The following is a 115,343-nucleotide window of genomic DNA, read 5'->3' on the forward strand; positions in this document are numbered from 1 at the left end:
TGTCCCGTCCGGCATGTAACCGGTCCAGACGGTGGAGGCGATGGATTGGCAGAGGTTGGACTTGGTGGAACGGCAGTATTCGCAGTCGCCGCACTCCGGGATGTAGAGCGGGATGACATGATCCCCCGGTTTCAGGTCCTTCACGCCGGGTCCGCATTCCACCACCTCGCAGCCGCCCTCGTGACCGAGCACGCAGGGGAAGGCACCCTCCGGATCCTGTCCGGAGAGGGTAAAGGCATCCGTATGACAGACGCCCGAGGCGATGACCTTGAGCAGGACCTCACCCTCCTTCGGACCCTCGACATCGATCTCTTCGATGGACAGGGGCTTCGCGGGCTCCCAGGCGACGGCGGCTCTTGCTTTCATGGTTCTCTCCGGTGGTGATCGGCGGAAGGTGACGCCGCGGGCGCGACGCACAATCGATTGTTCCCAAAGAAGACCGATCGCGATGACGCGACCGAATTTCGCATCAAGCCGCGCCGATCCGACCGGCACGCGATGCTTGCGCCGCGGCCGACGCGGTCCGAATCTCCCGCCAGGCGGGGTGCACCTCGATCAGGGACAGCGCCTGTTCGAGCAGCGTCTTACCCGGCTCCATCTTGAACCAGGTCGAGGCGCCCGAGGGATGCGGGAGCGGGATGAGGTCGGCCTCCAAACCGCTCGGGGAGCGATAGGGCCACTGGGCTCCGACGACATCGTTCAGACGCTTGGACTCCATGAACTGGACGATGGCGAGCTTGCCGACCGGGATGATCAATCGGGGCCGTGCCAGCTCGACCTCCGTTTGCCACCAGCCGCTGCATCGCTCGACCTCGACGGCGTCGGGAACGCGGTCGCCGCCTTTCGGGTTCTTGCCGGGAAAGCAGCGGCAGACGGCGCTCATGAGGGCGCGCCTGCGAAAGGTCTGCTCGTCGATCCCGATGGACTCGAACCAACGAAAGAGCGTCTTGCCGGCGGTCCAGCAAAACGGAATGCCCTGCAGGATCTCGCGCGTGCCCGGGGCCTGACCGACCATCATGACCGGCGAGATGACCGCCTGACCGTGCACGGGCGGCCCCTGCATCCCGGAGCAGCGCCGACAGCCGACGAGATCGCGATACAGGTGCCCGAGCGCGTCGACGCCGTGAGTGCCCTGTCCCGCCATCATGTCACCGTCGTCATGGCCACCCGTCATGATTGGAGGCGCCGCAGGATCTTTTCGATCTGAGCGCGATGCGTCCGATTATGGATTGCGGCCACGGCGTGCCACTGACGTGCATTGAGCGGGCCGAACCAAGGATGCGGGTGCCGCTCGCGCGAGCGCAGCGCGCCCAGTCGCTGGACCACATCCGTGTAGCGCTCGACCGCGGCTCCCAACGCAACGATCCGATCCGGCCCGGCATCATCGTGCGGCCGGACGTCCTCCAGACCGATCTCGGCCCCGTGATTGTGATCCGTACAGATCGCGTGGATCAGGACCATCACGGCGGTGTTGACCATGACGAGATGATCGAGCGTCATGTAGACGGACCAGTCGCGACTGCTGTCCTCGATCCCCGGAAAGCGCGCGATCCGCACCCGAGCCCTCCCCTGCTCTTCCGAGAGACCTTGCGCCAGCGTTCTAGCCTGCAGGGCATCGCGCCGGAATGCCCGCAGGATCGCCGCCGGGGACACGAACGAGGCGTAGAGACGCAACCCGAGATCCGCGGCGCGACGCTCGTGCCAGGGGATCCCGGCAGGAGCGGCATCGAGATCGTCCTGCACGTCGCTCATGGGTGGCTCTTGCCCCAGGTATCGCGGAGTCCGACGGTGAGATTGAAGACGGGGCGCTGCGGCGTCGAATCGGCATCGACGACGAAGTAGCCCTCGCGCTCGAACTGAAAACGTGCGCCCGCTTCGGCACCCTGCAAGGTCGGCTCGAGAACAGCGTCGGTGAGGATGAGCAGTGAATCGGGGTTGATGTCGGGCCGGAAATCGGCCCCGCCTGCGCCCGGCACCGGGACGCGGAACAGCCGATCGTAGAGCCTGATCTCCGCCCGTACGCCATGCTCGGCCGACACCCAATGGACGACGCCCTTGACCTTGCGGCCTTGCGGGTCGCGGCCGAGCGTGTCCAGATCGGCGCTGGCCCGAAGCTCGACGATCTCGCCGTCGACATCCTTCACAACCTCCTCACACCGGATCACATAGGCATTGCGCAAACGCACCTCGCCGCCCGGGATCAGACGCTTGAAACCCTTGGGTGGGATCTCCTCGAAGTCCGCACGATCGATATAGATCTCGCGTGCGAACGGGACGGCTCGTTCGCCCATCGACGCATCTTTGGGGTGATTGTGGGCTTCGATCGACTCGGTCTTGCCTTCCGGATAGTTGACGATCACGACCTTCAGGGGACGCAGCACGGCCATCCGACGCGGCGCCGTCGCGTCCAGGTCTTCGCGGATGGTGCTTTCGAGCAGGGCCATCTCGACCAGGTTGTCGGACTTGGTGATCCCGACCCGCTCGCAGAAGTCGCGGATCGCACCCGGCGTGTAGCCGCGACGTCGCAGGCCGGCAACGGTCGGCATGCGCGGGTCGTCCCAGCCGTGGACATGACGCTCGCCGACCAGCTCGGTCAGGCGCCGCTTGCTCATGACCGTGTATTCGAGATTCAGCCGGCTGAACTCGATCTGACGCGGCTTGCAGGGCACCGAGACATTGTTCACGCACCAGTCGTAGAGCGGACGATGGTCCTCGAACTCGAGGGTGCACAGCGAGTGGGTGATGCCTTCCAGTGCGTCGGAGATGGGATGGGTGTAGTCGTAGGTCGGATAGAGACACCAGGCCGACCCGGTCTGATGATGGACGACACCGTGCTTGATGCGATAGAGCACCGGGTCTCGCAGGTTGATGTTCGGGGATGCCATGTCGATGCGCGCACGCAGGGTGCGGGCGCCGTCCGGGAACTCGCCGGCGCGCATCCGTTTGAAGAGGTCCAGATTCTCTTCGACCGTGCGATCGCGATAGGGACTGTCCCGGCCGGGCTCGACGAGGGTCCCGCGGTAGCTGCGGGTCTCCTCGGCATTCAGGTCGCAGACGTAGGCCAGGCCTTTCTCGATCAGCTCGATGGCGAACGCGTAGAGCTGCTCGAAATAGTCGGATGCGAAATAGACCCGCTCGCCCCAGTCGAACCCGAGCCAACGCACATCCGCCTGGATCGAGTCGACGAACTCGACGTTCTCCTTGTGCGGGTTGGTATCGTCGAAGCGCAGATTGCAGGTGCCCCCGAACGCCTGCGCAAGGCCGAAGTTCAGCACGATGGACTTGGCGTGCCCGATATGCAGATAACCGTTCGGCTCCGGCGGGAAGCGCGTGACGATGCGCGCGTGCTTGCCGGCGGCCAGATCGGCCTCGATGATCTGGCGGATAAAGTTGGTGCGTGGCGTCTCGACGGTGTCGCTCATGATGCTCTTAAACCGCGCCCAGCGCGGTATGCGATGTTTTTGGATGGGATCGGCCCCGACAGACTTGACGACTGTCGGAGCCGGCGCGGTTTAAGATATGAAAAATATATTATTTTAAACCGCGCCCCCCGCTAAGGACAGTGGATGGACCGAACCCTGAGCTCACCCGAAAGTCAGCATCTCGCTCTGGACGCAGTTTAACTGAGATCGGCGGGTGGGCCGTGCGATCCCCGAAGCGGCCCCGAGCACCGCATTCTAGCGCCTGCCGCTCGGATTGAAAGGGTCGCGGGCGGCTCGGGATCGCGTCCGACGTCATCGCGTGAACGACGCACTCGCCGCAGCGAGTTGCGCTATCCTGACCAACCCTCCGTCCAATACAGACTCAACCCGATCGAGGTTCTCATGCTGGTGACATTTCGAACCAAGGCGTATGCCGATATCACCATGTTCGGTGACGTGGCCGTCACGCTCCTCAAACTGATGGGACACAGCGGTGCGGTCCCCGGGGCGCTTATGCCGGAGGACATCCCGGCGGCCTTGGCGCGACTGAAGGCCGCGGTTGAAGAGCATGCGCAAGAGCCGCTCGACCCGACCCCGAGCGGTAGTCAAGGTGCTCCGCAAGACGTCAAAGAGGGCCAATACGTGAGTCTCGCGCACCGGGCACTGCCTTTGATCGAGCTGCTGACCGCAGCGGCTGCAGACAACGCCTATGTGATGTGGGATTGAAGCGCGCCCGACCGGGTTGTGGATCAGGGTTTCGCCCCGGTCTCCGCGACCTCGACCATGACCTCGTTTCGCCGCATAAACCAGAGCGAAAATGGAGAGTTGTAGCGCGCATAGACGGGCGCGGCGAGGGGCTTTAGGCCGGCCGCTTCGACGGCACGCAGGAGCCCGGTCTCGTTGTCGCGATAACTCGTCTCGGTCCAGCGTCCGGAATAGCGCCGCACCGCCATCAACTTGCCGGGCTCTTCACGCAACCGCACGCGCGGGTCGACGGGCTCGGGCAGGGTGTCCAGCGTAAACCGATCCGGCATGACGAAGCTGACCACGAAGGTCTCGCCCTCGGTCCCGCTCGCCGGGCGCTGTACCACGGGTGCGGTCATCTCGATGCGCTCGCCCCCGCCCGCCGCCGGCCGCTGGCTGACCGGCGCCGTCATCTCGATCTTGGTGTCCGCACGGTTGTCTCCGAAGATGTAGCCGGCGAGGATGCGAAACGCCTGATTCCCGGCCTCGTCGAAGGGACCGGCGACCTCGGTCTCGGCAACCGCATGCGGTGGATAACGACGAAGCTCGAAATCGGGAAAGGTGCGAGCAACCGTGTAATCGGGTTCCTCGACGGCCATCGCTTCGGTCCCTCCGAACAACATGAGAAGCGCGCAGACCAGGGTCGTCGTGCGCGGACTGGTGGATCTTGATCCAATCATCTGAGGTGCTCCTTGTTCAGGGTATCGACATCGCGCCTCGGACCGTGAAGATGGAGACGGGGGCGGGGAGGAGAAAGGTTTAGGGTGAAAGGTGAAGGGCCTAAGGTTAAATGGGGAAAGATGAGCGCACCTCGTTTCTCCACGCCAACAAGCTGCTCGGTCTGTTTCCAGAGCATCCGGCGCCGCTGGAGGCTGGTGCCTGGGGGCTGGGACCGACAGCTGAAACCGATGCCGGACCGCCAACGACAACACCGGCAACACTCCGCCGCATGGCCGCGCCAACGCCGCCTGCGCGCTCAGGCGTCAGGGCGATCGGAAAGGTCGGGCGGATTGAGCTCGAGAGCCCGCTTGATCAATTCCGGATCATCGACCCGAATGACGAGCTGAAAGCGACCTCCCGGTCCGACGCGGTAGGGGTGTCCGAAGAGGTCGATCAGCGAGCCGGGTGCAGCACAGCCGTTGATGCGCAGCTCGGCCTCGATCAACAGCTCCGTGCCGCCGGGCGTCGGCTGGCCGTAGCGCATCGGCGCAGTCGGCGATGCGCTCGCGCGCCGCTCGGGGGGATGAGCGGGCTCGGGGATGATGTCTTCGCCCCATGATGCAGAGACGGCGTCGCGCGGCGCGGGGGCTTCCGAATCGGGATCCGGGGACCTGATCGGCGATTGACCGATGTGATCGGGCTGCACCGGGATCTCGGCGCCCGGCGTGGCCCGGCGGTCGGGAACATGGCCAAGCTCGCGACCAGAGCCGAGATCAAGGCCCGCACGCCGTCGGGCCAAGACGTCGACGGCGCGGATTCCGGGCTGCTCGGTAACGACAGGCGGCGTGCCAAGCGGTTCTCGTGCCGCCGATGATGTCGGTGCTGCCGAGCCCTGCCTTGGAGGTTCGGTCCGGGGCGTCGCGGGCGGCGCCGGAGCCTCGATCGACGCATCGGAGGATGCCTCGAGTCGCTCGACGGGCTCCAAGCGGACATCGACACGCGCACCATGATCGAGAGCATTGGATCGAGCGAGCATCACCCAACCGCCCGACGCATCGCTCAGACCCAACTCCGCGTCGTAACGCGCCGGCCGCGCATCGACCGAAAAGACTTGCTCCCCGTGGCCGCCCGGGCCGCGCAGCTGCAGGGCGATTTCCTTCACCTGCGTTGCGCCGCCGGCGTGAAGACGCCGCAGGCGCAACACGGGCTCCGGCCTGGTGCCGTCGCGTCCGAATCCGGCCGCGGCCGGGACGACGTCTTCGCCCGAGAGGTGCCAGAAGGCGCAGAGTCCGCCGTCCCCTGCGCTCGCGAGCACGAGACGAGTCCCGCGCTCTCGTAAAGGGAACCGTGGAACGAGCGACCGCTTCACTTCGCGAGGCCGCCCAAACCATGCCCGGCCGCATCTTGACGGGACGGCTTCACGAGCGCGATCTCCGCCTCGTCCAATGCGAGCGACGCGTCATGGGTTCGTGCGTGCAGGTGCGGGATCCAGGAATCGCCCCAGAAGAGAAAACAGCTGGTCTCGGCCTCGAGGATCAAACGACGGGCGCGCGCGAGGTGCTCGCAGCACCGAGCGGTCGCGCCCGCAGATCCACGCTTGAGCTGCCAGTAGCGGGCACTCAACTGCGCCACCTCCGCGACGGCTTCGCGTTGGCGCTCGCTGCCCGCCCACTGGGAGAGATCCTCCCCGGAGGTGGATCCGACGTTCCAGGCGCCGGTTTGGACCTGTGCGTAGGCGGTCGGTGTCACCCGACCGAGATAGTCCGCGAGACGTACCGGGATAATCGAGCAGGTCCCGTCGCGGACCTGCTCCATATAGGGCGCGAAGAAGTGGCCGAAGAATCCGGATGGCTCGTGGGTCTGGCGAAACCAGCCGCCGTTCTCGCCGTCCGACCAAGTCGTGACCAGTCGTCTCTCGTCCGGCCGCGGCGAGCCTGCGGTCCGCCACAGAACCTCGTCGCGAAACCAACGTGGATTGAGCCCGCTCTCCTGGGCGTTGGAGACCTCGCGATCGCGCGGGACGACGCTGATGCACACACCCTCGTGGCAAGCGATGTAAGGGCGAAAGATGTCGCTGATGCCGTCCTCCGGGCGGACATGCACGCCGTCGACGACCACGTAGTCGTAGCCGGCCTGCACCAGCGCGGGGATCATCGCCATGGAGAAGGCCATCTCCGGGGGCCAAAAGCCGCGCGGGGCGCGACCGAAGACCTGCTCCATTTGTGCCCGCCCCGAGGCAAGCTGCTCCGACCAATCGGCATGCGGGATCAAAGGGAAGATGGGATGGGAATAGCCCATGCCGATCAGCTCGATGTTGTCGGCCTCGCGGTAGCGCGCGAGCATCTCCGGAATATCGACGATGTGACGATACCGATCAACGATCTCGGGATCGAGAAGCTGCTCGAGCAAGACACCTGAGAAACCGACATGAAGCCGTGCAACGTCGCGATACTGCAGGGCATAGCGCGGCACGCGCTCGTAGCAGCGAATGATCTCCTCGGCCTCCCGAGGATTGGCATCGATCAGGAGGCGCAGGTTGCCGGGCGGCTGGTGCATGTGCAACCCGAGGGCGTGATGGATGTCGGTCCGAGTCATGAATCACCACAGTCAGGGGGATGCCTGTATGGGTCGTCGGCGGTCGGCCTTCAGCGGGGGATGGGTTTCGCTACGCTCTACCCATCCTACGCCCTCGGAGCGTCGGCGTTCTTCTCTTCTTTCCGGTTAGCGTCCCTCGAAGATCTGAATACTGCGCGAGCGCACCAAGACGGCGTCTGTTTCGAGCGCGACCTGATCCTCGGGCAGGATCAGATCGGTCGGGCTGGCCCGTCCGGTGTCGAGTGCGGTGTGCCAACGACACTGCTCGATCGCCGGGATCTCGAAGCGCTTCGCCTCGGCATCCATGTTGATGAGCACGCAAAGCAAGTCGTCGTCTTGACGCGCGCGCGCCAAGGTGAAGGCGAGCACCCGTGCGTCCGGGTCGTCCCAGGGCGGAACGCCCGGCGTGGTTCCGTGCCAGACCACATCCGGAAGATCGCTGCCGTTGCGCGGCTGTCCGGACAGAAAGTGGCGGCGACGCAGACTCGCATGACGCTTGCGCAAGGCGATCAATCCGCGCACGAAGCGCAGCATATCGCCGTTGCGCTCGACCAACGACCAGTCGAACCAGCCCAGCGGGTTGTCCTGGCACCAGGTGTTGTTGTTGCCCTGCTGGGTGCGCAGGACCTCGTCTCCGGCCAAGAGCATCGGGATGCCTTGACTCATGAACATCAGGGTCAGGAGGTTCTTGGCCTGACGCCGGCGCAGCGCGAGGATCTCGGGGTTCTCGGTCTCGCCCTCGACCCCGCAGTTCCAGCTGAGGTGATTGTCGGTCCCGTCGCGATTGTCTTCGCGGTTGGCGCGATTGTACTTGCGCTCGTAGGAGACGAGGTCCCAGAGGGTGAAGCCGTCGTGGCAGGTGACGAAATTCACGCTGTTGATGGGCTGACGCAGGTTGGCCTGATAGAGGTCGCTGCTGCCTGCAAGCCGGGTCGCGATCTCCGGAACCAGCCCCGGGTCGCCGCGAACGAAACGCCGCACGCTGTCGCGAAAGCAGCCGTTCCATTCCATCCAGCGATAGCCGGGAAAACTGCCGACCTGATACAGACCGGCGGCGTCCCATGCCTCGGCGATGATCTTGGAGGCGTTGAGCGTATCGGAGAGCTCGATCGCCCAGAGCACGGGCGGGTTGGCCATCGGCCGGCCGTCCGAGTCCCGCGCCATCGCGCTGGCGAGATCGAAACGAAACCCGTCGACGTGCATCTCGCGGACCCAGTATTCGAGGGCGTCGATGATGAAACGGGACACGACGGGGTGATTGGCGTTGACCGTGTTGCCGCAACCCGTGAAGTCAAGATAGATGCGCTTGTCCAGGCTGTCCAGGCAATAGAAGGTCTCGTTGCCGAGCCCCTTGAAGCTCATGGTCGGACCGCCGTTGCCGCCCTCGCTGGTGTGGTTGAACACCACATCCAGGATGACCCCGATGCCGGCCTTGTGCAGGGCCTTGACCATGTCGCGAAACTCGCGCCGATGCGTGCCCTGCTCGGGCGTGACACAGTAGCCGGGATGGGGGGAGAAGAAGCCGAAGCTGCTGTAGCCCCAGAAGTTGCGCAGCCCCGCCTCCCAAACACCCGGCGGGACATCCTGCTCGTCGAACGCCATGACCGGCATCAGCTCGACATGGGTAATGCCGAGATCCTGCAAATAGGGGATCTTTTCGATCAGACCGAGGAAGGTCCCGGGATGATGCACGCCCGAGCTGGCATGGCGGGTAAAGCCGCCGACATGAAGCTCGTAGATGATCGTCTGCTCGGTCGGGCGGCGAATCGGGGTGTCGCCCTCCCAGTCGTACTCCTCGGCGAGAACTAAGGCGCGGGGCGAGTCATGCGGCTTGACCCCGTTGTTCAGGCGATTCCAACGATCCCAATGCGACAGGTTGACGGCGCGCGCCCATGGGTCGAGCAGCTCGGTGCCGGCATCGAAACGCCACCCGTGGGCACGGGGCTCGAACGGACCTTCCATACGCCAGGTGTAGTGCGTTCCCGGCGGCAGATCCACGACAAGAACATGCCAGTAGAAGAATGTGTGATTGACCTCCGGGTCCAGCCGGATGATCTGGAAGGGCTCCGCGCTGTCCGCGCTGCGATAGAGCAGCAGCTCCGCCCCGCAGGCATGGCGGCTGAACACGGAGAAGTTGACCCCGTCGTCTTCGACGCTCGCCCCGTTGGGATAGCGACGACCCGGAAGGATCTGAAAAGGACCTTGATCGACTGGCATGGCTGTGATGGCTGAGGTCAAACCGAGCGAGCTCGGTGCGGTTGGCGGCGTCGGCGGACCCGCGAAAGGCAATAGAATAACACGCGACCCTTTAACCCGGATCCGTGATGAGTCCCCGGATGCACGCTGATTGGACCTCGGGATGGATAAGACCCGGCCAGCGTCGTGACCGGTGCAGCACGGCAGATCTGTCGAAACCGTTCGTTGTCGTTGTCGTAATCGACGATCGATACGACTACGACCACGATTGCGACAACGACAACGAAAATGATCTCGGACGGTCTCGGAATCCCTGCACGGCTCCACTAACGGCGGGCAACCTTCGTCGCGGGACGATCCACCCAGCGCCAAGCCGCGAGCAGTCCAAGCGCGGCGGCACCGGATGCGATCCCGAAGGTGACCCCGGCGCCCTCGGCGCTCCAGAGCAACCCTCCGATCAGACTGCCGAGCGCCCCGCCCGCGCCGAAGCTCAGGCTGTTGTAGAGCGCCTGTCCGCGCCCCTGGGTGCGTCCGCGAAAATACTGATGGACGAGATGGATCGCCGCGGCGTGGAAGGTCCCGAAGGTGGCGGCGTGCATGAGCTGGGCAAAGATCGCCACCGCCGGGGTCGCGACGAAGGCGCCGATCAGGAGCCACCGCACCACCGCGATCGCCAGACTCCAGATCAGGACACGGCGCGCACCGAAACGCTCGAGCAGGTTGCGCATCACCAGAAACACCAGGACCTCGGCGATGACGCCGAGCGCCCAAAGCGCGCCGATCGCCGAGGTCGAGTACCCCACCGCTGCGAGATGGATCGAGTAAAAGGCGTAATAGATCCCGTGACTCGCCTGCATGAGAAAGCAGGCGGCGAGGAATGCCATGACGTCCGGACGCGCCAGGATCGAGCGCAACGACGGGGTGGCATGCTCCCCGGTGACGGGCGCGCTGTCCGGGACGGTCAGGGTCGAGAGCCAGATTCCGACGAAGAGGATCAGCACCCAGATCGGCACCACGCTCATCGGCGCGGACTCCAACTGAACGCCCAGGATCGCAACCACCAGGATGAATCCGACCGAGCCCCACAGCCGGATCAGGGCATAGCCGGCGGGCCGATGCCCCAGATGATTGAAGGTCACCGCCTCCATCTGCGGAAGCGAGGCATTCCAGAAGAAGCTGAACAGGACCATGGCGGCTGCGATGGTCCAGAAATCGTCGGCCGGAAAGACGCCGAGGAAGGTCACCGCCGAGACCATCGACGCGAAACGCACGATCGGCATGCGCCGACCGGTGATGTCGACGATGTGACCCCAAAGCATCGGCGCGACGATCTTGGTGCCCACCAGGATCGCCATGAGCTGGCCGATCGCCAGGGCGTCGAACCCCTTCGATTGCAGGTAGGGCCCCCAAAAAGGGACCAATGCGCCGAGCGCGGCGAAATAGAAGAAGTAGTAGCCGGAGAGTCGCCAGTAAGGCATCGCATCTGGCCGAGCGCTGAACCGTGTCCGCTGTGACATGCTTTCTTTGCGCCCTGGATCGACCTTACCTTGGCCCATCGGGGGCATCGTCGACGCGGTTCAGTTCATGGAAATCGTGACCGACCCGCATCGCGCCAACGTCGTGGGCGGGAATGACGCGAGACAGGCACCGAATCGGCGCCTGTCGCCGCGAAACCGGCTCAGGCGGCGATAGGCGGGGTGGGCGGCACCACGCCGGCGTTCTGGCCGCGGTGCCGCAGCAGGTGATCCATCAGGACCAATGCGAGCATGGCCTCGGCGATGGGTGTGGCCCGAATCCCGACGCAGGGATCGTGTCTTCCCTTGGTGACCACCTCCGTGGCCTGACCGGCGGTGTCGATGGTCCGACCGGGCAGCCGGATGCTCGAGGTCGGCTTCAACGCGATGCGCACCAGCACGTCCTGGCCCGAGGAGATCCCGCCGAGGATCCCGCCTGCGTGGTTGGAGAGAAACCCTTCGGGGGTCATCTCGTCGCGGTGCTCGGTGCCCTTCTGTTCGATGCAGGCGAAACCGGCGCCGATCTCCACACCCTTCACGGCGTTGATGCTCATCATGGCGTGGGCGATGTCGGCATCGAGCCGATCGAAGACCGGCTCGCCGAGACCCGTCGGCATGCCGCTCGCCACCACCGTAATGGCCGCGCCGATCGAGTTGCCTTCTTTGCGCAGGTCGTCCATGTAGGCCTCGAGACGAGGCACCGTCTCGGCACAGGGGCAGAAGAAGGGGTTGCGCTCGACCTGATCCCAATCGAGGCTCGCGGGCCGAATCGGGCCGAGTTGCGACAGATAGCCGCGCACCGAGATACCGGCGTGCTCGGCCAGATACTTCTTGGCGATTGCACCTGCCGCGACCCGCACGGCCGTCTCGCGCGCGGAGGATCGCCCGCCGCCGCGATAGTCGCGTCGGCCGTATTTCTGATCGTAGGTGTAGTCGGCGTGTCCCGGGCGATAGCACGCGGCGATCTCGGAATAATCCTTCGAGCGCTGGTCCTCGTTGCGGATCAGCAAGCCGATCGGTGCCCCGGTGGTGATGCCCTCGAACACACCCGAGAGGATCTCCACCGTATCGGACTCGCGTCGCTGGGTAGTGTGACGCGACTGGCCGGGCTTGCGCCGATCCAGGTCGCGCTGCAGGTCCGCCGCCGCGAGCGCGAGCCCCGGCGGACAGCCGTCGACGATCCCGCCGATGGCGGGCCCGTGACTCTCGCCGAAGCTGGTGAAGACGAAGAGCCGCCCAAAGCTGTTGCCGGACATGGTCAGTTAGCCGGCGGGGGAATCGTATCGGCGGGATTGAGCCAGGCATTGCCCCGCGCGAGGATCTCCCGCGTCAGGGTGCTGGTGGCTTGGTGTAGACGCACGCCGTTGAGGATGTAATCGTAGCGCGAGCTCAGGTAATCGAACTCGGCTTGGAACAGGGCGCGTTGCGCATTCAAAACGTCGACCTGGGTGCGGGTTCCGACCTCCTGGCCGGCCTCGGTCGATTCGAGCGAGGACCGAGCCGACACCACGGCCGCTTGTCGCGCCTTCACGTCCTCGATGCTCGAGATGACCCCGCGAAAGGCGTCCTTGACCTGTTGATCGACCTGCCTGCGTGTCGCATCGAGCTGATCCTGCGAGGCGCGGAAATTAAACCCGGCCTGGCGCGTTCTCGAGGCGACCGCGCCGCCCTGGTAAATGGGCACGTTGACCGTGAGGCCGACAAACCCGGTGTCCGAATCCGTGTTGAATTCGGCCCCCGAGCGAGCGACATCGTAGCCGGCCTGCAGGTTCACCGACGGGTAATATCCCGAGCGCTCGATCTGGATCCCCTTCTTGGCGGCACTCACCGCCTCGCTGGCGGCGATGATGCCGTAGTTCGAGCGACCGGCGGTTTCGGCCCAGATCTCGATGTTGTTGGGCTCGGGCGGGGTCAGCGGCAGCGTGTCGCCGAGTCGCGCGAGCGGAAGTTGGATCGGACCGACGATGGTGAGGAGCGCCTGCCAGGCATTGTCGAGCGTGTTCTTCGCCGTAATCAGGTTGGCACGCGAACGGTCGTATGCCGCCTGGCTGTCGTTCACATCCGTGATGGCGACCAGGCCGACCTCGAAGCGCTGCCGGGATTGCTCGAGCTGACGCTCGTCGGCGCGCACCAGTGCTTCCTGCACCGTCACCGCGTCGGCGGCGCGCAAGACCCCGAAGTAGCGATCCGCCGTATCGACCATCAAGGTGATCTGGGCGTCGCGGTATTGGGCCTCGGCCTGCGCGATGATGTTGTCGGTCTGTTTCAGGGTCATCCAGTTGGCCCGGTTGTAGACCGTTTGGCTGACGACGGCTTGGGCACCGTAGGTGCTGAATGAATCCGACCGACTGAAGCTCATTCCCTGCCCGGATGCCCCGCCGCTGGTGTTGCCGCTCGCGTCCACGCTTTGATAGTCGACATCGCCGACCACGCTCAGATTGGGCAGCAGAAGGGAGCGGGCCTGAGGCTTGACCTCGCGCGTTGCGAACAGGTCCTGCTCGGCTTGACGGATCTGGGGGTCGCTCTGAACCGCCAAGTCGTAGATCTGCAGGAGATCCTCGGCTTGGCTCGCCGATGCCAGACCGCAGAGCAATGCGGCGATCAGGGTCGAAAGGCGTGTTCGCATGTTGGATTCCTTGGTCGGGCTCGCGGGATCAGGTGATACCCTGAAGGCCATCAGTATAGGGGACAACAGGGCCGGCTCTCAATCCGCCGCCCCTCGCACAACCCGACTCGGCTGTCGCTCTTTCGGTTTCGGGCGGATGTCGAATCGGCTGGATCACCGGAGATTTCGTAGGCTATGGGCTTGATTACACGCAGCACCTTCAGGCCGGCTTGGTGGCTTCCCGGAGCACACCTGCAGACGCTTTGGCCGAGTCTGTCGCGACCTCGTCCGCGACCCGATCTCGCGCGCCGACGCATCGAGCTGACCGACGGGGACTTCATCGATCTGGCGATCGGCCATGGCGCAGGGCCGCGGGTCCTGGTGATTCATGGCCTCGAGGGCGGGCTCGAATCGCACTATGCGGCGACCCTGGTCGCCCGCCTGGAGCACGAGGGCTATCAACCGATCTTCATGTTCCTGCGCGGCTGCTCCGAGGAGGCGAACCGGCTCGACCGTGCCTATCACTCGGGCGCCACCGAAGACCTCGCGGAGGTGCTGACCGTCCTTGCAGGCGATCCCCAAGGTCCCCCCGCCGCCGCGATCGGCTTCTCGCTCGGTGCAAACCTGCTGCTGAAATACCTCGGCGAGACCGAGCAGCCCACCGTCGGATCGGCCATCGCGGTGTCGGTTCCCTTCGTGCTGCGCGATGCTATGCTCAGGCTGGATATCGGATTCTCGAAGATCTATCGGCGCTATCTGCTTGGAAAGCTCAAGGTCAGCCTGCGGCGGAAGTTCGCGGGGCGACGCTTCCCGCTCGACGTCGATCTCGATGCGATCCGGGACTTCAACGCCTTCGACGACCGGGTCACGGCGCCGTTGAACGGGTTCGAGGGCGTCTTCGATTACTACAGCCGCGCGAGCTGCCGGCAGTATCTGCCGTCCATCCGAACGCCGACACTCATCATCCAGGCCGTCGATGATCCCTTCATGTTTCCGACCACGGTTCCTTGGGCGCATGAGCTCGGCCCCGGGATCACCTTGGAGCTCGCCGATCACGGGGGTCATGTCGGCTTCATCGACGGCCCCTGGCCGTGGCGTGCTCATTATTGGCTCGAAGACCGGATCATCCAGGGTCTGAGCGAGACAGGTCCGCCGCGCCGGGTCATGGGTTAAGCCGGGGTACGCCCGGTCAGTCTCCGCAGAACGTCCAGCCCGGCGTCCTTGTCCGAGCAGCGCAGGATCGCCGACCGATCGGCGGTGCGGGTGTCGAGATCGACCCGGACGCCCTGCTCCGCCGCAGCCTTGCACTGCGCCTCCTCGATCGCGACCTCGCCGAAGACCGAGATCACGAAACCGCCCGGGATCGGAGGCGGTGGTGCGAAATCGACCCCGTCGACCAGCGCGACCCAGGCCGGGATGAAATCGGGACCGTAAAAGTCGAAGAAACCGTTCGAGCCCCGTAGATGCACCTCGATCGGTCGTCCGCCGATCATCTCCAGGTTGCACAGGCCGCTGTAGCCTTTCAGGTTGCGTGCAATCCAATCCGCGATCACCGGCTCCAGGTCCGGGAGAGCGGCACCGACCTCCCAATAGATCGGGCGTTCCCGATCCTTCTCGTCCGAGCCGCGCGTATGGGCAAACCAGACCGCACGCCCATCCTGCACCAGACAGTCGCTGCTGGTGTGCGGACCTTCGAGACGCTCGCACCAGAAGCTGCCCGGCTCGCTCGGCACGGCGTCGGCCGGCACCGCGCGAGCGCGCACCGCCATGCCGGCAAGGTTGACGATGGGCTTGACGAAGACCTGCGCATCGGACGCGATTCCGCAGTCACGGGGGTCGACACCGCAGGGCGCCGCGCGCAGACCCGCATCGAGCGCAAGAGAGAGCTTGTCGTAGACCCGGCGATGCGCCGGGTTGAGCCGCCAAGCGGCGGCGTCGTTCACCCCGACATCGCGCCGGGGCGACGGTCGGAACAGGAACTCGCGTTCGGGTAGGACGCCGATGAAGGGCACGGTTCGAGGACCTCGGGTTCGGGGTTCGGGTTAGCCTTCTGCCTCCTGCGACCAGCTATCAGCTATCAGCTATCAGCTATCAGCTATCAGCTATCAGCTATCAGCTATCAGCTATCAGCTATCAGCTATCAGCTATTCGAGATTAAAAAACCCTTCAACGCATAAAGGCTAACACCCCCACATGTCATACTCCCGGCTGGAGGCTGGCAGCCCTACCCCACCCGCTCCACCTGACACAATAGCGATTTGAATGGCGGAAACCCGCTGATGGGATCTAGGTGCCGGTCGTCTGTCAGCTCGTTGATGTTGGCGTCGTTTCGACCGTGGGTGCAGTGCACGACACCCGGTTTGATCCGATCGGTCACCTTGGCGACGAAACGCACCGCCCCGCGCGGCGAGCTGATCGTGACATGGTCGCCGTTCTCGATGCCGCGCGGAGCGGCGTCGTCCGGGTGGATCTCGGCCAGCGGGTGCGGAATTGCGCGGCGCATCCGCTCGATGTAGTTATGCTGGGAATGGGTGTCGAACTTGGTGCGTGCCCCGCTGGTCAGGACCAGCGGGTAATCGACCGCCAGTGCCGGTGTGGAGATCGGGCTCTCGGCCGGCTCGCGATAGATCGGCAATCCGTCGTGACCGGCCTCGCGCAGCTCGATCGAGTCGAATTCGACCTTGCCGGACCGCGTGCGGAAACCGCGCAGCCGATAGAGTCGATCGGCATCCATGAAGCCGTTCTCGACCAGATCCTCGATCGCCTCGGCATAGACGACCACGCCGTCCGGGTTGTCGTAGACCTCCCGGCGGATCTCCTCCGGGATGCCCTCCGCCGCCTCGGCCCAGGAGGCCGCGAGATCGCCGTTCCAGAACTGCTCGGCCATGCCCAAACGCACGCCGAGCTGCAGGAAGATCTCGCCGTCGGGCCGGGCCTCGCCCTTGGGCGCGACGATCGGCCGGCGATACCGCAGCTCGCCCTGATAGGCGCAGCCGGGATAGGCGATCAGCGCGGGACGCTCCAGACTGGTCGCCGCCGGGAGCACGAAGTCGGCCATGCGCGTGGCCGGGTTGTGGAAGAAGTCAGTGGCGACGAAAAAGTCGAGCTCACCGAGCGCGCGCTCCATCCGCTTGGAGTTGGGCCACATGGCGGTGTTGATGCCCATGGCCAGCAGGGCGCGGATGCGTTGCGGGCGCCCGTCCAGGATGCAGTCGGGCAACAGCATGCTCTGGGCGGCCGGCCAATAGCGGGTCCAGACCGGATAGACCTCGTCGCCGACGCGCGGCGGGAGATGGGTGCGGCAGTAGTCGAACAGCTCGATCGGTTTGGGCGCGGCCTTGTCGTTGAAGAAGCGGTTGCCGCCCTCGCGATCGAGGTTGCCTGTCACCGCCGAGAGCAGGATCACGGCCCGGTGGTTTTGGAAGCCGTTGCTGTGTTGCACGGTCGCGGTGGGCGAGAGCGTGATCTGGGCCGGCGGGGTGGTCGCGAACAGCTCCGCAGCCGTACGCAGATCCTGCTCCGCGATGCCGCAGATCTCGGCGACACGCGCGGGTGTGAAGTCGCGGACATAGTCTCGGAAGCCCTCGACGCCGTTGGCCCATTCGTCCAGGAACGCCTGGTCCTGCCAGCCGTTCTCGAAGATCAGGTGATGGAAGCCCAAGGCGAGTGCGCCGTCGGTGCCGGGGCGGATCGCCAGATGGATATCGGCCTCCTCGGCGAGGGGCGTGCGTCGCGGGTCGACGACGATGAGGGTCTTGCCCGGCCGGCGCAGCACCAGCGGATGCGTATCGAAGGGCGGGATCGAGCCGCGCGGGTTGGTTGACCAGATAAGATGACAACGCGTCTTCGGCGAGACCACCGTGGACGTGGTCTTGATCTTGTAGCCGAAGGTCACCTTCTCGGCCACCATGGTCGCCGAGAAGCAGCAGCCGCTCTCGGTCAGGTAGTTCGGCGAGCCGAAGGCGTGTGCCAGACGCTGCAGCTGGGGCCGCGCCTCTTTGGTGTAGCCGGCGAAGAAGCCCACGGACGGTGCGCCGTGCTCGGCCTTCGCGGCGCTCAGGCGCTCGGCGATGGTGTCGAGCGCCTCGTCCCAGGAGACGCGCTCGAACTCGCCGCTCCCGCGCGGCCCGACGCGCTTGAGTGGATAGAGGATGCGATCGGGATGATTGCGACGTTCCAACTGCACATAGCAGCGTGGACAATCAGGGCCTTGGACGCGGATCGGCTCGTCGTCGTCGTCGAGCTCGACCTGAATCCCGCAGTTGGCATCACACTCGTAACAGGTACTGGTTTTCCACGACATACGGCGAGAATCCTGAAGCATCCTTTTAACGATGCACTGGAATTCGAGCCGAGAGGCACGAATTCAAGCTGCTCATGCTCAGCCGACGGGAATCAACCGATGCTGCGATTCGAAGGGATCTTCAAGGACTACGGCGGGACACCGGCGCTGGCGGATGTCGACCTCCATGTGCCGGAGGCGCAGACCACGGTCCTGATCGGCCCGAGCGGCTGCGGCAAATCCACGCTGCTGCGCCTCGCCGCCGGCCTCATCCGGCCCGATCGCGGCCAAGTTTGGTTCGAGGGCGCCCCGCTGGATACCGGGAACCTGCGCCCCGCCCGGCTGCGCATGGGTTACATGATCCAGGACGGCGGTCTCTTCCCGCATCTGAGCGTGCGCGACAACGTGACCCTGATGGCGCGCCAGCTGGACTGGCCGCGCGAACGGCGTGAGCAGCGTCTCGCCGAGCTTGCGGACCTGGTGCAACTCCCGCCTGCGATGCTGGGGCGTTACCCGATCGAGCTTTCGGGCGGCCAGCGACAGCGCGTCGCCCTCATGCGCGCGCTCATGCTCGACCCCGATCTGCTGCTGCTCGACGAGCCGCTCGGGGCGCTCGACCCCATGATCCGCTTCGAGCTGCAACGCGAGCTCAAGGCGATCTTCGCTCGGCTCGGCAAGACGGTGCTGATGGTGACGCATGACCTGGCCGAGGCGGTCTTCTTCGGGCATCGGATCGTCCTGCTGCGTGCCGGTCGGATCGTCCAACAGGCCGAGCCGCGGGTGATCCTGGACAACCCTGCCGAGCCTTTCGTCGCGCAGTTCGTCGCGGCGCAGCGCGAGCCGCAGCGGGTTTTGCTGGGAGCGGGCAGATGAGGCGCGGCATGTTGCGAAGGGCCTCCAGCCGCCGGCTTCCAGCCACCGGCCTTGGGCTTGCGACGCTCGTCGCCTTGCTGCTCGCGGTCGGACCCGTCGCTTGGTCGGCCGAGTCGTCTGCCGAAGAATCCACACCCCGCCCGGTCGTCATCGGCTCGAAGAAGTTCACCGAGTCGGTCATCCTGGGCGAGACCCTGCGCCTGCTCGCACGCGACGCCGGCCACCCGGCGCGTCATCGCGCCGAGCTGGGCGGGACGCGCATCCTTTGGGGCGCGCTGCTGAGCGGCGAGATCGACATCTATCCGGAATACAGCGGCACGCTGGTCCGCGAGATCCTGTCCGGCGAGGACGTGTCCTCGCCCGAATTGCTGGAGGCGGCGCTCGCGGCCCGCGGAGTGCAATCCTCGGCGTCCCTGGGCTTCGAGAACACCTACGCGATCGCGGTGCCCGAGTCCCTGGCGGAGCAGCTCGGCCTGCAACGCATCTCCGACCTGCGCGAGCATCCGGACCTGCGATTCGGCTTCAGCAGCGAGTTTCTGGATCGTGCCGACGGCTGGCCGGGCTTGAGACAGCGCTACCGACTCCCCCAGACCCGCGTGCAGGGTCTGGATCACGACCTGGTCTACCGCGGGATCGACGCAGGGCATCTCGACGTGACGGTGGTCTACACCACGGATGCCGAGATTGCCCGCTACGGGCTGCGCATGCTCGATGACGATCTGGGCTATTTCGAGGACTACCAAGCAATCCTGCTCTATCGCGCGGAGCTGGCCGAGGAGGCGCCGGACGCCCTGGCCGCCTTTCGCCGTCTCGAAGGTGCGATCGACGCGCCCACCATGGCGGGTATGAACGGTGCTGTGAAGCTGGAGGGCGATTCGGAGCAGACGGTCGCGGCTCGCCTCTTATCGGAGGGCCTCGGGCTCGAGGTCACGGTCTCCGGTCAAGGCTTCTGGAGCCAACTGGGCCAGCGCACGCTGGAGCATCTGGGCTTGGTCGGGGTCTCGCTCGGTGCGGCCATCCTCTTCGCCGTGCCGCTCGGCGTGCTGGCAGCACAAAATGCGCGGCTCGGTCATCTGATCCTCGGCATCACCGGGATGATCCAGACCATCCCCTCGCTCGCGCTCTTCGTCTTCCTCATCCCCTGGCTCGGGATCGGCTGGCTGCCGACGGTGGTCGCGCTCTTTCTCTACGGCCTGCTCCCGATCGTGCGCAACACCCACGCCGGGCTGATGGACATCCCGGTGCCGATCCGCGAATCGGCCGATGTCCTCGGGTTGACTCGGGGCGCACGCCTGCGCCTGATCGAGCTGCCGCTGGCCGCCAACACCATCCTGGCCGGGATCAAGACCTCGGCCGTGCTCAACGTCGGCACCGCAACGGTCGCAGCCCTCATCGGCGCCGGCGGCTACGGACAGCCGATCCTCACCGGTATCCGCCTGGACGACACCGCGCTCATCATGCAGGGCGCCGTCCCGGCCGCACTGCTCGCGCTCGGACTCCAAGGGCTTTTCGAGTTTGCGGAGCGCTGGGTGGTGCCGCGCGGGCTGCGCTTGAAGCCGACAGACGGGGTCAGGGCAGACGCGGATCCCGATCCCAAAAGACCCCGGTCCTGAGCGTCCCGAGCTCGCTTGCCGCAGCTCTGGCAGGCGACTAAACCGCGTCCGGAGCCCGCTGCTAACCGTCGATTGAGCTCGACCTTTGGTGCATCCACATCCCCTAGCGGGGACGCGGTTTAAAATGATAAATTTTTTAATATTTTAAACCGCGCCTGCTCCAACGATTATCAAGTCTGCCGGGGCCGATCCGATCCAAAAACATCGCATACCGCGCCGGGCGCGGTTTAACCTTCGAATCGACAGCGGCTCGAGCACCCCATGCGATCTCACCGAGAGCAACCACAGCCATGATGCCCGCCAACCACCCGTCGGCCGCCTGCGACACCGACCATGTCGATCAGCGTGTCTTCCTGCGCGACGTCGGCTGGGACGACTACGAGGCGGTGCTGTCCGCCCGCGGCGACGACGGCGGGGTGCGCATCACCTATTTCAACGGCGAGCTGGAGCTGATGACACCTTCCGTCGATCACGAATCACTCAAGAAGCGGCTCGCCCGACTGCTCGAAACCTACGCCGAGATCAGGGGCATCGAGCTCGAAGGCTACGGCTCTTGGACTCTGAAGGAAAAGGCCAAGCGGCTAGGTGCGGAGGCCGACGAGTGTTATCTGGTAGGCCCGATCCGCCCGGCGCCGAAGGTCCCGGATATCGCGATCGAGGTGATCTGGACCAGCGGCGGCGTCGACAAGCTCGCGGTCTATCGCGGACTCGGCGTGCCCGAGGTCTGGTTTTGGGAGAACGGCACACTGCGCTTCTTCGCGCTGCAGGACGAGACCTATCTCGCCGCGACCCGCAGCCGCGCGCTGCCGGAGTTGGATCCCGCGCTTATCATGCGCTGCATGGGCGAGTCCACCCAGACACGCGCGATCCGGGCATTGCGCACCGCGCTGCTCGGCACCCCGGCGGCGCCGGATTCCGGCCGATGAGCCGATTCCAGACCCCGGACGAGGTCGAAGCCGCCTTCTATGCCGCTTTCCAGACGCTCGACATCGCCTTGATGGGAGCGGTCTGGGCGGAGGTTCCAAGCCCGGTCTGCGTCCACCCCGGCGGCGATCTCCTGCAGGGTCGCAGCGAGGTCCTGAACAGTTGGCGCGAGGTCCTGACCGGGGCCGAGCGCCCCGACTTGCAGTACCGCGTCATCCAACGCACGGCGACCGAGGGGCTTGCCGTGCATCTGGTCGAGGAGCTGATCCGCCCGGGCCGCTCGCGCGAGGAGCCCAACCGGATCCTGGCGACGAACGTCTACCGGCAGAGCGCAGAGGGCTGGCGGATGACGGCGCATCACGCCTCCTTGCCGCTCATGCGCAGGCGACCCGATACGGCCGACACGGACGCTCCGAAGCACCGCATGCACTGATACCGTCGGGCCGGGATCAGCCGGTCGCATCCCGTCCACGAGGGTTCGGACATGAAGGCATCCCACTGACTCACGGGTCTTCCAGCCGGCTTCGCCCGGAGACCCAAGGCCAAGCGACGACGCCCAGGTAAAGCGCAGCGGCAAGCGGCATCACCGGCCAGGTCGGAACGCTCAGGACCCAGAGGGTTGCCCCGCTGATCAGGCACCAGGCAAGCGGGATGATCGCCAGCAGCCAGCGCAGCGGATGACGGATCAGCAGAAGCAGACCCAGTGTTGCAAGAGCCGTCGGGTCCGGTGCGCTGCCGAAGACCTCCAGACCGTACCAGGGGCGGCCGGACAAGAGTCCGAGCAGCGGTTGCAGCACAAGCGCGAAGACGAGGATCCAGAGCGCAGGGCCGGGATCACGAGACGCACCCTCGGACGAGCCCGCGAGCGGACTCCACCCGAGAAAAACCGCCATGAGCACGCCCTGCAACACGAAGCCGAACCCGAAATAGATCCCCGGCCAGCTCAAAGGCGCGTACCAGTGGATCTGAAAGACCCAACCGACCCAAACCCAGCAGATCGCGGTCAGGAGAAACGGGATCCGAAGCACCCGACCGTCTGCCCGACGCGCCGTGAACAGGGCCGTCAGCCCCATCGCCAGCCCGATGATCGGCGCCGGCCAGACCCCGACGTTGTAGCGCTCGAACAGCCTGAAATAGGTCTCGCGCGAAAACGGGATCAGGTCGACGAGCGAGTAGCTCAAAAGGTCCATCAGAGCGCTGCGAAGTCGGCGGCCATGCGGCGTCGCAGCGCCGCATCCGGCATGGCACCACGCGCGGCCGCCATGTTCTGCTCCATGTGATCCACCCGACTGGTCGCCGGGATGGCACAGGTCACGGCCGGGTGCGAGACGATGTATTTGAGCAGACACTGCGACCAGTCGGCGCAGTCGATCTCGCGCGCCCAACCCGGCAAGGGGTGACGTTTGACGCGATCGATCAGCGAGCCGCCTTGGAAGGGCCGATTGGCGATCACCGCGATCCCTCGCTCCGCGGCCAGCGGAAGCAGATGTGACTCGACCTCACGATCCTCGATGTTGTAGGTCAACTGCACGAAATCAATCGGCTGCGCCTCCATCACCTGCGCAAGCTCGGCATGACGGCGACCGTGCGAGGTAGTGACTCCGATATAGCGCACCTTGCCGTCGGCCTTCATCGCCGACAGGGTCTCCAGATGGGCCTGCCAGTTGAGCAGGTTGTGTACCTGCAGCAGATCCAGACGCGGCAGACCCCAGAGGCGCTCGGATGACGCGATCTGCTCGATCCCCTCCGCGGACGAAGAGGTCCAGACTTTGGTCGCCGAGAACAAATCCTTGGGGCGATCCAGTCTCGCCAAGCAGCTGCCGACGACCTCCTCGGCCGAGCCGTACATGGGGGAGGAGTCGATCAGACCGCCGCCGGCGGCAAAGAAGGCACGCAGGACATCGGTGCACACATCCCGCGCCACCGGGTCGTCGCCGACATTGAATGTGATCCAGGTCCCCATACCTACGACGGGCAAGGGCTCGCCGGTCGCGGGGATGGCCTTGGCGAGCGATTGTCCGTCCACCGCCAGAGCCTTCCCCGACAGCGTTAGGATAGACAAAGGCGCGACCGCGAGGGCCGCAAGGAACGCACGCCGACTCGATACGGAAGATCGATCCATAGACATCCTCCAGGCACCGTCCGCCGAGCGGACTCGAGCATTCCGAAGTTTGACCATGATCGAGGGGATGGTTGCAAAGCGGTCACCGAAATCGGCCTGGTATTCACCCGTCTCTCTCTGGGGAATTTGGTCACGGCACACAGACTTTGGATGCCATCAGCTCCGAGCGTTTACCGGACCCGCATGGACGCCAAGATCGATGTGATGGACTGGATCGAGATGTTCTAAAACAGCTAGCGCCGACGCGTGTACCTCGGCGAAGTCGGTCCCCGGAGGACGAGAACAAGTGGACGCCCGCGGTGCTGCAGGGGCCACCGCCAGCGCCGCTCCTGCGCCACTCGCGCAAATGCCGCTTACCGCGGAACCCCGCGGTAGAGTCGATCCACCCAATCACGGAACCAGACGGGTCGCGCGAGCAGAATATATGCGAGCAGCAGCGCCCCGAGTGGTATCGCGAAGGCTGCGGTATCCAAGACGACGATCAGCAGAGCCAGAACCAGACGGTGGGAGAGACGCATGACGACCTCGGGGTTGGCAATGTTCACATCGCGGGCGGGATTCGGGAGCCTCACCCGCCCCGTCACACCTCGTTTGCGCGCGGCGACGCACGCGCACGCGACCTTGGCTCACGCGTTCGAGGGCGTCATCTTCGCGGACGTAGCCGTGAGCCTCACGGCCGCGGTAGAGTGCTCCGGGCCGGGCGTCCAGTTTCGCCTTGTCCTTTACAGCTAAAGCACGGGGTATCCGATCGATGTTCATCGCCATGAATCGGTTTCGCATCAACCGGGGCTTCGAGGCCGATTTCGAGCGCATCTGGCGGGAGCGCCAATCCCAGCTCGCGCAGGTTCCGGGGTTCGTGACCTTTCGTCTCCTCAATGGGCCGGACGACGGGGAGACCACGTTGTACGCCTCCCACACGACCTGGGCCTCGCGCGGTCACTTCGATGCCTGGCGCGAGTCCGAGGCGTTCCACAAGGCCCATGCGCAGGCGAAGGCGCCTCAGGGAACCTATGCGGGCCATCCTGTACTGGAGCTGTTCGACATAGTGTTGGAGGAGTCGGCCCCCGGGGCTCGGGATCCTCGATAGCGCACTGAACTCACGAGGCATTGTCGCTCCCGAGAGCCAGTGCCCGCAGCACTCACGTTTCGGTCCGCCGACGAGAGCCTCCCCGAACGCGCGCATGATCGAGCGCGGAAACCTCGGCTCGGGTGGCGATTCCGGGACGATACCGGGTTTTGGCAGGACATCAGCTGGAACCTTCCGGGTCATCGTCCGAACAAGCTCCAGCCCCTGATGCCGTCTTGGGTGGAGCGCGAGACGCCGGAGCGCTATCTCATCGACCTGAACGCACAGCGCGACTGGCTCGCTCGATCCGCGGCATCGCGAGACGAAGCGGTCAAAAAAGAGCCCCGGCAGAATGCCATTCGCTTTCAGGATAGTGGTCTCCAACGGCCGTCACCACTATCCAATCACCGAGAATTTTGGGCACACAAACAAATGCCGGCACGAGGCCGGCTTCTGAGTTTTTCTTTTATTTGGAGCGGGAAACGAGATTCGAACTCGCGACCCCAACCTTGGCAAGGTTGTGCTCTACCACTGAGCTATTCCCGCTTTGGAGCCGCGTATTTTAATGCCTTTCGCGATGCTGTCAACCCCTGGATTGCATCCGATCTCGCTGCGCTCAGGGGCGGTGTGGACAGGGCGCCGCTGACGACTTCGCGCCATCGCTCGGAGCCGGGCTCAACCACGCCCCTCGATATCGACCTGACCCGACAGGCTCGGCCAAGCGGCGCGCAGATAGAGCACCATCGACCAGAGTGTCAGGACGGCGGCGACGTAGAGAAGAACGACACCCAACCCGTAGACCCAGGGTCCGAAGACCGTATCGTGCAGGATCATGAGCACGATCGAGATCATCTGGGCCGTGGTCTTGATCTTGCCGGTCATGGAGACCGCGACCTTGGCGCGCGCGCCGATCTCGGCCATCCACTCGCGCAGTGCGGAGACCGTGATCTCGCGTCCGATGATGACCATCGCCGGGAGCGCCAAGAGGGTGCGGGGGTCGTACTGAACGAGCAGGACGAGCGCGACCGCGACCATCAGCTTGTCGGCGACCGGATCGAGGAAGGCGCCGAGCGGCGAGGTCTGCTCCCAGAGACGCGCGAGATAGCCGTCGAGCCAATCCGTCAGGGCGGCCGCACCGAAAACCGCGGCGGCGACGTAGGGCGCCCAAGGTGCGTCCAGATAGAAGACGACGACGAACACCGGAATCAAGACAATCCGGAGCATCGTCAGAAGGTTGGGGATATTCCACATACGTCAGGGCCCAGTGGCCTCCTCGTGAAAGGCATCGTAGATCTGTTGGGCCAACTGCCGGCCGATGCCGTCGACGCAGGCAATGTCCTCGACCCCTGCGCGGGCCAGGCCGCGGATGCCGCCGAACTGCTTCAAAAGACGTTGGCGGCGCCGCGGTCCGATCCCGGCGAGCCCTTCCAGCGTGGAGGTGGTGCGTGCCTTGGCACGACGCTGGCGATGACCGGTGATCGCGAACCGATGGGCCTCGTCGCGGATCTGCTCGATCAGATGCATGGCGGGGGAATCGCTCGCCAGTATAAGCGGCGACTCGACGTCCAACAACCAAAGCAGCTCGGTGCCCGGACGTCGATCAGGCCCCTTCGAAATCCCGACCACCTGCAGGCCGGCGAGACCGAGCTCTTGGAGCGCATCGCCGACCGCGCGGATCTGTCCGCGTCCGCCGTCGATGAAGAGGATATCCGGGATCGGATACTCGCCCTGCTTCACCCGGGTGTAGCGCCGGGTCAGGGCCTGATGCAGCGCCGCATAGTCGTCCCCAGGGGTGATCCCCTCGATGTTGAACCGGCGGTAGTCCGACTTGCGCGGCCCCTCGCCGTCGAAGACCACGCAGGAGGCGACGGTGCGCTCGCCTTGGGTGTGACTGATGTCGAAGCACTCCATGCGCTGGGGCCGCTCGGGTAGATCCAGGACATCGCGTAGCGCCTCGATGCGGCGGCCGTAACCGGCCTGGCTGCCGAGCCTGGATTTGAGCGCGACCTCGGCATTGCCGCGGGCCATCTCGAGCCAGCGCGCACGCTCGGCGCGCACCCGCCATTTGATGTGCACCCGGCGCTCGGCGCGTTGCGAGAGCGCCGTCTCCAAGAGTGCGCGCTCCTCCGGCTCGACGCTCGCGACCAGCTCGGGGGGGATCTGCTTGTCGGCGTAGAACTGGGCCAGGAACCCGGCCAGAAGGGTCGCGTCGTCCGTGTCCTCGGGGGTCTTCGGAAAGAATGCCTTGTTGCCGAGGTTGCGCCCGGCGCGGATGAAGAAGACCTGCACGCAGCTCGTCCCGCCCTCCTGCGCGCAGGCGATGATGTCGAGGTCGCCGCCCTCCCCGCTCACGTACTGGCGCTGCTGGATCCGGCTGAGGGTCGCGATCTGATCGCGCAGGACGGCGGCCCGCTCGAATTCGAGCGCGGCGGCGGCCTGCTCCATGCCGCGACCAAGATCCGCGATCACATCTTCGGCACGCCCGTCGAGGAACTGAATGGTGTGGGCGACGTCCTCGGCGTACGCTTCCGGGCTGACGAGACCGACACAAGGCCCGCTGCAGCGCTTGATCTGATATTGCAGACAGGGCCGCGAGCGGTTGTTGAAGAAGCTGTCCTCGCACTGGCGCACCGGGAAGAGCTTCTGCAGCAACTGCAGGGTCTCGCGCACGGCCCAAGCGCTCGGGTAGGGACCGAAGAGACGCCCTTTGGATTTGCGCGGCCCACGATAGAAGGCGAGTCGCGGAAAATCGTCTTGGGTGCTGAGATAGATGAAGGGATAGCTTTTGTCGTCGCGCAGCAGGACATTGAAGCGCGGACGCAAGGACTTGATGAGGTTGCTCTCGAGCAGCAGCGCCTCGCCCTCGGTGCGTGTCACCGTCACCTCGATGTCGGCGATCTGGCTCACCATCACCTGAAGGCGACGTGTCAGCGCCCGGCTGAAATAGCTCGACACCCGGCGCTTGAGGTTCTTGGCCTTGCCGACGTAGAGGACGGTGGCGTCGGCATCGAGCATCCGATAGACGCCGGGGCTCTGGGGAATGCGCTCGAGGAGGGCTCGCGCGGGCGTGTCGAGCGCGGGCTGAGCGCCCTCGGCATCCGGATCTACAGCAGTGGTATCGTTCATGTGCGGATTAGAGCGCAATCGAGCGATGCCGATCCAGAGCGGACATCCCGGACCGCGGCTGCGTCGTTCGAGAGCCCACCGGCGCGTTCTCGGACCGGACCATCTGCTTGACCCACGTCAAGGCCATGCCGTCGGGCCATCGCTAGGGTAAGGGACTGCGACCACGCGCCCCGAAATCCCGCGACCTCGTGCGACATCACCGCGAGACAACCCGCGTGCTTCGACTCGACCGCCTCCGACATCCACTCCCGACGTTCGGGAGCCGCCCCGCTCGGGCTCGCCCCGACCACCGATAAGGACAACCACCCAGATGCGCGTCGACCCGCTCGCCAAGACCAAGAGACCGATCAGCGTCCTCGCGCTCGGCTTCCGGCCGTTCTTCCTGGCCGCGGGGATCGCCGCCATCCTGTCCGTTTTGGTCTGGCTCGCGATGCTGACCGGGCATTTCCCGCAGCCCGGCTATCTCGCCGGGCCGGCTTGGCACGCCCATGAGATGCTGTTTGGTTATCTGGCGGCCGTCATCGCCGGGTTCTTGCTGACCGCCGTGCGCAACTGGAGCGGCATGGACACGCCTACGGGCGCGGCACTCGCGGGGTTGGTCGCGCTTTGGTTTGCCGCGCGCCTGATGCCCTGGCTCGGGCTGCCGCCCTTCCTAGTCGCCCTGACCGATGTCGCCTTCTTCCCGGTTCTGGCGTTCGCACTGCGACGGCCGCTCTGGTTCGGCCCCAACCCGGTGAACCGCGTCTTCCTGCTGCTGTTCGCCGGCATGACGCTCGCGAGTGCGTTGGTCCATCTGGATGTACTCGGCGCCCTGCCGGGCGGCGCGGCGCGGGGTCATCGTCTGATGTTGGACCTGGTCATCCTGACGATGCTCCTGGTCTCGGGTCGGGTCATGCCCTTCTTCATCGAGCGCGGGATCGCCGGCGCCAAGCCGCGAAGCTTTCAGCTCGTCGAGCGCCTGACCTTCCTCCTCGCCGCAGCACTCCTGCTCGCGGACCTCGTCCAGCCCTACGGGACTCAGGCGGGCGCCTTCGCAATCGCGTTGGGTCTGGTGCTTTTGGTGCGAATCATCGGCTGGCATGATCGGCGTCTCTGGACGACACCCATGCTGACCGTGCTCTATGTCGGGCTGCTCTGGCTTGCGCTTGGCCTGATCCTGGACGGCCTACCCGCCTTTACCGACCTGCCCGCGCGCGGCGCACTGCATACCCTGACCATCGGGGCGATCGGCGTGGTGACGCTGGGGATGATGTCGCGGGTCGCGGTCGGCCACACGGGTCGCGCGATGCAGGCCGCTCGCCTGACCATCGTCGCCTTCGTCCTGATCAACTTCGCCGCAGGCCTGCGCGGTCTCGCTCCGCTGATCTACCCCGCCGGTTACCACACCTGGCTGATGAGCGCCGGGCTCTGCTGGATCCTCGCCTTCGGGCTCTTTCTCTGGGTTCATGCACCCATGCTGGTCGCGCCTCGGCCGGACGGGCGGCCCGGCTGACGCGTCATCGGGGCGCGATCACCGGCGCTTCTTGTCCGACTGCGCCCGAGCCTTCAGCTTCGGCGCCGGACGGAGCTTATCGAGGATATGCCCGAGACTCAGGATTGGATGGGGCCAGAGCATCCGGGGGCCGGCATAGCGCATCACATCGCGCACCCGCTCGCGCATTATGGCGCTGTAGCAGTGCACCTCGCAGAGATTGCAGGCCGGCTTTTCTTCCTGGAAGGGACAGGTGTCGAGACGCCGATGCGCATAGTCAAGCAATGATACGCACTCGGCGCAGAGTCTCTTGTGGCCGGTGTGATGATGGTCTCGGCAGTAGATGGCCATCATGGCTGTGATGGTCTTCTTCTCGCGCGTAATGCGTCGGCCGAACGGCATTGGTCGTCCTCGATTGCGGATACGGATTCGGGGCAGGCCCTCGACGATCAATCGTCGAGGATCGAGATGTAGGCGAAGATGTCGTTCAGCTCCTCGGCGGTGAAGGCCGCAAGCAGCTCCTCGGCATCCGGGTCGGACGGGTCATGCACACGCCGTTTGTCGATGTATTTGGCGACCTGCCGCTGCAGATAGCCGGTGTACTGCCCGGCCAACATGGGTACGGCATCGCGCTCGCGGCCCTGGGCGTCGCGACCGTGGCAGGAGGCACACTCCTTGGCATAGATGCGCTCGCCGGCAACCGGATCGCCCGGTGCGCGCGGAATCTGGACCATGCGTTTGGTGGCCATGAGCCGCTCGTAGGCGTTGAAATCCGCCGCCGTCTCGTCGACCGGCGGGAGGCGACTCGGCAGCTCGATCGCGGCGAGAAAGGCCGAGATATCGCGGATATCCGAGTCCGGCATCTGGCGATGCTCCGTGTGCTCCACCATGGCGAGGTTTTCGCGCTCGCGCGCTCGGAACAGGTCGAGCTGCCGCGAGATGAAGGCGGCGGGGAGACCCGCCAGTCGGGGGTATTCGCCGTCCTTCCCGCCTTGGCCATGCTCGCCGTGGCAGCCGGCACAGACCTCGTTGATCTCGGCGGCGTTGTCCAGGTCCGCATCGGCGAACGGATCCTCGGCCTCTTCGGCGAGCGCGAACGGCGCAGTCATCAGGCAGCCGAGGACGAGACCGACGTATCGGAGCAGATGCAACGCGGGTCGGCTCATATCCAGTTCTCCGGATAACGTCTGGTTGCCGGGATATTGTTGACGATCAGGGCGACGCCCAACAGGATCAGCGGCCCGAGCGTCGCCGGAATCAGCACGTAGTAATATCCAATCGCATGAATCTCCTCCGAGCCGATGACCGCGATCAACGCGGTTGCCCCGCCCGGCGGGTGCAGGGTTCGGCTCAGATGCATGAGCGCAATCGCGGTGGCCACGGCCACCGCCTGTGCAAGCCAGGGATCCGCGGACAGCAGCTTCCAGCTGGTCACGCCGACCAGCGCCGAGATGACGTGACCGCCGACCAGATTACGCGGTTGGGCCAATGGACTGCGCACCGCCCCGTAAAGCAGGACCGCGGACGCACCGAGCGAGCCGATCGTGAGCGCGAGGTCGGTCTCCGAGAAGAACGCCTGATTGATCAAACCCACTAGGCCGATCCCGAGAAAGGCGCCGATCCACGACCAGAAGACCTCTTGGTTGCTGACTCGCGGCGGACTTCCGCGGGTGGTCCCGCGCATCTTTCGGACGTAGGCCTTCAGGCTCAAAGCATGCCTCCAATCGGCTTGCGTACCGGGGATTTCGATACGACTGCGGAGCGGATCGGGCGCGTTCGACCCGTTCCACAACCGCGTGGAATCCTCGATCCCGATTTGAATCTCGCGACGCGGCAAGGGCCTTGACCCACATCAAGCCTAACCCTCGAAACCACGACCGCCTGATCTCGGCCCCGGGAGCCCTTACAACCCGACCGAGATCCGATGCGAGATTCGCCAGCCGGGTCCGAGCCGGTATGAGGCCTCGCGCTCGAAGAGATACGAAGCCACCGGATTGACCTGTCTCAAGGCTATTTGCGCATGATCCACGCCTAATAGCCATGCCAGCGGCGACGAAGCCGATCATTCGGGGGTCATCAGGTGACAGAGAACCATCTTCATCTCTTTCAGGAACCGGACCACGCCAGCATCGACGAAATCCGGGAGCTCGAGCTTTCGGACGCCGACATCATCGACGCGATGCGGGAGATTCCCGGCTATATCGACATCACGACGACGGACTTCAGAACCATCTATCACCTCGCCCATGCCCATGCCGTGGAGCGCATGAACAGCCGTATGTGCGCGAGGAACCTCATGCGCTCTCCGATCCAACCGCTGAATCCGACGACACCGCTTTACCAAGCGGCCGGATTATTCGTGCGACAAGGCGTGAAGGCGCTGCCGGTGGTCATGGGCGGCGGACTGGTCAGCGGGATCCTGACCGAGACGGATATTCTCAAGCGACTGGGTGCGGACAGTTTCTTGGAGCTGCTTCCGCGATTGCTCGAACAATGCAATCGACTCGCCGAATGCTGTCACGAGACAGCGACAAGCACGATGATGACATCGCCGGCGGTAACCGTAACCGAGCGCGCAGGTTTTTCGGAGATCATGTGTGCGTTCAGGAGCCACGGCGGGCGCAGCATGCCGGTCGTGGACGACCGCGGTCGTCTGGTAGGGCTCCTGATGCGCAAGGATTTTCTCGCTGCCTGTCAACTCGACCTGGAGTCGCTCGACGAAGAAACGCTCGATTGACGGGCGGTCCGTACCGGGCTCACTCCTTCGCTCCGCTCCCCGAAACTTGCGCCTGCGCGGTTTCGATTGCCGAACACGCCATCAAAGCGGGATACCGTGCGGCGCGGCGACCATGAACATCAGCATCGGGATCGAGAGCACCGCGTTGATCCGCGCGACCGATGCAACGGTCTTTTTTGCCTTGGCAAGGTCCGCCTCGCCCTGCGAGGGCGCGAGGCCCATCAGCTTCTTCTGATTCGGCCAGAGCACGAACCAGACATTGATCAAAAGGACCGTACCGAGCCACACCCCGATCCCCATGGGAAGCGCGTAGTCGGGATCTCCGCCCGTCAGACCCAACGTAAAGACATCCAGTAGACTGTCGTTCTGCACCAAGTACCAGGCCCCTGCTCCCCAGGTCACCAGCGACGCCCACCGGAACCACAGGAGCGCGCGCGGCAGGATGTACTTTCCGATCGCGGCGGGTCCGGGGCCTCCCTGGTCTGCCGTTGCCGCGGCAACCGCCGGCATCTGGACGAAGTTGAAGTAGTACAGCAGGCCGACCCAGATGATCCCGGCGACGATATGCACCCAGCGCACGAAGGCCAATTCGTCGAATGCGAGGAGACCATTGCCGCCGGCGAGATTGACGATCATGGCAAGTACGACCGACACCAGCAGACCCGCAATCCATACACCTTTGATTGAAGCCAAGGGGTTCATACGCATTTCTCTCCGATGATGACAAACGCCTAAACCGCGACATCGCGCGAGATCGAGCAGGGATAACCGCGCATTGCGTTCGAGCCGCTGGCGGGATCGAAACGCTCGTCATCGATCAGTCGGTTGTAATTGAACCGATCCAGGTCGTACGCCGGGAGGCCGAGTCGCGAGCAGGATTCCCACCAACCGTATTGCGCGCAGACCGTGTCCGCGGCAATCCTGGTGGTCATGCTGGCCCGCGCGTGCATCGTACCGACGGCCGAATGGATGCTGATCCAATCGCCTTCATGAATACCCTGCTGCTTGGCCGTATCCGGATGAAGCTCGACCAATGGCTCGGGCAGCTTGCCGCGCAGGGTCGGCAACGCATGCTGTTGACTATGGCAATAGTGCGGCCACTTGGCCGTCGTGAGACGCAGCGGAAAGGCATCGCTCGAAGGCAGAGATTCGGACTCGAAGTCCGGAAGCGGCGATAGGCCGGCATCCATGAGGGTTTCCGAGTAGATCTCGACCCGACACGTCGGCGTCTGAAACCCATCCTTCAGATACGATCGGTAGGGCGTCTGAAGCCCGAGCGAAAGGCCTTCGGGATGCCGCTCCAAGTCTTCGAGAGACACACCGGTCCGCGCGATCACCTCGCGCAGGCCGGACCGCTGGTTGCCGTCGAAGAAGTGCTCGCCCAAACCGAGCCGCTCGGCCAAGGCAAAGACAATCGCGGTATCGGATCGGCTTTCACCGAGCGGGCTGAGAACCGCTTGGCGCAGCTGCAACCAGTCCGAGCCTCGCTCGCCGAGTTGAAAGCCAGCCGCAAGACCTGTGCGCTCCCACGGCGAGGCGACCGGCAACACCAGGTCGGCGTAATCGGCAGTCGGATTCAGGAACATGTCCGCATGGATGTAGACATCCAACGCACACAAGGCGGGCACCAGCGTCGGTGTATTCGGCTTTGTCAGAAGCGGATTGGCGCCGAAGCTCATCAGGCCACTGACCGGATAGGGTTCCGACTCAAGCACCGCCCGAGCAAAGTCGCGACTCGTGACCCAACCCTTTGCAGGCGGGCCCAGCGGGCGTTCCGTTCGGCCCAAGGTCATTGCCAGCCGATCTGGCGGCAACAGATCAAACCCCGCGATGTCGTTCAGATGCGGAGTCGCGAATCGCACATTGCCGCCGGGCGCATCGAGCGAGCCGGTCAGTGCGTAGAGGAGCCCGATCGCCCGCCCGCTCTGCGTCGCATCGGCTTGCTGGCAGATCCCGGCCCAATGGAAATAGCTGACCGGTCCGGACTCATGCAGGAGTCGCGCGGTCTCGCGAATCTGGCGCGCCGGCACCCCGCAACGGCCGGCGGCGCGTTCCGGCGGATAGCGGGCGCACCGCTCGGCGAAGCACTGAAAGGCAGTGCGACAGGGCACCGGCTCACCCTGATCGTGCAGGACCAAATCACCGAAGAGGGCCGGGCTGACCGGCGGCTCGTCGAGATACTCACCGCAGGTCGGATCGTAGGCAACGGCTCGGCGCCGCTCGGAATCCCAAACCATCGGGAAGCGTCGCATGCCGGCAGGTGTGGCGCGCTCGACTGTCATGAAGCGACCGTTGTCCACGCGCACCAGGAGCGGCCCGTTCGACCAGCGTGCGATGAAATCCTTATCGAACCAACCGTTTTGGATCATCTCGCCGGCGATCGAGAGCGCGAGAACCCCGTCCGAGCCGGGCCGCACCGGGAGCCATTGATCGGCCGCCGACGCCAGCCCGACTTGACGCGGATCGACCACAATCAATCTCGCCCCGCGGCGCTTCGCCTCCATCGCGGCGCGTGCATAGGCCGGCCAGGTGGTCGAGGGATTGAAGCCCCAGAACAATAGGCATCCCGTCCGCTCGAAATCCGGTGAGCCGATCCCCGACCCGAAGGTCAAGGCGCTGGCGTAGTCCTTGTGCCAGTTGCAGTTCTCGGTCGCGAAGAGCACGTTCGGGCTGCCGAAGGCGTGTGCAAGGCGATGGATCCAGCCGAAGGCGTCGGCAACGGCCGTCCCGCTAGGCGTCGTGACACCGAAGACAACCGATCGGGCGCCGTGGGCATCGGCGCTTGCGCGCATCCGGTCCGCCGCAAACCTCAGCGCCTCGTCCCAGGTGACGCGGCGCCAACCCGGATCAGCCTCGCCCTTCGGGCGCGTCCGCATCATGGGGTAAAGCACCCGTCGATCGCTGTGGACCAGCTCAGGCGCTGCCCGCCCTTTGACACAAAAGCTGCCGCCGGTGGGGTGATCGCGGTCGGGTCGAACCCGAACCAGGCGACCGGCCTCGACGGTGGAGATGGATCCGCATTTCGAGATACAGAGCGGACAGTAACCGCGAATCTCGCCCATTCCTTAATCTCCCGCCGAGACGGCGACCCGGACCACGGCCCCGATCGCCCTGGACAGACGCCTGAGAAGACCGAGAAAGGTCAGTCCCCAAGCCGCGAGCGCGATATAGACGGTGATCGCCGGGATCCAGGCCAAGCCGTCAAGCTGCAATGCCTTGGCCAATAGATAGGTGCTCGCCGTGTACATCCCCAATGGAAAGACCGCACCCCAGAATAAGGGCGTGTAAACAACCGGTACGCGTCTGAGCCAATGCGTCCAAATCCCCAGAGCAACCAGGAGCGGTATCCACCAAGTCCCGGCTGCCCAGAAGAATAGGGTGAACCCCTTGAGAAACGGGAGCAATTCGACGAGCAATCGGGATTCCTCGGCATGGAGGATCAGGGTTGCTCCGGCTTGCGTCGCGATCGCGGTCGCTCCCATACTGACCCAGTAAGGCGGGGTGAAGCTCGCAGGCTCCAAGTGCATGAAGGTCAATCGATAGAAGACCAGTGCGATGATGTTGATATAGAGCATGCACCCCATGAAATAAAAGAACAAACTGATGAAGAGAATAAACTGTTGGGCGTCGGGAAACCGAAAGGCGACCATGGTCCCGAGCACCGCAATGGACTGCGTGGCGACCGATGCAATTAGCCAGACCCCGCTGATACCGTCGGTCAGCGAGGGCTTGGTCGGGTGAACGATGATTGCGGTAAAGAAGGAATAGGTAATCAGCAGCCAGAGAAAGGCTCCGAAAACCCACAACCCAAACGCAAGATCTGCATCGCCGGTCAGCGTGAAGATCTGTACCCCGATGACGCAGGTTCCGGCGACGATCGTAAAATAGCCCGGACCCAAGGCATGGGCCCTGAGATCATCGACGAGGTGGATGGGATAGACCAGTACGCGAAGACCGGTCATGAACAAGAGCGTGACGAACGCAATCAGGTTTATCAAAAGAAGCGGCTTGGCGATCCAGTCGAGCCCGACCAGATCGCAGGCGATGGAGACGATCCCGGTCGCCATGACCAATGAGAAGTAGGACGGCGGCAGCTTCTCGATCCAATATCGGGCCACCGTTGCGACGGTCTCTGAACGCGTTGGTAGTCCCATCGTTGAGCGGACGCCTCGGATCGGTCATTGAAGCTCGATTCGGAGATCGGGGTCACGGGCCTTTGCGGTTCGGCTGTGCTCGTGACTCCCGCCCAGCCTGGTACGTGGCGCAGAGCGCCACGGGGCACGCGTGACACCGCAAAGCGGATGTCACGAGTCCCTGAAGGTCTCGGTAGCCTGATGAACGAGACCTACGGTTCAGCTTGGCTTTCCGGAGTCGGGCCCCGTATGCCGGGGCCGAACCGGTCAGCGTCGAGCGACCTGCGTTTGGGGGAAGACCTCCGTCTCCAAGTAGGTGATGAGCGACCAGATCTTGTCCGGACCCAGATTTGCGTACGCGGGCATGAGCCATTCGCCCTTGTTCCTCGGCAGCCCGGCCGCGATGCGGTAGTAGATCTGCTCGTCGCTCGATCCACCCTTCAGGGGCTCGGTTCTCAGATTGCGTGTCGGCACCGGACGACCCGCAGCATCCGTTCTCAGCGCCTGGAGCACACCGTCTCCCGCGCCGGTCGGTCCGTGGCAGACCGAGCACATGCCGGCGTAAAGCTCCTTGCCCTCTTTGATCATCGCCACCGTCGGCTCCGGTCTGGCCGGAACAGCGATGGGCTCGCCGGGTGTCGGGCGATCTACCCAGAACTGCTCGACGGTCTGCACCAGCGAGTCGATCTGCCGATCGGAGAGCGCGCCGAAGCCGGGCATTCCGGAACCGGTCAGCCCATGGACGACGGCGTGCCGCAGATCATCGCTCGAGGCGACACCGTTCGAGGACGAAATAAACTGGAAATGCCCTTCGGTGAGATTTCTCGGAACCGCGGTAAAGGTCGGCGACTTGGCTCCCGGACCGTCACCATGGCCTTCCAGTCCATGACAGCGTGCGCATTGGCTGACATAGAGTGGATAACCTTCGAGCACATCCTGGGCCTGGCTTGAATCCGGGCCCTTCTCCTGGTCTTCAGTCGCGCCGGTCGAGGCGTAGGCGGTTTGAACAAGCCCTTCGCCCTTCGGACTTGGCAGCACGAACGCAATGAGAACCAAGACTCCGACCACACCCGCCGTCAAATAAGTCATGTACGACTTATCGGTGACGCCTTTGAATTCCCAACACCCCAACACCCAGCCGTTCTGGAACTTCTTCGCCGTCGTGCGCAAGACCTGATAGGGCCGCACGAGATAATTGACCGGAAGCGTCCAGGCATGAATCAGCTTCGTGAAGGGGAAATAGGCCGCGAAGGCGAACGCCAGCAGGATATGGATCTTCGACAGAAGCGGCGCCGAGGCCATCAGCTCAGGCTGGGGGGAGAGCCGCCAAAGGCTTGCGAACCAGGGAGCCGCGGTAAAGGAGACACCCCAGATACGATGCCCCAAGGCTTGGTAGATCGCGACACCCAGAATCGCGATGAGAAACAGATGCACGATGTAGTCATCGGGCTGACTCATTGCGCGCATCTCGGGAATCAGGGTACGCCTGACCAACGCAATCACCGACCCGACGATGGCGAACACCCCGCCGAGCGTGGCCATCCAGAAGAAGGCGCCGACCCAACTCCCCCACCCCAACAACCCGCCGATCAATCCGGCGAGATGACCGAAGAAGGCCAGGAAGATGCCCCAATGCAGAAAGTGCGCAGCAAGCCCGAGGATACCTTGGCCGTGGAAGATCCCGCTCGCGCGGGTCGACATCCCGAACGGCCGATAGACCATCCGAATAAAGGGCACGACAAAGAAAAGCGTCAATGCCACATAGGGGAAGACACCCCAGATCACATAACTCGAAAAGAGAAAATCGTTCATTGGTGCCCCCAACCGGTGGTGGACAGTTCAGGAGAGGGAGAAAGGCCCGGCGTCGACGAGGTGCCCTTGCGCACCGGGATCGTCGCTTGAACCTCCGGCGCGAGCCAGACGGGATCATCGGCGAGACGTTCCAAATCCTCCTCCGCGACAAACTCGAGCGCTTCCATCAAGAGGTCGTAGACGCTCTCGTATTTCTGCATCGCCTTGCGCATCGCCGGGATGCCCGGCTGCAGGTACTGGTCGACGAAGCGTCGTCGCAAGCCGATGCCGTCGCGTTCGGGATGGGCGCTGCTGACCGCCAGAAACTCGAGCATGACCGGCAGGAAATCCGGCAGCTCCGCCCCGGCGAGATCGAACCCGAAGTGCTCGTAGCTCGCCTTCAGCTCGATCATGTACTGATTGCGCCCGCAGGCACCGGCGCCCCGGCACGAGTTGGGCTCCTCGTACATGTGCGACCCCAAATAGAGCGGACAGGGCGGCGTCAGCTCCAGGGTCGCGGTGTACTCGTCGACGTTGTGCGCGGCTGGGGATGCCAGGAAACGATCGATGCGCTCGCGCATCGGCGTTTCCGGGATGGCCTGGAGGAACCGCTCCACCCGTCCGGTGTCCCGGACGGCTGGATTGAGCAGAAGCTCTGCGATCACCCCGTACATGGCCCCGAGATCCCAGCCGGCCGACCCCGTCGAGACCGCTCCGGACGAACCCGGACCGGATGCGAAGGTTTCGGTCGCTTGGATTGCGCTCATGGTCAGCTCCCCACACCCATCTTGTTGCCATGGAAAGACGTGCGCCGTTTCGGACTCTGCTCGGGTGCGAGCAGGTCGTACCCGGTAAAGCCGCGTTCCAGGTAAGGCGCGTTGTCGGTGTCTTCCGTCCGCGAGGTCGCGATGACGAACCGCTCGTGGAAGTGGGCGAGCGAAAGCAGCCGGTGCATATGACGCGCTTGCTCGATCGTCAGTCCGACGGCCTTCAGCACGGTATCGTCGGTGCGACCCTCTACCCGCTCCAGGCGACGGAACTCGCGCAATGCAAGCTGGCGCAACAGGGCCGTCTCGACGAGCTTGGTATTCCCGGCGGCCAAGAGACGCGCGAGATACTCGATCGGGATCCGGAACTCCTTCAGATCCGGCAGCACCGTGCCTCCGTTCACCATATCGAGCGTGCCCCGATCATTCGGCTTGGCCGTCTGAACCGGACTCTCCGGCGGGATATAGAAGAGGCTCGGCAGCGTGCGGAACTCCGGATGCAGCGGCAGCGCGATCTCCCATTCCTTCACCATCTTGTAGACCGGCGAGCGGCGGCAGGCCTCCAGCCAGTTGTCCGAGATGCCCTGACGCTTGGCCTCGGCGATGATCTCCGGGTCGAAGGGGTTCAGGATGATCCCGCGATGCCGATCGACCAGCTCATGCTCGGGCGCATTCGCCGTCTCGGCGACGCGATCCAGGTCATACAGCAGCGGACCGAGATAGCGGATACGGCCCACGCACGCCTGGAAGCACATCGGCGGCTGGCCGGTTTCCAGTCGCGGGAAGCAAAGGATACATTTCTCCGACTTACCGGTACGCCAGTTGTAATAGGTCTTCTTGTAGGGGCAACCCGAGACGCAATAGCGCCAACCCCGGCACCGATCCTGATCGATCAGAACCACGCCGTCCTCTTCGCGCTTGTAATTCGCGCCCGAGGGACAAGAACCGACGCACGCCGGATTCAGACAGTGATTACAGATGCGCGGCAGATACATCATGAATGAGTTTTCGAACTTCAGCAGCGCCTGACGTGCCGCGGGGGTCATATCGCTGAAGTTGTAATCGAGCTTGCCCGTGCCCTCTTCATGGGTGCCGGCGCCGTTGTCCTCCCAATTCACGCCGTAGGTCAGCTCGATGTCTTCCTCGCCGGTGATCTGCGATTTGGGACGTGCGACCGGCTGCGAGTATTTGGTCGGCTGCTCCGAATGCAGATCCTCGTAGGTGAAGGTGAATGGCCCCTTGCCGTAGTAGTCGTCCATCTGCGGCAGGACCGGGTTGTAGAAGAGACTGATCATCTCCCAGAACCGCGAGGCCTGATTTAGCTTGGGCGCATCCGCACCGGGATTCTCCTTCCAACCGCCGCGGTACTTCTCCTGGTTTTCCCATTGCTTGGGATAACCCGCGCCCGGCTTGGTTTCCACATTGTTCCAGAACATGTATTCCGCGCCTTCGCGGTTGGTCCACACGTTCTTGCACGCAATGGTGCAGGTTTGACAACCCAGACACTTATCCAGGTTGAAGACGATACCCATCTGTTGCTTGATACGCATGTTCTATGCCCCGACGTTGAGCTGCGACTCTTGATAGATGACCTTCCGCCCGCGTGTTTCCATGGGTTTCTTCCGGATGAGCACCACGCAATCGCGTTCGGATGGACTGGTCCCCTGATAGTTCAGCCAATAGGTCCAGTTGGCATAGCCACCGACCATGGTTGCGGGATTCATCATGATGCGCGTGGTGGCGTTGTTGTTGCCGCCGCGCAGATCGCTGACCCCGCGTTCCCGCGCCAAGGACGAGAAGGGCACGTTCACATGGCGCTCGGTCTGGTGATAGACGATCGACATGTCGCGCGGCACCGTATGACTCACCACCGCACGCGCGACCTGGATCCCGTTCTCGTTGAAGATCTCCACCCAGTCGTTGTCCTTGACATTGATATCGCGTGCATCGTCGTCGTTGATCCAGACCGTCGGCCCGCCGCGGAACATGTTCTGCATCTGCCATGAGTCGCCGAACATGCTGTGAATGCCCCACTTCTGATGCGGGGTGATGAAGCGGAAGAGCTTCGCCCCTTTCATCTTAATGTCCTTCTGGGCCACGTCGCCGATCGAGACCATGTCCACCGGCGGCTTATAGACCGGGAAGTCCTCGCCGAGCTCGCGGAACATGCGATGGTCGTAATAGATCTCCTGTCGTCCGGTGAGCGTGTGGAAGGGCTTGAGCGCCTCGATGTTCAAGGTCCAGGGTGAATAGGTCCGCCCCTTGGTCTCGATTGCCGACCAATGCGGCGAGGTCAGCGCCCGTCTCGGTTGAGAGATCAGATCCGGGTAGTGATAGGCGGTCTCCCGTTCCGGCTCGACGATATGGGCGAGCGGCACGCCGCAGCGCTTCTCGAGGTTCTTGAAGATCTGATACGACAGCTCGCCATCGCTCTCGGGCGAGATGCGCAGGATCACCTCGCAGACCTTCGCGGCCGTTTCCATATTCGGGCGGCCCTGCTTCTCGCCGACCAGATAGCTCTCCTTCATCTGCTCGTACGCCTCGGCGAGATCGCCCTTGATCCCCTTGGCGCCGTAGCCGTTCGGCTTGGTGACGGCCGGACCGAGCGTGGTGTACATGTCGTGGACCTTGGTGTAGTCACGCGTCACGACACTGACGTTCGGGAAGGTCTTGCCGGGAATCGGCTCGCTCTCGCCTTTCCACCAGTCGCGCAGCTCGCCCATGGGTTGCGCCATCTCGTCGGGCGTATCCGTGCTGAGCGCAGTCATCACCAGATCCTCGATCGGATCGGGTAGATGCACCTTGGCCAGCTCGCTGATCTTCTCGGCGATGAGTCGGAACGCCTCCCAGTCGTGCTTGGATTCATAGGCCGGGTCGTGTGCCGGCGTAAACGGATGCAGGAATGAATGCAGATCCGTACAGGTCAGATCGAACTTCTCGTACCAATGCGCCGTGGGGAGCACGATGTCGGAGTAATTCGCGGAGGAATCCATCCGCAGGTTGACGTTGTAGATGAGATCCAGCTTCCCGAGCGGCGCGTTCTCGGTCCAATCGATCTCGTTCACCATGTCCTTGGCGCGTGTCTCGCCGCCGAGCACATTATTGTGTGTGCCGAGCATGTGTTTCAGGTTGAGCTCATGCCCGCGCATGCTGGTGCCGATGAGATTCCCGCGATAGATCCAAAGCACCTTCGGGTGGTTCTTGGGCGCATCGATATTGGGCAGCGCGAACTTGAGCTTGCGCTCCTTGAACTGCTGCGCGACCCATTTCTTGACATCGTCGAGGCTCTCGCACCCCGCCTTGCGCGCGTCCTGCATGACATCCGTGGGATTGCGCTCGTCGAACTGCGGGAAGAAGGGCAGCCAACCGTTGCGCACGGCCACCGCGTTCATATCGGCGGCGTGGTTGGCGCGCGCCGGCATCTCCTTGGCGCGCGGCGCCCACAGCGGGTCCAGGCTCATACCGTCGTAGCGCCACTGATCCGTGTGGAAATAGAAATAGGAGGTCGAGTTCATCTGCCGCCCGACGTTGCCCCAGTCGGCCGCGTTGCCGATCGTCCCGATGGCCGCCATATTGCGGATCTTCTCGGTGCCGACGTAGTGCGCGAACCCGCCGCCGTTGCGCCCCTGACACCCGGTGAGGATCCCCATGACGGCCTCCGAGCGATAGGTCAGCGATCCGCCGTGGTACCAGTGCAGGATGCCCGAGCCGGTGATGAAGAGACACTTGCCCTTGGTCTTCTCGGCGGTGTCGGCCCACTCGCGGGCGACGCGGATCGCGAGGTTGCGGTCGACTCCCGTCTCCTGCTCCTGCCAGGCCGGGGTGTAGGCCTCCGAGGCGTCGTCGTAGTCCTTCGGGTAGCCCGAGCCGGAGAGACCGCGGTTCACGCCGAAGCTGGCGAGCAGCAGGTCGTAGGCCGTAGCAACGCGGACCTTGGTGCCGTCCTTCTTGGTCAGGACGCGGCTCGGCACACCGCGAAGACTCTTCCTTGCCTTCTCGCCCCGCAGCGCCGTGGTCCCGAACTCGACGTTGAAGGTGTGCGTGAAGTCCGCGTACTCGACGATGACCTCCTCGAACTCGCCGTCCATGAGTGTGAGCAGCGGATCGAACGGCTGCGCCGTCACCGCGTCCTCGTTCTTGAGGTTCCAGCGTCCGGTGTTCTTCTCCTCCCACCGGAAGCCCAGCGTCCCGCCCGGCAGGCGCAATTCGCCCTCTTTGTCGAAACAGGGCAGCTTCCAGTCGGCCAATTCTTCGTCGGCATAGGCCGCGACATCGCTGGCGCGCAGGAACCGGCCACTCGCGAAGTGATCGCCTTCCTGATCCAGGATCACCAGGAACGGCAGATTGGTGTATTGCGCCACATAGCTGTGGAAATACTCGGAACGGCGATTGACATGGAACTCCTGCAGGATGACGTGAATACAGGAGAGGATGAACGCCGTATCCGTGCCGGGACGCACCGGCACCCAGAGATCGGCGAACTTGGTCACGTCCGAATAGTCGGGCGAGAGATTGACCAGCTTGCCGCCGTTGTATTTGTGCTCGGAGGCGAAATGGGCGTCGGCCGTGCGCGTCATCGGCAGGTTCGAGCCCATGACGATCCAATAGGCGCTCTGATACCAGTCGGCCGATTCATGCACGTCGGTCTGGTCGCCCCAGATCATCGGCATGACATGCGGCAGATCGTGATACCACTCGTAGAAGCTGAGCATGGTCCCGCCGAGCAGATTCGACAGGCGGTGACCGGAGAGGAAGCTCACCATACTCATCGCCGGGATCGGCGAGAAGGACGCCAGATGGTCGGCGCCGTGCTCCTTGATGGTATAGATCTTGGCCGCGGCGATGATCTCGGTCGCCTCGTCCCAGGTCGTACGACGCCAGCCGGCCTTGCCGCGGGCGTTGCGATAGGCTTTTGAGCGCTCGGGATTTTCGACGATCGCCCCCCAGGCGGCAATCGGATCCTTGCCCGCTGCGCGTTCCGCCCGCCAGAAGTCGAGCAGCACCGCGCGGACGTAGGGATATTTCGGGCGTACCGGGCTGTAGGGATACCAGGACGCCGAGATCCCGCGCTGGCAGCCGCGCGGCTCGTAGTTCGGCGTCTCGTCGTTGATCTGGGGCCAGTCGGTCTTCTGCAGCTCCCAGGTGATCATGCCGTTCTTGACGAAGACCTCCCAAGAGCAGGAGCCTGAGCAATTGACGCTATGGCTCGTGCGCACCGACTTGTCGTATTGCCAGCGGCGGCGATAGAAGTCTTCCCATTTGCGCGGCTCGTCGAGCTCGCGGAACCAGCGGGAGCCACCGTTGCCGTTGTCGTCTTTGGTCTTGCTCATTGCTGCTCTGCCTCTTGGGTTGCCGGTCCGCCTTGCGCACCGGTTTCGCTGTCATGTGCCAGCCCGAAAGCCTTTACGAACGGACGGAAATCGCGGACCGTGCCGTAGATCGCCACTACCGCATTGCGCCGCTCGTCATAGACGAGATTCACCGCCTCGGATCGACCGATCGGATGGGGGACCGCGTTGTTGTCGTGGTCGACCCAGTCTTCCTTCATCGCCTGCATGGAGACATAGAGAAGCCCGCTGTCGCGGTGGGCTTGCCACCAGACGCGATAATCCCAATCGCCCACCTTGATCTCGTGCTGACTGGTCTTGGCTTGTGGATCGTGCGGGTCAATATCCCATTGCAGGACCGGAATACCGATGTCGTAGTCGATGGTTTCACGCGGGCCGCTGAGCGGATTCGGACCGCCCGGCCGATAACCTGCCGCGGGCGCGACATCATGGCGTCCGAGCGCGATGGCGAGGAGATCCGGCTCGGGCAGCTCGCCTTCCTCGAGGTACTCGGCCTGGAGCGGCGTCATGAGTCGGCTCATCACGGCGCCCGGGCCTTCGGGCTTCTTGCGAAGCTCTTTGGCGAGGTCTTCGGCGCTGCGCAACGGCACCTCCGGGACGAAGGGCGCGATCCGACGGATCTGCACATCCGCGAAGTTCGCGCGCTGAAGCACATCGCGAATCTGCCGCTCCATGGTCGCCACCTTGGTCTCGTCGCGGGTGTCGGGCTTGAACTCGACCTCCACCATCGGCCCGATGGCGAGAATGTCCCCGACGAACCCCGAGGCGATGATGTCGCGCGAGAAGCCGGGATACTTGATCTCCCGGAGCAACTCCCGCACGCGCTGCGACTCCTCGTTGATCATGTTGTTTTCACTCCTCATCCTCCTCCGTTGGCAGGGCCACGCGTCTTGATGCGGCGGTCTCTGTTGTTGTGTCCGAGCGGTGTGCTCGGGTTGAGGGGCTCGTACGCAGAGCTATTCAGCAACGGGTATGCCAGAGGGAAATCAGGAGGCGCGGGGGCTGTGCTCGGGATCGGAGCGGTGTTGCCGAAGAGGCGTGTGAGTTGAGCAGATATTATTGTTTTCGCTTGCAAAAGCTGGCATTGGCAAATGTCGACGCAGACCAACGGAAGGCGTTTTTGGAGGACGGTAGAGAACCCAAGGCATCCCCATCGGTCGGCCCGGGTTCAGAGCCAAGCACCGGTCGGCGAGACAGATTGTCCCGGCGACCAATTAGGTCCGGGCCAATGTGTCTCGGCGGCGTGGAGAAGACGAGCAGGCTTTGGAGGCGATGATCGACGGTCTGGCTGACCGCAAGTGCGTGCTGAAGGCGATCGGAGTCAGGCTTGCGGAGAAGGATGCAGCACGCGCCCTGCAGCCGAGGCAGACAACTCGCCGAGACGGATATTTGCCGCCTCATTCCCCACAACCACACCGACCTCAGCCGCAGGTTCGCCGAACCACGAGGAGAGCGCGTTGATGTCCGCTTGAGGCTAGACGCCGAGTGGAAGGTAGTCTTCGAGTTTGCCGGCTGACGACGTTCAGTCGCCGTAGTGGGTTCGGGCGCGTACGACGATGACGACGAGCTCATCGTCCTCGATGCTGTAAACGATAAGGTCCTGGTAGCTCAATCGGACCGAATAGTATCCCTTGAGCGGTCCGGCCAAGGGCTTCCCGGAGTGCGGATCGACCGCGAGGCGGCAACGGGCAATGTCCATGAGCTTTGCACGCAACTTCGCACTGAGCTTGGCGATGTCTTTCGCGGCCTGCCGGGTGAAGAGAACCCGGTACCTGGCCGGAGCGCTCATGGAGGCTCCCCGAAGACCTCCTCGAACGACAGGGTCTCTTCGCGCTCCGCTTCCGCTCGGCCCTCCTCGAAGGCTTCCCTGAATCCAGGGGCCGAAAGCAGCGCGAGCGTCTCCAAGAGGCTCTCATACTCGTCCTCCGACATCTGCACCGCGTCGCCGTTGCGATGACGGATATGATAGATCTCATGGCGCTCGTTGGTGCCGCGTAGCAGCTCGAAGAGGGTGGCGCGGGCGTCCGTGGCGGTGAGTGTGGTCATCGGAGGGAGAGCTGTACAGGTTTTGGTACCGGCAAACTAGGTCGTTCCTTGGGTCGTGTCAAGGTCCGGGAAGCTCGGACACAGGGCGGAACCGTTCTCGCCAAGATTGAGTGTTTTCCCGTACAGTTGTCTTCGACTCTGAACACACCACCCGGCGGCGCGGGTATAAAGCATTGTCGTAGCCGCCACCCGAGAACCCGAGCGTGAACCTGTCGCTTACCCGTCACTGATGCGCCGGATTCAACACGCGCCGCGTGTTGAATCCGGCGCCGGTCTGGCTGACGGTATTTCGCTACGACGACGATCGTGAGGGACGAAGAACCATGATACGCAGCACCCTTGAATCGCCTCACCAGAGGAGAAATCAGCAATGACTCAAGTCCAGATCGAGTTGCCCGAAGCAGTTTATGCAGTACTGCATTACGCACCGGAGGAGCTGAATCAGGAACTGTGGTTGGCGGCCGCGGCCCAGTGGTACCAACAGGGCAGGATCTCCCAAGAATGGGCAGCGACGATCGCCGGGATGGACCGCACGGATTTCCTGCTGGCCCTGGCGCGCATGGGCAAGGACTCGTTCCAGGTCGATTTCGGTGATTTGGACAGGGAGCTGGCGCGTGGGTAATCGGGCGGTGATCAATGCTTCAGCGCTAGCCTTTCTGGCGCGGGGCGGTCATCTCGGATTACTGCGGGCAATTACCGACGGGGTCTGGGTCCCCGCATGTGCGCGTGACGCGCTGACTTTTTTGCGACGGTGTGCGCTGGATATCCCGCATCGAATCATTGCGACATTCCATGCCGCATCGCCCGCCCGGTCGCCCGAGCATATCGAGCCAGCCCCGTCCGATCGCGCTGATCAAGCAGGCATGGACTCGGTCATCTCCTGACATCACCCCGCGCGACGGCTGCGCCGAGTCGCGCCCCTCTCCGCTCCGCGGGGCGCGACTCGGCGCAGCCGCACGCTCCGCGGCCCGAACCGGCTTGAGCTCACGACACCTGAACTCGGGCAGGACGGAAACCGAGACTGAGGCTGCGGTAGTCGGGGTGGGACCTGCTGCGGCACGCCGAACGGCAGTAGCGGGCGAGGCTGCCCCAGGACCCGCCGCGAACGACACGGTCGGCGCCGACAGGCCCAACGGGATCAACCTTCCAATCGGCGTCGTAGTCGCGTGAGCCATCCGCACACCACTCGAAGACATTGCCGATCATGTCGAAAAGCCCCCGAGCGTTCGGCCGCTTCTTGCCGACCGGGTGTGTGCCGGACCTGGCATTCGGATATTGCATTTCGCGCCACGAGGACGAGTCCCAGCCGTCATCCGAGTCGAAAACCACGCCGCTGTTCCCGCCGTACGAGGCAATAAGATCGAGCGCCGGGGCATTGTTGTCACCCTTGATGTCGATCGGACCGGTGTAGATCGCCGTTTCCTTTCCGGCCCGGCAGGCATGCTCCCACTGCGCCTCCGTCGGCAACACCAGATCCAGGCCGGGGATGCGGGTATTGATGCGCGCCAGGAAGTCTTGCACGTCGTTCCAACTGACTTGCTCGACCGGCCGATCCGGGCTCTTGAAGCGGCTCGGATTCTTGCCCGTCACGGCCTCCCAGAGGGCCTGCGTGCAAGGGGTCTCGAACAGCCAGAAGCCCCGGGAGATGTAGACGGTGTGCTGTGGGCCTTCGTGATCGAAGCGCCCCGGCTCGGCGTCGGGCGAGCCCATGCGAAAAGCGCCGGCCGGGATCCACCGCAGACGCTGCGCCACGTCGCCGAGGCTGAAGGCGATGAAGATGCCGAACTGGTCCTCGCCCCATTCGGTCGCAAAGGCCGGCGGACAGCCGTTGATCAGTGGGTGCCAACTCGGATCGATCTGGAGGACATTGGCCATGGGTCGATTCAACCGCCACGGGGCGCCCTGCCGGCGAGGGTTCGCCCGGCTTCTGCATGGGCTACTGACACAACGGAGGGCTTTGGATTTCGGCCAGGAAAAAGCCCGGCCCCGGAGGACGGTCTGTTCAGGTGAGGAGCATCCACTCCATGCGTGAGCTCGGGCAGGACGGAAACCGAGGTTGTTGTTGCGGTGAAATCGGCCTCGTTCAGGATCTCCTGGTAGTCGACCTTGCCCCGCTTGCCGGGCGGCGGCCGACTCTCGCCCGCGGGCTCATAGCTGACGCACACGGCCCAGACACTTGAGCCGCCGTCATGAGCCAAGTGCCGATCGACCGCGAGGATGCGTTGTGCCGCCAGGAAGCGGCTCAGCTCCTCGGCAGCGGCCTCGCCGCCGAGAAGCGGGATGGTGAAGAAGCGCAGTTGAATGGGTCTGCTCGATGATCGGTTAGTTTGTGATCCCCGGCGCTGACCGGCACCGCCGGCCATCCCTGGCAGCCGCTCCGCGCGACGTCTGCACTCCGGGGCGCCCCGGAGTGCAGACGCACGCTCCGCGGTCCCTAACCGGCTTGCGCTCACGACACCTGAACTCGGGCAGGACGGAAACCGAGGATGCCGCGGCGAACGTCGTGGAGGATCCTAAGGCGGTACGCCGAACGGCAGTTGCGGGCGAAGGAGTACCAGGAGCCACCGCGAACGACACGGGCGGCGCCGGGTCCAGCGTTCGCATCGATCCATGGGGTCCCATCGGTTGGAGCCCCAACGTAACGTTCACGCCAATGGTCTTGCGTCCATTCCCACACGTTACCGAGCATGTCGTAGAGTCCCCAAGGGTTGGGCTGCTTCTGCTTGACGCGACGTGTTCCGCCGTGACGGTGGTCATACTGCTTTTGTTTGCCCTCCCACCATCCTTTGGTGGTGTCTTCACCCTCCTGAAGATCGAAGTCCAGGCCGCAATTACCCCCGTACCAGGCGATGGCGTCGAGCGCAGGCGCATCCAGTTCCCCGCGGATCTCGATCGACCCCGTATAAAGCGCCGTGTCGGTGCCAGCCCGGCAGGCATACTCCCATTGGGCCTCGCCGGGCAGAGCAAACGCCTGTTGACCAAACTCGTCCTCACTGTCTTTTTCGAAGTGTTTGTTGAGGCGCTCCAGAAAATCTTGGGCGTCGCTCCAAGACACCCTCTCGACCGGCCGGTCCGACGTCCTGAATCGGCTCGGGTTCTTGCCCATCACCGCCTCCCAGAGGGCTTGCGTGCAAGGGGTGTCGAACAGCCAATAGCCGCGCTCGATGACCACGGTGTGGCTCCGTCCTTCATACTCGAAGCGACCCGGCTCGTCTTCCGGTGAGCCCATCTCGAACCGCCCCGGCGGGATCCAGCGCAGACGCTGGATGACCGGTTCCCCGCTCTCGGGTTCGACACGCAGATCCGCCCATAGGCCGAAGCGGTCGCGACCAATGGCGCTGGCCCAACCGGGTTTGGGCGCTCGTCTCAAGGTGAGCACCTCGCGGTCGGTGCGGATCTCCAGCCTAGCGGCTTTCGACAGCGGCGCACTCGCCTCATGATGCCCGTCGAGCAGTAAAACTAAGGCTTGCGGCTCAGTCGCCTGCTCCGAGCCCAACCCGCCGCCTTCTGGACCGTCGCTCCCCGCAACGACACTACGCTCGCGCGGCTGGGCCGGCTTGTGCTCACACCCCTTAGTGCGGGCAGGACGGAAACCGAGGATGTTGCTGCGGTTGTCTGGGCGGTTCCTGAGACGGAACGCCGAACGGCAGCTACCGGCGCTGCTGGCCCAGCAGCCGCCGCGGACGACACGGCCGGCGTCGGAAGAAACCGACGCGTCGGTCCACGCCGAGCCGTCCGAAGGCGCACCCGCGTAGTTGTCGTGCCAATGATCTTGGGTCCACTCCCACACGTTCCCGTGCATTTGATAGAGGCCCCAGCCATTCGGAGCCAGTGCTTTGACGGGGAGCGTCTCTTCCCGAAACTTCCCCTTCATCCCGTCGTCGTGGGTATAGCTGCCGTCATGGGTATGACTGCCGTCGTGGGTATAGTTGACGTTGTAGGTATATTTGCCGTTGTAGTTGATTCGATCGGGGCTGATCGGATTCTCGACGGCGAGAAGAAATCCGTCTTCGCTTACTAGAACAACGCCATCTTCTGTCGACAACACCGCCGTTTCGGCGAAGCTGAACGGCGTGTCGGTCCCCGCACGACAGGCATACTCCCACTTTGCCTCGCTCGGCAGTCCGAGCGCCAACCCCGGAAGACGCGAGTTGATGGAATCGATGAAAAGCCGGGCATCATCCCAACTGACTCGCTCAACCGGGCGATCGGGTCCCTTGAAGACGCTTGGATCGTCACCCGTCACAACCGCCCAAAGGGCTTGGGTACAGGCGGTGTCGAAAAGCCAGAACCCGTCGCAGATGGCAACCTCGTGTCGAGGTCCCTCTGAATCCGATCTCTCCGGCTCGTCTTCGGGAGAACCCATCATGAAGCTCCCTGGCTCGATCCAGCGCATGCGCTGGGTGACGCCATCCCCACCTTCACCCTCGATCTCGAACTCGACCCAGGCGCCATACTCATCCCAGCCCCATCGCTTCGCCCATGTCGGCGGCTCTCCGGCTTCCCAGAAGGCGTTCGAGTCGCGGCTTGGTATCGCCTCGACAACCGCTGCCTGGACGCTAATGAATCCGTTGGATGTCTCGACGAACGCCAGGGGACTCCCTTCGACGTCAGCAGCACGTGAATACGCAAGGTGCAATATATCGCCGACTTGCGAAAGGTTGACGCGGCGAACCGGATAGCGGATCGGCACTCGCGCCGGATCCAATCCCGCGGGCGGCTTCTGTCGCGGATCGCGGCGCAGGATGTCGGCCCAGATGTAGTGGAAGTAGTCGCGTAGCTCGGGGTCTTCGAGATAGTCGCGACGCAGCCAGGGCGCGACGTCGCGAAACCAAGCCATCGCTCCGGGGGCTGGAGATGCTCCGCGCACGCCGGCTGCTTGGCGCCCGAGAGCCGAGATAAAGTCGGAGGAGTCCCTCCCGTCCTCCGCACTCGCGAGCTGTAGCCGTTGCTTCGGTGTCAGAGCCTGAAGCTCGGCAAACCAGATCTCCGATGGCAAACCAGCACGCCAAGAGCGCTGGAGTGCCATGACCCTCTGGCGAATCTCCGACGGCTCGTCGAGAAAGGATTTGCGACGCTGCTCGGCATCGTCCGGCGACAGGGTTGCGGCGACTGCGGAGCGGCTCACCACCGAGGGGTCTTGCCAAACCTCCGACTCGGCGCCGGCATCCGCCCCGATCAGCAGGCGCAGCTCGCGCAGCAGACCCGGCTCCAACCGCAGGCTATTCCCGGCGAGCGCCAGGAGCCGCTGCACGGCCTGCTTGCGCCCAGCGTCGTCGGGCTCGGCAGGATGGCGCTCCCAGGTCAGCAGCGTCCAAACGCTTTGCAGCTCCGCAGGGCAACGCGGCGCAGGCGTGAGCGCGAGGATACGGCAGCGATCCGCACGCAGACGCCGACCCAGCTCAAGCCAGTGTCGCCGCTCGGCGACTGCACCCCGCAGCAGGCAGCCAAGATCGCCGAGCACGACCACCAAGCTTCCGGGGATGGGCGGGCGATAGGGCTCGCGTCGATGGGTCTTCTCGGCCCAAACCGGTTGCTTGAGCCCTTCGAACCAAAGTGCATGCTCGACGGCGTAGCGCGGAAACAACTGCTGCAAGCGATGGCGCACTGCCTCCTGATCATCCCAGTAGGGCACGAGATGATCGCTGCGATCCTCGATGATCTGGAGACTCTGCCCCCAACGCCGGCGCCGCGCACGCGGGAGCTGGTGCAGACTCTCGCCGCGACCGAGTCGACGCACGATGACCGCAATATCCAAGGCACCGATATCGCTGAGCCCGGCAAGCGAGACGCGCAAGCGCGGGAGAAGCTCGCGCCATTCCGCCAGCGGGCGTGCTCGGGCCAGCTCCGCCGGGCGTTCTCTCCAGGTCGGAAGCTCGACGGGTCCGTCATCAAGGGCGCTGGGTGGGGCATCGGGATTCTGGGTGCGCCCGACAAGCCGCCAAAAGGTCGCCGCATCCAACGCTGAGGGGGCAACCGCTGGCGCCGATCGCGCGTCGCCTGTCGGCACCGTCGGGTCGATGTCGACGCCCTCGGTTGCGGTGCCGACGACGGTGCGATCGGGCACCCCACCCCTCCGCTCGTAACCGAGCTTGGCTGCAACCGCGGCGAGGAGTGCATCGTCCCCATGCGCCAAGGCGCGAACCAGATCGGCGCGCCCGCAGATCGCGTTCGGATGGATGGGCGGGGTGAAAGTGCTCGCCGGGGACTCTAAGGGTGCGCTAACGGGCATCCGATGATCAGGGCTCGGATCGAGTCGGCTCGTCACTGAACATCCGACGACGTGACCTCGGCGATTGCATCCGGATGCTTCTTCAGGGCGAAATCGGCGATCCGATTCAAGACCGATTCCTGCGCGGCCGCGTCCTCATTCGTGAGCCGCAAAACAGCACGCACCAGATCCAGGTACTCGGCCTGACCCGGCAGCGGCATGCGCCGAGCCTGCTCGGCGGCCCGCCGATCGGCAATCAGTAGATCGGCAGCCCGCTCCAGAAGGACCTCGCCCGCCACCTCGTCCGGCGCCACGAAATGCGCCTTGGCACGCTGCATCAACAGTCGCTTCAAGGCATCAGGGGCATGCTTGACGCTCGGCAGCCGCATATGATGAACCATACAGCGCCGCAGAAAGGCGTCGGGCAACGCACGTTCCTCGTTAGTGGTGATGATCACGAGCGGGGCCACGCCGGTGGCCACAACGTCGCGCTCGCTCCCCAGCGGGCGAAACTGACCTGCGCCCAAGGCCTCCAACAGACCGTTCGGCACGTCGGACTCGGCTTTGTCGATCTCGTCGATGAGCACGACGCAGCCGTTTGAAGGGTCGCAACGTCGTTCGGGGTCGCTGCGGCGCTGCGCATCGCCCGCATCCGGCGGAACCGGCTCGGCAGCGCCCACCGCTTGGGCTTGAGCGGATGCGCTCTGCCAATCGAACGCCCACCACAGGGGTCCGGGTGTGACGTAGGCACCGACGGCGAGGCGCCGACGCAGACTGCGCCCAGGCCCCTTCGGTGCAACCTTGAGAGCACCCTGGAGTTGCGCTTCGGCAAGCCGAGCAACGGCATCGTAGCTCCAAAGGAGATCGCTCGACTCGGTCCGAGCGTCCACCACCTGCTGAACATAGACACGGCGCAGCACCAGGGCTGCCGCCCTTGCGAGCTGGCTCTTGCCGATACCCGGCTCGCCCCGAAGCAGCAAGGGACGCTGGGCCGCCAATGCCGCGTCGATGGCCGCGATGCTGTCGGCGTCGAAGACATGGTACTGACGCGGACGATTGCCCACCGGCGGGATCTCTTGCGCGTAACCGTCCGGGATCTGCATAAAACTCAAGGCTCATTCCTCCAGGACTTCGAGTATGGACCGCAACGGGAGGAAATCCTTGTGCTCCCCCCTTATCAAGGCGGCGTCGTCGGCCAGCTCCAGAAAGGCGACGGCGCGGAACCGATTCTTGAGCACTTGGATGGTCTCGAGGCACGCTTGGCGATCCTTGTCCTCGGTCGGGAGCAAGAACAGATAGTAGTAGCGTCGACTGTTCCCCTCTGCCTCGTCCGTAAGCAGGTCGGCGGTCATCTCCAGCACGTCCTCTTGGGTCATGCCCTGTCTGCTCCGCAACGCGGGATCGACAAACTCTTCCATACAGCGGTAGAAGGCGCGCTCGAACGTGCTCAGATTGCCGACCGAAAGCTTACGCCGCAGATGATCCCCGAATGCGTCGGCCGTGCGTCGTCCGTGCGGATCGATGCCGCAATTCGGCGGACGCGGGAGCGACAAGACACCCTCGTGCTCACGGTTCTCTTCGGGTGGACGAAAGCGCATTTCGCGTTTCCCGGCGCCCGCCATCACCACCTCCGCGGCACAGCGGGTCGCAACGGGGAAACCGATCAATACGGCCTCGGGATCGGCCACCTTGTCGCTCAGACCGTCGACCAAGGTCGGATCGTACATCAGCGGGATGAGACTCTGGACCAGCTCTGCTGGGGCACGAGCCTGCTCCGGGCGATCCTTCTTCAGCAAACGGGTTGCCTCTCTTGCATGGGTCAGGAGATGGGCTGCGTCGTGCGCAACCAGACGCTCGGCGAGGTGCTCGATCGATCTGGCTGGATCGCGGAAAAGCCCGCCCTCGGGCCTTCCTTCGACAAAACACTCCAATGCGCCGACGGCCAACGGGCTTGCGGTCAGGCCGCGTTGGAGCTCGACGACCAGGTCGCGGAGACGGTCGCGGTTGGAGCAGTAACCGATTGCTTCGCGGAACTCCGGCCGTTGAAGCAACCTCCGGATCGGCAATACCATGATGCGCCCGCCGCCGAATCCGGGCGGGACCTCGGTCAGCAACCCGGCAACGCGCGAAGAGACGATCACCGGACAACCCGAGGCACCCTTCCAGTCTTCGGGTTTCAGGGTCGGCGCAGCCACATCCACCCAGGCTTCTATCGCTTGATTCGCGGACTGATAGGTCTTGCCGCGCAACGGCACGGCCACGCGATCGCCGTCATTGCGCCTCCCCACGTCGGGGAAGCCCTCGCTCTCCCAAGGTGTGCCCGTGGCATGGTTGCGTGTAGTCAACTCGCACCACTGGTCGACGTCGGGATGAAATGTGAACTCGAACACGGCCGCATCCATGACCTGTTTTAAGGCGTCGGGTCTATGGGGACCAACATCGAACAGGATCTTCGAGCGGTCGACCCTGGTCCAGCGACCTGCGTCCGAGTCGGTGTCGCGCCAGTGATGCCAACGGATCTCGAAATCCGCATCCGTCGCCAATCCGTCGTCGATCAAGACATGGCGCGCCGTGAGGATACGGTTCCTGGCAATGGGGACCCCGGTGCCGATTCGACCACGGCCGCTCCCGTCGGCCAACGGGACGAAGATCTCGATAAGCAGATCTTTGAAGTTGGCCGGCATGACGGACCCCGACTCTGATTACGTCGTGGCGGTCAGCGGGGCCTTTCGGTTCCTTCCGAACCGATCGTCACGCCGTCCTTCCCATCGGCACCGACAGCCTTGAGCTTGAGGATCACCTTTTGGGTGCGGACGTCCGACTCCTTGAGCTTGGCACTGGCATCCAGCACCCAGAATTTGATCCCGACGCCGCCCTCGCCTTCCTGGGTCGCCGCGGTATGCAGCTCGATCGTGATGTCCTCGATTTGAAAGCGAAGATTGCTCCCTTCTCCGTCACCCTGAGCCTGCAACAACTCGGAGCGAAGCTCCCGGAGGAGTGATGACATGGGTATTTGGCTCTTGGTGTCCACTCTGCTCTCCCGATGATTGATACGCACCGGAATATAGCCTATCCGAAAGCGCGACGCGTGGAATCGGCACACCCGTGCGGGGAGCTACACCATATTCGCAAAGAGAGCCGGACGAGCCCTGCCAGACCAGCCAGGAGGCGGGGCCGGCAGAGGTTCCCTATCCGTGCTAAAGCCCCAACCGGTTTGGGGCATTCGCATTCGCTGCTGTCCCTCACGAAACCGTCTCGTCGCACGATCTACTGTGACCTAAGCCTTGAAGGAGCAGACATTCATGCAAGCCCTGTCTACTTCACGGCGAGCCGCGCGATTGCCGGTCGTGGCTTTTGCCGTGCTTGCCAGACGTCGTAGGCCAGTTGCTGGCTCAACCAGTACTCCGCGCGATCACCTTGCTTGGTGCCGAGCCATGCTTCGAGACGCAGTGCCATATCGGGAGAGATGGCAGCACACCCGTTGAGCACTCGCGACAGGACCGCGCGGGTGACGCCGAGCGGCCGAGCGGCCTCGGTGACGGTGAGGTCGAGCGCAGGGAGCACATCATCCCGCAGCGTCTCTCCGGGGTGTGGACGGTTGTCCGTGTCGCTCATGATACTTGCCTTGTGGTCATCCCGCTGATCGACGAGGATCGCGTCTTCCCTTTCGAATGCGGTTGCGATGGCTCACCGATGAAGACCCTTCCTCCCCTAACCCTTTTCGTTGTCGCGCTCGCGCTGTCCGCCTGCGCGACCAACCGTCCGGGTCCCATTGCGAGCGCCGAAACGCCGTCGGACGGACCCACGGTCTACGGACAGCTTTCGGTCTCGTTGGATCACGCCTCGACGCGGTGAGGGTGCTTCAAAGCTCGCCCCACGCCGGATAGATCAACCAGGTAATTCGCGGTGTTGCGACGCGGAAGCGGCAGTGGCGGGTATATGCCTCGAAGACGGTGATCTTGTCGGCCAGTCCCTCCGGCATGCCGATATCGCACCAGCGACGGCGTTGCTCCCATTCGTTCGGACCGCGGATTAGCGGCGATCCCCGGACGGCTCTCGGGGGTCGAGAGATGTCGCCATGTCGAGCGATCCCCCTCAACGGCCGGTCGCGCCGGTTGCCCCGACATCGCGGGTCTTGTGCGCGTCGGTCGCGCCCGTCGCCGCGGCCTTGCGCGCCTCGTACTCCCGTTTCATCCGGCGAAGCAGCCACAGCTCCCGGAGCAGGAAGCCCATGATGGCGCCCGCGGTCAGGAGCGCCTTGCTGAGCATGAGGGTTCCGGTACTGATCATGGCGGGGTCATCCGAATTGGAGGCAGTGACGGGAACTCCGGTCAGTGCCGATTCGGGCAGCTGCCGCCATCCCGAGATGCCTGACGCTCCGGCCGACTTCAAGGGGCGCCTGCCGATGAGACGCCCCCTGCCCGACACCGCCGCCAGCCTAGGCGCTCGATGGCTCGCGCTCGCCGTAGCTATAGACCAGCACGGGAATCGTGGAATGAGTGAGCGTGCGCAGGGTCTCGCTCCCGAGGATCTTCGCCCTGATCCCTTTGCGGCCATGGGACGCCATGAAGATCAGATCGGCGCCGGATTGGGTCGCGGCATCGACGATGGCCTCGTAAGGGCTGTTGCTCGAGGTCGAGAGCAGGTCGCACGGCACGCCCGCCTCCCCGCAGAGGCCCTCGACAAAGCCGAGGTTCTTTTGAACCTCTTTCTCGATCTGCTCGTCGATCTGCTCCAACGAGCTCGATGCCGCCTTTTTGTCTTCTCCGTAGAAGTAGGCCGCGGCAATGTTCGGCTTGGCATGATAGGCCGTGATACGGGCGCCGATGTGCTTGGCGAAGGTCACCGCCTGCCGTGCGGTCTCCTCCGAGAGCTCGGAACCGTCGGTCGGAACAAGGATGTTCTTGAACATAGTGATTCCTTGGGTTTGGCTGAAGACTGGGCACCGCGGCCCGCCGGCGTGAACGCATTTTCAAAAAAAGACTCCGGGATCCTACCCGGAGCAACCGACGTTCTGAACCTAGACCCGGGAGATCGACAGCGGCGATCCGCTGCGCTCGTAGAAGTACCAGATCATGAAGAGCATGATGAAATAGGCGCAGATGAAGATCATGAATCCGCCGATGACGCCGGCCTCCGCAAAGACCCGGGGAATGATGAAGGCGCCGAGCGAGCCGATGGCACCGGCGATCCCGATACACCCGCCGGCCAAGCGACGCGCCTTCACCAGCCGCACCGGATCGACTTTACCGGTCTCGGGATCGGTTGCTGCCGCTCGGAAGACGGCCGGGATCATGCGGTAGGTGGTTCCGTTGCCGAAGCCGGCGGCAAAGAAGAGCAAGAGGAAGAGCCCGAAAAAGAGCGGGAACGAGGGCGTGCCCATATTCAGCACCATGATGACCCCGCCACAGCCGATGCACATGATGAAGAACGCCAGCATCGACATGCGAGCGCCGCCGAATCGATCCGACATCCAACCGCCGACCGGCCGTATCAAAGCGCCGACGAGCGCACCCATGAAGACGTAGTTACCCGTCACCTCCGGAAACTCCGAACGCATCAGCGTTGCGAAGCTGTTGGCGTAGCCGATGAATGAGCCGAACGTCCCGACATACAGCCAGGCAATGATCCAGGTATTCTTGTCGGCCGCGGCGAGGAGCAATGCCTTCGAATCCGATTGGGACTCGCTCAGATTGTCCATGAACAGATAAGCGCCCAATGCGGCGATGAGGCAAAGCGGTATGAACATCAAACCGGCGCGATCGAGCGAGAGCCCGGCGGCCGTGATGATGACGATCGGGATGGTGAATTGAACCCAGGCCGTACCGAGGTTTCCACCGGAGGCGTTCAGTCCCAGTGCGGCACCCTTCTGGCGCTCCGGATAGAAGAAGGAGATATTCACCATCGAGGACGTGAAGTTGCCTGCTCCCAGACCGGCCGTCGTCGCGATGATCAGCATCAGCCAGAACGGCGTATCCGGATTGGTGACCGCCCAAGCGAGTCCGGATGCGGGGATCATCAGCAACAGGGCCGACGTAATGGTCCAGTTGCGACCGCCGAACCGCGGAACCGTAAAGGTATAGGAAAAACGCATCAGCGCGCCGAAGAGGCCCGGCATGGCGATCAGCCAAAACCGCTCGTCCGCGTTGTAGGCAAATCCGGCGTCCGGCAGGCGCGGGACCACCATGCCCCAAACGGCCAACATGGCAAAGCCGAGGAACTCCGCGAACATGGACCACGCCAGGTTGCGCCGCGCGATCTTCTTGCCGGCGCCCTCCCATTGCGCCGCGTTCTCCGGATTCCAGCCGTCGATCCAACGCCCTCGCCCAAACCTGAGCTTGGGACCGTCTGCTTGAGCGATTGCAGTCATCTGCGTGTCCTCATGGGTTGAATGTTCCGAGATAGGCGTCGGGTCGATACGGCGGCATCAGCGAGACGGCGCCGATTCGGACCTCAACGCATAGGTATCGTTGAAGGCTTGCGGCAGCTCCTCGATCTCGACCTTGAGCTCGGTGAGCATGCGCTCGGCGACAGCCAACTGTTCTTGCAGCTCCTCGACCTCGGACCGGTATTCCTGCTCGCGGGCCCTGCGGTCGGCGATCTCCGCACGCAATACAACCGCCTCTTCCTTTGCTTTCGTGATGGATGCAATGAGCCGAGCACCGGTTGCCCTCAGATGCGGCGCTGCCTGCGTCGGCTCATAGAGACGAAGGACATAGTCCTTGCCGCTCGCCGTGGTTTGAGTGACGGGTTGGCGCAACAGCAGGGTGTCCACCAGAAAATAAGCAGACAGGAGGCAGGCGAGGGTCGTACCCGCCATCAAGGTGCCGAGCGAAGGGCGTGGAGGCGATGCAACAGCGGAATGAGATCCGGCATAGGAGTCGGGCATGGATCGTTCCTCGATTGATGGCAGCATGTGAAGGATTCCCGGGGATCCGAGAGAGGGATATCGGCGCCGTCATCCGATGACATCATCCGGCTCAAGCCAAGGGTCATGGATTCGGCAATGAATACATTGCAATGCACGCGCCAAGCCGGAGCGAATGTCTATTCAGCACAGTGGATGAACGCGGGGGACGCAGCCGAGCGGCTGAATCGCCGAGGCAACGAAGAGCCCATGACGCCCGCAAATCAACAGGTACTGTGAGTGATCTCGGTCTGAAATCGGGACATCCGCGATCGCGGACCGGCATGTCGGCGCCCATGTCGGCACCTGGCCCAGCCCCGGTCGGCGGGATCAGGCGGGGGCGGAACGGGGTCGACGCCGTCGGACGCACCGCCTGACTAGGACAAAAAGACCCGTTGGTCGGGTCGGTGCCGGACACAATGTCGCAGCCGAGCTTGGTTAGAGCGCGACCGGGATCGACCGACGGACCGGTCGCCGCGAATCCCCCCCGTTGTCGGCGGGTAACTCGGGGATCGGCCCTCCGGCGAACAGGTTGTGGCCGCTTTCCGACCGCCCTGCCCCGCCCGCAGTCTCCCCTTTGAAGATATCGACAAAGTGTTGATGGTAGCGACGCAGGTACTTGTCGCGCGCGTAGGCGATCTTGGTGACTTCCCAGGGAAAGAGATCGGCGAGATCGCGAATCCCGAGGTCGGCGTCTTCATCCGGCTGATAGGCCAGCGCGGCGATGATCCCGACACCGAGTCCCTCGCGGACATAGGTCTTGATGACGTCCGTGTCCGCGGCGCTCAAGACTACTTTCGGATGCAATCCGACCTTCGCAAAGGCGTCGCTGAAGCCGCCGCGCCCTGTAAATCCGAAGACATAGGTGATGATCGGGTGCTCGCAGAGCGTCGCCAGTGTCATCGGCTGCACGTCGAGCACCGGATGCGACTGCGGCGCGATCAGGCAGCGGTTCCAGCGATAACAGGGGACGGTCTGGAGCGCGATCTCGTCGCCGAGGGCCTCGGTGCAGATCGCCAGATCCACCAGGTCGCGCAGGGCCATATCGACCAGTTGACCGGGCGTGCCTTGGTGGATCTGAAGCTCCACCGCGGGATACGCCGCGGCGAAGCGTCGGATCACCGGCGGCAGCACATAGCGGGCCTGGGTATGGGTGGCGCCCAGACGCAGCACGCCGCGATCCTCCTCCAGGTGATCGCGACCCACCGCGAGGATATTGCCGGTCTGGCGCAACGCCTCGCAGGCGTGCCGAAAGACCTGCTCGCCCACCTCGGTCAACCCCACCAGACGCTTGCCGTGGCGCACGAACAGCCGCGTGCCCAGCTCCGCCTCGAGCTGCTTGAGATGCTGGGTCACGGCCGACTGCACCAGGTGCAGACGTTCGGCCGTTCGGCTCACGTTGAAGCGAACCTCCACCAGGGTCACCAGGGAACGGAGTTGGCGTAGTTCCATATCATTCCTCGTGATAACGACACATGAATGATCATTTCCAAGCGCCCGGGACGCCTGCCTAGACTGCGTGCTCATGGGGCTTGCCACACCCGGCGAGTCAGCCCGACGTGTCAAGACACGAGCCGAGCCGCGCCGAGTCGAAACCGGCCGAATCAAGCCGAACCTCGATAAAAGCACGACATATGCCAGGGGATTCCGATCGATGGCCCTTTCACAATTACATGCTTTGACCAGTCCGGTCGACGATCAGCAGCTTCGCGCCCTGCAGGTGGCGTTGAAGGGGATGTCGTCCACGCAGATCGCCTGGGTCAGCGGCTATCTTGCGGGCATCGGGAGCAGCAGTCTGCCCGCGCCCGCCGAGCCGAAGGCGGTCGAGACCATCACCATCCTTTACGGCTCGCAGACCGGAAATGCGAAAGCAGTGGCCGAGCAGCTCGGATCGCAGGCGATCGGCCAGGGGATGGACGCTCGGGTCGTCTCCATGGGCGATTTTAGTCCGCGCAAGCTGACGAAGGAGCGATGGGTCCTCCTGGTCGTGAGCACGCACGGCGAGGGCGAGCCGCCGGAGAACGCCTATGCACTGCATAGCTTCATCCAGGATCAAGGCGCGGCGCGGCTGGAGCAGCTGCGTTACGCCGTCCTGGGCCTGGGCGACTCGAGCTACGAGCACTTCTGCCGGACCGCGGTGGACTTCGATCGCCGGCTCGCGGAGCTCGGCGCACAGCGCATCTTGCCCCTGCAATGCTGCGATCTGGATTACCGAGGGGACACCGAGCGCTGGTCGACGGATGCCTTGGATCGGCTGAGCGCGCTCGCGCCGCGAAAACCCAGCAATGTCGTGGCGATGCCGGGTCTGCGTTCCCATCAAGAGCAGGGCCGGAACCAGGCCCGCCCGTACGACAAGGACAACCCCTACCCCGCAACCCTGCTGGAGAACCGCCGGATCACGACGCCGGACGCCGTCGCGGACGTCCGTCATCTGGCCCTTGCGATCGATCCCGGCGCCCTGCACTACCGGCCCGGCGATGCACTCGGCGTCTGGATCAAGAACGATCCGGCGCTGGCCGATGCCATCTTGACCCGGGTCGGGCTCGACGGCGAGACCCGAATCCACTTGGGCGACGAGGAGCTGGATCTGCGCGGTGCCTTGATCGAGCGGCTCGAGCTGACTCAGCTGCATCCGACGACGGTCCGCGCCTGGACCGAGCGGGCGGACGCTCCGGAGCTGACGGCACTGGCGAGCAACACCGCCGGGCTGCGTGCCTATGCGGGCGAGCGTCAGCTCATCGATCTGATTTCGGAGCATCCTGCCCCCATCGATGCGCCCGCCCTGGTCGCGCTGCTGCGCCCGCTCCAGCCGAGGCTCTATTCGATCGCATCCAGCCAATCCGAATACGAGGACGAGGTTCATCTCACGGTCTCGGTGGTGCGCTATCAGGCGCATGGCCGGGATCATCTGGGCGCGGCCTCCGGGTTCCTCGGCGAACGGCTCGGGCGCGACGAGTCGGTCCGCGTCTACCTGGCCGAGAACGACGCCTTTCGTCTGCCGGACGATGGGGACACACCGCTGATCATGATCGGCGCCGGGACGGGTGTCGCGCCCTATCGTGCCTTCCTGCAACAGCGCGCCGCCAACGGCGACCGGGGCCGCAACTGGCTGATCTTCGGCAACCGCCATTTCCACCGCGATTTTCTTTATCAGCTCGACTGGCAGGCACAGCGCAAGGCCGGGCGGCTGGATCGGGTCAGCCTCGCCTTTTCGCGCGACGGTGCGCAAAAGCTCTACGTGCAGCAGCGCCTGCGCGAAGAAGGCCGGGAGATCCTGCGCTGGCTCGACGCGGGGGCGCATCTCTACGTGTGCGGTGCAACCGCCATGGGACAGGCCGTCGATCGCGCCCTCGTAGACATCTTCACCACCGAGGCCGAGCTCGACCCCGACGCCGCGCAAGCCTCCGTCGACACCCTGCGCCGCGAGGCGCGCTATCACCGAGACCTCTACGCATGAGCGCACCCCTCCACGAAAACGAGCGGATCAAGGCCCGCAGCAACTATCTGCGCGGTACGCTCGCCGAGAGCCTGGCCGACGCGCTGACCGGCGCGATCAGCCCGGACGACACCCAGATCAGCAAGTTTCACGGCTTCTACCAACAGGACCATCGCGACCGCCGCCAAGAGCGACGCGAGCAGTATCTCGAGCCCTATTTCGGCTTCATGCTGCGCGCACGCCTGCCGGGCGGCGTCTGCACCCCGGCCCAATGGCTGGCGATCGACGGGATCGGCCGCGAGCTGGCCGGCGGCAGTCTGCGCCTGACCACCCGGCAGAGCTTCCAGTATCACGGCATCCTCAAGCGCGACATCACCTCGGTGATCCGCGGGATCAACCGCGTCATGATCGACTCGATCGGCGGATGCGGCGATGTGAACCGCAACGTGCTCTGCAACCCCAACCCGGTCGAGTCGGCCCTGCATCGGGAGGTCTACGAGTGGGCGAAGCGGATCAGCGAGCACCTGCTGCCGCAGACCCGCGCCTATCACGAGATCTGGCTGGACGGCGAGCAGGTCGGCGGCGGCGAGGATGTGGAGCCCATCTACGGCCCGACCTATCTGCCGCGCAAGTTCAAGACCGCCGTGGCGGTGCCGCCGCACAACGATGTCGACGTCTATGCCAACGACCTGGGCTTCGTCGCCATTGCCGACGGCGGACGCCTGATCGGCTTCAACGTCTCGGCCGGCGGCGGGATGGGCGCCACCCACGGGGACACCGCGACCTTCCCGAGACTCGCCGACGTCCTCGGCTTCGTCGAGCCGGACCAGACACTGGCGGTCACCGAGGCCGTGGTCACCACCCAACGCGACTTCGGCGATCGCCTCAACCGTAGTCAGGCCCGGCTCAAATACACCATCGAACGCATGGGGCTCGAGACCTTTCGGGCCGAGGTCGAGCGACGTGCCGGGATCCGCTTCGCACCCGCACGGGTGGTCCGCTTCACCGACCAAGGGGACCGCTACGGCTGGGTCAAGGGTCAGGACGACCTGTGGCACCTGACGCTTTATATCGAGAGCGGACGCCTGATCGACGGACCGGGACACAGCCCCATGGCGGGTCTACGCGAGATCGCCCGGATCCATCAAGGTGACTTCCGGATCACGCCGAACCAAAACCTGATCGTCGCCCGCGTGCCCGAGGCCCGCAAGGCACAGATCGACACCTTGGCGCGCGAACATGGCCTCCTTGCCGAAAGACACTCGCCGCTCCGTCTCAACGGCATCTCCTGCGTCGCGCTGCCGACCTGCCCCTTGGCGATGGCAGAGGCCGAGCGCTATTACCCTGACTTTCTGGCACAGGTGGAGCGCCTGACGGAGAAGCACGGCATCGCGGACCAAGAGATCGTCACCCGGATCACCGGCTGCCCCAACGGCTGCGCCCGCCCCTATCTCGCCGAGCTGGCACTCGTCGGCAAGGGACCGGGTCGCTACAACCTGATGCTCGGCGGCGACGGGATCGGCACGCGGCTGAACCGACTCTACCGCGAGAACCTCGACGAGACCGCCATCCTGGCCGAGATCGACACCCTGCTTGGACGCTATGCCGAGGGTCGCAACCCCGGCGAGCGCTTCGGCGACTATCTGATCCGCGACGGGATCGTCCGTCCGGTCGTGAATCCTGCGGAGGACTTCCATGCCTAAGCCCGATCTCGACGCCCTCCTCCACGGCGATCAAGCCGCGCTGCACGCGGCCAACCGCCGGCTGGAGTCCCTGTCCGCCGAGGACCGCGTGCGCTGGGCCTTGGAGCATCTGCCGCAGCAGCCAGTGCTCTCCTCCAGCTTCGGGACCCAATCGGCCGTGATGCTGCATCTGGTCAGCCGCCTGATGCCGGATATCCCGGTCATTCTGGTCGACACCGGCTATCTCTTTCCCGAGACCTATCGCCTCGTCGACGAGCTCACCGATCGGCTCGGGTTGAACCTCCAGGTCTATCGCCCGTCGCTCTCCCCCGCCTGGCAGGAGGCGCGGCTCGGGCGCCTGTGGGAGCAGGGAGCCGACGGCATCGAGCGCTACAACCGGCTCAACAAGGTCGAGCCGATGGAGCGCGCACTCCGCGAGCTGGGCGCCGGCACCTGGTTTGCCGGGCTGCGTCGTCAGCAGGCCAGCTCACGCGCCGAGCTGCCGGTGCTGCGGCTTCAGGACGGACGCCTCAAGGTCCACCCGATCGTCGACTGGCACAGCCTCGACGTGCACCGTTATCTACGCCGTCATGATCTCCCCGACCATCCGCTGCAGGATCAAGGCTACGTCTCCATCGGGGACGTCCACACGACGGCGCCTTTGCTGCCGGGGATGCTGGAGGAAGAGACGCGATTCTTCGGTCTAAAACGCGAGTGCGGGCTGCATCGGTAGGAAACTCGGCAAGTCGGAGGCCACTGATCGGACCCTGAAATGGATTTGGCAAGCAGATTGCTGGGTTTTTCGGAGTCCAAGGCCGAGGCATTGGACGAGACCAGGTCTCCGTCGAGCCCTGATAAAAAGATACGGCGACGCCGTCGCGACCGACCGAGATCCCAACCCGGTCGTTCGCCGAGACACGTCGTCGCCCCGAAAACCCCGAGGAGGAATGAAATGGCGCCGATAAAACCCGAAGAGGTGAAGGAGCTTCTGCGGCAAATCCGCTTTCCCGGTCGGTCACGCGATGTCGTGTCGCTCGGCTTCGTCAAGAGCATTGCGCTCCAGGGCACGAACATCGAGGTGGAATTTACGCCGGACTCGATCAACGCCGAGAAGGTCACGGCGATGGAAAACGAGACCCGTGCATTGCTGCAGGGACTCGGGTTCGAGACCATCGAGATCCATACCGAGCCACCTTACGACGACGACTCCATGCTGCTCGGCGGCGCCTCGATGAATCCGCTGCAGGTCGATCTGAAGGAGTATGGCCTGGACCCCATCCCCGACCCGAGCCACGGCGGAGCGCCCCACCTCAAAGACCTCCTGGCCGGCGGCGAGGACAAGGAACGCAAACCGCCACCGACGACGCCGCCCACCTCCGAGATCCCCGACGCCTTCGACCCGCCCATCGTCGACGGCCCCCAAGGCAACGCCGATCCGACCTACAACGGACCCGTGCCGGTCTTTCAATGGCAGATCAACCCGGAGGATCCCGATGCACAGGACCGCCAAGGCAAGGTCAAGCTTAGCATCGGCAGTTGGAACTATGTCGTACTCTGGTCGATTCACGCCGAGGAAGACCTGGTCTATGCCTCCGTCCACGCCCGGCATTGGATCTATTACGACGGCAAGGCCCGACCGAATCCCGCCGGGCGCACCGAGGGGGTGAACCTCGTCTACGATCGCAGACGCGGAGGTGTCGTGGCCATCTACGGAACCGTGAAGGATTTTCGCCCCTTCGTCGAGGCCTTCCGGCGGGCCTACAGCGGTGAAGCGAGCGAGCCCGAGCTCGCGCTGGACGCGGCCTAGTCCGTCTACGGAGGCGGGAAAACCCCGCCTCCGCCTCATCCCCCTGCGAATCTCAGCACCCATCTCCGCCAAGAGCCCCGCCCGAGACCCTTCCTCGACACGACTCCCCATTTCGGCAATACACGATCTATTCGCGTTTAATAAACTGCTTAAACAATGATTGCATCGGGTGAGGTATCGGCATTCCCGATATCAAAAACCGATAAATTTCGTTTGTATCCACATAAGCTCAGCAGATATCCTTTTACGCAATATTGACGGGTTCGGCTTTGTATTGCGTGATATCGACAGAGGCCATTGCCGAACCTTCTGCCGCATGACCCTGAATCCGGCGATCCGGTTGAAGATCGGCGGTTAAAGCAGACTACAAGACTATTGTCGATACAGCGACTTGATCGGGTCGGGATCCAGCCCGCCGATCGTGACACAGTACAATAAAGAGTCGGCGGATCGCCCGAGTCCATCGGACACGACCGACGAACCCGAGGACACCACCATGTCGATTTCCTTTGCGGATCGAAGCGCTGTCGGGATCGAAGACGTCCCGGCCGCCCCGAATGCGGTCGAGGCGATCCTGGTTCTGGACGACGAGCCCGGCATGCGGACCTTCATCGAGCGCACGCTTGCATCGAAGTTCGCCCGCGTCGAGACCGCCGCCGATGCCGACGAGGCACGGGCTTTGGCCAAGAATACCCGCTTCGACCTCATGATTGCGGACATTCGCCTTCCCGGCGCGGTCAGCGGGCTCGAGCTTGCCCGCGAGCTCCGGGATCGCTATCAGGTCGATCTGGATGTGATCTTCATCACCGGCTATTTGGACGTCTACGACGAGATCGATGCACTGCGCGACACCTCCGCGGACGTTCTTCGCAAGCCCTTTCACGCCGAGCAGCTGCTCGCGGTCATCAAGCGCGCGCAGGAGCGTCGACGGGTGGCCCGGGAGCAGTTTCTACTGCACCGAGAATGCGAGCAACGACCCTCCGCGAAACGCATCGTCGGCGAGAGCGCCTCGTTGAAGGACATCTGGCGCACCATTCACCGCATCGCCCCCATGCCCTCGACGGTGCTGATCAAGGGCGAGACCGGCACGGGCAAAGAGCTGGTGGCCCGGGCACTCCACGATCTGAGCGGTCGGCGCGGAAGCTACGTGCCGGTCAACTGCGGGGCCATCTCGGCGGATCTGATCGAAGGCGAGCTCTTCGGACATCTCAAAGGCGCCTTCACCGGGGCGCACCAGGCACGCAACGGTCTCTTCAGTCACGCCGACGGCGGGACGCTCTTCCTGGACGAGATCGGCGAGATGCCGCTCGCCTTGCAGGCGAAGCTCCTGCGGGTGTTGGAGGAGCGACGTTATCGCCCGGTGGGCGGCAGCCAGGAGATCCCGGTCAATGCACGCGTGATCACGGCGACCAATCGCGATCTGGCCGCGGAGGTCCTCGCCGGCCGCTTCCGCAAGGATCTCTACTACCGCATCAACGTCGTCGATCTGAAGCTGCCGCCGTTGCGCGAGCGCAAGGGCGACATCGAGCACCTCGCCCGTTATTTTCTCAATGTCTTGTCCGCGGAGTTGGGGGTTCCGACGCCCGAACTCACGGCCTGGGATCTGCAACAGCTCACCCGCTATGATTGGCCGGGCAACTGCCGGGAGTTGCGCAACGTCATCGAGCGATCCTTGCTGCTCGGAAACCCCGTGGCGCAATATGTCTGCGAATCGACGGTGCAAAACGCGGAGGAGTCCGCAACCGGCTCACCCGCCTCGTCGCTGGAGGCCGTGCAACGCTCGCACATCATGAACGCCCTTGCCGTCGCGGGCGGCAACAAAACGGTCGCGGCGCGCGCCTTGGGTGTATCGAGAAAAACGGTCGAACGCAAGTTGAAGGAGTGGTCGGATGACGGATCCGTGGACATGCCGCACTGAGTCTGCCGGCGCGTTATCGGCCATCGGGTCCGACGTGAACGAGCGATCCTGTGCCTTTGGATCGCGATCGGGAACGCCGGCGTTCGGGCCGGCTGCGGATTGGTTGCGAGACCACCGAGTCGAAGATCGACGCAAACGAGATGGATGAAACAGGCGGCGCAGTCGAGATCCGACAGATCGATCAGGATCTCGAGAACGTCCTCGCACTGCTGCGAGAGGCGCGCTATAAGCAATGGGTTCAAAACGAGAAACTTGCCGCAGTCGGCGAGTTGATCGCGGGTGTTGCACACGAGATCAACAACCCGCTTGCGGTGATGCTCGGCTACGTGAACCTGGTGACGCATGAGCTGGGGCCGACGGTCTGGTCGGTGCGCATGGAGGTCGATCTCATCGTTCAGCAGATCGAGCGCATTCGCAAAATCATCGACAGCCTGCTCTATATCGCCCGGCCGATGGACGATGTCGAGCTCCTCTCGCCGGAGGCGACGGCGACGCTGATCCAGGACTCGCTCGGTTTAGTGCTCGACCAGGCGCCGGGCAGCAGGCTCAAGGTCTGTCTCGATCTGCAGGCGACCTGCCCCGTGCGGATCGGCCGTCAAGACCTTCAGCAGGTCATCGTCAACCTCCTGGTCAATGCCGTCCATGCCGTCGAGGCCACCGGCGGTCTGATCGAAGTGGGCTCGAGGGACTGGGAAGGGCGCGGCATCCTGATCAGCGTCAGAGATACCGGGCCGGGCGTTCCGGCGCATCTGATCGAAAAGATCTTCAGGCCCTTCTTCACGACCAAGGGCGCAGGCAAAGGCACGGGGCTCGGCCTCTCGGTCAGCACCGGGCTGATCCGACGCTACGGCGGCGCCCTGAGCCTTCAGGAGACCTCCGAGGCAGGAACGGAATTTCACATCCGTGTGCTTGCAGAGCCGGTCTTCGACGATGAAGACACCTGGCTTGCGCAAACACTGGTCTCGAGCCTGGAATCGCGACCGCGGCCGGCATCCGAATACAATGCAAGGCGACGGGATTCAGAGCCACAATCGCGGCACGCCGCAGCACAGGACGACGCCATGCCGAAACATTTCAAAGACCAAGACTTTCTGCCCCTACAGATCGCCGTCCTGACCGTCTCGGATACGCGTACCGAGGAGAACGACACCTCGGGGCGATGTCTGGTGGAGCGCGCCGAGGCGGCCGGACATCGGGTGATGGCCAAACGGATCGTCCCGGACGACATCTACCGGATGCGCGCGGCCTTCTCCGAATGGATCGCCGACCCCGAGATCCAGGTCATCCTGAGCACCGGCGGCACCGGCGTCACCGGACGGGACAGCACGCCGGAGGCCGTGGCCCCGTTGCTCGACAAGCCGCTCGAGGGTTTCGGCGAGCTGTTCCGGAGCTTTTCGCTCGAAGAGATCGGCACCTCCACCCTCCAGTCACGCGCGCTCGGCGGACTGGCAAACGGGACCTTCATCTTCTGCCTGCCGGGATCCAGCGGGGCTTGCCGCACCGCCTGGGATCGCATCCTGCTGGCGCAGCTGGACAGCCGCACGCAACCGTGCAACTTCGCGCAGCTCATTCCGCGTTTGCTGGAGCGTTGAGCATGACGACCGATCCTTGCGGCTGCGACGCGCCCGGGCGCACGGCGCTGACCAAAGAGCATGCACTCGAACGTCTGCTCGCGCGTGTCGAGCCCGTCGGCGGGACCGAAACCGTCTCGATCGCCGAAGGACTTGGCCGCGTCCTGGCCGAACCGGTCAAGAGCACGATCGACGTCCCCGCCTGGGACAACAGCGCGATGGACGGCTACGCGATCCGTCATGCGGATCTGGCGGCCGCCGGCGGGCGCCTGCGCGTGGCTCAGCGCATCCCCGCCGGCTCGACCGGGAGCGCATTGGAGCCCGGTACCGCGGCACGCATCTTCACGGGTGCCCCGGTCCCGGAAGGCTGCGATACCGTGGTTGTCCAGGAGATTTGCGAGGCCTCGGGAGACTGGGTTCAAGTCCCGCTCGACTGCCGGACCGACGCGAACATCCGCCGTCTCGGCGAGGACATCCGAGCCGGCGCCGAGGTGATCGCCGCGGGCACCCGTCTCGCGCCGCAGCATCTGGGGCTGGCCGCCTCGGTCGGCGCCGCACGGATCCGCGTGCGTCGGCGCCTGCGCGTCGCGGTCTTCTCCAGCGGCGACGAGCTGGTGATGCCGTGCGAGGCGCTCGGTCCCGGACAGATCTACAACTCCAACCGCTTCATGCTCTTCGGCTTGCTCGAGCAGCTCGGCTGCGAGCTGGTGGATCTTGGCATCGTGGAGGACAGCCTGGCGGCCACCGAGGAGGCGTTGCTGCGCGGCGCGGCGCAGGCCGATCTGATCGTCGGCAGCGGCGGCGTCTCGGTCGGCGAGGAGGATCACATCAAAACCGCGCTCGAACGCGTCGGCACGCTCGAGCTCTGGACCATCGCGATCCGCCCCGGCAAGCCGCTGGCCTTCGGTCGGATCGGCACGACACCCTTCATCGGCAATCCGGGTAACCCGGTCTCGCTGTTCGTGACCTTTTGTCTCTTCGGCATCCCGGTGATCAGGCGCCAACAGGGTATCGCCGGGGATCTGCGCCCCTTGAGTCTCAGGATCCGTGCGGGTTTCGACTGGCCACGTCCCGACAAACGTCGGGAGTTTCACCGGGCGCGTATTCAAATCGGAGAAGACGGCGCGCAGGAGCTGACGGTGTTCCCCAGCCGCTCGTCCGCCGTGCTCTCCTCCGTCGCTTGGGCGGACGGTCTAGTGGAGATTCCCGAGAAGCAGGTCATCCACAAAGGCGACCTTGTGGACTTCATCCCGTTCCGCGGTCTCTTCGGCTGAACCGCGTTCGGCGGCATAGAGTAGCGGATAGAAATATGATCGATATCCTGTATTTCGCTCGGCTCAGAGAGAGTCTTGGACTGGCGCGGGAGCAATTGGAGGTCTCGCAAAACATCGACTCCATCGCGGATCTACTCGCGCATCTGCGTATTCGCGGCGAGCCCTGGTCAACGACATTGGCCGAAGGCGAATCCGTCCTGGCCGCAGTAAACCAAGAGATTGCCCGGCCGGACACGCTAATCAAAGACGGCGACGAGATCGCACTCTTCCCGCCGGTGACCGGCGGATAGAGCACGCAGACCGTTCATGAGAACCAGTATAGGTTGGGCAAAGCGCAGCGTGCCCAACGGTTTCCCGTGATGTCGGCGCGGGTTGGGCACGCTGCGCTTTGCTCAGCCTACGGCTCTTCACTCTTCCGGCTCCGCGGTCACGCATGCCCCGTGGCGCCGTGTGCCGCGATGGCTGGGGTGACGGACTTCACCCTCCCGTCATATTCATATGACGAAAGATGATCGGCTTGGCTTGTAGATCGAAGTCATGCCCACGGGGCTTGATATCCATCGCCGCGATGATGGCTTTCTTGACCCGCTCGTCCTCGGTGGGATTTCCGCGCAGCGCACGGCGCAGATCCACCGAGTGTTCCTGACCCAAACAGAGCAGCAGACGCCCCTCCGCGGTCACCCGCACACGATTGCAGTCGCCGCAGAAGTTGTGGCTATGCGGCGAGATGAAGCCGACGCGCGTCTCTTCGCCGGCGACGCGATAGTATTTGGACGGTCCGCCGGTCACCTCGATGGTCGGCAGGAGCTGGAAATGGGCTTCGAGATCCTGTCGAATGGCATCGCTCGAATAATAGGCCTCGGCCCGGTCGTGATCGCCGATCACACCCAATGGCATCTCCTCGATGAAGCTGATGTCGATGCCGCGATCGATGGCGAAGCGCACCAGATCGCCGACCTCGTCGTGATTGCGGTTTTTCAGCACCACCGTATTCAACTTGATCTTCCGGAAGCCGACGCGCAGGGCCGCATCGAGTCCGCCGAGCGTCTTCTCGATCTCGCCGACGCGGGTGATCTTGCGAAAGCGTTCCGGATCCAGGGTATCCAGGCTGATATTGATGCGGGTGACTCCGGCATCCTTCAGTGCCTGCGCATAACGCCCGAGCTGGGTCGCGTTGGTCGTGAGCGTCAGATCACGCAGGGTGCCGAGCTGACCTAATTGCTCGAACAACCAGATCACGTTCGGGCGCACCAGCGGCTCGCCGCCCGTGATCCTCAACTTGGTCACACCCAACTCGCTGAAACATCGGCCGAGTCGTGCCGTCTCTTCCAATGTCAAAAGCTGGCTTCGCGGCAGAAAGGTCATCTTCTCCGACATGCAATAGACGCAGCGCAGATCGCATCGATCCGTCACGGAGAGACGCACATAGGTGATCCGGCGGCCGAACCGATCGATCAAACCGGGCTCTTGCTCGACTATCCGGTCTTCGGATTGAAAGGCGGTTTCTAGGTTCACGCGCTGTCCTTTTTTCGATTGAGGCTTCCGATTGAGGAACGCTCGTCGACTCCGAGCGGCGTGCGGGTCGTTGCGCCGATGCGCATACGACGTCGCTTCGTCTTTGCACTTAATATGCCGCCTTCATGTGCGCCGTCCCGCGCAGTGACCCGCCACCGGACCGGGACAATGTGTCTCGACCGACACCGCGCAATGGGCCGTTTTGTCCCGAGCCTCATGGCGCCGAGCCGCACTCGACCGCATCACAAAAGAGGTAGACCGCGGACTGTTTCGGCGATTCACGCGGTCTTTCCGACGGAGACCCGAACAGCGCGTCGAGCCCGAAATCACTTGTCGTCCTCAGTGGAATCTCAGGGCCGCTCGGCCGACCGATCGAATCATCCCTACGAACTTCACGACGTCACGCCGCCGCGGCCCCCCCCCGGTCAGGCACGATAACTGCTGTCGATCTCGCAGATGAAAAGGTTACTGCAAACGCGGATTCACGCCATGAGCACGCCGGTACACCCGGCGGCCGAGACGATGATCGGCAGCGCAACAGCCGAGCGTCACGCGAGCGATCGGACGACCCACGATCGATCGAGCCTGAGGACCAAAACGAAGTGATTGCCTACGCCGCCTATCTGCTCCCGATCCTGGGATTGGTCTCGGCCTGTGTCGTCTTGGTTTCGGCCGAGCGACTGGGCGAGCGGGTCTCGGGGATCAGCGTCGGCTTCAGCCTGGCGATCTTCGTCCTGGCGCTTGGGTTGTTCATCGAGCAGGTCGCCTTGGGACACGGCCAGCTCGCGACCCTCGGCATCAGCCTCTTCTCGCTGTATGTCGACTCGCTCTCGGCCTTGATGGCGCTGGCCGTGAGCACGATCAGTCTGATCGTCCATCTCTATTCCAGACGCTATATGCGGGATGACCCCGCCTATACACGCTTTTTCGTGTTGTTGGACGCGATCAACGCCATGATCATGCTGATGGTCTTGGCCGGCGATCTGCTGACCTTGCTGCTCGCCTGGCATTCCATCGGCATCATTCTCTATTTTCTACTCAACCACGATACCCGCCGCGAAGCGGCGAACCGCTACGCCTTCTGGACACTCATCACGCATCGCATCGGCGACCTTCCATTGATGGCGGCGGCGGCTCTGCTCTATTACAGCTACGGCACCCTGAGCATTCCCGTCATCTTCGATGCAATCGCAGCCGATCCCTCACGGACCAGCGTCTTCGGGCTCCCCATCACCGAGACCGTCGGCATGCTGGTCTTGCTTGCGGCCTTTGCCAAATCGGCTCAGTTCCCTTTCCACACCTGGCTTCCCTACACGATGGAAGGCCCGACACCGGTGTCGGCCTTGATGCACGCCGGCATCGTCAACTCGGGTGGTTTCTTGATCAATCGCTTTGCCCCGGTCTTCGTACAGACCGATTCGGTGTTGCAGATCGCCCTGCTGATCGGGCTCGTGACGGCCATCATGGGCTCTGTCATGATGCTGATGCAGAGCGACATCAAGAAGGCGCTCGGCTATTCCACCATGGGCCAGATGGGCTATATGGTCATGGAATGCGGCCTGGGTGCCTTCTCGCTGGCGATCTTTCATCTGATTGCCCATGGGGTCTTCAAGGCGACCTTGTTCCTGGATTCCGGCAGTTTGATCGCGCGCGCCCGCAAGGATCCGAATCTGCCGGAGGGCGAGATCTATAAGTTCATGGTCGAGCGCAAGGCGCCCAAACCGCCCCTGTCGTGGGTCGTCTTTGCCGGGATCACCATTGCTGTTCCGCTGGCCATCGTGGTCGCAGCCCATCAGGTCGTCGACGAGGGCTTCCTCAGTCACCAAGGGGCCATCATTCTCTTGCTCTTCGGTTGGATCACGGGTGCTCAAACCCTGTTCTTCGTCTACAAGATCGGCGGAGAGCAGCCCTTCAAGCTGCTGGGTTATGTCATCCTGTCCTTTGCGTTGGTCATCCTGACCTATGTCCTGGTCGGACATACGATCGACACCCTGCTCTACCCGGACCCGGCCTTCCGCGAGGCGCTGTACCGTGCCGCATCGCTGCCGGCGCCGCTATTCACCCTCTTGATGCTCGTTCTGGTCACCCTGATCGCGGCGGGTTGGTTGCTGGTGTTCTGGTCGACCGCCCGGCAGGAGCCGCTCACGCGTCGCTACCGTGACCTCTATTTGGCGATCTACGCCTTGATGTCACGCGAATTCTATATCGCAGACCTCTACGGACGTCTGGCCGGGTCGATGCTGGCGCGCTCGCGCCGGCTCAATGCGCTGATGCGGTGGGTCTGAGATGACGCTGGCGCTGCTTCTCCTCGCCGGGCTCTTCCTGCCGCTCTATCCCCTGAGCATCCTGCCCAATGCGCTGTTGCAGGGGCAGTTGAGCGCCGAGCTCGGCAAAGGATCCGAATGGCGTCGCGCTCCCGCCTTCAAGATGACGCTGCTGTTGGTTTTCCCGATGATTGGGGTGGGCTTGGCCACGCTGGCGATGCGCGTCGGCGCCCCGGATGCGCGACTGCTGACCCTCTTCGGCGTCTGGGGCGGCATCACCTCCGTGCTCTACGCCTTTCGGCTCCTGAGCGCGAAGGACGGGGAGATTTGGATCTCGCACCTCTTCACCTCGGCGCTCGCGCTCATCTGGATCGGGATCGCCTACGGGGTGGATCCGCTGCTCCCCGCAATCGGACTCTCGGTCTCGCTGTTGCCCCTGGTCTTCCTGCTGGAGCAGTTGACCCAGCGCTTCGGAATCGCGCGCAGCGGACTCTATCCGGGGCTCTGTTGCCGCATGCCCTGGTTCTCGCACCTCTTCGTGCTCGCCGTGCTGACGGCCATCGCCGTGCCCTTTTCGCCGTCCTTTTTTGCCGTCGCCGCGCTTGCGTTCGGCGGGGTCGCCGCCGACGAGGTCGTGGTCTTGCTGCCCATCTGTCTGTCTTGGCTGCTCTGGACCTGGGCCGGTGTCAACCTGCTCACGGGGATCGTCTGGGGCATCCCGCGGGACGATCTGGTCTATCGCGACCTGGATCCGCAACGAGCCATCGGGGTCGGGGGCGGCATGGTCGTGCTGGGGCTCTTCGGAATCCTACTCGTGGAGGTCGCACTGTGAGGAGAACGAACGACGACACCGAGGCATCGATGAATCCATCGATGCCGTTGCCGACCGGGCACCCGACCGGGCACCCGACAGGGCACCCGACAGGGCACACGGGCGGGCTGGCCTTGGGCCATGCGCTCAAGATCCGCTCCATGGTCACGGTCGCCGGCGAATTCCTGCCCTTCATGTGGCCGATGCGCAACTTCATTCATCACAATCCGTTGAACGGGTTCGAGCATCTTCCGTTCGAGGAGGCGGTCGAGCAGGCCACCCGGCTCTTCCACGCACGCGGCTATCTGCGCAGAACCGACTATCAAGCGCTGATGCGGGACGGCCGGATCGATCCCGACATCATCGAGGACCTGGTCTCGGAGTTTCTGCAGGAATGGGCACCCCGTCATGGCACCTCGGAGGACGACGCAGAAGGGCTGGATCTGAAACGCATCCTGGTCACGCTCATGACCCGGATGGATCAGCCGAGCGTGGGCAACGCCTACCCGAGCGCGGATGCGATCCTGGCCCGGCTTCGCCCGTCGGCGGATCAGCCATGAAGATGCTCGACAAGGCCCTGATCGGGGTTCGGTGGACGCTTTACGATCTCGTCGACCGACTCTACGGCACCCGGATCAACGCGACCCTGAACGAGCTGCAGATCAAGGGCTGCATGGATTTTCTGGACGAAGGGCAATCGGTCTGGCGTATGCCCGGCCGGCGGCAAGGGATGTTCCGCGCCTGGAGCCATATCGCCAAACGCAACAGTCGTCTGCGTCTGCACGGGCTCGATGTCGGCGGGATCCTCGCGCAGGCGGATCAACCGGAGGCGGCGATCGATCTGGTCATGACACGCCTGCAGATCCCCGAGCGACTCTGGATGGATTATTTCGCCCTCGAGCTCTCCAAGCTCCATGGCTGGGCCGGCTTCGTGCGTTGGCGTGCACAGGCGAAGGACTACTACTGGCAGGACCGCAATCCGGCGGACCTGGTCGATTTCATCGCCATTCGACTCGTCCTCTCCCTACCCTTGATCGAAGAGGCCGCCAAGCAACACCAGCGTGACTTCAGCTACCCGGCCTGGGTCCGGTGCCTGGAGGAACGCCCGCACGAATGCCTGTTGCGCCATGAGCTGCATTCGGGCGCCATCCTCCCCGACTATGCCCACCGGGTGGAGGTCGCGCTCGACAGCAGCGACGCCGGCCGAATCAAGACACTCTCTCAGGACTACGCGCGCGAGAAGACCGCACGCGAGGCGGCCACGCGTGCGCTGCGCCTGCAGGAGCTCTGCGAGCGTGCCGGCATCCCGCGCGCCGAGCTGGCCGGGAAGCGTTCCGGTGCGCTGCGCCAGATGATCGACGCGGTCTACGCTTTCCGGTCGCACGAAGGCTTCGTCTGGACGCAGGCGCTGGAACGCACCTACATCCGCGCCCTGCTCGCCAAGCTGGCAAAGCATCGCGGAGCGACGGCGGATCCATCGGCGGCGGATCCATCGGCGCGGGCCGTCCCGACCGAGCCGCGCCGCGACGGCTCCGACATCCAAGCGCTCTTCTGCATCGATGTGCGTTCCGAGCGACTGCGGCGCCAGCTCGAGCAGCTCGGTCATTACGAGACCTTCGGTGTGGCCGGCTTCTTCGGGGTTCCCGTGAACTTCATCGAGCTCGGCAAGGGCCACGAGGCCGCGCTCTGTCCGGCCATCGTCACGCCGAACAATGTCGCGCTGGAGATGCCCCACCGGCATGCCGGACACGGGCATGAGGGGCATTCGCTGTTTCACCTTGCCACCGAGGTCGTGCACGACCTCAAGAGTACCGTCCTCGCGCCCTATATCACGGTCGAGGCGGTCGGACTGCTGTTCGGCTTCGACATGGTCGGCAAGACCCTGGCGCCTGCCGCCTACAACACCTGGCGCAGGACGCTCGACAACGGCAAACAGCCGACACGACTGATGATCGACAAGATCTCCAGGGACGACGCACTCGATCTCATCGCGACGCTTCAGGACGAGATGGTCGTCCGCGCGGTCGATCGGCATTTCGGGGTTAAACGCGAGGCCATCACGACCGGCATGATCCGCGAGCTGCGCGAGATCGCGCTCGGTCAGGCCCATGCACCGAGCGACTTCGCCCGCCGCTTCGACCTCGATGCCGCCGCCGAGACCCTATTCCTGACCAGTCTGCGTCTGGAATACGGCCTGAATCCCGATCAGGCCAAGATTCAGCTCGAGCATCTGGCGCGGATCGGGTTTCGCATCGAACGTCAGGCCCTGTTGGTCGGCAACCTGCTCAAGACGATCGGCTTGGTCGAGGGCTTCGCGAAGATCGTCCTGGTGGTCGGACACGGAAGCAGCTCGCAAAACAACCCGTACGAGTCGGCATTGGACTGCGGGGCCTGCGGCGGCGACCGGGGGCTGGTGAATGCCCGCATCTTCGCGGCGATGGCGAATCGGCGCGAGGTGCGCGATCGGCTCGCCGAACGGGGTATCCGCATCCCGGAGGAGACCTGGTTCATCCCTGCCCTGCACGACACGACCACCGACGAGACCTCACTCTACGACATCGACCAACTGCCGCCCGGCCGGCTGACTCAGCTCACCCGCATCCAGGAGGATCTGGCCGCCGCCGGCCGACTCTGCGCGCGGGAACGCTGCGTCGACATGGGGGAGACCGGGGTAGATTCTTCCGAAGCGGCCGCGCGTCGGGTCAAGCGCCACGCCATGGATTGGACCCAGGTGCGCCCGGAATGGGGTCTATCGAAGAACGCCTCCTTCATCATCGGCAGCCGCGCCCTCACGCGCGCCCTCGATCTCGAGGGTCGCGCCTTCCTGCATTCCTACGACCACCGCCAGGACCCCTCGGGCGAGTTGCTTGTCGGCATCCTCTCCGGCCCTCTGATTGTCGCCCAATGGATCAACATGGAGCACTACTTCTCGGCGGTCGACAACGAGGTCTTCGGCAGCGGCAGCAAGATCTACCACAACGTGGTCGGCCGCTTCGGCGTGATGACGGGCAACGTCGGCGATCTGCGCACCGGCCTTCCGGCACAGACCGTGCTGAAGGGCGACCGACCCTACCATCAGCCGATGCGCTTGATCACCCTGATCGAGGCGCCGCTGTCCAGCGTCCGGGACGCTTTGGCCAGGGTCTACAAGGTCCGCAATCTCGTTGAAAACGATTGGGTGCGCCTCTTGGTCCTGGATCCCGTGACCGATTGCGTCTCGCTCTTCGAGCATGGCCGCTGGAGCGCACAGTCCTGGCCACCCGGAGCAGACCGCAGGACGAAGGCGCAGAGACCCGTCGGCGCTAAACCGGCTCGGAGACCTCGAAAACGCGTCGCAACCCTGGAGACATCGCCATGAACGCACTCACGGTCGCCGCGATGAAAAAGCTCGAGATCATCGTGGAAGGCGAGCAACAAGGCTTCGTGGTCGATCTGCTCGATCGCGCCGGTGCCAGCGGCTATACGATCCTCCATAACCTGTCCGGAAAAGGCACCCACGGCGTCCACAAGGGACATCTGATGTTCAATGACGACTCGGTGCTCGTCATGATCATGACTGCCGTTCCCGAGGATCTCGTCGGTCCGATCCTGGAGGGTTTGACGCCCTTCTTCAATAAGCACATGGGTGTCGTGCTCACCTCCGATATCCAGGTCAGCCGAATGGTAAAGATGCAGACCGATTGAGACGCCGAGCATGTGTATCCGGCCTAGACGACCCCTTTTCTGCGTGTCCTCCCTGTCTCGATTCAAGCGAGACGTTTGATAGCCCGGCGCCCGCCGGGCTTTTTTTGCTGATCAGTGATCCGAAATACGGCAGCCGAGGGATCGGTTCGAAGAGCGCATTGCGTTGGGTCGGAAATCCGAGAAAAAGCATGATCGAATTCGATACCTACCATCGCGGATCGGAATAGGTGGTCGACGAAAAACAGAGTATGTTGGTGCACAATATCAACGGGGAGCCTTCCAATGACAGACATCCTGCACGAGCCGCATAAGCCTCAGTTCGAATCCGCGCCGAATCAAGCCCGCAAGGCTGCCACGGTGGAAGAAGCCTGGGCCGCAGCGGAAGAGTTGAAACCGATGGTCGGGCAGGTGCGCAAGTTCGACAAAGTGCGGCGCTCCGACATCTCGGCCCGAGGCAAGATGGCGCTGCCCCCGGACCAACGCTGACACCCGCGGCCGACCACGCCCGCGCGATCGATAGGTTCGAAACCGGATTTCCTCGAGTCCTCGTCGGAAACGAGACCTCGGTCGCGATTGCAGTCCTCGCGCTGACATAGGCTCTAGTCACAGAGACAGGAACAGCGGAGTCGAAGTGAATCGCCCCCCAAAGCGGGAAAGCTCCGAACGCTCGACCTGCCGATCGCGACCGAAAGCAAGGAACGACACAACGTCCTTGCGATCGTGTCACCCGACGGGAGCAGTGTCATGACGTATACGTATCAGTTGTTCGGTGCAATGACGGGATGGTCTTTTTTCTATGGATGCATGCTCGGAATGGCGTCGCCCGCGACCTACCTCCGGACACAAGCTCGGATTGATCCCGTCGACAGCGATGATACATTGGTGATGAGCGCCCGAAGCCGCACACCGGGCCTTTCAGCGGAAGAGCCGGTTTGATTCATTGGCGATGAGAAGCGAGCGCATGTTGTAGTCACCGCCACAGGCGAGCACTCGATACACACGGAAAAACAATTCCGATAAACAAAAGGCCACGCACCCCTTCGGATGCATGGCCTTTCATGTCTCGCAGGATTCGATAGACCGAATCCGGCGAAGGCGTTGGGTTGCAGTCGATCAGTTGCGGGACTTATCGACCAGCTTCTTCTCGCGGATCCAAGGCATCATGTCTCGCAGACGCTCGCCGACCTCTTCGATCTGGTGCTCTTCGCCGAGTCGACGCATCGCCTTCATCGAGGCCGCACCGGCTTGGTTTTCGAGGATGAATTCCTTGGCGAACTGGCCGTTTTGGATCTCGCCGAGGATGCGCTTCATCTCGGCCTTGGTCTCGTCGGTGATGATGCGCGGACCGCGCGTCAGGTCACCGTATTCGGCCGTGTTGGAGATCGAGTAGCGCATGTTGGCGATACCGCCCTCGTAAATGAGGTCGACGATCAGCTTGACCTCGTGCAGACACTCGAAGTAGGCCATCTCGGGTGCATAGCCGGCCTCGACGAGGGTCTCGAAACCGGCCTTGATCAGCGAGGTCAACCCGCCGCAGAGCACGACCTGCTCGCCGAAGAGGTCGGTCTCGCACTCCTCGCGGAAGTTGGTCTCGATGATACCGGCACGACCGCCGCCGTTGGCCGAGGCGTAAGCCAGTGCGATATCGCGGGCCTGACCGGTCGCATCCTGATGGACCGCGATCAGGCTGGGCACGCCGCCGCCTTGGGTGTAGGTCGAGCGCACCAGATGGCCCGGACCTTTGGGCGCGATCATGATGACGTCGAGATCTTCGCGCGGCGTGATCTGGCCGAAATGCACGTTGAATCCGTGGGCGAAGGCGAGCGCTGCACCCTGCTTGATGTTGGGTGCGACCTGCTCGCGATAGAGCGCGGCCTGGTGCTCGTCCGGCGCCAAGATCATGACGACGTCCGCACCCTTCACCGCCTCTTCGATCGAACGAACCTCGAGCCCGGCGTTGGCTGCCTTGGCCGCCGAGGCCGAGTCGGGGCGAAGTCCGACGACCACGGAGACGCCCGATTCCTTCAGATTGTTGGCATGGGCATGACCCTGCGAGCCGTAACCGATGATGGCGACCTGCTTGCCCTGGATGAGGGAGAGGTCGGCGTCTTTGTCGTAGTACACGTTGATGGTCATTGAGATGAATCCTTCAGCTGGAGATGTATGAGGCGGATCGGGAGGCGAGCAGCCTTCAGGCGCTCACTCGGATCCGATCCGGGACTGTGAACCGCAACCGCGCAAGCAGCTCAATCCAGGAAATTGATTGAATACTTAAACCGCGTCCGCCACAGAGGCGACGGACAGGGGCCACACCGAGCGAACAGGAAAGCGGCTCATGTCGCACGAAGACGCGGTTTAAATGGTGAGGCCCTTGTCGCCGCGCGAGATGCCGGTTGGACCCGAACGGACGACCTCGACGATCAGTCCCTCCGGCACGGCGTCGATGAAGGCATCCAATTTCTTGGATGCCCCGGTCAGTTCGATCACATAGCTGGTGTCCGTCACATCGATGATCTTGGCACGGAAGATCTCGGTCAGGCGCTTGAGCTCCTCGCGGTCATGCCGCTCGGCGCGCACCTTGATCATCATCATCTCGCGCTCGATGTGCGGACCCTCGGACAGATCGAGCAGCTTCACGGTGTCGATCAGCTTGTTCAGCTGCTTCTTGATCTGCTCGACCACGTCGTCGTTGCCCGTGGTGACCAGGGTCATCCGCGAGAGCGTGGGGTCATCCGTCGGGGCGACGGTCAGTGATTCGATGTTGTAGCCACGGGCCGAGAAGAGCCCGGCGACGCGCGAGAGTGCGCCCGCCTCGTTCTCCAGCAGCACGGCGATGATATGTCTCATGTCTTAAGATCTCTTTCGCTCGGGACGCGGTCTAGGCCAGCTCGCGATCCGACAGACTCGGTGCCAGGTGCATCTCGTGGTGACCTTTGCCGGCAGCGATCATCGGGTAGACGTTTTCGGTCGGATCCACGATGACGTCCATGAACACGAGACGATTCTTCATCGCGAACGCTTCGGTCATCGCGGCCTCCAGATCGGCCGGCTGGTCGACACGCATGCCGACATGTCCGAAGCTCTCGGCGAGCTTCACGAAGTCCGGCAGGGCATCGACATAGGAGTTCGAGTAGCGGCTTTCATAGAAGAACTCCTGCCACTGACGCACCATGCCCATGTAGCCGTTGTTGAGCAGGATCACCTTCACGGGCAGTCCGTACTGAAGGCAGGTGGCCAGCTCCTGTATGCACATAAGGATGCTCGCCTCCCCGGAGATGCAGGCGACCTGCGCATCCGGAAACGCCAGTTGCACTCCCATCGCCGCGGGCAGACCGAAGCCCATGGTCCCCAGACCGCCCGAATTGATCCAACGCCGCGGCTTGTCGAACGGATAGAACTGGGCGGCAAACATCTGATGCTGACCCACGTCCGAGGTCAGATAGAGATCGCCGCCGGTCACCTTGTAGAGTGTTTCCACCGCGAACTGCGGCTTGATGGCCGTGCTGTTGCGGTCGTAGCGCATGCAGTCCACCGCACGCCACTCGGCGATCTTGGACCACCAATCGGCAACCGGATGCTCGTCGGGGCGCGGGGCCAGCTCGCGATAGAGCTTGATCATGTCGGAGAGCACGTTGGCCACCTGTCCCACGATCGGGACATGCACCTTCACGTTTTTGGAGATCGAGGAGGGATCCACGTCGACATGGATGATCTTCGCATGCGGGCAGAAATGCTCGATCTTGCCGGTGACCCGATCGTCGAAGCGCGCGCCGATGGCGATCAAGACATCGGTCTCGTGCATCGCCATGTTCGCCTCGTAGGTCCCGTGCATCCCGAGCATGCCGATGAACTGCGGATCGGTCATCGGATAGGCGCCGAGCCCCATCAGCGTGCTGGTGACGGGAAAACCGGTCATGCGGACGAAGTCCGTCAACTGCGCCGATGCCTCGCCGAGCACCACGCCGCCGCCGGTGTAAAAGACCGGCCGCTTGGCTTGGAGGATCAGATCGACGGCCTTGCGGATCTGCCCCGGATGCCCTTTGAGCACCGGGTTGTATGAGCGCATCTTCACATCGCGCGGATAGTCGTACGGGATCTTGATGTTCGGATCCGTCACGTCCTTCGGGATATCGACCACCACGGGTCCGGGCCGACCGCTCATCGCGATATAGAATGCCTTGCGGATGGTCACTGCGAGGTCACGCACGTCTTTGACGAGGAAGTTGTGCTTCACGCAGGGCCGGGTGATGCCGACCGTGTCGACCTCCTGGAAGGCATCGCTGCCGATGACCGGGGTGGGCACCTGACCGGTCAGGATCACCATCGGGATGGAGTCCATGTAGGCCGTCGCGATACCGGTAACCGCGTTGGTCGCACCGGGGCCGGACGTCACCAGACAGACGCCGCACTTGCCGGTCGCACGCGCGTAGCCGTCCGCGGCGTGCGAGGCACCCTGCTCGTGACGCACCAGGATATGCTTGACGGACTCCTGCCGAAACAGGGCGTCGTAGATGTGCAGCACGGCGCCGCCGGGATAGCCGAAGACGAACTCGACGCCTTCGTCGGCGAGCGCCTGAATGACGATCTCGGCCCCGCTCAGCTCGACACCACTCCGCTCCGGCCGCTCCGGCTCGGCCCCATCGAGTTGCGCTTCAGACAGTGCCACCTCGGTGACCTCCGATCAGTCCCAAAAGGGTTCAAAAGCGGTCGAAGTTACCGCGATCGGCGCAGCTGGTCAAGCAAGGCGCGGATTCGCGGATTCGATCCCACAGTGCCGCTGCGACCGAGCCGCCGGGCCGACTAAGTCGATTCAACGGCAACGCGTCGGGCGTAACTGGCTCAGTCTGGTTGCAGGGAGACCGTAGGCGCAGTCATGGACGTCCTGAAGAAAACCCAGCTCGTCCCAGGCATCCTCCGGCCAGCCTCCCGGCTCGACCCGACTGCCCAGCGTCAGGTCCTGGAACGCGAGATCGAACGCCTCCGGGTCACCCCACACCATACGTAGACTTCTCAAGGCATCGGGAAAACGCGACTCCAAGACCGAAGTGTCGCTGTGATCATCGAGCACCAGATCTTCCGTCGGCCGGGCGAAATGCATCGCGCGCAGCCAATCCGGGGCACCCGCAAAACTGGACTCGGGGTCCTTCCACACCGGGGGAAGCTGCTCGATCAAGAGGTCGACGAATGTCTTGATCGCCGGTGTCGGATGCTCGAATCCGAGCTCGAGGCCGAACAGCTCCGACTGGGCAAATCCATCCACATTGACCCGCTCGACCTCGCGCACCCGTGCCCGCAAGCGAAGGCCGGGCAGACCATCCGCGCCGCGAATCGCGAGACGGATGCTCTGGCCCGCCTCGTAGGCCTCGAAGACCGTGATGCTCAGACGCCCGGCCGCGATCTGCTCGAGCATCTCGCGCATCGCTGCGGCATCCTCGACCACAACCTCGAGCTCGCGCACCAGCGCGCCTGCGTCCCGGACAGTCGAGTCATCCGCCGCATCGAGCATCTTCAAGAGCTTTTCCAACCGAGCTTGGCTGCGCGGCGAGAGGCTCGCGAACCGCACCGCAACCTGGTGATGGCCGGACCCCAGCCGCTGCGCCCGCACGACCTCGGCATCGATCGCAACCTTTTCGTGGCCTCGCCAGGGAAACATCAAGCGGAGCGTCCCGGTCAAGGAGGCGAGCGGCACTGCGACGACGAACTGTGCACCGCCCCAGGAAATGTCCTGGTTCATCGCGGTGATCGGCTCGGTGAGCTTCGGCAAGAAGACCTGGATGGGGATGCGCACGGAGATGCGGCGCTGGGTCCTCCGGTTCGCAAGCGAAGCCGTAGGGCTTGGATTGGAATCCTCTGATCGCTTTGTCATTGTCACACTCGAATCGAATCCGACCCGAGATGCCTTCGGATCGCGACGGTGTCGGGGTTGCCGACGCCAAAGGAGGCGCCACCGAAAAGCAGCGACACATCCCTGCTGCGCGCGCGACATCGGTTTGGCGGACGTTCCCGAAGTCATCGCCCAGTATATATCGGGTGTTCCGAGATGGTGCACAGAGCCACATCGAGACCCGGCATCGACGCCCTCCGGGCCGGGCCGGCGGATTCCCACCATCCCGCGGTTGTTTCGATACTGGTTGAACAATACACTTCGCGCCTTTACGCCGCCGATAGTCCTGCCGATGCGCACCTCCCAGTTTCCGATCCAGACCCTCAAAGAGACCCCGTCCGACGCGGAGATCCCCAGTCACCGCCTGATGCTGCGGGCCGGCATGATCCGCAAGCTCGCGGCAGGGCTCTACACTTGGCTGCCGATGGGGCTGCGCGTCCTGCGCAAGGTCGAGGGCATCGTCCGTGATGAAATGGACCGCGCCGGCGCCCTGGAGGTTTCCATGCCGGCGGTTCAGCCCGCCGAGCTTTGGCAGGAATCCGGTCGTTGGGACCAATACGGCCCGGAGCTGCTGCGTCTGCGCGACCGCCACCAGCGCGACTTCTGCTTCGGCCCGACTCACGAGGAGATCATCACCGATCTCGCCCGCAACGAGCTGAAGAGCTACAAGCAGCTCCCGATCAACTTCTATCAGATCCAGACCAAGTTCCGCGACGAGATCCGCCCGCGCTTCGGCGTGATGCGCGCCCGCGAGTTCCTGATGAAGGACGCCTACTCCTTTCATCTCGACGACGCCTCGCTCGAAGACACCTACCGGCAGATGCACGCGGCCTACAGCCGCATCTTCAGCCGCTGCGGGCTCGATTTCCGCCCGGTGCAGGCCGACACCGGCAGCATCGGCGGCAACGCATCGCATGAGTTCCATGTGCTCGCGGACTCCGGCGAAGACGCCATCGCCTTCTCCGACAGCAGCGACTACGCGGCCAACGTCGAGCTGGCCGAGGCCCTCGCCTTGGCCGACACCGCCCCGGCACCGCAGGAGACCGCGCGCCTGGTCGACACGCCGAACGCACGCACCATCGCGGATCTGGTCGAGCAGTTTGGTCAGCCGATCGAGCGCACGGTGAAGACCCTGGTGGTCGCCGCCTCCGCCGAGAGCGCGTCCGCGCTGATCGCCCTGCTGGTGCGCGGCGATCACGAGCTCAACGCCATCAAGGCCGAGAAGCTCCCCGGCGTCGCCGCGCCGCTGCGCATGGCAACGGAGGCCGAGATCCGCGAGGCGATCGGCGCCGGCCCCGGATCGCTCGGTCCGAAGGATCTGCCCATCCCCTGCATCGTGGATCGCACCGTTGCGGTCACCGGCGATTTCAGCGCCGGCGCAAATCAGGACGGCAAGCATTGGTTCGGTCTGAACTGGGGCCGGGATCTGCCGCTTCCCGAGGTCGCCGATCTGCGCAACGTCATCGACGGCGACCCGAGTCCGGATGGCGAGGGCCATCTGAAGATCGCGCGCGGGATCGAGGTCGGACACATCTTCCAGCTCGGGCGCAAATACAGCCAGGCCATGAAAGCCAACGTGCTCGGGGAGGACGGCCGTGCCACCACCCTGACCATGGGCTGTTACGGCATCGGGGTGTCGCGCGTGGTCGCCGCGGCGATCGAGCAGCATCACGACGAGCGCGGCATCTCTTGGCCCGCGCCGATCGCGCCCTTCCAGGTCGCACTCTTGCCGATGAAGCTCGGCAAGTCATACCGCGTCCGCGAGGCGACGGACCAGCTTTACGCTGACTTGAAGCAGGTCGGGGTCGACGTCCTGCTCGACGATCGCGACGCCCGCCCCGGCGTCATGTTCGCCGACATGGAGCTGATCGGCATCCCGCATCGCATCGTGGTCGGCGACAAGTCGCTCGACGACGGTCAGGTCGAGTACAAAGGTCGCAACGACACGGAGACCCAGCTCATCCCGATCGAGGAGATCGTCGGCTGGCTGTCGGCGCGGCTTCGGTCGGACTGATTCCAGCCGCCAGCCGCTGCTCGACTCGAACAGGGGTCACGTCAAGACTCACTGCGCCCCGAGCCGTCAATGCCACCCGACGACCTCAGACGACGCAGTAGGCAGGAGGCCGGAAGCCCCCAAACACTGGAACCGCAAGACACACAGGACCTCACCCAAAATGACGAAAGAAGCCTCCTTCGACCGCGACGCGCTCCTCGCCTGCGGACACGGCGAGATGTTCGGTCCCGGCAATGCCCAACTGCCCGTACCAAACATGCTGATGATGGATCGCGTGCTGCGCATCGCCGATTTCGGCGGCGCCAATGGCAAGGGCGAGATCCTGGCCGAGCTGGATATCAATCCCGAGCTCTGGTTCTTTCAGTGCCATTTCCCCGGCGACCCGGTCATGCCAGGCTGTCTCGGGCTCGACGCACTCTGGCAGCTCGTCGGCTTCTATCTCGCCTGGGTCGGCAACCCGGGTCACGGCCGTGCGCTCGGCGTGGGCGAGGTGAAGTTCACCGGGCAGGTGCTCCCGACCGCGAGCAAGGTCACCTACCACATCGACATGAAGCGGGTCATCTCGCGCAAGCTGGTGCTCGGCATCGGCGACGGCGTGGTGCAGGTGGACGGGCGCACCATTTACACGGCCAAGGATCTGCGGGTGGGGCTCTTTACCTCGACCGAGGGCTTCTAAACCGCGTCCCGAGTGTCGCCCGCCGGTTCGGTCGGTAACGAATCCTCGGTAGACCCCATGCGCTCGGTGGGGGACGCGGTTTAGGATTGGAAAAGCATTACTTGTGTCTTTTCGTGGTCGAGATCCGCTTATACCTCGGCGTTCTGCGGGTCGGACTCAAGAAGCCACGAGTGCGGCGAGGCGGGGATAACGCGCGAGATCGCCCTCGATCCGCTCGATCGCGAAGCGGACGAACATCGATTCGCTGAGCCACCCCTCCTGCCGGGACGCGCGACCGGCCCGATGATGCGGCGTGGTGCGATACGCGAACGTCTGCATCCGAGCCAGATCCTCCCAGACGCTGAAGGTCGCGAGCGTCAAGAGCGGATGCTCTCCGAAGCCGATGTGGAAGGGACAGCCCGGCGTGTCGCGCAGCTGTCGGCGGATCTCGGGGACGCTGCGCCAAAAGGCGCGCGCCCGCGTCGGGGCAACACGCGCACGGGTGAGAACGACGAGCGGCCGATCCGGCTGCTGTTCGCCTCGATAGTCGAAGAGTGCCTCACCGCCCCAGGTTCCGCGCCCGGAAACCGGCGTCAGCGTAAAGTGTAGCTGCTCGGCGCTCGCGTCGGCGACCGCTCGATAGAAGCGGGTCCGTCGCAAACGCGCCTCATCCTCGGGATCCGCGAATACCCGCATCAGGCAGTAAGCACCGAGATCCGGCACCACGGAGAACCCGTCGCCGCTGCCGCAGCCCATCAGGCGGATCCGGCCGGTCGGGGTACGGCGATCGATCAGAAACCGCTGAAAGCCCATCCGCAGGAAGGCATCGGGGATACGCAGCCCCGAATAGCGGAAGAAGCTGAACACGACCAAACGACTCACGATCATCCCTCGCTCGAACATTGAAACAACGCAACGATCTCCGGGATCGCCCTGTCGGACGGACGCCTCGACCGTCTCCTGCACCACATCCAAGCGTGCTATGTTCGAGGAAGGCGCAAACTTTGCGGTTCAACTGTTCCTTAATTAAACCGCGCCCGGTGCAGCATGCGTTGTCTGTTGGATTGGCTTGGCTGCGCCAGCTCCGTCAACTGTCGGAGCTGGCGCGGTTTAACCTATTAAAAAATATTAAATTCTAAACCGCGTCACTGCCAAGGTCGGAAAAATCCTTGAGCCCGACACAACATGAAACCGACGCATTTCACTCTGGACGCGGTTTAGGTTCAAAGATCCAGCCGCATCTCCTCCGCATCAGGCGTGCGTTTGGCCTTTGGCCGCTTCGGCTCCGCAGTGGGCATCTCGCGCCAAATCAGAGGCGTGGAAAGACCCACCCAGCCCCAGCGCAGCCAGTCGAGCAGCCGCATCGCGAGCCAGAGCGCCCAGGCGAGCATGAGTGCGCGGTAGACCCACATGGGGACCGAAAGCACCCACACCTCCGGCAATGCGGGGCCGCCGCGATCCTGATACCAATTGAGTGTGGTCGCGGTCGAGCCGTTCCCCATGATCTGCATCTCGGGCGTGCCGAGCAGACCCTGTTGGACGGCGCCTAGGAGGCCCGCAAGCGCGACGAGCGTCAGGATGACGAGCCCGATCTGAATCAGGTTGAAGCGCCAGGCCGGACGTGCGAGCGGGTCCAGGCGATGCCGCAGGCCGAGTGCAAAGAGCCAGCCGATCACCAGCAGCACGACCCAAACCTCGGCCAGGATGAGCCCGATGCCGAGCAGGAGCCAATCGTGCACGCGCAAGGGTGTCAGGCGGCTGCGACCCAGACCAGCGGCCAGGCCGATCAGCACCAGCAGGATCCCCCAGAAGAGCACGGCCGGCCCGATCCGCGGCCCCCAGGTCCAGAGCACCCAGCGATCCTCCGGTAGGCTCAGCGCGAGATTCAGGTTGACCGCGGGGCTGCGCAGATCCGGCACACTCGGGCGGTAGCCGAAGGTCAGCGGCTGCGCCTCGCGCCAGGTCAGCTCGACCCGGGTCGAGCCTGGCGTGAGCGGAAGCTCGACCTCCGGCGCCGTATCGGGCAGCGGAAGGCTGTGACCGTCCAGACTGAAGGCGATCGGCTCGGCGGCGTCGGGCAGCCGGACGACATGGCTGCCGCCTTGGCTGCTGCGGATCGCGAGGGTCAGGGTCGAAAGGGTTCCGCGCTGGCCGGGCTCGACGCGCGTGTCGACGCGATCGATGGTCAATGTCGGTCCCGGGACGCCCGGTGGTCGGGTGAGGGTCAGGACCAAGGTCTCGCCCGGCAGGGGGCGCCAGTTGGGCAGCCAGCGATCGCCCGGGTCCAGCCGATGGATCGGAGCGATGCCTGCGTACTCCAGATGCCAGAGCGGTCCCACATCGAGACGCCAATCCTCGCTCAGTCGCGGATCCATCGGAGCGACGAGGCTCAATGCGGAGGTCGGCTCCAGACGCGACGACCAGGCCACCTCCGAGCGCCCGGCAGGCAGATCCGCGAGAACCGCGGCACCCTCGACTTGGACCCCGGGCGTCTGCACCGACTCGCTCGGCAGCAACGGCACCGGGATCAAGACCGGGAACTCGCTCGGCGACAAACGCTGCACACGGGTATCCACGCGCCAGTCGACCCCCATCCGCAGGGTCCGCTCGACGCGCAGCAGCGGCGGCAAAGCACCCTGCGCGAGCGACACCTCCTGCGGGGCGCCGGTGTCGGAGACGCGGACCAAGCGAATCTGGGCACCGGCACGCCCGCCGGCATCCAGCCCTTCGAGGTTCCAGCCCTCGACGGTGGCCCGGATCAGTCGCGGCGGCATCGGCAGCGGGATCTCGACCTGATCGCGGCTCGCCAGCGGGCCGACGAGCCTGACTGCGTGTCGGCCGGCGGGGAGCATCAGCAGGAGCCGACCGGCCGCGTCTTGGCGCAGTCCGTCCGAAGGCTCGCCGTCCACGCGGATCTCGGTCGGCAGCCAGCCCCCTGCCCCGCCCGGAACGGGTGCCGCGACCGCGACCGCGGCATCCAGGGTCAGATCGAGCATCAGCCGATCCGGGTCCGCCGCGAGGACCATGAGGGGCAGATCGACACAGTGCGGCAGACAGTCCGGCGGGGCGAGCAGACGGGTGCGAAGCTCCTGAAGCAGCTCGGGGCTCGGCAGATCCTCGGCCGAGGCAGGCTCGGTACCGACCGCCGTCCCCAGCCCCAAGGCGACCAGCAGGGCGAGACCCGCATCCCGGGTCCCGCGACTGCCGAGGAGCCCGGCCAGCCGCAGACCGAGCAGCACCAGGAGAACGGCGCCGAGGAGCGAGAGCACCAGATTCAAGGTCGGTGTCAGCAACCAAAGTCGTGCCGATTCGTCCTCGCCGACGGGTCCGCTCCAACGCAGATCGACGCTGTTCCAGCGCCAGTCCGGGATGCCGGCTCCGGTCTGGAGACGCGCATCGGGATCCATGAGATCGATGGGCTCGGGAATCGGGGCCGCGGGCTCGGCCAGTGCGTCGGAAAGCCGCTCGCGTTTCGACGTCGCTTCCATGTCCATCGCGCTGCGCAGCTCGAACGCAGGCGCGGGAGCTGCGGTCTGCATGCCCGATCCCGAGTCGCCCAACGCCATCCAGGGGCGCTCCAGATGCGGAAAGAGCCCGTCGCGGACCTCGGTCACCAGGAACGGCAGTCCGATCACCAGGAGCCCCAGCAACGCCAGTCGGAAATAGAGTGTCGTCAGGGTCCGCAGGCGCTGCAGACCGGTGCGCACGGGCGCCTCCGGGATCAACCGCAGCAGGGCCGCGGCGGCGAGCAGGTTCAGCCAGATCAGCCGCGGCGCACCGGGCGCCTGCCAGGTCAGGCCCAGCGTGAGCAGGGCAAGCAACGCCCAACCCCAGCCCCAGATCCGGCCGATACCCAGTGCCGTGATCAGCACCAGAAAGAGATCCAACAGGCTCCAGCGCCCTATCCAGGTGCTCGGAAGGTTGTCGACGCCTTGGACGGTCAAGAGATCCCAACCCGGCGGCAGATAGAGCCGCGCGTCGACGCTCTCGAACTCGGTCGCCCAGCCCGAGGCCGGAACGCGTCCGGGTGCGGACTCAAGCCGAGCATCGGCGACCACATCCAGGCTGCCCCGTCTGACCTCGACCCCGGGCGACGCGGCGTCGTTCAGACGCGTGATGAGCACGGGTCGACCGTCGACGGTCACGGCGCCCAGCTCAAGCGCCGGACCGGCGTCCAGGCGCCACCCGCGCGACAACTGACCGCCGATGCGATCCTGCACGCTGTAGCCCTTGCCGTCGAAGTCGAGCCAAAGCTCGCGATCCAGGCGCAGACGGTCCGGCCCGGGATCCGGATCCCCGCGGACCTGCTCGGTCAGACGCAGGACGCCACCCGGCTCGACCCGATAGACCGGCAGACGCGACCATTCCTCGGGGATCCCGGTCTGGCGCGGATCCACGGCATCGAGTCCGGAAGGCTCGACCCGCCGCAGCGCGGGTTCAGCCGCGAAGGCCCAGATCTCACGCTCCGGCCAAGGAGCGCCGGCTTCGGGACGCGACAGCTCGGACAGGTCGCCTTGGTGATGCTCTACGACATCCAGCGCCCAGCGCCCGGGACGCACCTGCACCCGCAGCATCCCGTCCTCTTCGAGCCGCGCCGGCAACGGGCTGTCGATCCGCAAAGGGATCCCGCCGGGCAAGAGTACGGGGCCCAGCCGCACCTCGCGCGCGCCGCCGGACACCTCGAGTCGAAGCCGGGTCAGGACCTCGAGCGGCAGACTATCTTGGATGCGTCGATAGACCTCCAGGCTCAGGCGATCGCCAGAGCGCTCGGTCTCGGACCCGGTCGGGTCACCGAGCCAGAGACGATTGGTCCGATCCAAACGCGGTGTCGGTACCGCGACGCCATCGTTCACAAGCGACACCAGCCCGATCATGGGCGGGATCACGAGCGCGTCCGGCGGACGATCCCAGACGAACCGCCCGGTTACCCGATGCACCCCGGCGGCGAGCGTCACCGTCGGCCGGCCGTCGCGCTGGACGACCGGCAGTTCGGCCCCGTCCGCTTCGACCCCGAGCGGCCAGGCATCCGCGTCGCCCGGCAGCGGCACCGCGGACTCGGCCAGGACCTGCCAGACCTGAGCGAATGTCCCGCCCTCCCCGCTCAGCGCCAGATCCAACCGTCCGGGCCAAGCGCAGAGCCGTGCGCCGTCGGCCGGATCGATCGGACAGGCGCGTTGATCCTGCCCCTCGGGACCGCCCTCCAGAACCCAGGGGATCCAAGGCTGTAATGCCTCGGGAACGGTCGGTGCGGAAATGGCTTGGGAACGCAGAGGCGGAGCATTGCCCTGGACGCTGTCGAGCTGGGCCCTCGAGGGTGCAGACACGACCAGGAGAAGCAGCAGAAGACGTCGCAAAACGTTCGGCATATTGTCACATGAATGCAAGGGTCTTTCTGTAGATTGCGCCGTGCCGTTCGGGGCACGCCCAATTTCTTGGCCGCTTCCCGCCGGTCCGCCGGCCCCGCCTTTCCGGGGTCAACTATGACGAGAAGCGGAGAGAAGGCAAGTGAAACCGCGCAATATGATCCTCAACCTGTCCGCCACTGCGATGCTTGTGGCCGCGACATCGGCAAGCGCCGCGCTGCCGAAGTATGTGTTCTTCTTCCTCGGCGACGGTATGGCGAACGCCCAGATCCAAGCCACCGAGGCCTATTTGACGACCATCAACGGCGGGGACGCGACCGTCGCCGCAGATCTCCTGCGCCCCGAGAATCGCCTGAACATGAGCAAGATGCCCGTTGCGGGCATGCAGACGACCTACGATGCCTACGCGCTGATGACCGACTCGGCATCCTCGGGTACGGCCTTCGCGAGCGGGCTCAAGACCAAGAGCGGGGTCGTGAACATGGATCCCGAAACCCAAACCTCCTGCTACAAGAGTGTTGCGGAGCTTGCCCATGAAAGCGGCAAGAAGGTCGGAATCATCTCCAGCGTCTCCTTGGATCACGCTACACCGGCCGCCTATTACGCCAGCGTGCCGAATCGCGGCCTGATGAACAACATCGCGACCCAGCTTGCAAACACCGGCTACGAATTCTTCGGCGGCGGCGGCTTGGTCGCACCCGAGGGACCGGCACGCTCCGGGGACACCGAGAACAATGTTTGGGATCTGCTGAGCACCAACGGCTATACGGTTCTCAACGACCGCGCGTCCATCTTGTCGCTCAAGACCCAGCCGATGGATAAGGTGGTCGCGATCAACCCGACCCTCGATCGCAGCTCCGCCATGCCCTACGCGATCGACCGCCCGGAGGGCAATCTCTCGCTGAAGGACATGGTCGAGGTCGCGATCGCGAATCTCGAAGAGCGTCCGAAGCAGCGCGGATACAAGGAAAAAGGCCCCGTTCGCAAAGGCTTCTTCCTGATGGTCGAAGGCGGCAAGATCGACTGGGCGGGCCATGCGAACGACGCGGTCGCCAGCATCAACGACATGCTGGATTTCGACGCCGCGGTCGGGGTCGCCGTCGCGTTCGCGAGCCGGCATCCGAACGAAACCCTCATCGTCGTCACCGGCGACCACGAGACCGGCGGGATGACCGTCGGCCATGCCACGACCGCCTATACGGCCTATTACGATCGCCTGCTCGGCCAGACCAACAGCTTCGAGTACTTCGGAGAGAACCAGTGGGCAGAGCACAAGGCCGCCAACAGCGAGACCCTCTGCGGTGGCAACGGCTGGCAGGCATCCGACAACCTCGCACGGGATACCGCCATGCTCGGGCTCATGTCCGATGTCTTCGGCATGGATTGGGCGGACCTGAACGCCTACCAGAAGGAAAAGCTCGAAGACGCCTACGACCAGTCCATGTGCGGCGCCAACGACAACAGCCAGGACGAGAACAAGCTCCTCTACGGCGGCTACGAGCCGATCGTCGTCACCATCACGCACATCTTGAACGAGCGGGCCAGCATCGGCTGGACCTCGTATTCCCACACCGGCGTTCCTGTCCCCGTCTACGCACAGGGATGGGCCGCGACTCGCCTGGCCGGCTTCTACGACAACACGGACATCGCCAAGCGCCTCGCCACGCTTATGCGCCTGCCCGAGCTGCCTGTCAAGAAGGCATGCCCATAACCAAGACAACGGCTTAGCTTTACCTAGGCCCGCCCTGCCCTTGGCGCCGCCTTCGCGGCGCCTTTCTTGTTTGCGCAATCCTCAGCTCAAGGTATCGGTACGTGTCGAGAATAGGTCGCGAATGGCTCTTTGCGGCGGTCATCGCCGTCGTCTGCATCGGTTTGTTCTTTCTCGATCTGGCGCCCGACCCGCACGCCGAGCGCGGCCTGCATGCCCGCGGCCTGATCACCGCCGTCGACAACAGCGCAGTGCGTACGAACCTGATCATCAAGACAGAAGCCCAGGTCTTGACGGTCCGTTTGCTGGACGGGCCGTCCAAGGGGGAGGAGATCGCCGTCACCAACATGCTCACCGGCAAGCTCGAGCTCGACGAATTCTACGAAGCCGGCGCAATCGTGCTGGTCGAGTACGACATGCTCGACGGCAAGCCGAGCCACGGGATGGCCCGGGGACACTATCGGCTACAGATGCAGCTCCTGCTCATCGGGATCTTCGTTGCACTCCTGATCGCCGTCGCCGGGGTCACCGGGCTCAAGGCCGCGCTCTCCTTCATCTTCGCCGCGCTGGTGCTTTGGAAGCTCTATTTCCCGCTCCTGCTCCTCGGCTACGCGCCGATCCCGACGGGTCTCGCCATCGTCGCCGTGCTGACCGGCGTCATCACCTTCTCGGTCGGCGGTCTGACTCGCCGCGGCATCGCGACCTTCTCCGGGTCCATGCTCGGCGTCCTGCTCACCTGCGCACTCGCCGTCTGGTTCGCGCATGCCTTCAATCTGCACGGCGCCATCCGCCCCTTCGCCGAATCGCTCCTGTACGCGGGCTATTACGAGCTGCGTCTCACCGACATCTTCATCGCCAGCGTCTTCATCGCCTCGTCCGGTGCGGTCATGGATCTGGCGATGGACATCGCCGCGAGCATGGAGGAGATCAAGCAGAGCAAGCCCGAAATCGGACCGGTCGAGCATATCGCGTCCGGGCTGCGCATCGGTCGCGCCGTCATCGGCACCATGACCACGACCCTGCTGCTGGCCTATTCGAGCAGCCACATCTGCATGTTCCTGCTGTTCATGGCAAAGGGTCTGCCGGCGCAGAATATCCTGAACGCCCCCTTCGTCGCCGCCGAGATCCTCAACATCCTGGTCGGCAGCTTCGGACTCATCACGGTCGCCCCCTTTACCGCCTTGGTCGCGGGCCTGCTCTATCGGGCGAAGAGCGGAGGGCTGGATACGCTCGGGCGGGTCTGCCGCAACGACGCGACCTGACCGTCGGACAGATCGGGGGCGACCCGACGGGGCGAATCGCTATAATTCGACCGCACGGCTACCTGTTTTCCGTTTCGCCCTGTCCGGCGAGGAGTGATGCATGGCAGGGCTTCCCGCCCGAATTGTTCGCGACTCCAGACTCCTGCTGCTGGATTTCGATGGCGTCGTCACGACCGAAGCCGAGGACGTCGGACTCAAAGCCCAGACCCTGTCGGTCTTCGCGGCGATCGGCGCACAGTTCGGCGAACGTGCACTGAAGATGGTGCGACTCGCCGGCCGCGCGATCTACGATGCGGGCGGAAGCCTGCAGCTCGGGCCGCTCCTCTACCATGCGGCGAAGCTGCTCAAGCCCGTCGATGCGCCGATAGAGCCGACGCTCGCAAGGCTCATCGCCGCCTGCACGGACAGCCTCGACTATCGGGGAATCGCTCCCGCGGGCGAGAATCTCCGGGAGGCTCTCGCGCGACTGAAGGAACGGGGAATCGAGGTCGCGATCCTGACCAACGGTGTCCGCGAGAACGTCTTCCGGGTGCTCGCACTCAAGGGCCTGACGGAGATGTTCCCGCCCGAGCACATCTTCGATGCCATCTCGACGCTGGACAAACACGGCAAGCTGCATCCGAAACCCGATCCGAAAGGCTACCAGTTCGTGCTCAGGGAATTGGGCGTCGAGCCCGGATCCTGCATCGTCGTCGACAACAGCCGGAAGAATGTCCGCGCGGCAAAACGCGAGGTCGGGTGCGGCGGAGTCATCTACATCGGCAACAGCCTCAAGGCCAAAGACCGCAAGGTGATCGACCATCTGTCGCCCTCGTTCGTGCATCTCATGGACGAGATCGTCACCGTGCTCGGGCGAGCCGATATCGTCGAGCCCGGACGCATCGGCCTGCCCCTCGACGAGCACATATCGGCGCCTGTCGATTAGACTGCTGCCGCAACCGCATGCGGAGTCGCATATGCAGCCCCTGATCGCGGCCGCGATCACATCGGTCGGCGTTGCCGGGAACCCGCCTGCTGCGTCGACGCGACAAGGCCAGCTGCATCGCGGTTGACGGCAACGGCAGGGAGTATTCGCAGACCGGCCAGGCCGTTCGCGGTACCCTTAGTCAGGCTTCGGGCCGAGGGATCGCCGGTTCGCGATGGCGGCTCCGATCCAGACTCGAGTGTCGACCCCGACCTGCCCGGTATCGATCGGGACGATTCACTTTTGACCTTTTCCCGTGCTCGGCCGACAGAATCGACTGTCCCGGCACCGATAATCAGAGAGCAATCACGATGGCCAAGACAAACTACGCGTTCGAAAAGCGTCAGCGCGACCTCCAAAAGAAGCAGAAGAAAGAGGAGAAACAGAAGCGCAAGGCCGAGCACACCGGCAATCAACCTCAAGGCTCCGAGGCCGGCTCGCCGGAGACGGACACCGACACGGATCAACAACCCGACTGAATCGAGCGGCGGGCCATTCGGACCTGCCCACCGCTGCACGGATTGACGCCAAGGCTTCTCCACGGGATGACGACATCCCTTACAGCCGCCGAGGACGGCGCATCTCGCGCAGGTACGAGGCGCCGTCCGACGGGTTACACTCGCGCCGCCCAACAAGGATCATCACGGCATGTCACTCCCCTTTCGAGAGCATCCGCTCCGTCACACCGTCACCGACGAGCTGCACGCCCGCACCTTCGAACCCCTGCGCGCACCGGAACGCGTCTCCTATCTCGCCGCGGTCTCGGGCGAGCGCGGGAGCGGTCGCAACGTCGAGCACCTGAAGCGACTCCTCGCCCACTACGGGCTGCCGGTCCCGGAGACGGTCGATCAGCATTATTGGATCGACTTGGGACCCATGCGGCTGCGCTGGGAACGTCATACCGAGTTCGTCACCTACACCTTCAGCAAGCGCGGCGCCTTCGAGCACCCCTTTGCCGATCCCCTGCTCGACGAGCTGCCGCAGGATTGGCTGCGCGACCTGCCCGGCGAGGTGATCACCGCCACCTCGCTCGCCATCGAGACCTGCGATCTGCCCGAACGCACCAACGAGGAGCTGGTCGCGCTCTTCGACGGCAATCCCGTCATCGGCTCGGAGGTGGTGGGCGGTGCAGGGCGCGCCTGGTCGGACCACAAGATTCATGCGGATGGGTACTCCTGGGTCCTCCTGCGCGACTGCGGTCTGTCCGACAATCAGGCCGGACGACTGGCCAAGCGCGTTTTGGAGATCAACGCTTACCGAGGCATGGCTCTGCTCGGGTTCCCCTTGGCACGGGGAGTGTCCGGACCCCTCAGCGAAGCCGATCGTCGCTTGGCGATGGTGGCATTACGCCTGTCGAGTCAGGGCGCGTCCGGCCAGCCGGCCTTCGAGAACGAGCTGCTCGCCGAGTTGACCAGCCTTGCGGCGGAGATCGAGGCAGTCTCGGCCCGAACCACCTATCGCTTCGATGCCTCGCGTGCCTATTATCAGATGATCCAGCAGCGTCTCGATCAGCTGCGCCAAAACCGGATCGAAGGCTTGCAGACCCTGTCGGAGTTCCTCGACGCGCGCTTGGCGCCCGCCATCGCGACCTGCGAATCGACCCAACGGCGTCAACATGACTTGGCCGAGCGCGCGGCCCGTATCACGAGTCTCTTGCGCGCGCGTGTCGATGTCTCGCTGCAGGAGCAAAACCGTCGGCTCCTGGAGTCCATGGATCGCCGCGCTCAGATGCAGGTGCGCCTGCAGGAGACCGTCGAAGGGCTGTCCGTAATCGCGATCGGCTACTACGGCGTCGGCCTCATCGGATACGCGCTCAAGGGTCTGGAAAGCGGCGGCTTTCCGATCGACGCGGGCTTGTGGATGGGCATCGCCCTGCCCTTCGTGATCGGCTTTGCCTGGTTCGGACTCCGGCGCATCAAAAAACGCTTGAGCGGGTCGACCTGATCGGTGGAGGGTTTGAACGGCCGGGGCGGGGTGCTCACCAGGGCATGAGCAAGCGCAGCGGCGCAACCGCCAAACCGAGCAGCAGCGCCAGGAGTGCCGCGACCAGGATCAGACGCAAGGCGCTGTTCAGGTGTCCGGCATCGAGATCCGCCGGCCAGTCGGTGTCGCCCATGTAGGCTTCAGTCACCAAGGTGCCGCCGTAACGGATGGGGCCGACCAGACGCACCCGCAGCGCACCGGCGCAGGCAGCCTCGCCCCAGCCCGAGTTCGGGCTGGGGAGCATGGCGTGATAGTCGCGCGCGGCTCGGAAGACCAGCCGCGGGTGTAGCTTGAGCAGTGCCGCAGCGGCCGCGATCAAGGGGACCGAGAGCCGGGCCGGGAGCCAATGGACGAGATCATCGGAGCGCGCCGCGGCCCAGCCGAAACGACCGTAGCGCTCGTTCTTGTAGCCGACCATCGAATCCAGGCTCGACACCGCCTTCACCAGGATCAGACCCGGAAGCCCGAAGAGACAAAGCGCCCACAGGGGCGTCAGGACCCCGTCGGTCAGGTTCTCCGAGAGGCTCTCGATGGTCGCGCGCACGATGCCGTCGCGCTCCAGTTGCTCGGTATCGCGACCGACCAGCATCCGCAGCCGGGCACGGGCCTGCGGGAGATCGTCGAGCACTTCGAGCACTCGTCGCCCGTGATCCAGGAGATCGCGGGTGCAGATCAGGCTGTAGGCGATGAAGACATCCCAGGCGAATGCCGCCCACGGATGCAGCGCGCCGAGACCCGATCGAACGCCCCACCAGGCCGCCAGCGCGCCCCCGACCACCAGGAACCAATGCAGGACACCGCCGACCCGCCCATTCAGCCCAACGGCAAACAAAAGACGCTCCCAGCCGAGACTCCAGGCCCCGATGACCCGGATCGGGTGGAGGCGATAGACCGGATCCCCGATCAGGGCATCGAGGAGGCAGGCCGCGAGGACAAGTGCGAGATGCTCAGTCAGTCCCATTTGTGTGCGAACCCCCGCACGACGGCGAGCGCGACCAAGCGCCCTTCCGGCAACGCTTGATGCGGCTCCAGCTCGGCACGCAGCGCGACGAATCGCTCGGGCTTGACCGCGACGGCCGCCCCGAGCAACGCCGCCTGGTTCAGGATCGCCTCGCGCGCGACCTCGGCATGCAGCACCCCGATGCGCACCAGATCCAGGATCTCGGCCAGACCATAGGCCGCTGCGGCGCTGTGCGGATCATGGATGATGGCCTGGAGATTCTCGGCGAAGACGGCTGCGTCCGGCGCGTCCAGCTCGGACTCCGCGCAGGCCCGCAGCGCAGCCTCGTCGCAATCGAAACGGCTCAAGGCCGCGCAGATGGTTCGCCTGAGCTCGGGAACAATGCCGTTCTGAAGCAACAGACAGCGGGTGACGGCGTCATGCGTCGCCCGCCCGAGCAGCTCGCCCAGGGTGTTGTGACCGCCCGCCCAGTGACGCTCCCACTCGGCTTCGCGCGCCAGCGGGGCGGCGACGGCGAGCTGATCGGTCCCGGTGCCGGTCGCCAGACCTGGCGACTGTAGACTCGGCATGCGCAGATCGAGCAAAGCCGTGCTTTTCGCCTCCGTGACCATGGTTGCCGCACGAACCATGCACGCGGGCGTGCAGGGGTGATTGATCAGCACCAGGGTGACGATGGTTCCCGAGCCGGAGTCGTCGGGCGGTGGATCGCCGGCGGTCGGGCCTGCGGATCCGGTCCGCGCCGCCGATTCCCCGGAACGCCCGCGACGGGCGGGACGACTGCCGTCGGCCTCCTCGTGCCAACCGGCCGGATCGCCCGCACGGACGGCGTTGCCGGTCACGCCGGCGGTGGCGACCACCGTCACGCGAAGATCCTCCGCATCCGCGTGCGCGACGACCGCGCATTGCATATTGGCGGCGGTCCCCATGAGGGCCGTCGTCTCGGGCGGAAGCCCGGCCTCGGCGCACGTCCGTGCGTGATAGTCCCGGGCACCGAGACCCAGGACCGTCTCGTAGCGCGCCAAGTGGGCGACACCCTCGCAACTCTGATGATTCGCGAGATGGGTCAACGAATCGGACATCCCACCGTTCACCCGACAGGTGCCGAGCACACGATGGGGACGCGCGAAGGCGACGACGAGATAGCGCCCCTGCCGGTGCAGGGCGTAACGGTCGGTCTCTTCGAGCAGCATGCCGGACCTCGATCACGGGGATATAGAGGGATGACCGTCGCGGAACGGGGTCGACGGACGCGCGAGGCTATCGCAAGTGACGGCGCGACCGCAACGACGAGGAGGCGCGTCGGTCCGCAAGGTGTCGGAGCGAGGGTGTAGACTGTGAGCGCGTCCAAGCAAACACGATAAACCGATACGACGACCCGGTTCGGCACCTCGCCCCGTGATTCGGAGACGCAGCAAGACGGTCGATCACCGCACCCGCCAACACGGATATCGAGAGCAACGCGCATGGGAAAGCATGAGACGAAGACCTGTCCGCGCTGCGGATCGAGCTTCGAATGCAAAGCGAACCGCGTCGAGCGATGCGGCTGCCTGAGCGTCGCACTCACCGCGGAGGCGCTGGAGTATCTCGGCGACCGGTATCGGGACTGTCTATGCGTCGCCTGTCTGGAGCAGGTCAATCGCTTGTGCAGCAAACAGAGCGCGCCGGACGCGGATCACCAAGCGGCCGACTGACATCGAGCGACGCGAACGCCGATCGCGCGAATGCGCAGATGGAGACGGCAGGCTACATGCGCGGATCGGGCGATGCTAGACTCGAAAAACCGCGTTGTTTCACGCCTGTCGCGCGCCTTTCGCCTCGGTATGCAGGCGGTCGATCGCGCGTGCGCTCGGGGAGCCTAGGCGAAAGACCATGTCATCTGCTTCGAAAAACCCGATTGCACTCGCCCTGGCGGTGATCCTCTGCGCCGTCGGCTTTCAGGTCGATCCGCTCCTTGCGGAAACCGCAGCGACACCCAAAGCAGGCGGCGACCTCGCGTTCTGGGAGGAGCTTGCCTTCTGGGAGACCATCAAAGACAGCAAGGATCCTTCCGAATTCGAGGCCTACCTGGCGGCCTATCCGGACGGGCGCTTTGCACGTCTCGCCGAGATACGCATCAGGTCGCTGAACGGCCGACCGCCCGGGGACACCGAGAACGCGACCATCCCGCCCGAACCGACGCGCAACGCCGAGGCGAACACTGACGATCGGCCGACCGACGTGGTCACGACCACAGCGCAAGGCACCTTCCGCGACTGCGATCTGTGCCCGCTGATGGTCGCGGTGCCTGCAGGTACATTCATCATGGGTTCGGACCGACACCGCCCGGACGAAAAACCCGAACATGCAGTCACCTTTGCAGAACCCTTCGCGATCGGTGTCTACGAGGTCACCCTGGCCGAATGGGACGCCTGTCTACGCGAGGGCGGTTGCTGGTTCAGCCCGGAGGAAGGCGCCGGCAGTGAGTTGCCCGTCGGCAATGTGAGCTGGGACGATGCGCAAGCCTACACCGCTTGGCTGAGCAACAAGACCGGGCAATCCTACCGGCTGCCGAGCGAGGCGGAGTGGGAGTATGCCGCAGGCGGCGGGTCGACAACCGCCTTCTGGTGGGGCGACGACGCCGGGACAGGCAACGCCAACTGCAGCGATTGCGGCACTCGGCGGGACGCAAGCGGGCCGTCCCCGGCCGGATCCTTCGCGCCCAATCCATTCGGGCTCCACGATGTCCACGGCAACCTCTGGGAATGGACCATGGACTGCGTGAATCGCTCCTACGAGGGGGCGCCGGCCGACGGCTCGGCCTGGCTTCGCGGAGACTGCGTCGCCCGGATGCTGCGCGGCGGCAGTTGGAACCTGGAGTCTGAGTACATGCGCACGACGCGCCGCAATCATTACGATCGCGACGTGCGCTATTACCTGCACGGTTTTCGGGTCGCGCGCTCCCTGCCCTAAACCGCGCCCGGTGCGGTATGCGTCATGTGTCGGAGTAGCTTGGCCGCGCCGGCTCCGACGACTGTCGGAGCCGGCGCGGTTTAATACCGGTGCGATTGGATCATCAAACGGACAATCAGGGCACGGTCACGGTAATCCGCTCGGACATGACCGGCGGCGTATGAGGAACGTGATTCGCATCGCCGAGCAACAATTGCAGTGTGTGCTCGCCCTTGGGTAAGACCAGGTGATACTCGGTCTGACCTCGGCCGAAATGGATAAAGTTGTCGCTTGCCGGGATCGGCTGATCGAGCGGCGGCAGATCCGTATCGATCAGTAAGTGATGATGACCTGTGTGCTCCTTGTCCACCCCTGCCGGAGCCGTTCCCATCCCGTGCAGACCGAACAAGACGACGAAATCACCCCCGGGGATCACCTCACCGTTCTGCGGCCAGATGATGTAGGCGAATGCTGCCTCGGGCGCCTCGGTCGGCCCGCCCGTCAAGCTGGGGACACCGGACTCCAAGGCGCCGTCACCGTCGCCGGATTCGAGCAACTTTCCGTAGACAAAACCCATCTGGCCGCTGTTCAAACGCACCTGGTGCCAATTGCCCCCGGCCGCGCTGCCGATCACCCGCACACGACTGCCCTCCTTGAGATAACCGATCTTCTGCGAATTGGTGGTCGGCGCCGCCCGGATATTGGAGTTGGTCGTTGCCTGGTACATCTTTCCGCCTTCTTGGGCGTCGAGCGGGAGGGTCAAGAAAAACGACACGATCGCGACGAGGATCAGGCTTCGTTTCATGGATTGGCTCCTATGATCACGGGCACGGGCGGACATGTGCGTGTCGAGACGGCAGCGGGGAAGCGCACGCAACGCGCTTCGCTGCTTTGAGCCTAGTCCGGGGTATTCGGAACAACAACCCCGAGAACAGCGCGTCATTCGGTCTGAATGAAACGCGATTGAACGACACGCGACCTATTCAAGCGCCCGCTGAAGTGCCTTTAGACGTTCATCGTCCGGATTCATCCTCAGTCCCGTCTCGATCATCCTCCGAGCTTCGTCGATCGCGCCTTGTTTCAACAAGGCGTCGGCAGACAGGAAGATCCGCGTTGCCGCGTTGACACGCCCGATTTGAATCAGTCCCTGTCTCGCCCGCAGGTTCTCCGGGTCGAGCTCCAAGACACGGCTGTAGCTCTCGAAAGCGTTGTCTCCCGGAGGCTCGGTCAAACGCCCGGCGTTCCATTGATCACGGGCCTTGTCGAGCAAGGCATCGATGCGCCTTTGTCCGCTCTCCCGAGGAGAGGTCGAGGCATCCGCCGTGGATGATGGTGAGACGGCGGACATGGGACTGTCGCCGCTGTCGTCGCGCAGGCTCTCCCTGGTCGATGTCAAGGGTGCGGACGAAGGGGCCGAGCTCCGCAGTGCACCCGCATCCGCTTCATCCGGCCTGTCCGGCACTGCAGCGCTCTGCCCGGTCCCCGTCCGCCCGGTCGGAACGGCGTCCGGCGTCTCCGAGTTGTCGGTGCGCAGACTGCCGTACCCGAGAAAGGCAGCGGCACCCACTAGGCCGCCGATGGCGACGACGGCGGCTGCTAGGCCGAACCGAGATCGCGGCGCGGGCGGCTGCACGACCAGGACGTCGGTCGTGCCGGGACGCGGTCCCGGGGCACGTTTCGCGATCTTGGTCATCAGGACGGTCGCGTCGGCGTCGGACGGCGTGCTCGCGCCGATACCCTCGTCGAGAACACCCTCGACGACACGCAGCAACTCCTCGGCGCTGGCCATTCGATCCGCGGGATCCTTTGCCATCAGCCCTTCGATGACGGGCTGAAACCGGCTCAAGTGCCCCGGCAGCTTCGGGATCGGCTCGTTCGCGTGCATGAGCGCAAGGGCAAAGGGGTCCGGCGCCGAATAGGGCAGTGTGCCGGTCAGCATCTGCCACAGCAGCACACCCAAGCTGTAGAGATCGGATCGGTTGTCGACCTCCAGTCCCCTCGCCTGCTCCGGACTCATATAGCCGATGCTGCCGATCAGCATGCCGGTGGAGGTCAGCTTGGTCTCGTTGCCGATCGTCTTGGCGATGCCGAAATCGGTCAACACCGGCGCCCCGCTGCCTGAAAAGAGCACGTTGCTAGGCTTGATATCGCGGTGCACGATTCCCTGACGATGCGCGTATCCGAGGGCATCGGCAAGACACCCGAGAATGGACCAGGTGCGCTCGAGCGACAGACCGCGACCGATGGTCTCCTTCAGGGTGCCGCCCGGAAGATAGGTCATCGACAGATAGTGGTAGCGGTCCGAGGCGCCGATGTCGTAGACCGTCACGATGTTGGGGTGAGTGAGCTTGGCGATCAGGCGCCCTTCGTTGAGGAAACGCCGGCAGAAGTCCGCATCGACCATCAGGAGCGGTTTCATCACCTTCAAGGCCACACGCCTGGACAGCGACTCCTGAACCGCCAGGTAGACCGTCGCCATGCCGCCTTCGCCGAGGACAGCTTCGGTCGTATAGCCTGAAATTTGCGGCAATTGCGCCCGGTCTATCTCCACCTCGGGATTGCCTCCGCCCTTGAGCATCCCTGATCCATCAGCGATGGATATCCACGATCACCGCAGTAATATTGTCTCGCCCGCCCGCGTCGCATGCGGCCTCGACCAAATCGCGTGCGACCTCCCCCGGCTCGGCACGGCAAAGGATGCCCGCGATCACATCCGCTCGCAGCTCCTTGACCAAGCCGTCGCTGCACAGCAGGAAGCGGTCGCCGTCTCTGAGTGCCTCGACGCGCAGATCCACGGCCATCTCGGCATCGGCGCCGACCGCGCGCACCAGGACATTCGACAGGGGATGCTGCTCGGCCTGCTCGGGCGTCAACATCCCCTTGTCGACCAGATCCTGAACATGCGTATGGTCCAATGTCAGTTGCACGAGCTCGCCGTTGCGACGCCGATAGACACGGCTGTCGCCGACCCAGAGGATGGCGCAATGGTCTCCGACGGCGACCAGGGCGACGATGGTACTGCCGATCAGGTCATCGCCCCGCGCAGCCGCGTCGTCCAACAGACGGCGATTGACCTCCTGCAGGATGTTGCGCACCGATTCGACGGCAGACCCCAAGAGTCCGGGACGCCCCATCCGACCGAGCCCGTCCACCAGCATTCGGCTCGCCATGCCGCCGTCGCTGTGCCCGCCCATCCCGTCGGCGACGGCCCACAAACCCAGATCGGGGCGGTCCAAGTAGGCGTCTTGGTTGACGTCTCGGACCCGACCGGGATGGGTCACACCGGCCGATGTCCAGTGCAGTTGAGCCGGTCGTAGACTCATCTCGGCTCCTCGCTCGGGAGCGCCGGGGCGGCTTGATCAAGCTCCCGCCATCCCCTCTCGGACCAATCGCCCGCGAGGAGCGCGCTGAAACCGTCCGTCGGCGGCAGCCCCTGACAGGCGAGGAAGGACGGCGCCACCTGCTCGGAGCCGCTCGACCACCAGAGGCTGTAGGCGCAGAAGACCTGATCGAGCGCACACGCCAACAGGGTCGAGCAGACGTTGCCCAGCTCCGAGGCAGAGGCGACGCCGATCCGCCAGGCGTTGGACCCGACCTGAGCGGTTGCGGTGACCGTGCCGAGACCGGGGAGCCGGTCGATCGGAACGCCGAGATCCAGGGTCATTGCATCGAAGTCGTCGACCGAGCGGTCCTCGTCGAGCCCGGCGAGCATCACCGCCTCGGCCCGCTCGAACCAATCGGGTGCGGCAAGCAGTCGTAACGGATCGACCCCCGGCTCCAGCCCACAGGCCAGCGTCAAGGGAAAATAGCGCCCGACCCGATCCACACTGGGCATCAGCACGCCCGCCCAAGCGCTCCGGCCGGCCACGCCCGGGGTCAGGACGAAGCGCCATAAGGGGCTGGTGAGATAGGTCTCGAGCCAGGCATCGCCGAGCTGGGCACGACTCTCCACCAGGCATTCGCGCAGCCACAGATCCCACGGCTGGACGAGCTCCGCGGGCAGACGGCGGCTCACGAAGTCCCCGAGACTCGGCAACTTGCCGTAAAAGCCGGGTGCGCCCGAGTCCCGCTCGCTCATAGGCGCCCCGGACAGCGAAACCCTCTCAGCTCGTCGAGCTTGAAGGGATTGCGCACGCTGATCGCGCGCAGATCGAACTGCGCGGACATCTCGGCCACGGCGAAGGTCAGCCGAAACAGCTCCGGTTGATTGGTGGCGGTGAGTCGTGAACGGTCGAGCACACGGAACCAGGCCCAGGGCCCCTCCTCCGTCAGACTTGGCCCGCCGCCGCTGGTGTCGACAAAGACCAGACGCGCCCTCAAGGCGCCGTCCGGCGGCGGCCATTGCAGTTTCTGCGTGCGCAACGGACCGTGCCGGTAATCGAGGATCTGGCCTCCGAGATCCAAGGTGAATTGGGTCAAGCGCGCATCCATGCCGCGCGGCTGAAGCTCGAACTCGACCGACGGAGTCTTGCCGCCGCCCATGAAGAAGGCCTCGCGGATGACGGCGGCACGTTGAAACTGCGCCAGGACCTCGTCCGGGATCCCGATGGCCTTGTCGACCCAACGCCATGTCGGGCTTGCGGTGTCGACGGACGAACTGAGATGCGCCTTGAAGAAGGCATCGATCAGTCCGTCCGGGCCGAAGACCCGACCGAAGTCATGCAGGGTCGTCTCGCGCGAGGTTCCGGCGACGAAGGGATAACGGTCGTGGATCGCCTCGCGGCAGAAGGGCAGCACCTCGGCCGTCCAGATATTGTTCAGTTGAGCGCGCGCGCCTCCGGCGGCGATGTTGGCGCTGTCCTGAGCAAGGGTGCCGACCAGGCCGCCGATCGGCGCCGGAAGCTGCGCCGCGAGCGCCTTGGCATCGCGGATCTCGGCACTCTCGCCCGGTACCAGCAGACCGCGACCCGAGGTCGCCGCCGCAGCAACGGACGAGAGGTGCAGTTGCAACTGGCCCATTGCGGTCAGGACTCGCTCGATGGGAGCCTGACGTTGCTCGTCGGATCGCACCAGGTCATGCAGCCAGGCAAAACGACGCGTCACGTACGCCTCCGGGGCCTCCGCGGACGGCGCGCCCGGGTCCGTGTCGTCGAAGTAGCTCTCGACACGCTGACGGAATCCCTGCAGTGGCCCTGCGGCCTGATCCGCGGCGGACTCCTCGTCCTGCGGGGGGCGGTCCAGCTCGGTCTGACGGGCGGCCGCGACAAGCAGTCGCTTGAGCGGTGAATATTCCGGATCGGCAAGGATGCGCGCGACCTCCGAGGCGTGATGCAGATCGCGCACGGCGACCAGATCGATATCCTCGAGCAGTGCTGTCCATTCAACGACATAGTCGCGCAGATAGCGCTCGCGAACCTCCTCGAGCACGCGCCGAGCGCCGTCGGACCCGGGCGAGAGGCGGGCATCCGGACCCAGGACCCATGCCTCCTTCTCCGCCGCCTCGATCAGTCGGCTGCTCGCGCTCGTAAATCCGCGGTGGTAGCCGTCGTAGGTAAAGAGTGCGGGAACGCCCTGATTGATCGGTCGTCCGCTGCGACGCGCAAACACCAGCTTGGCGAAGTCTCCGCCGGCATCGCTGATGGAGAAATCGGGAAGGTCGTCGCCCGGTCCATCCTGCTTGAGACGGGCGTAGATGCGCTCGGCCGGGGACGTTCGGTTGAGGATGGCCCGCGCGTCGGCGATCAGCGCCCCGTCGAGCTCGATCGGCAAGGGTGCGGGCCGGCGCACCAGCAAGGCCGAAAGATGATCGCGCAACGCCTCCTGCTGCTCGGTGGTGGTCTCGCGCGGCAGACTGCGCTGCCAATCGCGCCCGACCCAATACTGCACGGCCTCGGGGTCGTAGTGCTCGTCGCTGTCGAGCATGAGATAGACACGCAAGGCATCGTAGAGATAGTCGGGGTCGCCGCCGGCTTCGCGGATCTGCTCCTCCAGACGCAGGATGACCCTCGGCAGCAGGGCCTTGGCGAGAATGCGGTCATAGGCCCGCTCGGCTTGCGATCCGAGCTTGCCGCCTTGATAGAGGCCGAGACCCATACTGACGGGGACAGACTCACCGCGGTCGGCGTATCCGCCGGGGATCGCGCGAGCCGCATCCAGAAGGGGCAAGACGCCGAGCGGGTTGCGCTCCTCGACCGGGATGGCATCGATCTTGGCCTCGATCTCGACCACGCGCTGGGCGACCTCGTCGATGTAGGCCAGGTTGCGCGAGTAGCTTGTGGTCCAGGCCGCGCCGGCCAGCAACAGGACCGAGAAGACCCCGGCATAGGCCCCTCGTCTGAGCCAACGCCGACGACGCTCCAGACGCGGATTCAGCCCTGCGAGCCCCGACTCGGTGAAGATCAGATCGCGCAGCAAACGCGTCAAAAAGAAGCTCTTTCCCGTCCCCTTGAAAGGGAGCGGACCCTGGCGAGCCAGGCCGAAACTCCCCGCAAACCCGCTCAGTACCCGATCGATCGGGGTGCCGGTCTGCGTGCCGCTGGTGAAATAGACGCCCCGCACCAGCGGCCGAATCTCGAAACGCGACGGCGTGAAGGCATCCTGCAGAAACTGCTCGAGTGCATCGCCGAGTGCATTGAACTGCCTTGGAAAGCTGAACACGAGGGAGCGTTTTCCCGGTTCGCGCTCCTGCTCCATGCGGGTCAGCAGACGTTGGTCGATCCGCTCGACCAGCGCCGCCAGCTCCGCAGGACAGGCCGAGAGCGCCGCCGGGGTCTTCTCCTCGGGGTCGTAGGGGAAGGTCACGCCCCAGACCTGCTCGCGCCCCTCCTTGTTCAGGTCCGCAAAGAACTCCATGAAACCGGCTACCAGATCCGCCTTCATGAAGAGCACATAGACCGGGATCGCGATGCCGAAGGTCTTGCACAGCTCCTGGACGCGCCGGCGGATCGCCTCTGCATGCGCCGTGCGCTCCGTTTGGCTTTGCTGCATGAGGTCGGCGAGACTCACAGCCACCAACACCCCGTTGATCGGGCGTCGCGGCCGGTGCTTCTTCAGCAGCCCGAGGAAACCCTGCCAGGCGGCGCTGTCCACCTGCTCGTAGCTGTCCTGCGTGGTGTAGCGTCCGGCGGTGTCGATCAAGACCGCCTCGTCGGTGAACCACCAATCACAGTTGCGGGTCCCGCCGACACCCTGGACCGCATCCTGGCCGAGACGCTCGGCGAGCGGGAAACGCAGGCCCGAATTCATGAGCGCGGTCGTCTTGCCGCATCCGGGCGGGCCGATGATCAGATACCAAGGCAGCTGGTAGACCCAGCGTCCGCCCAGTCGGTGCCGGACCTCGGATCCCTTGAGCGCCGCCAATGCGTCATCGAAACGCTCGCGCAGGACCTGCAGCTCCTCTTCGCTTGCCGCCTTGGCCGGGTCCGGCGCAGCGGCCGGACGCGCCGCGAGCTGCTCCATCAAGCGGCGATTGCGCAACCGCGCACGCACGACGGAGCCGATCCGCACCACACCCCAGACCCCGAACAGGGCCCCGACGGCCATGTATCGGCTGCGCGGCGACGCCAAGGGCTCCACGCCTGCAATGCCGACCAGCGGGCCGATGAACCAGATCAACAAGGCCAGCGCGATCGTCCCGAGCAGGGTCAGAAACCAGCGTGAGCCGAGGAATCGAGCCAGCGCTTTCATGGCTGCACACTGGCCACATCGGAGGTCGCACTTCCCCCGCCGCGTGGCCCCATCAAGGTGATCTCGACCCGCCGGTTGCGAGCATCCCTCGGATTCTCGGGGATCCGTGGCTCGGTATCGGCGCGTCCCTCGGCGGTGAAGCGCGACGGGTCGCCGACGACCTCCACGAGCGACGCCATGACGCGCTCTGCACGCTCCCGCGAGAGATGCCAGTTCGAAGGAAAGCGCAGCGTCTTGATCGGAACGCTGTCGGAGTGCCCCGTCACCAGGACCGTACCGGGCAGACGTGCCAATGCCTCGCCGATCCGACGCATCAACGGCATCAAGCCCGGCGTCAAGCTGCTGCTGCCGGAGGCAAAGAGTCCGTCGCCGCGGATGATGACGGTCTGGCCCGCGGGCCTGTCCTCCACCTCCAAACGCCCGGCGGCGATCTCCTCGGCGAGCAGGATACGCAGGGTCAGGGGCGCGGGCGCGTCCGGCGAGGCCGGCGGCGGCTCGGCGAAGGGAACCCTCGGGCGATCCACCACCACCTCCAACCCGCGGTCGAGTTGGCTGAGCGAGAGAAAGACGGGATCCGAATCACGGTTCAGCGAGATGCTGTAGAAGGCGAAGAGTCCGGCGAGAAGCAGGCCGGCCATCGCGGAGAAGACCCAGAGCGGCAGCTGGTGGATCAGCGGATCCCGCCGCACCTTCGCCCCCTGCCAATGCAGCGACAGCTCCGGGTCCGGGTCGCCGCGTTGGGTGCGGATGGTCTGAAAAAGTTGCTCGCGGACGCGATCGAGCTGTGCGCGGCCGTCCGGGCGCGTCCGGTAGCGACCCTCGAAGCCCAGCGCCAAACACAGATACATGAGCTCCAGGAGATTCAGGTTGCCGCTCGGATAGGAGAGCAAGCGCTCCAAGGCACTGAAGAATTTCTCCCCGCCCCAGGTCTCGTTGTGGAAGCTGATCAAGAGTCCCTGATGGCTCCAGACGCTCTCGGTCCCCCAAGGTGTATCCAGGACGGATTCATCGATCAGGGCGCAGAGGACATAGCGCGCGGGCAGCACGACCGCATCCACCAAACCCTTGGCACGGGCACAGGTCTCGAACTCGCGCACCTGGCGGACGAGCCCCTCGCGCAGACCGGCCGGATCGGGATGAGAGACGGTCCCGCGCAGCTCCGCGGCAATCGTCAGGAGACCCGCCGCGCAGCTCACGAGCGGATTGACGACCGGCGCCGTTTGCCCGACCGCGCTCCAGGTCGGTGGCACGCCCGAGAAGGGCGGCGGCTGCGCAGCCGGTCGCGCCGGTGCGGCGGCCGATCGCCGCCCTCCGGGGATCGGACGGATCACGGTCGCACCGGCGTCGCCGGGTATGCTGAAAGGATCGTCGTCGGTCACGGTTTACTCGCGGATGGCCCAGAGCTCGAGCTCCAATCCCGGGAACTCCCCGCCGATATGCATCCCGAAGCCGCCTCCCGCGCTCAGTTGCTTCCAGAATTCACCACTTCGATCCAATTCAAAATAGTCGAAGCCCGCGTGATAGGGAATCTCCAGCGGAGGCGTGGGCATGGGCTTGAGTGCGATCCCGGGCAACGCAAGCTTGACCAGGTCCTGGATCCGCTCGACCGGGCCGAGCTTGCATTGGGCGGGGAACCGGTTGCGCAAGGTCTGGGAGTCCAGGCTCGCCTGCGCGGCAAGCACGAAGCGCGCGGCCGGAAGCAGCGAGCGGTCGGCCACCAGCGCGACGCGGAATCCGAATTGGCGCTCCTGGATCGGGATGGCGATGGCGCGCTCGACGTACTCGCGACCCAGATACTCGCGTAAACGATCGATCAGCGACGAGAAGGTCGCGTCCAGGTCGTCATGCCGGTAGGGCGGAAACCCGGGCGGACGCTTGGTCTCGCTCGCGAAGGTCGCCAGCTCCCCTGCAAGGCCGAGCAGGTGTCGGTAGATCGCCTCCGGATGCAGTCCACGAACCTGCATCAGATGCAGCGCGACCGGCTCCGCGCGATTCATCAGCTGCAGCAACAGGAAATCGGCCCAATCCGAGACACCGCCGCGCCCCACCCCTCGCACGCGTCCGGCGCGCGACTCGGCCTGACGGTGCAGGAGACCGCTCAGCTCCTCGATAAAATCGGCCAGGCGTCGCCCGACCCGGTAGTCGATGCAAGGCGGGATGTAGGCGCGATCGAGCACGACCTCGCGATCCGCACGACACTCGAGCACCCGCGCCACACCGCAACAGGCGAACCCGTCGCGGGCCTCGCGCTCGAGCATCAAGCGCAGATCGAGCCGCCCGATCTCGACCGATGTCTCGGTGTCCGAACCCAGGGCGTTGTCGCGCACCTTGAGCTCGCCGAGGCGATAGCGCAGGCCGGTCTCCGGCTGCTCCGTGCCGCCGCTCTCGGCCGCGCCCGGGCGGCGTAGCGGCAAGGCGAGATAAAGGGTCTGGCCCGACGTCGACTCATCGAGCTGCAAGGGTTGCGGAAGCGGGTCGCTCGCGGGGGCATCGAACGGCGTGCCGTCCGGCAGAACCCCCGCGACCTCGCTCAGCACGAGCTTGCCGATCCCCAGCATCTGCGTGTCGATCTCCATCCGGGACAGGCCCCAAGGATAGGGCACGCCGAGACCCGCCTTGGCGCCGATCAGATGCTCGAGATAGCGATCGTGCTGTTGGAAATGATGCGGCTGAAGGAAGAGACCTTCGGACCAGAGTACCTTGTTGTCCCACACCGGCGGCGACTCCTATCGGGGATAGGCCGAGATGGCCTCTGCGGCAACGACGATCCGGATGGCGTTGTTCGTATCCGGGGTGAGCGCGGTCGCGGCGCGCCAGCGGCTGCGATCGATGTCGCGATAGGCCGCCACCACGCCGATGTAGGCCGCCTCGGGAGCCAACGGCCGGGTGATCTCACGGCGTTCTCCGGGCCTCAGGGTGAGCTCCTCGCGCGCGATCAGATCCGGGCCCAGCACCGCCGACTCGTTGTCGAACAGGCTGTAGAAGTCCGCCGTCATGAAGTTGCCCTGCCCCTTGAGCTCATAGATCCGCACGACCACCGGCAGCGGATTGCCGCCGGGTCCGAGATTCACGTCGGCGGTCGCCTCGATCTCCAGGCTCAGCATGGGCGCGGGCTTCTCCTCCTTCCCGGCACAGCCGGGGAGCAGACCGATACCGATCATCAGGATCCAGACACCGAGCACGGATACGGTGCGGCGCTGCGGTCGAGGCGGGGACATGTGGGCCATTCTCGTTACCCTCTTGACGGATGAACCCGACCGGTCGAAAAACCCGACCGGAAATTCAAACCGACCGACCGGGCAGCGGATCGCGCCCGGTCTGCGACAGGTCAAGCGCGCTGTCGTCCGCGTGCCTGATCCAGGCGCTGGATCTGCTCCTGATACGCCTTGGTAAAGGCATCACCGAAGAGGCGCATGAAATCCTCCGCCGCATCCGCGGCGACCTCCTCGTAAGCCTCGGTGAAGAGATCCCAATACCGGGACTTGCGCACCATCGGGAGCATCTCTTCGAGCCGTGATCGGGCCGTCAATCGGCGCTCCAGCTCCGCGGGCTCGAAACGTGCGAGGAGCGCGCGCAGCGCGGCCTGGAGCCCGGTCGTCATCGCCATCTCGTGCGCGCGAATATCGTCGAAGGCCTCGCGCGCGGCGGGCACGGCCGGTAGGAAACCGGGGCTCGGGCGAAACAGCAGCCGATCCAGCAGGTCGTCCGGATCGGCGGAGAACTTAAAGGGGTTGTTCTCCGCGGGTCGAATCGTTGTGACCCCAAGGCGCAGCTCGCTCTTGAATTGCGCGCGCCCCATCATCGTCAGGGTCAGGCCCGCGGCCAAGGCTCTGAGGAGTGTGCCTGCGTTGCGCAGCAACTCCTCGGGCTGCTCAACCCGCACGCCGTCACCGACTCCGAGTCCTTCGATGAAGGCATCCAAGAGCGCTGCCGAATCGGAGGTGAGCCCTTCCGACCCCCGCGGCCGGTTGCCGGCGTTCGCGTGCGCCTCGGTATGGGGGATGTGCGCAGGTGACGGGCTCGTCGGCTGCATAGCGGGATCTGCTCGCGAGAATGGATCGTCCGCGGAGACGGCTGCAGAGCGAGCGGGACGTTGCGGCTCGACGGAATCCGCCAAAGACTCCTGCGGGCTTGGTCGCGGCGGGCTCGGCGGCGGCGCCGACGCGGCGGAGTTGTCGTTCGGCGACACGTCCTCGGGAGGAGCGGCCCAGACATCGTTCAGGATGTCGTAGTTGTCCGGAATGGCTTGGATCTCGGGGGGGCGAAAATAGACATTCTCGACCGGCGTTTGGTGAGACACGCCTTTGGGTGGAGCCTCCTTGCGCCCTGCTGCAAGCCGCGAATCCAATGGAGATGCGTCGGCGAAAGGATCATCCACCAGGTGTGGTGTCGCCGCGTCGAGGCTGTCGATCCGCGGCTCTGCGCCATCGCCCTGATTCAATAGATCCAGGATGTCGGTGCGGGGACCGGGCTTGGAGAGACCGGGCAAAGCACTGTTTGCGACGTCGTCGAAAGGATCGCGATCACGCGCGGCCGTTTCAGGCTTTGACGAGGCAATGCTCACGAGAAACTCGTAAGCGCCGATGGCGAGACGGTCGCCGTTGTGCAAGCTCATCGGCTGATGCGTCGGCAACGGCTCGGTGGCCTGATTGAGAAAGGTCCCGTTGCGACTGGTATCCGTGATCCAGACGCCGCTGTCGCGAACCTCGATCAATGCATGTCGGCCGGAAACCACGCGCTCCGGATCATCGAGAACCAAGTCATTGTCACGAGCACGGCCGAGGGTCGCGGCGCCGGAGGTCATTCGAAGCTCCATCGGCGCGCCGGCATGGCCGCTGCGATTGATGAGGCGAAGCGTCAACTCCATGCCGCGAGTCTCC

General features: G+C 64.4%; 95 protein-coding genes, 1 tRNA gene and 1 pseudogene (1 of these 97 only partly in view). 35 read left to right on the forward strand and 62 right to left on the reverse strand.

Annotation, left to right across the window (positions count from 1 at the left end):
* The 4 genes from BLV04_RS09350 to BLV04_RS09365 all read right to left on the reverse strand — a co-directional run.
* On the reverse strand, positions 1-366 hold the beginning of the coding sequence (locus tag BLV04_RS09350) for an S-(hydroxymethyl)glutathione dehydrogenase/class III alcohol dehydrogenase (protein WP_093030837.1). Its footprint begins 744 nt before the window's first position; 366 of the gene's 1,110 nt are visible here — the first part of the coding sequence; the start codon lies at positions 364-366; its stop codon lies off the left edge, out of view.
* A 103-nt stretch (positions 367-469) separates the two neighbouring features.
* Positions 470-1,144, reverse strand: a complete 675-nt coding sequence (locus tag BLV04_RS09355; protein ID WP_371828640.1) for a uracil-DNA glycosylase family protein — start codon at positions 1,142-1,144, stop codon at positions 470-472.
* Positions 1,145-1,170: 26 nt separating this feature from the next.
* A complete protein-coding gene (locus BLV04_RS09360) occupies positions 1,171-1,752 on the reverse strand; it encodes a DinB family protein (protein ID WP_093030469.1) in 582 nt (193 codons plus the stop codon).
* Positions 1,749-3,422, reverse strand: a complete 1,674-nt coding sequence (locus BLV04_RS09365) for a glutamine--tRNA ligase/YqeY domain fusion protein (RefSeq protein WP_093030472.1) — start codon at positions 3,420-3,422, stop codon at positions 1,749-1,751. Before BLV04_RS09365 ends, BLV04_RS09360 begins: the two co-directional genes overlap by 4 nt.
* A gap of 402 nt (positions 3,423-3,824) precedes the next feature.
* On the opposite strand from BLV04_RS09365, the gene BLV04_RS09370 reads away from it, so the two are divergent.
* The gene (locus tag BLV04_RS09370; protein ID WP_093030475.1) at positions 3,825-4,148 is read left to right on the forward strand and encodes a DUF1840 domain-containing protein; all 324 of its coding nucleotides are present in this window, start codon (positions 3,825-3,827) and stop codon (positions 4,146-4,148) included.
* 23 nt (positions 4,149-4,171) lie between these two features.
* Here the strand turns inward: BLV04_RS09370 and BLV04_RS09375 are convergent, their stop codons facing one another.
* From BLV04_RS09375 to BLV04_RS09405, 7 genes are all read right to left on the reverse strand, one after another.
* A complete protein-coding gene (locus tag BLV04_RS09375; RefSeq protein ID WP_245731816.1) occupies positions 4,172-4,846 on the reverse strand; it encodes an SOUL family heme-binding protein in 675 nt (224 codons plus the stop codon).
* 296 nt (positions 4,847-5,142) lie between these two features.
* Entirely contained in the window at positions 5,143-6,141 is a 999-nt protein-coding gene (locus tag BLV04_RS09380) for a hypothetical protein (RefSeq protein WP_093030478.1), read from the reverse strand.
* A gap of 50 nt (positions 6,142-6,191) precedes the next feature.
* Positions 6,192-7,421, reverse strand: coding sequence for a polysaccharide deacetylase family protein (locus BLV04_RS09385; protein ID WP_175534561.1), 1,230 nt, complete (start codon positions 7,419-7,421; stop codon positions 6,192-6,194).
* A gap of 126 nt (positions 7,422-7,547) precedes the next feature.
* Positions 7,548-9,638 carry a glycogen debranching protein GlgX gene (gene glgX, locus BLV04_RS09390; protein ID WP_093030480.1) on the reverse strand — a complete coding sequence of 697 codons (2,091 nt, stop codon included), beginning with the start codon at positions 9,636-9,638 and terminating at the stop codon, positions 7,548-7,550.
* Positions 9,639-9,943: 305 nt separating this feature from the next.
* Positions 9,944-11,095 (reverse strand): MFS transporter, encoded by a 1,152-nt coding sequence (locus BLV04_RS09395; RefSeq protein WP_093030483.1) that lies wholly within the window; start codon positions 11,093-11,095, stop codon positions 9,944-9,946.
* A gap of 200 nt (positions 11,096-11,295) precedes the next feature.
* Entirely contained in the window at positions 11,296-12,387 is a 1,092-nt protein-coding gene (aroC, locus tag BLV04_RS09400; protein ID WP_093030486.1) for a chorismate synthase, read from the reverse strand.
* 2 nt (positions 12,388-12,389) lie between these two features.
* Positions 12,390-13,757 carry a TolC family outer membrane protein gene (locus BLV04_RS09405; protein WP_093030489.1) on the reverse strand — a complete coding sequence of 456 codons (1,368 nt, stop codon included), beginning with the start codon at positions 13,755-13,757 and terminating at the stop codon, positions 12,390-12,392.
* A gap of 174 nt (positions 13,758-13,931) precedes the next feature.
* On the opposite strand from BLV04_RS09405, the gene BLV04_RS09410 reads away from it, so the two are divergent.
* Positions 13,932-14,909 carry a hydrolase gene (locus tag BLV04_RS09410; RefSeq protein WP_093030491.1) on the forward strand — a complete coding sequence of 326 codons (978 nt, stop codon included), beginning with the start codon at positions 13,932-13,934 and terminating at the stop codon, positions 14,907-14,909.
* Here BLV04_RS09410 and BLV04_RS09415 read toward each other — a convergent pair.
* A complete protein-coding gene (locus BLV04_RS09415; protein WP_093030494.1) occupies positions 14,906-15,748 on the reverse strand; it encodes an ATP-grasp domain-containing protein in 843 nt (280 codons plus the stop codon). The two genes, BLV04_RS09410 and BLV04_RS09415, sit on opposite strands and share 4 nt — an antisense overlap.
* A 212-nt stretch (positions 15,749-15,960) precedes the next feature.
* Positions 15,961-18,039 (reverse strand): molybdopterin-containing oxidoreductase family protein, encoded by a 2,079-nt coding sequence (locus BLV04_RS09420; RefSeq protein ID WP_093030497.1) that lies wholly within the window; start codon positions 18,037-18,039, stop codon positions 15,961-15,963.
* Between the two features lie 99 nt (positions 18,040-18,138).
* Here BLV04_RS09420 and BLV04_RS09425 point away from each other — a divergent pair, with 99 nt between their 5' ends.
* The 4 genes from BLV04_RS09425 (at position 18,139) to BLV04_RS09440 (ending at position 21,861) form a co-directional block, all read left to right on the forward strand.
* The gene (locus BLV04_RS09425) at positions 18,139-18,891 is read left to right on the forward strand and encodes an ATP-binding cassette domain-containing protein (protein ID WP_093030500.1); all 753 of its coding nucleotides are present in this window, start codon (positions 18,139-18,141) and stop codon (positions 18,889-18,891) included.
* A gap of 8 nt (positions 18,892-18,899) precedes the next feature.
* Positions 18,900-20,504 carry an ABC transporter permease/substrate-binding protein gene (locus BLV04_RS09430; protein ID WP_245731817.1) on the forward strand — a complete coding sequence of 535 codons (1,605 nt, stop codon included), beginning with the start codon at positions 18,900-18,902 and terminating at the stop codon, positions 20,502-20,504.
* Positions 20,505-20,794: 290 nt separating this feature from the next.
* Positions 20,795-21,430, forward strand: a complete 636-nt coding sequence (locus BLV04_RS09435; protein WP_093030506.1) for a Uma2 family endonuclease — start codon at positions 20,795-20,797, stop codon at positions 21,428-21,430.
* The gene (locus tag BLV04_RS09440; RefSeq protein WP_093030509.1) at positions 21,427-21,861 is read left to right on the forward strand and encodes a YybH family protein; all 435 of its coding nucleotides are present in this window, start codon (positions 21,427-21,429) and stop codon (positions 21,859-21,861) included. The genes BLV04_RS09435 and BLV04_RS09440 overlap by 4 nt, the downstream gene beginning before the upstream one ends.
* Before the next feature lie 70 nt (positions 21,862-21,931).
* Here the strand turns inward: BLV04_RS09440 and BLV04_RS09445 are convergent, their stop codons facing one another.
* The 3 genes from BLV04_RS09445 to BLV04_RS24880 all read right to left on the reverse strand — a co-directional run bounded on the left by BLV04_RS09445 (position 21,932) and on the right by BLV04_RS24880 (position 24,068).
* Positions 21,932-22,618, reverse strand: coding sequence for a DUF6064 family protein (locus BLV04_RS09445; protein WP_093030512.1), 687 nt, complete (start codon positions 22,616-22,618; stop codon positions 21,932-21,934).
* Positions 22,618-23,550 carry an aldo/keto reductase gene (locus tag BLV04_RS09450; RefSeq protein ID WP_093030515.1) on the reverse strand — a complete coding sequence of 311 codons (933 nt, stop codon included), beginning with the start codon at positions 23,548-23,550 and terminating at the stop codon, positions 22,618-22,620. The genes BLV04_RS09445 and BLV04_RS09450 overlap by 1 nt, the downstream gene beginning before the upstream one ends.
* Before the next feature lie 353 nt (positions 23,551-23,903).
* On the reverse strand, positions 23,904-24,068 hold the full coding sequence (locus BLV04_RS24880; RefSeq protein WP_175534562.1) for a hypothetical protein: 165 nt from the start codon (positions 24,066-24,068) through the stop codon (positions 23,904-23,906).
* Between the two features lie 245 nt (positions 24,069-24,313).
* Here BLV04_RS24880 and BLV04_RS09460 point away from each other — a divergent pair, with 245 nt between their 5' ends.
* Positions 24,314-24,637, forward strand: a complete 324-nt coding sequence (locus BLV04_RS09460; protein WP_245731818.1) for an antibiotic biosynthesis monooxygenase family protein — start codon at positions 24,314-24,316, stop codon at positions 24,635-24,637.
* 450 nt (positions 24,638-25,087) lie between these two features.
* Here BLV04_RS09460 and BLV04_RS09465 read toward each other — a convergent pair.
* The 3 genes from BLV04_RS09465 to uvrC all read right to left on the reverse strand — a co-directional run bounded on the left by BLV04_RS09465 (position 25,088) and on the right by uvrC (position 27,742).
* Positions 25,088-25,162 (reverse strand) — tRNA-Gly (locus tag BLV04_RS09465).
* A 129-nt stretch (positions 25,163-25,291) separates the two neighbouring features.
* Complete coding sequence (gene pgsA / locus BLV04_RS09470) at positions 25,292-25,867, reverse strand: CDP-diacylglycerol--glycerol-3-phosphate 3-phosphatidyltransferase (protein ID WP_093030525.1); 576 nt, start codon at positions 25,865-25,867, stop codon at positions 25,292-25,294.
* Positions 25,868-25,870: 3 nt separating this feature from the next.
* The gene (gene uvrC / locus BLV04_RS09475) at positions 25,871-27,742 is read right to left on the reverse strand and encodes an excinuclease ABC subunit UvrC (RefSeq protein WP_175534563.1); all 1,872 of its coding nucleotides are present in this window, start codon (positions 27,740-27,742) and stop codon (positions 25,871-25,873) included.
* Between the two features lie 310 nt (positions 27,743-28,052).
* Here uvrC and BLV04_RS09480 point away from each other — a divergent pair, with 310 nt between their 5' ends.
* Positions 28,053-29,234, forward strand: coding sequence for an NnrS family protein (locus BLV04_RS09480; RefSeq protein WP_093030532.1), 1,182 nt, complete (start codon positions 28,053-28,055; stop codon positions 29,232-29,234).
* Positions 29,235-29,252: 18 nt separating this feature from the next.
* Here BLV04_RS09480 and BLV04_RS09485 read toward each other — a convergent pair whose 3' ends face one another.
* From BLV04_RS09485 to BLV04_RS09495, 3 genes are read right to left on the reverse strand one after another with little or no spacing between them, the layout of a single operon-like run.
* Entirely contained in the window at positions 29,253-29,615 is a 363-nt protein-coding gene (locus BLV04_RS09485) for a nitrous oxide-stimulated promoter family protein (protein ID WP_093030535.1), read from the reverse strand.
* Positions 29,616-29,662: 47 nt separating this feature from the next.
* Entirely contained in the window at positions 29,663-30,379 is a 717-nt protein-coding gene (locus tag BLV04_RS09490; protein ID WP_217633682.1) for a c-type cytochrome, read from the reverse strand.
* Positions 30,376-30,924 (reverse strand): HPP family protein, encoded by a 549-nt coding sequence (locus BLV04_RS09495; RefSeq protein ID WP_093030852.1) that lies wholly within the window; start codon positions 30,922-30,924, stop codon positions 30,376-30,378. The genes BLV04_RS09490 and BLV04_RS09495 overlap by 4 nt, the downstream gene beginning before the upstream one ends.
* A 369-nt stretch (positions 30,925-31,293) precedes the next feature.
* Here BLV04_RS09495 and BLV04_RS09500 point away from each other — a divergent pair, with 369 nt between their 5' ends.
* Positions 31,294-31,950 carry a CBS domain-containing protein gene (locus BLV04_RS09500; protein ID WP_093030538.1) on the forward strand — a complete coding sequence of 219 codons (657 nt, stop codon included), beginning with the start codon at positions 31,294-31,296 and terminating at the stop codon, positions 31,948-31,950.
* A gap of 81 nt (positions 31,951-32,031) precedes the next feature.
* Here BLV04_RS09500 and BLV04_RS09505 read toward each other — a convergent pair whose 3' ends face one another.
* The 10 genes from BLV04_RS09505 to BLV04_RS09550 all read right to left on the reverse strand — a co-directional run bounded on the left by BLV04_RS09505 (position 32,032) and on the right by BLV04_RS09550 (position 46,035).
* Positions 32,032-32,658: a hypothetical protein gene (locus BLV04_RS09505; protein ID WP_245731819.1), complete on the reverse strand. Its 627-nt coding sequence runs from the start codon at positions 32,656-32,658 to the stop codon at positions 32,032-32,034.
* A gap of 23 nt (positions 32,659-32,681) precedes the next feature.
* A complete protein-coding gene (locus BLV04_RS09510; protein ID WP_093030541.1) occupies positions 32,682-35,012 on the reverse strand; it encodes a molybdopterin-containing oxidoreductase family protein in 2,331 nt (776 codons plus the stop codon).
* 3 nt (positions 35,013-35,015) lie between these two features.
* A complete protein-coding gene (locus tag BLV04_RS09515; RefSeq protein WP_217633683.1) occupies positions 35,016-36,068 on the reverse strand; it encodes a tellurite resistance/C4-dicarboxylate transporter family protein in 1,053 nt (350 codons plus the stop codon).
* A gap of 282 nt (positions 36,069-36,350) precedes the next feature.
* Complete coding sequence (locus BLV04_RS09520) at positions 36,351-37,895, reverse strand: respiratory nitrate reductase subunit gamma (RefSeq protein ID WP_093030547.1); 1,545 nt, start codon at positions 37,893-37,895, stop codon at positions 36,351-36,353.
* A complete protein-coding gene (locus BLV04_RS09525; protein ID WP_093030550.1) occupies positions 37,892-38,641 on the reverse strand; it encodes a nitrate reductase molybdenum cofactor assembly chaperone in 750 nt (249 codons plus the stop codon). The genes BLV04_RS09520 and BLV04_RS09525 overlap by 4 nt, the downstream gene beginning before the upstream one ends.
* 2 nt (positions 38,642-38,643) lie before the next feature.
* Entirely contained in the window at positions 38,644-40,191 is a 1,548-nt protein-coding gene (gene narH, locus BLV04_RS09530; protein WP_093030553.1) for a nitrate reductase subunit beta, read from the reverse strand.
* 3 nt (positions 40,192-40,194) lie between these two features.
* Complete coding sequence (locus tag BLV04_RS09535) at positions 40,195-43,971, reverse strand: nitrate reductase subunit alpha (RefSeq protein WP_093030556.1); 3,777 nt, start codon at positions 43,969-43,971, stop codon at positions 40,195-40,197.
* Positions 43,968-44,834, reverse strand: coding sequence for a ferritin family protein (locus BLV04_RS09540; protein WP_093030559.1), 867 nt, complete (start codon positions 44,832-44,834; stop codon positions 43,968-43,970). Before BLV04_RS09540 ends, BLV04_RS09535 begins: the two co-directional genes overlap by 4 nt.
* Positions 44,835-45,511: 677 nt before the next feature.
* Complete coding sequence (locus BLV04_RS09545) at positions 45,512-45,778, reverse strand: type II toxin-antitoxin system RelE family toxin (protein WP_093030562.1); 267 nt, start codon at positions 45,776-45,778, stop codon at positions 45,512-45,514.
* On the reverse strand, positions 45,775-46,035 hold the full coding sequence (locus tag BLV04_RS09550) for a type II toxin-antitoxin system Phd/YefM family antitoxin (RefSeq protein WP_093030564.1): 261 nt from the start codon (positions 46,033-46,035) through the stop codon (positions 45,775-45,777). Before BLV04_RS09550 ends, BLV04_RS09545 begins: the two co-directional genes overlap by 4 nt.
* Positions 46,036-46,405: 370 nt before the next feature.
* Here BLV04_RS09550 and BLV04_RS09555 point away from each other — a divergent pair, with 370 nt between their 5' ends.
* Complete coding sequence (locus BLV04_RS09555; RefSeq protein ID WP_093030567.1) at positions 46,406-46,657, forward strand: UPF0175 family protein; 252 nt, start codon at positions 46,406-46,408, stop codon at positions 46,655-46,657.
* A 362-nt stretch (positions 46,658-47,019) separates the two neighbouring features.
* Here BLV04_RS09555 and BLV04_RS09560 read toward each other — a convergent pair whose 3' ends face one another.
* The 11 genes from BLV04_RS09560 to BLV04_RS09620 form a co-directional block, all read right to left on the reverse strand.
* A complete protein-coding gene (locus BLV04_RS09560; RefSeq protein WP_093030570.1) occupies positions 47,020-47,910 on the reverse strand; it encodes a formylglycine-generating enzyme family protein in 891 nt (296 codons plus the stop codon).
* 8 nt (positions 47,911-47,918) lie between these two features.
* Positions 47,919-48,398 carry a hypothetical protein gene (locus BLV04_RS24375; protein WP_139191895.1) on the reverse strand — a complete coding sequence of 160 codons (480 nt, stop codon included), beginning with the start codon at positions 48,396-48,398 and terminating at the stop codon, positions 47,919-47,921.
* Positions 48,399-48,484: 86 nt separating this feature from the next.
* Positions 48,485-52,267: a formylglycine-generating enzyme family protein gene (locus BLV04_RS25615; RefSeq protein WP_175534564.1), complete on the reverse strand. Its 3,783-nt coding sequence runs from the start codon at positions 52,265-52,267 to the stop codon at positions 48,485-48,487.
* Between the two features lie 32 nt (positions 52,268-52,299).
* The gene (locus BLV04_RS09580; RefSeq protein ID WP_093030573.1) at positions 52,300-53,349 is read right to left on the reverse strand and encodes an AAA family ATPase; all 1,050 of its coding nucleotides are present in this window, start codon (positions 53,347-53,349) and stop codon (positions 52,300-52,302) included.
* Between the two features lie 12 nt (positions 53,350-53,361).
* Entirely contained in the window at positions 53,362-54,930 is a 1,569-nt protein-coding gene (locus tag BLV04_RS09585; RefSeq protein WP_093030576.1) for a hypothetical protein, read from the reverse strand.
* 32 nt (positions 54,931-54,962) lie between these two features.
* Entirely contained in the window at positions 54,963-55,253 is a 291-nt protein-coding gene (locus BLV04_RS09590; protein WP_093030579.1) for a trypco2 family protein, read from the reverse strand.
* A 308-nt stretch (positions 55,254-55,561) separates the two neighbouring features.
* On the reverse strand, positions 55,562-55,861 hold the full coding sequence (locus BLV04_RS09595; RefSeq protein ID WP_093030582.1) for a HigA family addiction module antitoxin: 300 nt from the start codon (positions 55,859-55,861) through the stop codon (positions 55,562-55,564).
* Between the two features lie 480 nt (positions 55,862-56,341).
* A complete protein-coding gene (locus BLV04_RS09605) occupies positions 56,342-56,536 on the reverse strand; it encodes a hypothetical protein (protein WP_093030586.1) in 195 nt (64 codons plus the stop codon).
* A 148-nt stretch (positions 56,537-56,684) separates the two neighbouring features.
* Complete coding sequence (locus BLV04_RS09610) at positions 56,685-57,158, reverse strand: universal stress protein (protein WP_093030589.1); 474 nt, start codon at positions 57,156-57,158, stop codon at positions 56,685-56,687.
* Positions 57,159-57,266: 108 nt separating this feature from the next.
* The gene (locus tag BLV04_RS09615) at positions 57,267-58,616 is read right to left on the reverse strand and encodes an MFS transporter (RefSeq protein WP_093030592.1); all 1,350 of its coding nucleotides are present in this window, start codon (positions 58,614-58,616) and stop codon (positions 57,267-57,269) included.
* Positions 58,617-58,673: 57 nt separating this feature from the next.
* Entirely contained in the window at positions 58,674-59,135 is a 462-nt protein-coding gene (locus tag BLV04_RS09620) for a hypothetical protein (protein WP_093030595.1), read from the reverse strand.
* 117 nt (positions 59,136-59,252) lie between these two features.
* Between BLV04_RS09620 and BLV04_RS24890 the strand changes: the two genes are divergently transcribed.
* Positions 59,253-59,393: a hypothetical protein gene (locus BLV04_RS24890; RefSeq protein ID WP_175534565.1), complete on the forward strand. Its 141-nt coding sequence runs from the start codon at positions 59,253-59,255 to the stop codon at positions 59,391-59,393.
* 198 nt (positions 59,394-59,591) lie between these two features.
* Here the strand turns inward: BLV04_RS24890 and BLV04_RS09625 are convergent, their stop codons facing one another.
* Positions 59,592-60,605, reverse strand: a complete 1,014-nt coding sequence (locus tag BLV04_RS09625) for a LysR family transcriptional regulator (protein ID WP_093030598.1) — start codon at positions 60,603-60,605, stop codon at positions 59,592-59,594.
* Between the two features lie 202 nt (positions 60,606-60,807).
* Here BLV04_RS09625 and BLV04_RS09630 point away from each other — a divergent pair, with 202 nt between their 5' ends.
* The 9 genes and pseudogenes from BLV04_RS09630 (at position 60,808) to moaD (ending at position 71,131) form a co-directional block, all read left to right on the forward strand.
* On the forward strand, positions 60,808-62,610 hold the full coding sequence (locus tag BLV04_RS09630; protein ID WP_175534566.1) for an assimilatory sulfite reductase (NADPH) flavoprotein subunit: 1,803 nt from the start codon (positions 60,808-60,810) through the stop codon (positions 62,608-62,610).
* On the forward strand, positions 62,607-64,292 hold the full coding sequence (cysI, locus tag BLV04_RS09635; protein WP_093030604.1) for an assimilatory sulfite reductase (NADPH) hemoprotein subunit: 1,686 nt from the start codon (positions 62,607-62,609) through the stop codon (positions 64,290-64,292). The genes BLV04_RS09630 and cysI overlap by 4 nt, the downstream gene beginning before the upstream one ends.
* Positions 64,285-65,004 (forward strand): phosphoadenylyl-sulfate reductase, encoded by a 720-nt coding sequence (locus BLV04_RS09640; protein ID WP_093030607.1) that lies wholly within the window; start codon positions 64,285-64,287, stop codon positions 65,002-65,004. Before cysI ends, BLV04_RS09640 begins: the two co-directional genes overlap by 8 nt.
* Positions 65,005-65,223: 219 nt before the next feature.
* A complete protein-coding gene (locus tag BLV04_RS09645) occupies positions 65,224-66,078 on the forward strand; it encodes an iron-sulfur cluster assembly protein (protein WP_175534567.1) in 855 nt (284 codons plus the stop codon).
* Between the two features lie 496 nt (positions 66,079-66,574).
* On the forward strand, positions 66,575-67,996 hold the full coding sequence (locus BLV04_RS09650) for a sigma-54-dependent transcriptional regulator (protein ID WP_093030860.1): 1,422 nt from the start codon (positions 66,575-66,577) through the stop codon (positions 67,994-67,996).
* Positions 67,997-68,136: 140 nt separating this feature from the next.
* A pseudogene (locus tag BLV04_RS25620) lies at positions 68,137-68,892 on the forward strand (sensor histidine kinase); the annotation flags it as partial.
* A 165-nt stretch (positions 68,893-69,057) separates the two neighbouring features.
* Positions 69,058-69,588, forward strand: coding sequence for a molybdenum cofactor biosynthesis protein B (gene moaB, locus BLV04_RS25625; RefSeq protein ID WP_245731828.1), 531 nt, complete (start codon positions 69,058-69,060; stop codon positions 69,586-69,588).
* A 2-nt stretch (positions 69,589-69,590) separates the two neighbouring features.
* Positions 69,591-70,841, forward strand: a complete 1,251-nt coding sequence (locus BLV04_RS09660; RefSeq protein WP_093030616.1) for a molybdopterin molybdotransferase MoeA — start codon at positions 69,591-69,593, stop codon at positions 70,839-70,841.
* A 35-nt stretch (positions 70,842-70,876) separates the two neighbouring features.
* Entirely contained in the window at positions 70,877-71,131 is a 255-nt protein-coding gene (gene moaD, locus BLV04_RS09665; RefSeq protein WP_093030620.1) for a molybdopterin converting factor subunit 1, read from the forward strand.
* Positions 71,132-71,318: 187 nt separating this feature from the next.
* On the opposite strand, the gene moaA is transcribed toward moaD, so the two are convergent.
* Positions 71,319-72,356: a GTP 3',8-cyclase MoaA gene (gene moaA / locus BLV04_RS09670; RefSeq protein WP_245731820.1), complete on the reverse strand. Its 1,038-nt coding sequence runs from the start codon at positions 72,354-72,356 to the stop codon at positions 71,319-71,321.
* A gap of 605 nt (positions 72,357-72,961) precedes the next feature.
* On the opposite strand from moaA, the gene BLV04_RS09675 reads away from it, so the two are divergent.
* The 6 genes from BLV04_RS09675 (at position 72,962) to BLV04_RS09695 (ending at position 79,601) form a co-directional block, all read left to right on the forward strand.
* Positions 72,962-74,641, forward strand: a complete 1,680-nt coding sequence (locus BLV04_RS09675; RefSeq protein ID WP_093030866.1) for an NADH-quinone oxidoreductase subunit 5 family protein — start codon at positions 72,962-72,964, stop codon at positions 74,639-74,641.
* A gap of 1 nt (position 74,642) precedes the next feature.
* Positions 74,643-75,452, forward strand: coding sequence for a hypothetical protein (locus tag BLV04_RS24380; protein WP_139191897.1), 810 nt, complete (start codon positions 74,643-74,645; stop codon positions 75,450-75,452).
* Between the two features lie 29 nt (positions 75,453-75,481).
* The gene (locus BLV04_RS24385; RefSeq protein ID WP_245731822.1) at positions 75,482-75,991 is read left to right on the forward strand and encodes a putative inorganic carbon transporter subunit DabA; all 510 of its coding nucleotides are present in this window, start codon (positions 75,482-75,484) and stop codon (positions 75,989-75,991) included.
* The gene (locus BLV04_RS09685) at positions 75,988-78,789 is read left to right on the forward strand and encodes a DUF2309 domain-containing protein (RefSeq protein ID WP_175534568.1); all 2,802 of its coding nucleotides are present in this window, start codon (positions 75,988-75,990) and stop codon (positions 78,787-78,789) included. The genes BLV04_RS24385 and BLV04_RS09685 overlap by 4 nt, the downstream gene beginning before the upstream one ends.
* Positions 78,786-79,115 carry a P-II family nitrogen regulator gene (locus BLV04_RS09690; protein ID WP_093030626.1) on the forward strand — a complete coding sequence of 110 codons (330 nt, stop codon included), beginning with the start codon at positions 78,786-78,788 and terminating at the stop codon, positions 79,113-79,115. The genes BLV04_RS09685 and BLV04_RS09690 overlap by 4 nt, the downstream gene beginning before the upstream one ends.
* Positions 79,116-79,397: 282 nt before the next feature.
* Complete coding sequence (locus tag BLV04_RS09695; RefSeq protein ID WP_093030628.1) at positions 79,398-79,601, forward strand: hypothetical protein; 204 nt, start codon at positions 79,398-79,400, stop codon at positions 79,599-79,601.
* Positions 79,602-80,228: 627 nt separating this feature from the next.
* Here the strand turns inward: BLV04_RS09695 and ilvC are convergent.
* From ilvC to BLV04_RS09715, 4 genes are all read right to left on the reverse strand, one after another.
* The gene (gene ilvC / locus BLV04_RS09700) at positions 80,229-81,245 is read right to left on the reverse strand and encodes a ketol-acid reductoisomerase (RefSeq protein WP_175534574.1); all 1,017 of its coding nucleotides are present in this window, start codon (positions 81,243-81,245) and stop codon (positions 80,229-80,231) included.
* A gap of 225 nt (positions 81,246-81,470) precedes the next feature.
* Complete coding sequence (ilvN, locus tag BLV04_RS09705; protein ID WP_093030634.1) at positions 81,471-81,962, reverse strand: acetolactate synthase small subunit; 492 nt, start codon at positions 81,960-81,962, stop codon at positions 81,471-81,473.
* A gap of 31 nt (positions 81,963-81,993) precedes the next feature.
* Positions 81,994-83,781 (reverse strand): acetolactate synthase 3 large subunit, encoded by a 1,788-nt coding sequence (locus tag BLV04_RS09710; protein ID WP_093030637.1) that lies wholly within the window; start codon positions 83,779-83,781, stop codon positions 81,994-81,996.
* 144 nt (positions 83,782-83,925) lie between these two features.
* Positions 83,926-84,981, reverse strand: a complete 1,056-nt coding sequence (locus tag BLV04_RS09715) for a PilZ domain-containing protein (protein ID WP_093030640.1) — start codon at positions 84,979-84,981, stop codon at positions 83,926-83,928.
* A gap of 310 nt (positions 84,982-85,291) precedes the next feature.
* Between BLV04_RS09715 and BLV04_RS09720 the strand changes: the two genes are divergently transcribed.
* Entirely contained in the window at positions 85,292-87,013 is a 1,722-nt protein-coding gene (locus BLV04_RS09720; RefSeq protein WP_093030643.1) for a proline--tRNA ligase, read from the forward strand.
* 160 nt (positions 87,014-87,173) lie between these two features.
* Positions 87,174-87,689: a 3-hydroxyacyl-[acyl-carrier-protein] dehydratase FabA gene (gene fabA / locus BLV04_RS09725; RefSeq protein ID WP_093030646.1), complete on the forward strand. Its 516-nt coding sequence runs from the start codon at positions 87,174-87,176 to the stop codon at positions 87,687-87,689.
* A gap of 156 nt (positions 87,690-87,845) precedes the next feature.
* Here fabA and BLV04_RS09730 read toward each other — a convergent pair whose 3' ends face one another.
* The gene (locus BLV04_RS09730) at positions 87,846-88,556 is read right to left on the reverse strand and encodes an aminodeoxychorismate lyase (protein WP_093030872.1); all 711 of its coding nucleotides are present in this window, start codon (positions 88,554-88,556) and stop codon (positions 87,846-87,848) included.
* A 335-nt stretch (positions 88,557-88,891) separates the two neighbouring features.
* Positions 88,892-93,034 (reverse strand): hypothetical protein, encoded by a 4,143-nt coding sequence (locus tag BLV04_RS09735; RefSeq protein WP_093030649.1) that lies wholly within the window; start codon positions 93,032-93,034, stop codon positions 88,892-88,894.
* Between the two features lie 139 nt (positions 93,035-93,173).
* Here BLV04_RS09735 and BLV04_RS09740 point away from each other — a divergent pair, with 139 nt between their 5' ends.
* The 5 genes from BLV04_RS09740 (at position 93,174) to BLV04_RS09755 (ending at position 98,909) form a co-directional block, all read left to right on the forward strand.
* Complete coding sequence (locus BLV04_RS09740; RefSeq protein WP_245731823.1) at positions 93,174-94,742, forward strand: alkaline phosphatase; 1,569 nt, start codon at positions 93,174-93,176, stop codon at positions 94,740-94,742.
* Between the two features lie 101 nt (positions 94,743-94,843).
* Entirely contained in the window at positions 94,844-96,001 is a 1,158-nt protein-coding gene (locus BLV04_RS09745; protein WP_093030656.1) for a YibE/F family protein, read from the forward strand.
* A 100-nt stretch (positions 96,002-96,101) separates the two neighbouring features.
* On the forward strand, positions 96,102-96,926 hold the full coding sequence (locus BLV04_RS09750; RefSeq protein WP_093030659.1) for an HAD family hydrolase: 825 nt from the start codon (positions 96,102-96,104) through the stop codon (positions 96,924-96,926).
* Positions 96,927-97,276: 350 nt separating this feature from the next.
* Positions 97,277-97,444 carry a hypothetical protein gene (locus BLV04_RS24895; protein ID WP_175534569.1) on the forward strand — a complete coding sequence of 56 codons (168 nt, stop codon included), beginning with the start codon at positions 97,277-97,279 and terminating at the stop codon, positions 97,442-97,444.
* Positions 97,445-97,613: 169 nt separating this feature from the next.
* Positions 97,614-98,909 carry a DUF3422 family protein gene (locus BLV04_RS09755; RefSeq protein ID WP_093030662.1) on the forward strand — a complete coding sequence of 432 codons (1,296 nt, stop codon included), beginning with the start codon at positions 97,614-97,616 and terminating at the stop codon, positions 98,907-98,909.
* A 34-nt stretch (positions 98,910-98,943) separates the two neighbouring features.
* Here the strand turns inward: BLV04_RS09755 and cbiB are convergent, their stop codons facing one another.
* Entirely contained in the window at positions 98,944-99,909 is a 966-nt protein-coding gene (cbiB, locus tag BLV04_RS09760; RefSeq protein WP_093030665.1) for an adenosylcobinamide-phosphate synthase CbiB, read from the reverse strand.
* Positions 99,900-101,099 (reverse strand): adenosylcobinamide amidohydrolase, encoded by a 1,200-nt coding sequence (locus BLV04_RS09765; RefSeq protein ID WP_093030668.1) that lies wholly within the window; start codon positions 101,097-101,099, stop codon positions 99,900-99,902. Before BLV04_RS09765 ends, cbiB begins: the two co-directional genes overlap by 10 nt.
* 273 nt (positions 101,100-101,372) lie before the next feature.
* Between BLV04_RS09765 and BLV04_RS09770 the strand changes: the two genes are divergently transcribed.
* Both BLV04_RS09770 and BLV04_RS09775 read left to right on the forward strand, forming a co-directional pair.
* Entirely contained in the window at positions 101,373-101,600 is a 228-nt protein-coding gene (locus BLV04_RS09770; RefSeq protein WP_093030671.1) for a cysteine-rich CWC family protein, read from the forward strand.
* Positions 101,601-101,778: 178 nt separating this feature from the next.
* On the forward strand, positions 101,779-102,858 hold the full coding sequence (locus BLV04_RS09775; protein ID WP_093030674.1) for a formylglycine-generating enzyme family protein: 1,080 nt from the start codon (positions 101,779-101,781) through the stop codon (positions 102,856-102,858).
* 115 nt (positions 102,859-102,973) lie between these two features.
* On the opposite strand, the gene BLV04_RS09780 is transcribed toward BLV04_RS09775, so the two are convergent.
* The 9 genes from BLV04_RS09780 to tagH form a co-directional block, all read right to left on the reverse strand.
* Positions 102,974-103,642, reverse strand: coding sequence for a DUF4399 domain-containing protein (locus BLV04_RS09780; protein ID WP_175534570.1), 669 nt, complete (start codon positions 103,640-103,642; stop codon positions 102,974-102,976).
* Between the two features lie 174 nt (positions 103,643-103,816).
* Complete coding sequence (locus BLV04_RS09785) at positions 103,817-105,415, reverse strand: protein kinase domain-containing protein (RefSeq protein WP_093030677.1); 1,599 nt, start codon at positions 105,413-105,415, stop codon at positions 103,817-103,819.
* 10 nt (positions 105,416-105,425) lie between these two features.
* The gene (locus tag BLV04_RS09790) at positions 105,426-106,160 is read right to left on the reverse strand and encodes a PP2C family protein-serine/threonine phosphatase (RefSeq protein WP_093030680.1); all 735 of its coding nucleotides are present in this window, start codon (positions 106,158-106,160) and stop codon (positions 105,426-105,428) included.
* Complete coding sequence (tagF, locus tag BLV04_RS09795) at positions 106,157-106,915, reverse strand: type VI secretion system-associated protein TagF (protein ID WP_093030683.1); 759 nt, start codon at positions 106,913-106,915, stop codon at positions 106,157-106,159. The genes BLV04_RS09790 and tagF overlap by 4 nt, the downstream gene beginning before the upstream one ends.
* Entirely contained in the window at positions 106,912-110,463 is a 3,552-nt protein-coding gene (tssM, locus tag BLV04_RS09800; protein ID WP_093030686.1) for a type VI secretion system membrane subunit TssM, read from the reverse strand. Before tssM ends, tagF begins: the two co-directional genes overlap by 4 nt.
* Entirely contained in the window at positions 110,460-111,842 is a 1,383-nt protein-coding gene (icmH, locus tag BLV04_RS09805; protein WP_093030689.1) for a type IVB secretion system protein IcmH/DotU, read from the reverse strand. Before icmH ends, tssM begins: the two co-directional genes overlap by 4 nt.
* Before the next feature lie 3 nt (positions 111,843-111,845).
* On the reverse strand, positions 111,846-113,177 hold the full coding sequence (tssK, locus tag BLV04_RS09810) for a type VI secretion system baseplate subunit TssK (RefSeq protein ID WP_093030692.1): 1,332 nt from the start codon (positions 113,175-113,177) through the stop codon (positions 111,846-111,848).
* A 12-nt stretch (positions 113,178-113,189) separates the two neighbouring features.
* On the reverse strand, positions 113,190-113,681 hold the full coding sequence (gene tssJ / locus BLV04_RS09815) for a type VI secretion system lipoprotein TssJ (RefSeq protein ID WP_175534571.1): 492 nt from the start codon (positions 113,679-113,681) through the stop codon (positions 113,190-113,192).
* A 110-nt stretch (positions 113,682-113,791) separates the two neighbouring features.
* Complete coding sequence (gene tagH, locus BLV04_RS09820) at positions 113,792-115,330, reverse strand: type VI secretion system-associated FHA domain protein TagH (protein ID WP_093030698.1); 1,539 nt, start codon at positions 115,328-115,330, stop codon at positions 113,792-113,794.
* Between the last annotated feature and the right edge of the window lie 13 nt (positions 115,331-115,343).

The sequence above is a fragment of the Thiocapsa roseopersicina genome (assembly GCF_900106925.1).
GTDB lineage: Bacteria > Pseudomonadota > Gammaproteobacteria > Chromatiales > Chromatiaceae > Thiocapsa > Thiocapsa roseopersicina.

What these genes read in the sequence shown, in the direction of transcription:
- BLV04_RS24385 (WP_245731822.1), top strand. Translation starts at nt 75,482, where the DNA reads ATGAATCCATCGATGCCGTTGCCGACCGGGCACCCGACCGGGCACCCG.
- BLV04_RS09595 (WP_093030582.1), bottom strand. Translation starts at nt 55,861, where the DNA reads ATGAGCGACACGGACAACCGTCCACACCCCGGAGAGACGCTGCGGGAT.
- BLV04_RS09430 (WP_245731817.1), top strand. Translation starts at nt 18,900, where the DNA reads ATGTTGCGAAGGGCCTCCAGCCGCCGGCTTCCAGCCACCGGCCTTGGG.
- BLV04_RS09405 (WP_093030489.1), bottom strand. Translation starts at nt 13,757, where the DNA reads ATGCGAACACGCCTTTCGACCCTGATCGCCGCATTGCTCTGCGGTCTG.
- tagF (WP_093030683.1), bottom strand. Translation starts at nt 106,915, where the DNA reads ATGAGCGAGCGGGACTCGGGCGCACCCGGCTTTTACGGCAAGTTGCCG.
- BLV04_RS09660 (WP_093030616.1), top strand. Translation starts at nt 69,591, where the DNA reads ATGACGACCGATCCTTGCGGCTGCGACGCGCCCGGGCGCACGGCGCTG.
- BLV04_RS09410 (WP_093030491.1), top strand. Translation starts at nt 13,932, where the DNA reads ATGGGCTTGATTACACGCAGCACCTTCAGGCCGGCTTGGTGGCTTCCC.
- glgX (WP_093030480.1), bottom strand. Translation starts at nt 9,638, where the DNA reads ATGCCAGTCGATCAAGGTCCTTTTCAGATCCTTCCGGGTCGTCGCTAT.
- BLV04_RS09420 (WP_093030497.1), bottom strand. Translation starts at nt 18,039, where the DNA reads ATGTCGTGGAAAACCAGTACCTGTTACGAGTGTGATGCCAACTGCGGG.
- BLV04_RS09520 (WP_093030547.1), bottom strand. Translation starts at nt 37,895, where the DNA reads ATGAACGATTTTCTCTTTTCGAGTTATGTGATCTGGGGTGTCTTCCCC.
- BLV04_RS09735 (WP_093030649.1), bottom strand. Translation starts at nt 93,034, where the DNA reads ATGCCGAACGTTTTGCGACGTCTTCTGCTGCTTCTCCTGGTCGTGTCT.
- BLV04_RS09440 (WP_093030509.1), top strand. Translation starts at nt 21,427, where the DNA reads ATGAGCCGATTCCAGACCCCGGACGAGGTCGAAGCCGCCTTCTATGCC.
- BLV04_RS09685 (WP_175534568.1), top strand. Translation starts at nt 75,988, where the DNA reads ATGAAGATGCTCGACAAGGCCCTGATCGGGGTTCGGTGGACGCTTTAC.
- BLV04_RS09775 (WP_093030674.1), top strand. Translation starts at nt 101,779, where the DNA reads ATGTCATCTGCTTCGAAAAACCCGATTGCACTCGCCCTGGCGGTGATC.
- tssM (WP_093030686.1), bottom strand. Translation starts at nt 110,463, where the DNA reads ATGAAAGCGCTGGCTCGATTCCTCGGCTCACGCTGGTTTCTGACCCTG.
- BLV04_RS09650 (WP_093030860.1), top strand. Translation starts at nt 66,575, where the DNA reads ATGTCGATTTCCTTTGCGGATCGAAGCGCTGTCGGGATCGAAGACGTC.
- BLV04_RS09715 (WP_093030640.1), bottom strand. Translation starts at nt 84,981, where the DNA reads ATGACAAAGCGATCAGAGGATTCCAATCCAAGCCCTACGGCTTCGCTT.
- BLV04_RS09555 (WP_093030567.1), top strand. Translation starts at nt 46,406, where the DNA reads ATGACTCAAGTCCAGATCGAGTTGCCCGAAGCAGTTTATGCAGTACTG.
- BLV04_RS09435 (WP_093030506.1), top strand. Translation starts at nt 20,795, where the DNA reads ATGATGCCCGCCAACCACCCGTCGGCCGCCTGCGACACCGACCATGTC.
- BLV04_RS09425 (WP_093030500.1), top strand. Translation starts at nt 18,139, where the DNA reads ATGCTGCGATTCGAAGGGATCTTCAAGGACTACGGCGGGACACCGGCG.
- BLV04_RS09790 (WP_093030680.1), bottom strand. Translation starts at nt 106,160, where the DNA reads ATGAGTCTACGACCGGCTCAACTGCACTGGACATCGGCCGGTGTGACC.
- BLV04_RS09750 (WP_093030659.1), top strand. Translation starts at nt 96,102, where the DNA reads ATGGCAGGGCTTCCCGCCCGAATTGTTCGCGACTCCAGACTCCTGCTG.
- narH (WP_093030553.1), bottom strand. Translation starts at nt 40,191, where the DNA reads ATGCGTATCAAGCAACAGATGGGTATCGTCTTCAACCTGGATAAGTGT.
- BLV04_RS09365 (WP_093030472.1), bottom strand. Translation starts at nt 3,422, where the DNA reads ATGAGCGACACCGTCGAGACGCCACGCACCAACTTTATCCGCCAGATC.
- BLV04_RS09580 (WP_093030573.1), bottom strand. Translation starts at nt 53,349, where the DNA reads ATGCAGATCCCGGACGGTTACGCGCAAGAGATCCCGCCGGTGGGCAAT.
- BLV04_RS09375 (WP_245731816.1), bottom strand. Translation starts at nt 4,846, where the DNA reads ATGATTGGATCAAGATCCACCAGTCCGCGCACGACGACCCTGGTCTGC.
- BLV04_RS09550 (WP_093030564.1), bottom strand. Translation starts at nt 46,035, where the DNA reads ATGACCACACTCACCGCCACGGACGCCCGCGCCACCCTCTTCGAGCTG.
- BLV04_RS09535 (WP_093030556.1), bottom strand. Translation starts at nt 43,971, where the DNA reads ATGAGCAAGACCAAAGACGACAACGGCAACGGTGGCTCCCGCTGGTTC.
- BLV04_RS09545 (WP_093030562.1), bottom strand. Translation starts at nt 45,778, where the DNA reads ATGAGCGCTCCGGCCAGGTACCGGGTTCTCTTCACCCGGCAGGCCGCG.
- BLV04_RS09485 (WP_093030535.1), bottom strand. Translation starts at nt 29,615, where the DNA reads ATGCCGTTCGGCCGACGCATTACGCGCGAGAAGAAGACCATCACAGCC.
- BLV04_RS09755 (WP_093030662.1), top strand. Translation starts at nt 97,614, where the DNA reads ATGTCACTCCCCTTTCGAGAGCATCCGCTCCGTCACACCGTCACCGAC.
- BLV04_RS09540 (WP_093030559.1), bottom strand. Translation starts at nt 44,834, where the DNA reads ATGATCAACGAGGAGTCGCAGCGCGTGCGGGAGTTGCTCCGGGAGATC.
- BLV04_RS09370 (WP_093030475.1), top strand. Translation starts at nt 3,825, where the DNA reads ATGCTGGTGACATTTCGAACCAAGGCGTATGCCGATATCACCATGTTC.
- BLV04_RS09360 (WP_093030469.1), bottom strand. Translation starts at nt 1,752, where the DNA reads ATGAGCGACGTGCAGGACGATCTCGATGCCGCTCCTGCCGGGATCCCC.
- moaB (WP_245731828.1), top strand. Translation starts at nt 69,058, where the DNA reads ATGCCGAAACATTTCAAAGACCAAGACTTTCTGCCCCTACAGATCGCC.
- BLV04_RS24880 (WP_175534562.1), bottom strand. Translation starts at nt 24,068, where the DNA reads ATGCGTCTCTCCCACCGTCTGGTTCTGGCTCTGCTGATCGTCGTCTTG.
- BLV04_RS09695 (WP_093030628.1), top strand. Translation starts at nt 79,398, where the DNA reads ATGACAGACATCCTGCACGAGCCGCATAAGCCTCAGTTCGAATCCGCG.
- BLV04_RS09355 (WP_371828640.1), bottom strand. Translation starts at nt 1,144, where the DNA reads ATGGCGGGACAGGGCACTCACGGCGTCGACGCGCTCGGGCACCTGTAT.
- BLV04_RS09620 (WP_093030595.1), bottom strand. Translation starts at nt 59,135, where the DNA reads ATGCCCGACTCCTATGCCGGATCTCATTCCGCTGTTGCATCGCCTCCA.
- BLV04_RS09640 (WP_093030607.1), top strand. Translation starts at nt 64,285, where the DNA reads ATGCCTAAGCCCGATCTCGACGCCCTCCTCCACGGCGATCAAGCCGCG.
- pgsA (WP_093030525.1), bottom strand. Translation starts at nt 25,867, where the DNA reads ATGTGGAATATCCCCAACCTTCTGACGATGCTCCGGATTGTCTTGATT.
- aroC (WP_093030486.1), bottom strand. Translation starts at nt 12,387, where the DNA reads ATGTCCGGCAACAGCTTTGGGCGGCTCTTCGTCTTCACCAGCTTCGGC.
- BLV04_RS09525 (WP_093030550.1), bottom strand. Translation starts at nt 38,641, where the DNA reads ATGAGCGCAATCCAAGCGACCGAAACCTTCGCATCCGGTCCGGGTTCG.
- BLV04_RS09490 (WP_217633682.1), bottom strand. Translation starts at nt 30,379, where the DNA reads ATGAGCCGACCCGCGTTGCATCTGCTCCGATACGTCGGTCTCGTCCTC.
- BLV04_RS09445 (WP_093030512.1), bottom strand. Translation starts at nt 22,618, where the DNA reads ATGGACCTTTTGAGCTACTCGCTCGTCGACCTGATCCCGTTTTCGCGC.
- BLV04_RS24890 (WP_175534565.1), top strand. Translation starts at nt 59,253, where the DNA reads ATGAATACATTGCAATGCACGCGCCAAGCCGGAGCGAATGTCTATTCA.
- BLV04_RS09610 (WP_093030589.1), bottom strand. Translation starts at nt 57,158, where the DNA reads ATGTTCAAGAACATCCTTGTTCCGACCGACGGTTCCGAGCTCTCGGAG.
- BLV04_RS09480 (WP_093030532.1), top strand. Translation starts at nt 28,053, where the DNA reads ATGCGCGTCGACCCGCTCGCCAAGACCAAGAGACCGATCAGCGTCCTC.
- tagH (WP_093030698.1), bottom strand. Translation starts at nt 115,330, where the DNA reads ATGGAGTTGACGCTTCGCCTCATCAATCGCAGCGGCCATGCCGGCGCG.
- BLV04_RS09780 (WP_175534570.1), bottom strand. Translation starts at nt 103,642, where the DNA reads ATGAAACGAAGCCTGATCCTCGTCGCGATCGTGTCGTTTTTCTTGACC.
- BLV04_RS09590 (WP_093030579.1), bottom strand. Translation starts at nt 55,253, where the DNA reads ATGTCATCACTCCTCCGGGAGCTTCGCTCCGAGTTGTTGCAGGCTCAG.
- BLV04_RS25615 (WP_175534564.1), bottom strand. Translation starts at nt 52,267, where the DNA reads ATGCCCGTTAGCGCACCCTTAGAGTCCCCGGCGAGCACTTTCACCCCG.
- BLV04_RS09605 (WP_093030586.1), bottom strand. Translation starts at nt 56,536, where the DNA reads ATGATCAGTACCGGAACCCTCATGCTCAGCAAGGCGCTCCTGACCGCG.
- uvrC (WP_175534563.1), bottom strand. Translation starts at nt 27,742, where the DNA reads ATGAACGATACCACTGCTGTAGATCCGGATGCCGAGGGCGCTCAGCCC.
- BLV04_RS09730 (WP_093030872.1), bottom strand. Translation starts at nt 88,556, where the DNA reads ATGATCGTGAGTCGTTTGGTCGTGTTCAGCTTCTTCCGCTATTCGGGG.
- BLV04_RS09625 (WP_093030598.1), bottom strand. Translation starts at nt 60,605, where the DNA reads ATGGAACTACGCCAACTCCGTTCCCTGGTGACCCTGGTGGAGGTTCGC.
- BLV04_RS09785 (WP_093030677.1), bottom strand. Translation starts at nt 105,415, where the DNA reads ATGCTCAAGGGCGGAGGCAATCCCGAGGTGGAGATAGACCGGGCGCAA.
- cbiB (WP_093030665.1), bottom strand. Translation starts at nt 99,909, where the DNA reads ATGGGACTGACTGAGCATCTCGCACTTGTCCTCGCGGCCTGCCTCCTC.
- tssJ (WP_175534571.1), bottom strand. Translation starts at nt 113,681, where the DNA reads ATGTCCCCGCCTCGACCGCAGCGCCGCACCGTATCCGTGCTCGGTGTC.
- cysI (WP_093030604.1), top strand. Translation starts at nt 62,607, where the DNA reads ATGAGCGCACCCCTCCACGAAAACGAGCGGATCAAGGCCCGCAGCAAC.
- BLV04_RS24895 (WP_175534569.1), top strand. Translation starts at nt 97,277, where the DNA reads ATGGCCAAGACAAACTACGCGTTCGAAAAGCGTCAGCGCGACCTCCAA.
- BLV04_RS09585 (WP_093030576.1), bottom strand. Translation starts at nt 54,930, where the DNA reads ATGCCGGCCAACTTCAAAGATCTGCTTATCGAGATCTTCGTCCCGTTG.
- BLV04_RS09645 (WP_175534567.1), top strand. Translation starts at nt 65,224, where the DNA reads ATGGCGCCGATAAAACCCGAAGAGGTGAAGGAGCTTCTGCGGCAAATC.
- BLV04_RS09690 (WP_093030626.1), top strand. Translation starts at nt 78,786, where the DNA reads ATGAACGCACTCACGGTCGCCGCGATGAAAAAGCTCGAGATCATCGTG.
- BLV04_RS09630 (WP_175534566.1), top strand. Translation starts at nt 60,808, where the DNA reads ATGGCCCTTTCACAATTACATGCTTTGACCAGTCCGGTCGACGATCAG.
- ilvN (WP_093030634.1), bottom strand. Translation starts at nt 81,962, where the DNA reads ATGAGACATATCATCGCCGTGCTGCTGGAGAACGAGGCGGGCGCACTC.
- BLV04_RS09720 (WP_093030643.1), top strand. Translation starts at nt 85,292, where the DNA reads ATGCGCACCTCCCAGTTTCCGATCCAGACCCTCAAAGAGACCCCGTCC.
- BLV04_RS24375 (WP_139191895.1), bottom strand. Translation starts at nt 48,398, where the DNA reads ATGGCCGGCGGTGCCGGTCAGCGCCGGGGATCACAAACTAACCGATCA.
- BLV04_RS09460 (WP_245731818.1), top strand. Translation starts at nt 24,314, where the DNA reads ATGAATCGGTTTCGCATCAACCGGGGCTTCGAGGCCGATTTCGAGCGC.
- BLV04_RS09770 (WP_093030671.1), top strand. Translation starts at nt 101,373, where the DNA reads ATGGGAAAGCATGAGACGAAGACCTGTCCGCGCTGCGGATCGAGCTTC.
- fabA (WP_093030646.1), top strand. Translation starts at nt 87,174, where the DNA reads ATGACGAAAGAAGCCTCCTTCGACCGCGACGCGCTCCTCGCCTGCGGA.
- BLV04_RS09385 (WP_175534561.1), bottom strand. Translation starts at nt 7,421, where the DNA reads ATGACTCGGACCGACATCCATCACGCCCTCGGGTTGCACATGCACCAG.
- BLV04_RS24380 (WP_139191897.1), top strand. Translation starts at nt 74,643, where the DNA reads ATGACGCTGGCGCTGCTTCTCCTCGCCGGGCTCTTCCTGCCGCTCTAT.
- moaD (WP_093030620.1), top strand. Translation starts at nt 70,877, where the DNA reads ATGATCGATATCCTGTATTTCGCTCGGCTCAGAGAGAGTCTTGGACTG.
- BLV04_RS09510 (WP_093030541.1), bottom strand. Translation starts at nt 35,012, where the DNA reads ATGGGCGAGATTCGCGGTTACTGTCCGCTCTGTATCTCGAAATGCGGA.
- BLV04_RS09505 (WP_245731819.1), bottom strand. Translation starts at nt 32,658, where the DNA reads ATGCGTATGAACCCCTTGGCTTCAATCAAAGGTGTATGGATTGCGGGT.
- BLV04_RS09615 (WP_093030592.1), bottom strand. Translation starts at nt 58,616, where the DNA reads ATGACTGCAATCGCTCAAGCAGACGGTCCCAAGCTCAGGTTTGGGCGA.
- BLV04_RS09395 (WP_093030483.1), bottom strand. Translation starts at nt 11,095, where the DNA reads ATGCCTTACTGGCGACTCTCCGGCTACTACTTCTTCTATTTCGCCGCG.
- BLV04_RS09450 (WP_093030515.1), bottom strand. Translation starts at nt 23,550, where the DNA reads ATGGATCGATCTTCCGTATCGAGTCGGCGTGCGTTCCTTGCGGCCCTC.
- BLV04_RS09560 (WP_093030570.1), bottom strand. Translation starts at nt 47,910, where the DNA reads ATGGCCAATGTCCTCCAGATCGATCCGAGTTGGCACCCACTGATCAAC.
- BLV04_RS09765 (WP_093030668.1), bottom strand. Translation starts at nt 101,099, where the DNA reads ATGCTGCTCGAAGAGACCGACCGTTACGCCCTGCACCGGCAGGGGCGC.